General features: G+C 62.6%; 92 protein-coding genes, 3 tRNA genes, 3 rRNA genes and 10 pseudogenes. 45 read left to right on the forward strand and 63 right to left on the reverse strand.

Features of this window, described 5'->3' with window-relative positions:
* The first annotated feature begins 528 nt into the window (after nt 1–528).
* Nucleotides 529–2,526 (forward strand): RNA polymerase sigma factor RpoD, encoded by a 1,998-nt coding sequence (gene rpoD / locus OKW43_RS04835; protein WP_187638929.1) that lies wholly within the window; start codon nt 529–531, stop codon nt 2,524–2,526.
* Nucleotides 2,527–2,788: 262 nt separating this feature from the next.
* On the opposite strand, the gene OKW43_RS04840 is transcribed toward rpoD (OKW43_RS04835), so the two are convergent.
* The 14 genes and pseudogenes from OKW43_RS04840 to norR all read right to left on the reverse strand — a co-directional run bounded on the left by OKW43_RS04840 (nt 2,789) and on the right by norR (nt 21,199).
* Nucleotides 2,789–3,892, reverse strand: a complete 1,104-nt coding sequence (locus OKW43_RS04840) for a YjgN family protein (protein WP_429445587.1) — start codon at nt 3,890–3,892, stop codon at nt 2,789–2,791.
* Nucleotides 3,893–4,517: 625 nt separating this feature from the next.
* Nucleotides 4,518–5,113: pseudogene (locus OKW43_RS04845) on the reverse strand (aminotransferase class I/II-fold pyridoxal phosphate-dependent enzyme); the annotation flags it as partial.
* 52 nt (nt 5,114–5,165) lie between these two features.
* Nucleotides 5,166–6,339 (reverse strand): annotated as a pseudogene (locus OKW43_RS04850) (NAD(P)/FAD-dependent oxidoreductase).
* Between the two features lie 105 nt (nt 6,340–6,444).
* Nucleotides 6,445–7,944, reverse strand: a complete 1,500-nt coding sequence (amaB, locus tag OKW43_RS04855) for an L-piperidine-6-carboxylate dehydrogenase (RefSeq protein ID WP_429445589.1) — start codon at nt 7,942–7,944, stop codon at nt 6,445–6,447.
* Between the two features lie 170 nt (nt 7,945–8,114).
* Nucleotides 8,115–9,026 carry a LysR family transcriptional regulator gene (locus tag OKW43_RS04860; RefSeq protein ID WP_187638925.1) on the reverse strand — a complete coding sequence of 304 codons (912 nt, stop codon included), beginning with the start codon at nt 9,024–9,026 and terminating at the stop codon, nt 8,115–8,117.
* A gap of 112 nt (nt 9,027–9,138) precedes the next feature.
* A pseudogene (locus OKW43_RS04865) lies at nt 9,139–10,522 on the reverse strand (MFS transporter).
* Nucleotides 10,523–10,795: 273 nt separating this feature from the next.
* The gene (locus OKW43_RS04870) at nt 10,796–12,094 is read right to left on the reverse strand and encodes an MFS transporter (protein WP_429445591.1); all 1,299 of its coding nucleotides are present in this window, start codon (nt 12,092–12,094) and stop codon (nt 10,796–10,798) included.
* A gap of 48 nt (nt 12,095–12,142) precedes the next feature.
* Nucleotides 12,143–13,888: a glycoside hydrolase family 43 protein gene (locus OKW43_RS04875; protein ID WP_429445593.1), complete on the reverse strand. Its 1,746-nt coding sequence runs from the start codon at nt 13,886–13,888 to the stop codon at nt 12,143–12,145.
* A 92-nt stretch (nt 13,889–13,980) separates the two neighbouring features.
* Complete coding sequence (locus tag OKW43_RS04880) at nt 13,981–14,784, reverse strand: HpcH/HpaI aldolase/citrate lyase family protein (RefSeq protein ID WP_429445595.1); 804 nt, start codon at nt 14,782–14,784, stop codon at nt 13,981–13,983.
* A complete protein-coding gene (locus OKW43_RS04885) occupies nt 14,781–16,169 on the reverse strand; it encodes an MmgE/PrpD family protein (protein WP_429445597.1) in 1,389 nt (462 codons plus the stop codon). The genes OKW43_RS04880 and OKW43_RS04885 overlap by 4 nt, the downstream gene beginning before the upstream one ends.
* A gap of 16 nt (nt 16,170–16,185) precedes the next feature.
* Nucleotides 16,186–17,364, reverse strand: a complete 1,179-nt coding sequence (locus OKW43_RS04890) for a CaiB/BaiF CoA transferase family protein (RefSeq protein ID WP_429445599.1) — start codon at nt 17,362–17,364, stop codon at nt 16,186–16,188.
* A 16-nt stretch (nt 17,365–17,380) separates the two neighbouring features.
* On the reverse strand, nt 17,381–18,544 hold the full coding sequence (locus OKW43_RS04895) for an acyl-CoA dehydrogenase family protein (protein WP_429445601.1): 1,164 nt from the start codon (nt 18,542–18,544) through the stop codon (nt 17,381–17,383).
* 18 nt (nt 18,545–18,562) lie between these two features.
* On the reverse strand, nt 18,563–19,417 hold the full coding sequence (locus OKW43_RS04900) for an FAS1-like dehydratase domain-containing protein (RefSeq protein ID WP_429445603.1): 855 nt from the start codon (nt 19,415–19,417) through the stop codon (nt 18,563–18,565).
* 186 nt (nt 19,418–19,603) lie between these two features.
* Nucleotides 19,604–21,199, reverse strand: coding sequence for a nitric oxide reductase transcriptional regulator NorR (gene norR, locus OKW43_RS04905; RefSeq protein WP_187638918.1), 1,596 nt, complete (start codon nt 21,197–21,199; stop codon nt 19,604–19,606).
* A gap of 138 nt (nt 21,200–21,337) precedes the next feature.
* Here norR and hmpA point away from each other — a divergent pair, with 138 nt between their 5' ends.
* Nucleotides 21,338–22,519: an NO-inducible flavohemoprotein gene (gene hmpA / locus OKW43_RS04910; protein ID WP_187638917.1), complete on the forward strand. Its 1,182-nt coding sequence runs from the start codon at nt 21,338–21,340 to the stop codon at nt 22,517–22,519.
* 133 nt (nt 22,520–22,652) lie between these two features.
* On the opposite strand, the pseudogene OKW43_RS04915 reads toward hmpA, so the two are convergent.
* A pseudogene (locus OKW43_RS04915) lies at nt 22,653–23,683 on the reverse strand (transporter).
* Here OKW43_RS04915 and OKW43_RS04920 point away from each other — a divergent pair.
* Nucleotides 23,665–24,591 (forward strand): IS4 family transposase, encoded by a 927-nt coding sequence (locus OKW43_RS04920; RefSeq protein ID WP_429445606.1) that lies wholly within the window; start codon nt 23,665–23,667, stop codon nt 24,589–24,591. The pseudogene OKW43_RS04915 and the gene OKW43_RS04920 sit on opposite strands and share 19 nt — an antisense overlap.
* A 132-nt stretch (nt 24,592–24,723) precedes the next feature.
* On the opposite strand, the pseudogene OKW43_RS04925 reads toward OKW43_RS04920, so the two are convergent.
* A pseudogene (locus tag OKW43_RS04925) lies at nt 24,724–24,948 on the reverse strand (transposase domain-containing protein); the annotation flags it as partial.
* 793 nt (nt 24,949–25,741) lie between these two features.
* On the opposite strand from OKW43_RS04925, the gene OKW43_RS04930 reads away from it, so the two are divergent.
* The 3 genes from OKW43_RS04930 to OKW43_RS04940 are packed head-to-tail and all read left to right on the forward strand — an operon-like array spanning nt 25,742 to nt 28,351.
* Nucleotides 25,742–26,389 (forward strand): tyrosine-type recombinase/integrase, encoded by a 648-nt coding sequence (locus tag OKW43_RS04930; protein WP_429445608.1) that lies wholly within the window; start codon nt 25,742–25,744, stop codon nt 26,387–26,389.
* Complete coding sequence (locus OKW43_RS04935; RefSeq protein WP_429445610.1) at nt 26,386–27,351, forward strand: tyrosine-type recombinase/integrase; 966 nt, start codon at nt 26,386–26,388, stop codon at nt 27,349–27,351. Before OKW43_RS04930 ends, OKW43_RS04935 begins: the two co-directional genes overlap by 4 nt.
* Nucleotides 27,344–28,351: a tyrosine-type recombinase/integrase gene (locus tag OKW43_RS04940; RefSeq protein WP_429445612.1), complete on the forward strand. Its 1,008-nt coding sequence runs from the start codon at nt 27,344–27,346 to the stop codon at nt 28,349–28,351. Before OKW43_RS04935 ends, OKW43_RS04940 begins: the two co-directional genes overlap by 8 nt.
* 100 nt (nt 28,352–28,451) lie before the next feature.
* On the opposite strand, the pseudogene tnpC reads toward OKW43_RS04940, so the two are convergent.
* The 11 genes and pseudogenes from tnpC to OKW43_RS04995 form a co-directional block, all read right to left on the reverse strand.
* Nucleotides 28,452–29,828 (reverse strand): annotated as a pseudogene (gene tnpC / locus OKW43_RS04945) (IS66 family transposase); the annotation flags it as partial.
* Between the two features lie 30 nt (nt 29,829–29,858).
* Entirely contained in the window at nt 29,859–30,203 is a 345-nt protein-coding gene (tnpB, locus tag OKW43_RS04950; protein ID WP_183708802.1) for an IS66 family insertion sequence element accessory protein TnpB, read from the reverse strand.
* Nucleotides 30,200–30,616: an IS66-like element accessory protein TnpA gene (gene tnpA, locus OKW43_RS04955; protein WP_116123511.1), complete on the reverse strand. Its 417-nt coding sequence runs from the start codon at nt 30,614–30,616 to the stop codon at nt 30,200–30,202. Before tnpA ends, tnpB begins: the two co-directional genes overlap by 4 nt.
* On the reverse strand, nt 30,616–32,097 hold the full coding sequence (locus OKW43_RS04960) for an IS4 family transposase (protein WP_429445615.1): 1,482 nt from the start codon (nt 32,095–32,097) through the stop codon (nt 30,616–30,618). The genes tnpA and OKW43_RS04960 overlap by 1 nt, the downstream gene beginning before the upstream one ends.
* Nucleotides 32,098–32,381: 284 nt before the next feature.
* A 5S ribosomal RNA gene (rrf, locus tag OKW43_RS04965) occupies nt 32,382–32,495 on the reverse strand.
* 211 nt (nt 32,496–32,706) lie between these two features.
* Nucleotides 32,707–35,588 (reverse strand): 23S ribosomal RNA (locus OKW43_RS04970).
* A 366-nt stretch (nt 35,589–35,954) separates the two neighbouring features.
* Nucleotides 35,955–36,030 (reverse strand) — tRNA-Ala (locus OKW43_RS04975).
* A 53-nt stretch (nt 36,031–36,083) separates the two neighbouring features.
* Nucleotides 36,084–36,160 (reverse strand) — tRNA-Ile (locus tag OKW43_RS04980).
* A gap of 76 nt (nt 36,161–36,236) precedes the next feature.
* Nucleotides 36,237–37,769, reverse strand: a 16S ribosomal RNA gene (locus tag OKW43_RS04985).
* Together the 16S, 23S and 5S rRNA genes with 2 tRNA genes alongside form the textbook arrangement of a ribosomal RNA operon.
* Before the next feature lie 589 nt (nt 37,770–38,358).
* Nucleotides 38,359–39,099: a CbtA family protein gene (locus tag OKW43_RS04990; protein ID WP_187639557.1), complete on the reverse strand. Its 741-nt coding sequence runs from the start codon at nt 39,097–39,099 to the stop codon at nt 38,359–38,361.
* 11 nt (nt 39,100–39,110) lie between these two features.
* Entirely contained in the window at nt 39,111–39,332 is a 222-nt protein-coding gene (locus OKW43_RS04995) for a CbtB domain-containing protein (RefSeq protein WP_187639556.1), read from the reverse strand.
* Between the two features lie 267 nt (nt 39,333–39,599).
* Here OKW43_RS04995 and OKW43_RS05000 point away from each other — a divergent pair, with 267 nt between their 5' ends.
* On the forward strand, nt 39,600–40,220 hold the full coding sequence (locus OKW43_RS05000; RefSeq protein WP_429445617.1) for a histidine phosphatase family protein: 621 nt from the start codon (nt 39,600–39,602) through the stop codon (nt 40,218–40,220).
* A gap of 13 nt (nt 40,221–40,233) precedes the next feature.
* On the opposite strand, the gene OKW43_RS05005 is transcribed toward OKW43_RS05000, so the two are convergent.
* Nucleotides 40,234–40,674, reverse strand: a complete 441-nt coding sequence (locus OKW43_RS05005; RefSeq protein WP_187639558.1) for a hypothetical protein — start codon at nt 40,672–40,674, stop codon at nt 40,234–40,236.
* A gap of 66 nt (nt 40,675–40,740) precedes the next feature.
* Between OKW43_RS05005 and OKW43_RS05010 the strand changes: the two are divergent.
* Nucleotides 40,741–40,934: pseudogene (locus tag OKW43_RS05010) on the forward strand (hypothetical protein); the annotation flags it as partial.
* Here the strand turns inward: OKW43_RS05010 and OKW43_RS05015 are convergent.
* Complete coding sequence (locus OKW43_RS05015) at nt 40,890–41,030, reverse strand: hypothetical protein (RefSeq protein ID WP_187639554.1); 141 nt, start codon at nt 41,028–41,030, stop codon at nt 40,890–40,892. The pseudogene OKW43_RS05010 and the gene OKW43_RS05015 overlap by 45 nt on opposite strands.
* 94 nt (nt 41,031–41,124) lie before the next feature.
* On the opposite strand from OKW43_RS05015, the gene OKW43_RS05020 reads away from it, so the two are divergent.
* From OKW43_RS05020 to OKW43_RS05040, 5 genes are all read left to right on the forward strand, one after another.
* Nucleotides 41,125–41,829, forward strand: coding sequence for a MarR family winged helix-turn-helix transcriptional regulator (locus OKW43_RS05020; RefSeq protein WP_429445619.1), 705 nt, complete (start codon nt 41,125–41,127; stop codon nt 41,827–41,829).
* Nucleotides 41,830–41,835: 6 nt separating this feature from the next.
* Complete coding sequence (locus OKW43_RS05025) at nt 41,836–43,938, forward strand: FUSC family protein (RefSeq protein ID WP_429445621.1); 2,103 nt, start codon at nt 41,836–41,838, stop codon at nt 43,936–43,938.
* 69 nt (nt 43,939–44,007) lie between these two features.
* Nucleotides 44,008–44,217, forward strand: coding sequence for a DUF1656 domain-containing protein (locus OKW43_RS05030; RefSeq protein WP_090808477.1), 210 nt, complete (start codon nt 44,008–44,010; stop codon nt 44,215–44,217).
* A complete protein-coding gene (locus OKW43_RS05035) occupies nt 44,214–45,233 on the forward strand; it encodes an efflux RND transporter periplasmic adaptor subunit (RefSeq protein ID WP_429445623.1) in 1,020 nt (339 codons plus the stop codon). The genes OKW43_RS05030 and OKW43_RS05035 overlap by 4 nt, the downstream gene beginning before the upstream one ends.
* Nucleotides 45,230–46,801 (forward strand): efflux transporter outer membrane subunit, encoded by a 1,572-nt coding sequence (locus OKW43_RS05040; RefSeq protein WP_429445625.1) that lies wholly within the window; start codon nt 45,230–45,232, stop codon nt 46,799–46,801. Before OKW43_RS05035 ends, OKW43_RS05040 begins: the two co-directional genes overlap by 4 nt.
* 22 nt (nt 46,802–46,823) lie before the next feature.
* Here the strand turns inward: OKW43_RS05040 and OKW43_RS05045 are convergent, their stop codons facing one another.
* The 6 genes from OKW43_RS05045 to xylA all read right to left on the reverse strand — a co-directional run bounded on the left by OKW43_RS05045 (nt 46,824) and on the right by xylA (nt 55,198).
* Nucleotides 46,824–47,285, reverse strand: coding sequence for a (2Fe-2S)-binding protein (locus tag OKW43_RS05045; protein ID WP_187637767.1), 462 nt, complete (start codon nt 47,283–47,285; stop codon nt 46,824–46,826).
* A gap of 29 nt (nt 47,286–47,314) precedes the next feature.
* Nucleotides 47,315–49,585, reverse strand: coding sequence for a molybdopterin cofactor-binding domain-containing protein (locus OKW43_RS05050; protein ID WP_429445627.1), 2,271 nt, complete (start codon nt 49,583–49,585; stop codon nt 47,315–47,317).
* A 279-nt stretch (nt 49,586–49,864) separates the two neighbouring features.
* A complete protein-coding gene (locus tag OKW43_RS05055) occupies nt 49,865–51,064 on the reverse strand; it encodes a sugar ABC transporter permease (RefSeq protein ID WP_429445629.1) in 1,200 nt (399 codons plus the stop codon).
* Nucleotides 51,061–52,620, reverse strand: a complete 1,560-nt coding sequence (gene xylG, locus OKW43_RS05060) for a D-xylose ABC transporter ATP-binding protein (RefSeq protein ID WP_429445631.1) — start codon at nt 52,618–52,620, stop codon at nt 51,061–51,063. Before xylG ends, OKW43_RS05055 begins: the two co-directional genes overlap by 4 nt.
* Before the next feature lie 95 nt (nt 52,621–52,715).
* The gene (gene xylF, locus OKW43_RS05065) at nt 52,716–53,744 is read right to left on the reverse strand and encodes a D-xylose ABC transporter substrate-binding protein (protein WP_429445633.1); all 1,029 of its coding nucleotides are present in this window, start codon (nt 53,742–53,744) and stop codon (nt 52,716–52,718) included.
* Between the two features lie 131 nt (nt 53,745–53,875).
* Nucleotides 53,876–55,198 carry a xylose isomerase gene (xylA, locus tag OKW43_RS05070; RefSeq protein WP_187637762.1) on the reverse strand — a complete coding sequence of 441 codons (1,323 nt, stop codon included), beginning with the start codon at nt 55,196–55,198 and terminating at the stop codon, nt 53,876–53,878.
* A gap of 272 nt (nt 55,199–55,470) precedes the next feature.
* Here xylA and OKW43_RS05075 point away from each other — a divergent pair, with 272 nt between their 5' ends.
* The 3 genes from OKW43_RS05075 to OKW43_RS05085 all read left to right on the forward strand — a co-directional run bounded on the left by OKW43_RS05075 (nt 55,471) and on the right by OKW43_RS05085 (nt 58,320).
* Entirely contained in the window at nt 55,471–56,691 is a 1,221-nt protein-coding gene (locus tag OKW43_RS05075; RefSeq protein ID WP_187637761.1) for a XylR family transcriptional regulator, read from the forward strand.
* Nucleotides 56,692–56,725: 34 nt separating this feature from the next.
* The gene (locus OKW43_RS05080) at nt 56,726–57,820 is read left to right on the forward strand and encodes an aldose epimerase family protein (protein ID WP_429445637.1); all 1,095 of its coding nucleotides are present in this window, start codon (nt 56,726–56,728) and stop codon (nt 57,818–57,820) included.
* Nucleotides 57,821–58,011: 191 nt separating this feature from the next.
* Complete coding sequence (locus OKW43_RS05085; protein WP_187637759.1) at nt 58,012–58,320, forward strand: DUF4148 domain-containing protein; 309 nt, start codon at nt 58,012–58,014, stop codon at nt 58,318–58,320.
* A 207-nt stretch (nt 58,321–58,527) separates the two neighbouring features.
* Here OKW43_RS05085 and OKW43_RS05090 read toward each other — a convergent pair whose 3' ends face one another.
* Nucleotides 58,528–58,839, reverse strand: a complete 312-nt coding sequence (locus tag OKW43_RS05090) for a DUF4148 domain-containing protein (RefSeq protein WP_187637758.1) — start codon at nt 58,837–58,839, stop codon at nt 58,528–58,530.
* Between the two features lie 197 nt (nt 58,840–59,036).
* Here OKW43_RS05090 and OKW43_RS05095 point away from each other — a divergent pair, with 197 nt between their 5' ends.
* The 3 genes from OKW43_RS05095 to OKW43_RS05105 all read left to right on the forward strand — a co-directional run bounded on the left by OKW43_RS05095 (nt 59,037) and on the right by OKW43_RS05105 (nt 61,145).
* Nucleotides 59,037–59,858, forward strand: coding sequence for an isocitrate lyase/PEP mutase family protein (locus OKW43_RS05095; RefSeq protein ID WP_429445639.1), 822 nt, complete (start codon nt 59,037–59,039; stop codon nt 59,856–59,858).
* 68 nt (nt 59,859–59,926) lie between these two features.
* Complete coding sequence (locus OKW43_RS05100) at nt 59,927–60,322, forward strand: RidA family protein (RefSeq protein ID WP_429445641.1); 396 nt, start codon at nt 59,927–59,929, stop codon at nt 60,320–60,322.
* Nucleotides 60,323–60,509: 187 nt separating this feature from the next.
* Nucleotides 60,510–61,145 carry a helix-turn-helix domain-containing protein gene (locus tag OKW43_RS05105; protein ID WP_187637755.1) on the forward strand — a complete coding sequence of 212 codons (636 nt, stop codon included), beginning with the start codon at nt 60,510–60,512 and terminating at the stop codon, nt 61,143–61,145.
* Nucleotides 61,146–61,194: 49 nt separating this feature from the next.
* On the opposite strand, the gene OKW43_RS05110 is transcribed toward OKW43_RS05105, so the two are convergent.
* Nucleotides 61,195–64,188 carry an FAD-binding and (Fe-S)-binding domain-containing protein gene (locus OKW43_RS05110; RefSeq protein WP_429447328.1) on the reverse strand — a complete coding sequence of 998 codons (2,994 nt, stop codon included), beginning with the start codon at nt 64,186–64,188 and terminating at the stop codon, nt 61,195–61,197.
* A gap of 63 nt (nt 64,189–64,251) precedes the next feature.
* Nucleotides 64,252–65,289 carry a DUF1338 domain-containing protein gene (locus OKW43_RS05115; RefSeq protein WP_429445646.1) on the reverse strand — a complete coding sequence of 346 codons (1,038 nt, stop codon included), beginning with the start codon at nt 65,287–65,289 and terminating at the stop codon, nt 64,252–64,254.
* A gap of 126 nt (nt 65,290–65,415) precedes the next feature.
* Here OKW43_RS05115 and OKW43_RS05120 point away from each other — a divergent pair, with 126 nt between their 5' ends.
* Complete coding sequence (locus OKW43_RS05120) at nt 65,416–66,348, forward strand: LysR substrate-binding domain-containing protein (RefSeq protein ID WP_187637753.1); 933 nt, start codon at nt 65,416–65,418, stop codon at nt 66,346–66,348.
* A 57-nt stretch (nt 66,349–66,405) separates the two neighbouring features.
* Here the strand turns inward: OKW43_RS05120 and OKW43_RS05125 are convergent, their stop codons facing one another.
* Nucleotides 66,406–67,533: a 4-hydroxyphenylpyruvate dioxygenase family protein gene (locus OKW43_RS05125; RefSeq protein ID WP_187637752.1), complete on the reverse strand. Its 1,128-nt coding sequence runs from the start codon at nt 67,531–67,533 to the stop codon at nt 66,406–66,408.
* A gap of 165 nt (nt 67,534–67,698) precedes the next feature.
* A complete protein-coding gene (gene pcaQ / locus OKW43_RS05130; RefSeq protein ID WP_429445650.1) occupies nt 67,699–68,652 on the reverse strand; it encodes a pca operon transcription factor PcaQ in 954 nt (317 codons plus the stop codon).
* Between the two features lie 112 nt (nt 68,653–68,764).
* Between pcaQ and pcaH the strand changes: the two genes are divergently transcribed.
* On the forward strand, nt 68,765–69,469 hold the full coding sequence (gene pcaH / locus OKW43_RS05135; RefSeq protein WP_187637750.1) for a protocatechuate 3,4-dioxygenase subunit beta: 705 nt from the start codon (nt 68,765–68,767) through the stop codon (nt 69,467–69,469).
* Between the two features lie 3 nt (nt 69,470–69,472).
* On the forward strand, nt 69,473–70,060 hold the full coding sequence (gene pcaG / locus OKW43_RS05140; protein ID WP_429445653.1) for a protocatechuate 3,4-dioxygenase subunit alpha: 588 nt from the start codon (nt 69,473–69,475) through the stop codon (nt 70,058–70,060).
* A gap of 96 nt (nt 70,061–70,156) precedes the next feature.
* Here pcaG and OKW43_RS05145 read toward each other — a convergent pair whose 3' ends face one another.
* Nucleotides 70,157–70,423, reverse strand: coding sequence for an H-NS family nucleoid-associated regulatory protein (locus OKW43_RS05145; RefSeq protein ID WP_187637748.1), 267 nt, complete (start codon nt 70,421–70,423; stop codon nt 70,157–70,159).
* 76 nt (nt 70,424–70,499) lie between these two features.
* Between OKW43_RS05145 and OKW43_RS05150 the strand changes: the two genes are divergently transcribed.
* Both OKW43_RS05150 and OKW43_RS05155 read left to right on the forward strand, forming a co-directional pair.
* Entirely contained in the window at nt 70,500–71,522 is a 1,023-nt protein-coding gene (locus OKW43_RS05150) for an IS30 family transposase (protein WP_429445436.1), read from the forward strand.
* A 485-nt stretch (nt 71,523–72,007) separates the two neighbouring features.
* Entirely contained in the window at nt 72,008–72,646 is a 639-nt protein-coding gene (locus tag OKW43_RS05155) for a LysE family translocator (protein ID WP_187637747.1), read from the forward strand.
* 373 nt (nt 72,647–73,019) lie between these two features.
* Here the strand turns inward: OKW43_RS05155 and OKW43_RS05160 are convergent, their stop codons facing one another.
* The 8 genes and pseudogenes from OKW43_RS05160 to OKW43_RS05195 all read right to left on the reverse strand — a co-directional run bounded on the left by OKW43_RS05160 (nt 73,020) and on the right by OKW43_RS05195 (nt 82,332).
* Complete coding sequence (locus OKW43_RS05160) at nt 73,020–74,162, reverse strand: porin (RefSeq protein ID WP_187637746.1); 1,143 nt, start codon at nt 74,160–74,162, stop codon at nt 73,020–73,022.
* 892 nt (nt 74,163–75,054) lie between these two features.
* Nucleotides 75,055–75,225: a hypothetical protein gene (locus tag OKW43_RS05165; protein ID WP_187637745.1), complete on the reverse strand. Its 171-nt coding sequence runs from the start codon at nt 75,223–75,225 to the stop codon at nt 75,055–75,057.
* Between the two features lie 206 nt (nt 75,226–75,431).
* Nucleotides 75,432–75,519: transfer RNA gene (locus tag OKW43_RS05170), tRNA-Ile, on the reverse strand.
* A gap of 151 nt (nt 75,520–75,670) precedes the next feature.
* Nucleotides 75,671–78,061, reverse strand: coding sequence for an RNA polymerase sigma factor RpoD (rpoD, locus tag OKW43_RS05175; RefSeq protein ID WP_429445658.1), 2,391 nt, complete (start codon nt 78,059–78,061; stop codon nt 75,671–75,673).
* 91 nt (nt 78,062–78,152) lie between these two features.
* Nucleotides 78,153–80,033, reverse strand: coding sequence for a DNA primase (gene dnaG / locus OKW43_RS05180; RefSeq protein ID WP_429447330.1), 1,881 nt, complete (start codon nt 80,031–80,033; stop codon nt 78,153–78,155).
* 120 nt (nt 80,034–80,153) lie between these two features.
* A complete protein-coding gene (locus OKW43_RS05185; RefSeq protein ID WP_187637743.1) occupies nt 80,154–80,600 on the reverse strand; it encodes a GatB/YqeY domain-containing protein in 447 nt (148 codons plus the stop codon).
* A gap of 233 nt (nt 80,601–80,833) precedes the next feature.
* The gene (gene rpsU / locus OKW43_RS05190; RefSeq protein WP_008919901.1) at nt 80,834–81,046 is read right to left on the reverse strand and encodes a 30S ribosomal protein S21; all 213 of its coding nucleotides are present in this window, start codon (nt 81,044–81,046) and stop codon (nt 80,834–80,836) included.
* Nucleotides 81,047–81,095: 49 nt separating this feature from the next.
* Nucleotides 81,096–82,332 (reverse strand): annotated as a pseudogene (locus OKW43_RS05195) (NAD(P)/FAD-dependent oxidoreductase).
* 145 nt (nt 82,333–82,477) lie between these two features.
* Between OKW43_RS05195 and tsaD the strand changes: the two are divergent.
* Nucleotides 82,478–83,506, forward strand: coding sequence for a tRNA (adenosine(37)-N6)-threonylcarbamoyltransferase complex transferase subunit TsaD (gene tsaD, locus OKW43_RS05200; protein ID WP_187637741.1), 1,029 nt, complete (start codon nt 82,478–82,480; stop codon nt 83,504–83,506).
* A 93-nt stretch (nt 83,507–83,599) separates the two neighbouring features.
* On the opposite strand, the gene folE2 is transcribed toward tsaD, so the two are convergent.
* From folE2 to OKW43_RS05220, 4 genes are all read right to left on the reverse strand, one after another.
* Nucleotides 83,600–84,406 (reverse strand): GTP cyclohydrolase FolE2, encoded by an 807-nt coding sequence (folE2, locus tag OKW43_RS05205; protein WP_187637740.1) that lies wholly within the window; start codon nt 84,404–84,406, stop codon nt 83,600–83,602.
* A 243-nt stretch (nt 84,407–84,649) separates the two neighbouring features.
* On the reverse strand, nt 84,650–86,557 hold the full coding sequence (gene dxs / locus OKW43_RS05210; RefSeq protein WP_187637739.1) for a 1-deoxy-D-xylulose-5-phosphate synthase: 1,908 nt from the start codon (nt 86,555–86,557) through the stop codon (nt 84,650–84,652).
* A gap of 87 nt (nt 86,558–86,644) precedes the next feature.
* Nucleotides 86,645–87,526: a polyprenyl synthetase family protein gene (locus OKW43_RS05215; RefSeq protein WP_429445663.1), complete on the reverse strand. Its 882-nt coding sequence runs from the start codon at nt 87,524–87,526 to the stop codon at nt 86,645–86,647.
* The gene (locus OKW43_RS05220) at nt 87,523–87,831 is read right to left on the reverse strand and encodes an exodeoxyribonuclease VII small subunit (RefSeq protein WP_187637737.1); all 309 of its coding nucleotides are present in this window, start codon (nt 87,829–87,831) and stop codon (nt 87,523–87,525) included. Before OKW43_RS05220 ends, OKW43_RS05215 begins: the two co-directional genes overlap by 4 nt.
* A 320-nt stretch (nt 87,832–88,151) precedes the next feature.
* Here OKW43_RS05220 and OKW43_RS05225 point away from each other — a divergent pair, with 320 nt between their 5' ends.
* The 3 genes from OKW43_RS05225 to OKW43_RS05235 all read left to right on the forward strand — a co-directional run bounded on the left by OKW43_RS05225 (nt 88,152) and on the right by OKW43_RS05235 (nt 91,719).
* A complete protein-coding gene (locus tag OKW43_RS05225; RefSeq protein ID WP_187637736.1) occupies nt 88,152–89,258 on the forward strand; it encodes an aromatic ring-hydroxylating oxygenase subunit alpha in 1,107 nt (368 codons plus the stop codon).
* A gap of 143 nt (nt 89,259–89,401) precedes the next feature.
* Nucleotides 89,402–90,730, forward strand: a complete 1,329-nt coding sequence (locus OKW43_RS05230; protein WP_429447332.1) for an IS4 family transposase — start codon at nt 89,402–89,404, stop codon at nt 90,728–90,730.
* A gap of 119 nt (nt 90,731–90,849) precedes the next feature.
* Nucleotides 90,850–91,719, forward strand: a complete 870-nt coding sequence (locus OKW43_RS05235) for a sulfurtransferase (RefSeq protein WP_187637735.1) — start codon at nt 90,850–90,852, stop codon at nt 91,717–91,719.
* Between the two features lie 120 nt (nt 91,720–91,839).
* On the opposite strand, the gene OKW43_RS05240 is transcribed toward OKW43_RS05235, so the two are convergent.
* From OKW43_RS05240 to polA, 3 genes are all read right to left on the reverse strand, one after another.
* Entirely contained in the window at nt 91,840–92,712 is an 873-nt protein-coding gene (locus tag OKW43_RS05240; RefSeq protein WP_429445666.1) for a dienelactone hydrolase family protein, read from the reverse strand.
* A 90-nt stretch (nt 92,713–92,802) separates the two neighbouring features.
* The gene (locus OKW43_RS05245; protein WP_429445668.1) at nt 92,803–94,158 is read right to left on the reverse strand and encodes an NAD(P)/FAD-dependent oxidoreductase; all 1,356 of its coding nucleotides are present in this window, start codon (nt 94,156–94,158) and stop codon (nt 92,803–92,805) included.
* A gap of 168 nt (nt 94,159–94,326) precedes the next feature.
* Complete coding sequence (gene polA / locus OKW43_RS05250; protein ID WP_429445670.1) at nt 94,327–97,068, reverse strand: DNA polymerase I; 2,742 nt, start codon at nt 97,066–97,068, stop codon at nt 94,327–94,329.
* Between the two features lies 1 nt (nt 97,069).
* Between polA and OKW43_RS05255 the strand changes: the two genes are divergently transcribed.
* From OKW43_RS05255 to OKW43_RS05265, 3 genes are all read left to right on the forward strand, one after another.
* A complete protein-coding gene (locus tag OKW43_RS05255) occupies nt 97,070–97,813 on the forward strand; it encodes a TIGR00730 family Rossman fold protein (RefSeq protein WP_187637731.1) in 744 nt (247 codons plus the stop codon).
* A gap of 200 nt (nt 97,814–98,013) precedes the next feature.
* Nucleotides 98,014–98,619 (forward strand): chromate transporter, encoded by a 606-nt coding sequence (locus OKW43_RS05260; RefSeq protein WP_429445673.1) that lies wholly within the window; start codon nt 98,014–98,016, stop codon nt 98,617–98,619.
* On the forward strand, nt 98,616–99,146 hold the full coding sequence (locus OKW43_RS05265; protein ID WP_429445675.1) for a chromate transporter: 531 nt from the start codon (nt 98,616–98,618) through the stop codon (nt 99,144–99,146). Before OKW43_RS05260 ends, OKW43_RS05265 begins: the two co-directional genes overlap by 4 nt.
* Before the next feature lie 144 nt (nt 99,147–99,290).
* Here OKW43_RS05265 and OKW43_RS05270 read toward each other — a convergent pair whose 3' ends face one another.
* On the reverse strand, nt 99,291–100,817 hold the full coding sequence (locus OKW43_RS05270) for an AMP nucleosidase (protein WP_376776462.1): 1,527 nt from the start codon (nt 100,815–100,817) through the stop codon (nt 99,291–99,293).
* Between the two features lie 191 nt (nt 100,818–101,008).
* Here OKW43_RS05270 and OKW43_RS05275 point away from each other — a divergent pair, with 191 nt between their 5' ends.
* The 7 genes and pseudogenes from OKW43_RS05275 to OKW43_RS05305 all read left to right on the forward strand — a co-directional run bounded on the left by OKW43_RS05275 (nt 101,009) and on the right by OKW43_RS05305 (nt 105,643).
* Entirely contained in the window at nt 101,009–101,404 is a 396-nt protein-coding gene (locus tag OKW43_RS05275; RefSeq protein WP_187637728.1) for a hypothetical protein, read from the forward strand.
* A 217-nt stretch (nt 101,405–101,621) separates the two neighbouring features.
* Nucleotides 101,622–102,617, forward strand: coding sequence for a homoserine kinase (locus tag OKW43_RS05280; RefSeq protein WP_429445677.1), 996 nt, complete (start codon nt 101,622–101,624; stop codon nt 102,615–102,617).
* Nucleotides 102,608–103,414 (forward strand): BPSS1780 family membrane protein, encoded by an 807-nt coding sequence (locus tag OKW43_RS05285; protein ID WP_187637726.1) that lies wholly within the window; start codon nt 102,608–102,610, stop codon nt 103,412–103,414. Before OKW43_RS05280 ends, OKW43_RS05285 begins: the two co-directional genes overlap by 10 nt.
* Nucleotides 103,415–103,587: 173 nt before the next feature.
* Nucleotides 103,588–104,040 carry a MarR family winged helix-turn-helix transcriptional regulator gene (locus tag OKW43_RS05290; RefSeq protein ID WP_187637725.1) on the forward strand — a complete coding sequence of 151 codons (453 nt, stop codon included), beginning with the start codon at nt 103,588–103,590 and terminating at the stop codon, nt 104,038–104,040.
* 172 nt (nt 104,041–104,212) lie between these two features.
* Entirely contained in the window at nt 104,213–104,632 is a 420-nt protein-coding gene (locus OKW43_RS05295; protein ID WP_187637724.1) for an organic hydroperoxide resistance protein, read from the forward strand.
* Nucleotides 104,633–104,769: 137 nt separating this feature from the next.
* Nucleotides 104,770–105,140 (forward strand): annotated as a pseudogene (locus OKW43_RS05300) (FAD-binding domain-containing protein); the annotation flags it as partial.
* A 140-nt stretch (nt 105,141–105,280) separates the two neighbouring features.
* On the forward strand, nt 105,281–105,643 hold the full coding sequence (locus tag OKW43_RS05305; RefSeq protein ID WP_429445681.1) for a TspO/MBR family protein: 363 nt from the start codon (nt 105,281–105,283) through the stop codon (nt 105,641–105,643).
* 53 nt (nt 105,644–105,696) lie between these two features.
* Here OKW43_RS05305 and OKW43_RS05310 read toward each other — a convergent pair whose 3' ends face one another.
* Complete coding sequence (locus tag OKW43_RS05310) at nt 105,697–105,879, reverse strand: DUF3563 family protein (RefSeq protein WP_187637723.1); 183 nt, start codon at nt 105,877–105,879, stop codon at nt 105,697–105,699.
* A 109-nt stretch (nt 105,880–105,988) separates the two neighbouring features.
* Nucleotides 105,989–107,167, reverse strand: a complete 1,179-nt coding sequence (locus OKW43_RS05315) for an extracellular catalytic domain type 1 short-chain-length polyhydroxyalkanoate depolymerase (protein ID WP_429445683.1) — start codon at nt 107,165–107,167, stop codon at nt 105,989–105,991.
* A gap of 345 nt (nt 107,168–107,512) precedes the next feature.
* On the opposite strand from OKW43_RS05315, the gene OKW43_RS05320 reads away from it, so the two are divergent.
* The 4 genes from OKW43_RS05320 (at nt 107,513) to OKW43_RS05335 (ending at nt 110,587) form a co-directional block, all read left to right on the forward strand.
* The gene (locus tag OKW43_RS05320) at nt 107,513–108,214 is read left to right on the forward strand and encodes a phosphatase PAP2 family protein (protein WP_429445685.1); all 702 of its coding nucleotides are present in this window, start codon (nt 107,513–107,515) and stop codon (nt 108,212–108,214) included.
* Nucleotides 108,215–108,405: 191 nt separating this feature from the next.
* A complete protein-coding gene (gene modA, locus OKW43_RS05325; RefSeq protein WP_187637501.1) occupies nt 108,406–109,179 on the forward strand; it encodes a molybdate ABC transporter substrate-binding protein in 774 nt (257 codons plus the stop codon).
* Between the two features lie 21 nt (nt 109,180–109,200).
* The gene (gene modB / locus OKW43_RS05330; protein WP_187637502.1) at nt 109,201–109,875 is read left to right on the forward strand and encodes a molybdate ABC transporter permease subunit; all 675 of its coding nucleotides are present in this window, start codon (nt 109,201–109,203) and stop codon (nt 109,873–109,875) included.
* A 1-nt stretch (nt 109,876) separates the two neighbouring features.
* Nucleotides 109,877–110,587, forward strand: a complete 711-nt coding sequence (locus OKW43_RS05335; protein ID WP_429445688.1) for a sulfate/molybdate ABC transporter ATP-binding protein — start codon at nt 109,877–109,879, stop codon at nt 110,585–110,587.
* 60 nt (nt 110,588–110,647) lie between these two features.
* On the opposite strand, the gene OKW43_RS05340 is transcribed toward OKW43_RS05335, so the two are convergent.
* The gene (locus OKW43_RS05340; RefSeq protein ID WP_429445690.1) at nt 110,648–111,493 is read right to left on the reverse strand and encodes a TOBE domain-containing protein; all 846 of its coding nucleotides are present in this window, start codon (nt 111,491–111,493) and stop codon (nt 110,648–110,650) included.
* 84 nt (nt 111,494–111,577) lie between these two features.
* Nucleotides 111,578–111,712 (reverse strand): annotated as a pseudogene (locus tag OKW43_RS05345) (3-oxoacyl-ACP reductase); the annotation flags it as partial.
* 263 nt (nt 111,713–111,975) lie between these two features.
* Between OKW43_RS05345 and OKW43_RS05350 the strand changes: the two are divergent.
* The 3 genes from OKW43_RS05350 (at nt 111,976) to OKW43_RS05360 (ending at nt 113,478) form a co-directional block, all read left to right on the forward strand.
* Complete coding sequence (locus OKW43_RS05350) at nt 111,976–112,224, forward strand: hypothetical protein (RefSeq protein WP_429445692.1); 249 nt, start codon at nt 111,976–111,978, stop codon at nt 112,222–112,224.
* An 81-nt stretch (nt 112,225–112,305) separates the two neighbouring features.
* Nucleotides 112,306–112,494 (forward strand): hypothetical protein, encoded by a 189-nt coding sequence (locus OKW43_RS05355; RefSeq protein ID WP_187637506.1) that lies wholly within the window; start codon nt 112,306–112,308, stop codon nt 112,492–112,494.
* Between the two features lie 252 nt (nt 112,495–112,746).
* Entirely contained in the window at nt 112,747–113,478 is a 732-nt protein-coding gene (locus OKW43_RS05360) for a transporter substrate-binding domain-containing protein (protein ID WP_187637507.1), read from the forward strand.
* A gap of 629 nt (nt 113,479–114,107) precedes the next feature.
* On the opposite strand, the gene OKW43_RS05365 is transcribed toward OKW43_RS05360, so the two are convergent.
* Both OKW43_RS05365 and OKW43_RS05370 read right to left on the reverse strand, forming a co-directional pair.
* Nucleotides 114,108–114,359, reverse strand: a complete 252-nt coding sequence (locus tag OKW43_RS05365; protein ID WP_018425166.1) for a DUF1488 domain-containing protein — start codon at nt 114,357–114,359, stop codon at nt 114,108–114,110.
* A 69-nt stretch (nt 114,360–114,428) separates the two neighbouring features.
* The gene (locus OKW43_RS05370; protein WP_187637508.1) at nt 114,429–114,746 is read right to left on the reverse strand and encodes a hypothetical protein; all 318 of its coding nucleotides are present in this window, start codon (nt 114,744–114,746) and stop codon (nt 114,429–114,431) included.
* Nucleotides 114,747–115,343: the final 597 nt, after the last annotated feature.

The raw sequence follows: 115,343 nt of genomic DNA on the forward strand, positions 1-115,343 counted from the left end.
TTAGTTTTTAAAGATCGTTCCGCCCAACCCGCAGCACCTGCACCACAACCACCGGCACCGCTTCGTTTGCGTCGCTGCATCTGCAGCAGAGAAGCGAGATTATGGAGAGCGGTCCGTATTCCGTCAATACCCTTCAGCGAATTTCTTTTGGGGACAGCCTGCGACGACACAGCTTTATGTGTACAAAAAAGACACGAAGCCCCTTGCACAAGGAGCAACATGCCTCTATCTAGGTTGGGTCGCGCGCATGCACACGGACTGCACACCCCGCAGCCTCACGCATGCATGCGACAACAGCCACGATGATTTGATGTGCACCCATGAGCGCGAACCCCCAAGCTCGTATATAATGCGAGCCGCGCAAAATTTCGCATATCCATCGGCCCGCTTCGAGCGGGCTCATCTTTTTTGCTCCCCAGAGCACAGCCCAACAACCGCGTTGAGTCACATCAGGTGATGCTGAGCCCTGCTCGAAACGCCTGACGGTAGCGTCTTGCGTCTCATAGCGAAGCCTCTAGAGGAAATTACGTGAACCCTTTTGATCGCGAAGATTCGCAACACGAAGCCGCCGCCTTCACTGCCAAAGTTCCGTCCGGCCGCTCGGCCAAAGGCAAGGGCGCCGGCAAAGCGATCCCCGTGGCAGCCGATCTGCCGCCGCAACAAGCCGAAGAACGCCAGCGCCTGATGCGTGCACTGATCCAGTTGGGCAAAGAGCAAGGCTACCTGACCCACGCGCAGATCAACGACCACCTGCCCGACAACTTCACGGCAACCGCCGCGATCGACAGCATTGTTAGCGCGTTCAGCGACATGGGCGTGCAGGTCTACGAGCAGGCGCCGGACGCGGAGACGCTGCTGCTCAACTCGAACGCCCCGTCCGTGGTGTCAGACGACCAGGCCGACGAAGAAACCGAAGTCGCGCTGTCGACCGTCGACTCGGAGTTCGGCCGCACCACCGATCCCGTGCGTATGTACATGCGCGAAATGGGCGCGACCGAGTTGCTCACGCGCGCAGGCGAAATCGCGATTGCAAAGCGCATCGAAGACGGCCTGCACGAAATGGTGCAGGCGATCGCCGCGTGCCCGCTCGCGATCTCCGCGATCCTCGCGAGCGCACAGCAGGTCGCCGACGGCGAGTTGCGCATCGATGAACTCGTCGACGGTCTGAATGAAGAGACGGCCGCCGCAGAAGAAGTCGCGAGCGCCGATGCGGACGCCGAGGAAGACAGCGATGCCGACGCAGAAAACGACGAAGAAGACGACGATGACGCCAGCGCGGCCGATTCGTCCGCGGCGGACGAAGCTCGCCTGAAGCAGCTCACGAGCGACTGCCTCGAAATCTTCGCCCAGGTCGGCATTCTGTACGACCAGATGAACGCGGCGCACACGCGCGGCGACGTCACCTCGAAGGCCTATCTGCGCGCCCGCGAAGACATTCAGCAGCATCTCGCGAAGATCCGCTTCACCGCACGCACGATCGACCGTCTGTGCGGTGAGGTGCAGCACCAGGTTGCGCAGGTGCGCGCGATCGAGCGCAACATTTTGCAGATCGTCGTCTCGAAGGCCGGCATGCCGCGCGAGAAGTTCATCGAAACGTTCGCGGGTAGCGAGGCCGACCTTGGCTGGACCGAGCGTGCCGCGCGCACCGGCGCGTCGACCTATGGCGCGGCGCTCGAGCGTCATCTGCCGGCGATCCAGTCCGAACAGCAGAAACTGATTGACATCGAAGCGACGGTGTCGCTGCCGCTCAAGCATCTGAAAGAGATCAATCGGCAGATGGTGGCCGCCGAATCGAAGATGCGCAAGGCCAAGAGCGAGATGATCGAGGCGAACCTCCGTCTCGTGATCTCCATCGCGAAGAAGTACGTGAACCGCGGCATGCTGTTCCTCGACCTGATCCAGGAAGGCAACATCGGTCTGATGAAGGCCGTGGACAAATTCGAATACCGTCGTGGCTGGAAGTTCTCGACCTATGCGACGTGGTGGGTTCGTCAGGCCGTCACGCGTTCGCTTGCGGATCAGGCGCGCACGATCCGCGTGCCGGTCCACATGATCGAAACGATCAACAAGCTGAACCGCATTTCTCGCGAGATCCTGCAGCAGACCGGCCAGGAAGCGCATCCGGCGGTGCTCGCGGAACGCATGGAACTGTCGGAAGAGAAGGTGCGCGGCATTCTGAAGATCGCGAAGCAACCGGTGTCGCTCGAAACGCCGGTCGGCGACGACGGCGATGCGACGCTGGGTGACATGATCGAAGACGCTGGCGTGTCGTCGCCGGCGGATGCCGCGATGCAGGCCGACCTGCGCGCCGCGATCGATGACGCGCTTGACTCGCTGTCGCCGCGCGAAGCGAAGGTGCTGCGCATGCGCTATGGCATCAACACGAAGTCGGATCACACGCTCGAAGAAGTGGGCAAGCAATTCGACGTGACGCGCGAGCGGATCCGTCAGATCGAGAGCAAGGCGATGCGCAAGCTCATGCATCCGAGCCGCGCGGACCGTCTGAAGTCGTTCCTCGACCGATAAGCGTCTGCCATGCTTGCCGTGCGCTGCACGGCGAGCTGACACACCCTCAGAATCTAGCAGCGGGATGAACCGGTCGACGGTGAGTCCCGCTGTTTGCTTTGTGCTGTACCTTCCGGTAAGCCTTCACACGCGCGAGTTCTTCGCTTCGCTGCTCCGTTGTTATCTACCGATTTTGGGAACAGGCCTGTGGGCAACCTGCGCATGACTGCGCTCACTCATTGAGAGCATTGAGAGCATTGAGTGAGCGCATTGAGTTTCGTGTTCAGAAGGCGCCCCCATGATCGAGCAGGTTCAGCATGCCTTCGCCGGTCAGCGCCGCCACCACGGTGTTTTGACCCAGCATGTGCGGATCGAGGTAGCCGGAAACCTGCAGCGTGTCGGCGGCAAAGCGCATCCGCCGATGCAGCACGATCGGCGCGCCGAAGCCGAGCGTGAACACGATGGTCGCAAGGTTGCCGCACTGCAAGCCGATCAGACGCGCAACGCTTACGTTACTGTCGAAATGCAATTGCGAGCCGAGCGACATATTGCCCATCACATGGCGCGTCAGCGCCGCGACATAAAAGCCGCGGATCAGCATCGTGCCGATGGAGAACAGCGCATAAAACAGAAACAGCGATCCGAGCGCGGCCCGCGACGGCGCCGTAGCCGCCCCCAGCACGTGGCCGACATGCATCGACGCGAGAGCGCCCTTCAGGAACATCATGAACAGCACGGTGAACAACACAACCACGCCGACAAACGTAACGAGAAACAGACCGTAGACAGCCCACGCGCGCCCCTTGAAGCGAAACGCCAAGCTACCGAAGCTGCTTTCGTTGATGCGACGCTCCGTGAGACGCATCGATGACCACGGCGTCATCTGGCCAAGCGTGAGTACGCAGAGCAGCGCATACAGCAACGTGCGCACGCCGTATCCGAGCGCCGAGCCGGTCATGCCGCCGCGAATACCGCACCACTGCGTGCGGCTTAGCCGATAGCGCTGCGCGCCGAAAAACGCGCCCGCCGCGAGCACGACGATCAGCAGATATAACGCGATGACAGGCACCGCAACGACTGCCACGCTTTTCGTCAGCATGCGCAAGACTACGCTCAGCGCACCGGCCGCGAACGCCGCGCTGAACACGACCACGATTGCGAACAGAAAGCCCTTGAATAGCTCGCCCCCGGTGCCCGTGTACTCGAAGCGCTCGTCCTGAAACCGCATGTGCGTCCAGACATAGCGGCGGTTATTCGTCGTTGCCCAGAAGCGGTAAATGCCGAGGGTCAAAATTTGCAGCAGAAGGTTCTTGAAAAAGATCCCGTAGAGGTCGCCGAGCGTGCCGTCGTAGATCAGCAGCGGCCGCTTCTCGTCGAGTGAATTCATTGCATTGCCCTCTTTTCCTCATTTGATGTTTTTGTGGCCCGCTCACGCATCTCGTGCGGCACTTGTATGCGGCATGCGTGCGGGAACGCGACGGGCGACGGTTATTTCCCACGCGAAGACCGGCTCGTGTGGCGCGAGCCCATGTAAAACCGGTCTTTCAGCCACTCAGGGAACCAGGCAAAACGGAAGCCGGCCGGTAAACAGGATAATTACACGGTTTCTTAACTTTATAAATGGCATTTCCGCATATAAATCGGCCATTTCCATTACAAGTTTTAGCAACAGGCGAATTTATTCGAATTGCATATTCTCGAAGATAAGGCGCGCAATAACGACTTCATTCGGAGCGATCGCTCGCGGGCCCTCTCACGCGTGCGGACCGCTCGACGCGGCAAGCCCGTGCGGCTTCACCTGCAGCATGCCGAGGTCGGCCTGATAGAACGGCATGTGGGGAGGAAAACGATTGCGCATTCGCACGCAATGCGATTCGCAATTAATAAGGAATGCGGTGAGTTCTGTTAAATGGCCACAATTTTTGGCGTTTACATAAAAAACCTGGCTGCACATTATATGCTCGCCGGATAATTCGCCGCATTGCACTGATTGCGTTGACGCGATCAAGATTTTATTTCCGCTCAACGTACTGCTCGAGCGCGCGCTTCATTCGGCGCAAGCCGGTTTCAATCTCCTCCACACCCGGCGCGGCAAACGACAGACACAGCGCCGCCCTATCGACCGCGTCCTGATAAAACGCGACGCCCGGCACGAACATTACGTTCTGTTCGATGCACACGCGCAGATAGTCGGACGCATCGCGTACCGCGTCCAGACGCGCCCACACGAACATGCCGCCCGCCGGACGACGAAACGCGATCTGCGTGCGCGAGCATCCAGCCGACGCGCAAACCCGGCGCGACGATCTTCGACAGGTGTACAGCAGTTTCAGCGCGGGACGCAGCGTGCCCACTTCGAGCAATGCGGCGAGCTGCGCGACGTCGAGGCCGTGTTGATCCACGGGCACCGTGACAACGTCGGCCTGTTGCAGCTTCAGCGCCTGCAACGTGGCCGGATACGCGGGCTGCTCGACGAGTGCGACGTCGCCGGCGCGACCATCCCGCGCAGCAGCAGATCGAAGCCTTGTTGCGAGCGGGTCGTCACCAGCAGGTCCGCTGGCGCGCATGGGGCGCCGCGCCGCGTCATCAGCTGCGCGAGCTGGTGACGGCCGCCTGTCTTTCGTGTGATATCGATTGGAATAAAGGCACTACGCCAGTGACTACACCACGTTCCTCTCGACGATCGGCCGGTTGTCGAGCACGCGCACAAAGCTTAGTGAACTGAGGTCAAGCGTCGCATAGCGGCCATGCAGAATCAATTCGCTGATGCCGCGTCCGGTTGCCGGTCCTTGCTGCAAACCGTGGCCGCTGAAGCCGTTCGCGAAGATGCAGTTCTCGACCTCCGGATGATGGCCAATGATCGCGTTCTGATCGAGCACGTTGTATTCGTAATAGCCGGACCAGCAGTTCTGCACACGCAGCGCCTCGAATTGCGGCACGCGATTGGCGAGCGTCGGCCAGATCACTTCGTCGAATAGCGCGTGATCGACTTCGTCGAGCGGTAGATCGTCGGGGTCGTTATCGGCCGATGGCGACGTGCCGCAGATATAGGAATTGCCTTCGGGCCGGAAGTACACGCCGCTCGGATCGATCAGCAGCGGGCAGCGTTCGAGCTTTGCCGGCGACGTCACGTTGAAGATGCTGCGCCGCCGCGCATAGACGGGCAGGTCGATGCCGATCATCTGCGCGACCTTGCGCGACCACGCGCCGGCCGCGTTGACGACGACGTCGCACGCATAAGCCTCGCCGTCCGCGGTTTGTACTTGCGTGACGCGGTTGCCGTCGCGACACAGCGGCGGTGACGTCGGCCGCGACATAGCGCGCGCCGAGTGCCTGCGCTTTCTTGCGCAGCGCCTGCACGAGACCGTAGCCGTCGAACCAGCCCTCGCCGCTTTCGCCATAAGCGCCGGCGACGAGGTCGTCGGTATTGAGCCAGGGGAAGCGCGTTTGCAAGTCGTGCGTGTCGAGCAGGCTGATATTTGCGCCGAGGCTCTTTTGCAGCGCGTGGTTTTCGCGCAGCGTCGCTTCACCGGCGGTTGTCGCGAGAAACAGGTAACCGCCTTCGTGCAGATCGATCGAGGGCCGCGTGCCGCCGACTTCGAGCCGCTCGCCGATCGAGCGCAGAAACTCGATGCCGAACAGCGACATCTGAATCGAAAGCGGCGTCGAAAACTGCTGTCGGATCGACGCCGCCGACAAGGCGGACGACGAACGCGCATAGGTCGGATCGCGCTCGATCACCGTGACGCCGACTGTCGGATCGGACAGCCGCAAAAAATACGCAATCGAACTGCCGATCACCCCACCGCCGACGATCACGACTTTCGAACTCACGTCTCACTCCACGAGTAACGCTGCAGCTCCGCAACGCCGGGCGGCGCAAACGGATTGTTAAAGAGCGCGCGAGTCGGCGCGCGTCATCACTTCGCGCTCGCGCCCTCAGTCGAGATTGAAGTCGATACCCTGAGCAAGCGGCAACGCCGACGAATAGTTCACCGTATTGGTCGCGCGACGCATATACGCCTTCCACGCATCCGAACCCGATTCGCGGCCGCCGCCCGTTTCCTTCTCGCCGCCAAACGCGCCGCCGATCTCCGCGCCGCTCGGTCCTATGTTGACGTTCGCAATGCCGCAGTCGCTGCCTGACGCGGACACGAAGCGTTCCGCTTCGCGCAGGTCGTTCGTGAACACGCACGACGACAAACCGTGATGCGCGGCATTGTTCGCCTCGAGCGCATCGGCGAACTCGGCGTAACGCAGCACGTAAAGAATCGGCGCGAAGGTTTCCTTCAGCACGACCGACGTTTGCGACGGCATCTCGACGATAGCCGGACGCACGTAGTAGCCGCCCTCATAACCCTTCACTTCGACACGCTCCCCGCCGAACACCTTGCCGCCCTCGGCCTTCGCCTGCTGCAGCGCTTCCTGCATGCGCTCGAACGATTGACGGTCGATCAGCGGCCCCATCAGCGTGCCCTTTTCGAGCGGATTGCCGATCGGCACGCGGCTATAAAGCTGCTTCAGACGCTCGACGGTCTTCTCGTACACGCTATCGTGCACGAACAGACGGCGCAGCGTGGTGCAGCGCTGACCGGCCGTGCCGACGGCCGAGAACAGGATGCCGCGCATCGCGAGTTCATGGTCGGCCGTCTGCGTGACGATGCCTGCGTTATTGCCGCCGAGTTCGAGCAGCGAGCGGCCGAAACGCTTCGCCACTTCGACGCCAACCTTGCGACCCATTCCCGTGCTGCCCGTCGCGCTGACGATCGACGCGCGCGGATCGACCACCAGCTTTTCGCCCACGTCGCGACCGCCGTTGATCAACGCGGTCAGACCGGCTGGAGCGTCGCCGAATTCCTTGAGCGCATCTTCGAGAATCCTGTTCACGGCCAGCGCCGAGAGCGGGGTCTTTTCCGACGGCTTCCAGATCACTGCGTTGCCGCACACCAGCGCGAGCGCCGCATTCCACGACCACACCGCCACCGGGAAATTGAATGCCGAGATCACGACGCAGGTGCCGAGCGGATGCCACGACTCCGCCATCCGATGGCCCGGGCGCTCGGACGCAATCGTCAAACCATACAGCTGGCGCGACAGACCGACCGCGAAATCGCAGATGTCGATCATCTCCTGCACTTCGCCCATGCCTTCCTGCAGAATCTTGCCGGTCTCCAGCGAGACGAGGCTGCCGAGCGCCTGCTTCCGTTCGCGCAGCCGATTACCGAGCAGCCGCACCAGTTCGCCGCGGCGCGGCGCCGGCACGTTGCGCCACACGGCGAACGCGTCTTTGGCCTGAGCGAGCGCCGCGTCGACCTCGACCGCCGTCTGGCTGACCACACGGCCGATGAGCTCGCCGGTGATCGGCGAATGAACCGCGATATCGCCGGCTTGCGCGGCGTGGGCAATGCCGAGATCGGCGAGGATGGTGGACGCGTCCATGTGAACCCCTTTAATTTCCGATACGAAACAAGAGTAACTTCGGAAACTATACACGCGGGTTTTTGTGGCGGCAAGGAATGCTTGAGCAGTGAAATGCCGGTTGACAACGGGCGGCGGTGTTTCCAGAAGGAAACCCCGTGAGCTTCGGCGCGGTGTCTCCGGTCCGCGCGTCAAGCCGCTGTCGCGCCGTTCTCTTCCGCCACTGCGATCAACCGGTCGACCAGCGCACGGGCGAACGGCGGCAAGTCCTTCAGACTGCGCACGCAGATCTTCAGCTTGCGCTCGGCCCACGGATCGTTCAACCCGACGATCGCGATCTGCATCGTTTTTCTGTGCCGCAGCGCGACCGACTCCGGCACGATGCCAATTCCGACGCCCGCCTCGATCATCCGGCACGCGGCCTCGAAGTTACCGACCTGGATGCGAAGTTTGAGCCGCGCGCCGAGTGCATCGGCGGCACTGGTGATGAACGCGTGAATCGCGCTCGACGTCGGCAGGCTCACGAAGTTCGCGTTGAGCACCTGCGAGAAATCGACCGACGCCCGCCTGGCGAACGGATGATCGCACGACGTAACGAGCACGAGTCGGTCGTCGCGATACGGCAGCATCTGCAGATGCTCGGCATGCACGTTGCCCGCGACGATGCCGATATCGGTCGCGCTTTCGGCGACGCCCTTGACGATCTCGCCGCTCAGCACTTCGCGCAGATCGATGTTCACGTCCGGATGATCGCGCAGGAAACGGCTCAGCACGGCCGGCATGAACTCGCTGATCGCAGTCGTGTTGGCCCAGATGCGCACGTGGCCCTTGATGCCCTCGCCGTACTCCTGCATGTCACCGGCGAGGTGCTCGACGCGTTCGAGCACGAGCCGCGCGTGATGCACGAAGGCCTCGCCCGCGGGTGTCGGCGTCACGCCCTGGCTGGTGCGATAGAGCAGCTTGAAGCCGAGCTGCTCCTCGAGATTCTTAACCCGGTTGCTGGCGGCCGGCGCCGACAGGTGCGAACGCTCCGCGGCACGCGCGAGGTTGCGCGTGTCGGCGATGTGCAGGAGCAGGCGTAAATCGACGAAATCGAAGTGCATGATGAAAGCTGCTGGCGAAGCATGCGCAGGACAAACTTTCATCTTAACCGGGTGCGGTGGAATTTAGCCGGGGAAAGATCCGAATCGACGGCCCCCGTCATACGCGTACAGCCTACGCCGACTCTCGCATCATCTCCGCTTGCGGCATCAGCTCAACATCGGGCGAAATTTCTTCGAGCGTCTGCTGACTCGTTTCGATGCGCAGCGCGAGAATCGCGACGCTCAGCAACAGCAACACGCCACCGACCATCGTCAGCACGCCCGTCACGCCGAATTGCGTGTACAGCAGCAGCGCGACGTAGGGTGTCGACATCGAAGCCGCGCGGCCGCAGGTGCCGGCCACGCCCGTGCCACGCAGGCGATGCGCGGTTGGGAACAGCTCGGGGATATAACCGAACAGGCCGAGCGTGCAGACCGTGTAGATCGTCGTGACGAGCGCGAAGCCGACGACCGCGATCGGCACCGGCGCACGCATCTGCACGTAGACGAAGCCGAGCGCGATCGTCGCGAGTGAGAACAGCACGATGCCGTTGCGTCGCCCGAGGCGGTCCGTCACGAGATAACCGACGACAGCGCCGGCCGGCGCGCCGAACGACATCAGCAGTACGAAGCCGAGCGACTGCACGATGGTCAGGCCTTCGTTGACGAAGAACGTCGGCAGCCACGCGACGAAGCCGTACAGCGACATGTTGATCGCCATGCAGGTCAGCGCGGCGACCAGCGTGCGGCCGATCATGCCGCGCGCGAACAGCGCCGAGAACGGCGCGACCGGCACCTCGTGACTGACGACGCGCGCGACTGGCGGCAGTTTGCCGACCCGCGCCTCGACCTGTCGCTCGATCGCCGCAACGGTGGCCTCCGCCTCTTCGAGCCGGCCAACCGTTTCTAGCCAGCGCGGCGACTCCGGCATCCGATGCCGCAGGAACCACACGACGAGCGCGCCGACGCCCGCGATCGCGAACATGTAGCGCCAGCCGAGATGCGGAATCACCCAATACCCGATGGCGGTCGCGCCGAGCAGGCCAGAGTTGATGATCAGCGCGAGCAACGCGGTCCAGCGGCCGCGGGTGGCGGGTGGCACGAATTCGCACAGCGTGCCGGCCGCGACCACGAGTTCGGCGGCCGAGGCCGATACCCATGATGAAGCGCAGCAGGATCAGCCAGTAGATGTCCGGCGCGAAGCAGGCGGCGAGCGATGCGATGCCGAAGATCGCGAGGTTGGCTTGATACGAATAGCGTCGGCCGAAGCGGTCGCCGAGATAGCCTGACAGGCCCGCGCCAATCATCATGCCCATGAAGGTCGCGGAGATGAAGAACGAGCCGAGGCGAAGATCGGTGAAGCCGGTTTTGACCATCGCCGCGAGCGCGCCGTTGGCGAGATAGATGTCGAAGGCGTCGAGGAAGGCGCCCGCGCCGATCAGGCCGAGGATGTTCCAGTGGAAGCGGCTGATCGGAAGGCGGTCCAGACGGGCGCCGGAGTTGATGGGGGTTGGCAAAATTTGTCTCCTGTCTTCTCAAGCTGCGCGCGGGCGAGTGGCGCGCGCGCGGAACAGTTCTGCGAGGCTGCCTTTGTTGGATGCGGCGGCTCAGGGCAGAGTGCTGAACGGCCGTTGCTAAATCGTGCAGCGCCGTATGCCTTAAGAGTGCGACAGGTGACGTGAAGTGTGAATTGGGTTTTTTGGAAGTCGGTGTTCCGGTTTGATTAAGGGAATGGAAAAGAGGCGACTTGCATGCCTGAAAGGCTGCGGCGCATCGGAATGTCGCTCCATTTATCCAGTTGTCTGGTTCCGCGCGGCCAGCTCTGTGCCGGCGCTCCGCGTGACAGAGTCGCTGCGGTCCGTCCTCGTATTGATGAACCATGCGGAAATCGAAGCCAGCAAGAAACAGCCGACGAACAGGTGGAAGACGACATTGAAGTCGTTATTCGTGCTGGTCAGGATGTAACCGACGATCAGCGGGGAAAGGAATCCTGCCAACTGACCCGCTGCATTGACAAAGCCGATCGCCGACCCGACGACCTTGTTTGGCAGCGCGACATTCGGGATGGTGTACAGCGAACAGCCCGCCATGGTTGAGAAGAAATAGCCGATCGTCTGATAGAACACCGCCGTTTCCACAGTCGCGGCATGGGCCGTCAGATAGGCAAAGATCGCGGCCACAATGCAGCCGAGGACGACCAGCAATTCGCGACGATTGCGGAAGAACTTATCGGAGAGAAAGCCCGTGATGCAATAGGCGATCGTGCCGACCAGAAATGGCACCGACGCCATAATGCCCATTCTGGCCGTCGAAAGGCCGCGCGCCTTCAGCAGATACGTCGGGAACCAGCTCATGATTCCCCAGGAGGCGATGCTGAAAACGAACAAGGTGACAAAGCACCACCAGACCAGCGGCGTTTTCACCAATCCAGCAAAATCCACTTTGCCGGCGGATTCAGACAATGTTTGTTCGCTGGTTCCGATTTCCTCCAATTCGATATCCGAAACGTGCTTGCTGTCCTTCGGGCTGTTTCTCACATAGATCCAGCCGAATACGGCCATCGCGATACCGGGTATGAACAGACTCGTGAAAATGGCGCGCCATCCCCACGCGGCCATCACGGCCGCCACGAACAGCGGCGCCAGTGCGGGTCCCAGCGCATTCGTGGTCATCATCAGCCCGATCGCCCGTCCCACTTCGCGCTTTGGGAACCATGCCGACAGTGCCTTGAACGCGGCGGGAGGAAACAGCGCTTCGCCAATGCCGAACGCGACCCGCACCACCAGCATCAAGCCGAGCGAATTGCACAGTCCGGTAAACGCGGTGAAAATCGTCCACCACGTGATCCCGATTGTCGTCATCAGCCGCGGGCCGAATCTGTCTGCCAGCAGGCCAGCCGGGATCTGACATAGCGCGTAGCTGAAAAAGAACGCACTGAGGATTCCTCCCATTTCCATCGCCGACAGATGAAACTCGGACGCAATAAATGGGATAGCCGCTGCCATGATCATTCTGTCCATATAACAGAGCAAATAGATCGCAAACAGAATGAGCAGAACGAAATAGCGATGTCTCCAGCGAAAGCGCATGAGGTCTTCCTTATTATTAAACGACAGCGATGACACGAAATCCGGGTTCTAGCCGGTCAGTTGGCGGTACGAGAACGACTTGAAATCCGCTGGCTCGCGAAAGCCGAGCATGTCGTTGACGGTGATACCTGCGAAAGCCCCCGTGAAGCCGATCGGGGTTGCATATTCATCGCTAAGTTTCGTGAAATCCTTTCCGAGTCCGAGGTCTTTCCAGTCGCCATGCGTCACGCGATAGCAGAAGCGCAGCTTCGCGTCCACGACGTGAAGCCGCAGGCCGATCACTGAGGCCTCGGGCAGCGTGGCCAGTCGATTGCCGTAGGCGAAGCTGCCGGCATCCATTTCCATGTAGGACAGGATTTTTGTGCCGTCGTCGTCGCGCGTGACGAACAGATAGTAAAAGGTGTTCTCGTCGTAACGCGCCATGAGCCCAGCCATGTGCAGATATGACATCGGCGAAAATTCCAGCGCCGTTTCGACTTCGAACTGCCAGTCACGGACGCGACAGGCCAGCAAGCTTTGGTGGAACCGCGAAGTCGGCGACTCTTGCCCCCTTATCCGCAGATAGCCCGGGTGTTCGTGAAGATTGCACCAGTCGTCGCTGATGGGAATGCGCAGACTCTGCAGTTCCAGCGGCAGCGCGGCACATTGTCCAAAATCGATCGCCCAACTGCTGTCGAGCCTTTGCTCGATATCCGAGTCGATCGCAAAAGATTCGGCGGGAACCACTCCGCCGCTGGCGAGGCGGGGCCAGTCAGCGTGCCATTCGATCGGTGCGACGCAGGTCTCACGGCCTAGCGGTGAGCGCTTCGTGTGCGCATCGATTGGTCTCGATCCCAGGTACGTCATGTACCACTGGCCGTGCGGACCCTCGACCAGATTGCCGTGGCCGGTCCGCTGGATCCGTCCATTCGCGTCGCGCGACGTGAGCATCGGCGTGTCAGGATGAAACTCGTATGGACCGAAAATATCGCGGGATCTGGATACACACGTCGCATGCGTATAGCCTGTACCCCCCTCCGCGGTGATCAGGTAGTACCAGTCTCCCTTCTTCAGCAAATGCGGAGCCTCGTAGATCTGACATTTCATGAAGTAGTCGGTCTTCAGGCTGGCGCCTTTATAGATCACGCGCTCCTCCCCGATCAGCTTCTTTTCCTGCGGCGAGTATTCGCGCAGAATGATTCCGGCGAAAAGGTCCGCGTAAATGCCCCTGAAATCGCGCCGGATATAGGCCAGCCACTTTTTGCCCGATTCATCGTGGAACAGCGATGGATCGTATCCACCAGACACGAGATGCACAGGCTCCGACCAGGGGCCGGTGATGTCCGGGGCGGTCACGACGAAGTTATGCATGTCACGCAGCGGGGATATCTTCTGCTCACCCTTCCATGCCTTGGTGTCGGTATAGACGAGCCAGTAAAGACCGTCGTGATAGGACAGCTCGGGCGCCCATATGCCTCCGGACGGCTGCTCTCCGATCAGGTTCAATTGCGATAGCCTGTCCAAAGGCGTTGCCCTGAGTTCCCAGTTGACGAAGTCTTTCGATTCGTAAATGAGAACGCCCGGGTACCATTCAAACGTTGACACCGCGATATACCACGCATCGCTGCCACGGCACACGCAAGGATCCGGATTGAAGCCGCGCAGAACTGGGTTTTGAATAGTACTCATCGGGAGGGTATTTTTCCGGCGTGGTGAGGGGCATAAATCTTCTTTTCCGCCAACGTCGAGTCGACGAATGACCGGATAGATGCTGGCGATTCGAGACCTTCGCAGCGAGTTTGTTACCGATGCCAATTTAATCTAGCATGTGACCTGCTGACTGTTCAAATGCGATGATGGGGGGTATTCCGTTGGGTGAGGTGGCTAGTCGCCGGGCAACTCGTCTTTCAGCCCAAAATCCTCCGTGCCCTCAGAATCACCGGCATATCGACCATCTTTCCATCCACGGCCACCGCGGCGCCATGACTCGCCTCGACAGCGGCAAGCATCCGCCGCGCCCACTCCACCTCGGCGTCACTCCACGCGTACGCGCGATGCACAGCGTCGATCTGCTTCGGGTGAATGCAAAGCTTGCCGCCAAAACCAAAGCGCCGCCCGCGCAGCGCATCGGCTTGCACCGCATCAGCATCGTTGATCGTCGTCGACACGCCATCCACCGGCGCACCAATGCCAGCCAGCCTCGACGCAAGCACTATCTGCGAGCGAAACAGATGCAACTCCTCACCTTCTCCATCGATGCCGAGATCGACCTGAAAATCCAGCGTGCCGAACACGATACGCAGCACGTGCGGCGCCGCACATAATTCCGCCAGGTTCGCGAACCCGTGCGCAGTCTCGACAATCGGCAGCACGTTCAAGGCCGGATGCGCGTTCGCCAGCACCGCGCAGATCTGTTCCCGCCTCTCGGCCTTCGGCAGCACGACTCCCGCGACGCCGACCTGTCCAACCAGCGCCGCAACATCGTCCGCGAACCATGTGGTGTCCGAACCATTGATACGCACCCACACTGCCCGCGATGCATTAGCTGATGCCGCAGCCAACACCGCCGCTCGCGCGGTGACCTTCTCGTCCGGCTGCACCGCGTCTTCCAGGTCGAGAATGACCGCATCCGCGCCGGCCGCATAGGCCTTGTCGAACCGCTCAGGCCGATTCCCAGGCACGAACAGATACGACCGTGACAACGCGCTCATGCCGCCACCGTCGTGCGCGACGCTGCATCAAATACCGAACCCATCTGCGTCTCTTCGGCAACCCGCCATGCGTTGCGAAGCAGCTGCGCCGCCTCCCCTTCACTAGCCGCACCCGAAAACGCCGCCAGCCGATGCAGCTTCGTCGCAATCTCATCGCGCGACAACGTATTCCCCGGATCGCCCTTCGGCTCGTCGACACGCCCATCGAACGCGCGGCCGTCGATCGTCGTCACCGTGACCTTGCCTATCCAGCGTGCGGGATAGGCGGCGTCGACTTCAGCGTCGAGCGTCATCGTGACCTTGTCGCGAAACGCGGCGATCTCGCTCGCGTCGAAGCCCTGCTCGAATTCGGTCACGCCCGCATAGCCGTGATGCGCGACGAGCCCGAGTACCGTGCCCATGTTGAACTTCGCCTGATGCACGGTGCGCGGCGTGACCACGGAGCCGAGTACGTCGATCGCGCCTTGATGCACGTGCGCCACGACCTTCGCCATGTCGCGCGGCGCGAGGCCATGCGTCCGCATGACCGCGAGCAACGCGTCGGCGGCCGGATGCGTATGGCGGCACGCCGCGTGATACTTGAACGAGGTCTCCGCGGTCGCCCAGCGGCTGCCGAGCCGATCGACGAGGCGCGCCGGATCGGCGTCGCTCGACATGCCCGCCGCCATGCCCTGCGCGCCTTCGAGAATGTGCGTCGCGCCCTTGAAGCCGTCGGCGGCGAGTTGCGCGGCCATCAGGCCGTTCGCGGCGGCCATCGCGGTGTGCAGTTGCTTCGAGTCGGCGGCATCGCGCAGGAATTCCCACAGGCCGCTCGCCTGCGTGCCCGCCGAGCCGAACGCATCGAGCATCTGCGACGGCGACAAACCGAGCAAGCGTCCCGCAGTTGCCGCGGCCGCGACCGTGCCGACCGTGCCCGTGGTGTGAAACAACCTGTAATGCGAACGCCCGAGAAATTCGCCGACGCGAATGCCGACCTCGTATCCCGCCACCGCCGCCGCGATGAAGTCGCGCCCCGACGCTCGCTTTGCCTGTGCCAACGCGAGCGCAACGGGAAACACCACGGTTGCCGGATGAAACACCGAGCCATTGTGCACGTCGTCCTGTTCGGCGAAGTGTGACGCCGCGCCGTTGATCATCGCGGCGAAATACGGCGTGGTGCGGCTGCGGTCGATCAGCACTTCGCAGAGGCCGTCGTTCGTCGCACCGGCTGCCGCGCGCGCAAACCGCGCGATCGTCTCGACCGGGCGCGCGCCCCTGCCGGCCAGCGCGGAGCCGAGCCAATCGACGTACAGGTTGACGGTACGCTCGACGACCTCGTGTGGGACGCTGTGGAAGTCGAGTTGCGCGGCGAAAGTGGCAAGCGTGAGACTGGGATGGTCGTTCATGGGGGTCGTTACTGAATCAGATCGTGCCCGCCGCGCGCAGCGCGTCGATACGCCCATCGTCGTAGCCAAGCTCACGCAGAATGGCTTCGGTATGTTGACCAAGCGTGGGCACAGGGTCAATTCTCGGCTCGATGTCGGAAGGTAGACCGGGCGGCCGCAATGCGGGTATCGCCCCCGCTGCCGTGGCGACTTCCTGCCAGCACTCGCGCGCCTTCAGTTGCGGATGCGCCCACACGTCGGCGAGCGTATTCATCTGCGCGTTCGCGATGCCTGCCGCATCGAGTCGCTCGATCACCTGCGCGGCGCTCAGCTTCGCGAACGCCGCGACGATCACCTCGCGCAACGCGTCGCGCGCCGCAGTGCGTTTCGAGTTCGATGCGAAGCGCTCGTCGGTTGCAAGTTCCGGCTGTTCGAGCACGCGCTCGCAGAACAGCTTCCACTCGCGTTCGTTCTGCAGGCCAAGCATGACCGTCTTGCCGTCGCCAGCGGGAAACGGGCCGTAAGGATAGATCGTCGCATGCGCGGCGCCCGCGAGCGCGGGCTGCGGCTGACCGTCGATCGCGTAGTAGAGCGGATAGCCCATCCACTCGACCATGCTCTCGAGCATCGACACGTCGATACGGCAACCGCGCCCGGTGCGTCCACGCTGCAACAGCGCGCACAGAATGTTCGAATATGCGTACATGCCTGCCGCGATATCCGCGATCGAGCAGCCCGCCTTCGCTGGCGCGCCTGGAGAACCGGTGATCGACAGAAAGCCGGACTCGCTTTGAATCAACAGGTCATACGCTTTCTTGTCGCGATACGGACCGTCCGCGCCGTAGCCGGAAATATCGCAGACGATCAACTTTGGATACTTGTCGCTCAACGTGTGGTAGCCGAGGCCGAGCCGTTCGGCCGCGCCTGGCGCGAGGTTCTGCACGAGCACGTCGGCATCGGCAACCAACGCATCGAGAATCTCTGCCGCCGCGGGCTGCTTCAGGTCGAGCGAAAGACTTTCTTTCGAACGATTAGTCCACACGAAATGAGACGACAGCCCATGCACGCGTTCGTCGTAGCCGCGCGCGAAATCGCCGACGCCAGGCCGTTCGATCTTGATCACGCGTGCGCCCAGATCGGCCAGTTGACGCGTGCAGAACGGTGCGGCAATCGCGTGTTCGAGGGTGACGACCTTGATACCGTCGAGTGGTCTCATGATGTCCGCCAGCGGGTCAGAACGAACGCGGCAGCCCGAGGATATGCTCGGCCACGTACGAGAGAATCAGATTGGTCGATATCGGTGCGACCTGATACAGACGCGTTTCGCGAAACTTGCGCTCGACGTCATATTCGCACGCGAAGCCGAAGCCGCCGTGAAATTGCAGGCACGCATTGGCCGCTTCCCACGATGCATCCGCCGCGAGCAGCTTCGCCATGTTCGCCTGCGCGCCGCACTGTTGATGCGCGTCGAAACGACGTGCCGCTTCGAAGCGCATCAGGCTCGCGGCCTCGACGTTGATGAAGGAGCGCGCGATCGGAAACTGCACGCCCTGGTTCTGTCCGATCGGTCGGCCGAACACGACGCGCTCCTTCGCGTATTCGGTGACTTTATCGACGAACCAGTAGCCGTCGCCGATGCATTCCGCCGCGATCAGCGTGCGCTCTGCGTTGAGTCCATCGAGAATGTATTTGAAGCCTTGCCCTTCCTCGCCGATCAGATTCTCGGCGGGAATTTCGAGGTTGTCGAAAAAGAGCTCGTTGGTCTCGTGATTGACCATGTTCAGAATCGGCTGCACGGTCAAGCCATGACCGATCGCTTCGCGCAGATCGACGATGAAGATCGACATGCCCTCTGATTTCTTGTTCACGTCCGCGAGCGGCGTGGTGCGTGCGAGCAGGATCATCAGGTCCGAGTGTTGCACGCGCGAGATCCACACCTTCTGACCATTGATCACGTAACGGTCGCCGCGCCGCTCGGCGGTCGTCTTGATCTTCGTCGTGTCGGTGCCGGTGGTCGGCTCGGTCACGCCCATCGATTGCAAACGCAGATCGCCGTTCGCGATCTTCGGCAGATATTTGCGCTTCTGTTCTTCGGAACCGTGCCGCAACAGCGTGCCCATGTTGTACATCTGCCCGTGGCACGCGCCCGAGTTGCCGCCCGCACGATTGAGCTCTTCCATGATCACCGACGCTTCCGTGAGCCCGAGCCCCGATCCGCCGAAGTCATGCGGAATCAGCGCGGCGAGCCAGCCAGCCTTCGTCAGCGCATCGACAAACGCTTCCGGATAGCCGCGCGCTTCGTCGATCTTGCGAAAGTAGTCGCCGGAAAACTGCTGACACAGATCGCGCACGGCCTCTCGAATGTCCTGGAACGAATCGTGTTGCGTGGTTTGCATAATCGGGTCTGGTGGAATTCAGACGAGCGCGGCGGTCGCGCGCATGGTCAGATAACCTTCGTGGTCCTTCGCCCACAGGTCGATGGTCTTGCCGTCGGCGGAAGGCTTGCCGCATACCGTGAACGGCTGGTCCGCAAACGTGGGGCGAAGCGCGCGAAATGCGAAGCTTTGCAGCGTCGCTTGCGGCAGTTCACGGCGCACGAGATCGACGAGCAGCGTCGCAATCAGCGGGCCATGCACGACGAGGCCCGGATAACCTTCGACCTGCGTGACGTACCGATGGTCGTAGTGAATGCGATGGCCGTTGAAAGTCAGCGCCGAGTAGCGAAACAGCATCACCGCATCGGCATCGATCGTGCGGCGCCACGTTTCGCCTTCGGGCGCGGGCGCCGGTTGTTGCGGGCGCGCCCCTTCCTGCGGCGCGTCCTGCGGCGCGTCGCGATAGACGATGTCGTGCTCTTCCTCGAGCTTCAACTCGCCATCGACTTCGATCGTATGTTGCACGGTGACGAACACGAGGCGCCCCGAGCGGCCTGTCTTGTCCTCGATATTGGCGATCGTCGATGTGCGCTGTGCATGCTCGCCGACTTTCAGCGGCGCATGAAACGTGAGCCGGCCGCCAGCCCACATGCGACGCGGCAGCGGCACCGGCGGCAGGAAGCCGCCGCGCTTCGGATGACCGTCGGGACCGACTTCCGAGAGCGGCGCAACCGGCAGAAAGTACAGCCAATGCCACAACGGCGGCACGGTGCTACCGTTTTCCTCGCGATCGAGCGTGGCGGCGAGCGCCGTCAACGGAAACGCGGTGATGTCGTCTTCGGCCACCGTCTGCTTGTCGAGCCAGTCGTCGAGTTTCTCTGGTGCAGCGGACATGGCGGAGTCTCCAGATCAAAGGCGTTGGTCCTCGTTAGGGCCTACTATGACCGACGCGCTGCGTTCCGCGAATTTCGAATTTTCGAAGCGGGCCTTTGGTTTTGATTAAGACGTTAAGCCCGTCGCGCGGCGCTTGACAATCTGTTTTCAGCGCGATCAGCGATTCGAGCTCCCGCACCTGTTCGCTTATTTGAGCCCGAGCCGTTTGGCCAGCCGATTCAGATTCGCCCTGTCGAGACCGAGCTCGCGCGCCACCGCCGCCCAGTTCTGCCTGTTGCGGACCAGCGCTTCGAGCACGAGATTGCGTTCGAACTCGGTGACCGCGCTGCGAAAGTCTTTGGTCTCGCTTTCCTCGCTCTGCGTGTCGGTTTGATCTGCCTCGTGATCCGGCGCATCGGACAACGCGAAGTCCGCGGCCGTCAACGTCAGAATGCGGCGGCGCTCACGATTGGCTGCCAGCGCCTTCAGCGCACTCCGTCCGATCAGATGCTCGAGTTCCCGCACATTGCCGGGCCACGAGTAGTGCAGCAACGCGTCCTGCGCATCCGCCGCAAGACGCAGACTCAGCAACCCGAGCCGGGAGCGATTGTCTTCGAGGAAAAAGCCCGCAAGCAGCAGCACATCGCGGCCACGCTCGCGCAACGGTGGCACGCGCAGCGGGTAGACGCTGAGGCGATGATAGAGGTCCGCGCGAAAGCGGCCCGCGCGCACTTCTTCGGCGAGATCGCGATTGGTTGCGGCGATCAGCCGCACGTCGACGCGATGTTCGTGGTCCGAGCCGATGCGCTGCAACTGGCCGTTCTGTAGCACGCGCAACAGCTTCGCCTGCACCGCGAGCGGCAACTCACCGACTTCGTCGAGGAAAAGGGTGCCGCCGTCCGCGAGTTCGAACTTGCCGCGCCGATCCGCCGACGCGCCTGAAAACGCGCCGCGCACATGCCCGAACAGTTCGCTCTCGACGAGCGTATCCGGCAACGCCGCGCAGTTCAGACTGATCAGCGGCTTGTTCGCGCGCCGCGACAGCGCGTGGATCGCATTCGCGACCAGTTCCTTGCCGACGCCGGTCTCGCCGGTGACGAGCACGGTCAGATCGCTGCCGGCCACCACCTCGATCTCCTTGATCATGCGGCGATGCGCGTCGCTGCTGCCGATCAGCTCGCGTCGGCTCTCGCTGCTCGCCAGCCGATACGCTTCCGCGCGACGCTGCGCCTCTTCGCCATTGCGCGCCAACGCGTCGATGCGTTCGACGACGCTCACGGTCGCGGCCGCCAGGCCGAGAAACGCCTGTAGCGAGGCCATGTCGAGCGTGTCGAAGCACGCCGGATCGAGCGCGTCGAGCGTGAGCAACCCCCAAGGCTCGCCGCGGATGAACAGCGGGCACCCTAGACAGTCGTGCACTTCGAGGTGCCCGAGCGCCATGCCTTGAACGAGGCCGTCGTAGGGGTCGGGCAGATCGGAGTCGGCGGCGAAGCGCGTCGGCCCTGGCTGAGCCAGCAGCGCCTGAAAGCGCGGGTGCTCGGCGACGCGAAAACGCCGCCCGAGCGTATCGCTGCTCAAACCGTCGATGGCGAGCGGCACGAGCGTATCGCCTTCAAGGCGTAGCAGTGCGGCGGCGTCGCTCGGAAACAGCGAGCGCAGCGCGCTGAGCAGCCGCCGATAGCGCTCGCGCTCGGACACCTCGCGCGACAGGTCGAGAATCAGCGGGGTAAGAACCTCGAGCACAGCTTCCGTAGTCAGATCGACTGCGGATTGAGTCACTTCGACTAGAGTCGAATTAACCATTCTGATTACCAGATCATTGATCTAAATGCATTTTATACCTGGCACGAATCGTGGATAGTAAAGCCAGTCTGCCGAAACCGGCCTGCGACACTCGCTGATAGACAGACGCTCACACAGACTTTCATCAGGACTCAAACCATGCTATCCGCCGAACACCGCGCCATCATCAAAGCAACCGTGCCGCTCCTCGAAAGCGGCGGTGAGGCGCTCACCACACACTTCTACAACCTGATGCTCAGCGAGCATCCGGAAGTGCGCCCGATGTTCAATCAGGCCAATCAGGCAAGCGGCGCGCAACAGCGCGCGTTGGCCAACGGCGTGCTGATGTACGCGCGCCATATCGATCAGCTCGAACAACTCGGCGGCCTCGTCGCGCAGATCATCAACAAGCACGTGGCGCTGAACGTGCAGCCCGAGCACTATCCGATCGTCGGCAAGTACCTGCTGCGCGCAATTCGCGAAGTCCTCGGCGCGGATGTCGCGACCGATGCCGTGATCGAAGCGTGGGCCGCCGCCTATCAACAACTGGCCGATCTGCTGATCGGTCTCGAAGAGAAGATCTACGCCGAAAGTGAAACCGCCCCCGGCGGCTGGCGCGGCACGCGGCTGTTCCGCGTCGCGCGCAAAGTGCGTGAAAGCGACGAGATCACGTCGTTCTATCTGCGTCCCGATGACGGCGGCGAATTGCTCGCGTTCCAGCCGGGGCAGTACATTGGCATGCGTCTGCTGATCGACGGCGAAGAAGTGCGTCGCAACTATTCACTGTCCGCAATGAGCGATGGCCGCGAATATCGTATTAGCGTGAAGCGCGAACCGAACGGCACCGTGTCGAAATATCTGCACGAGCAGTCCAAGGAAAACGACACGCTCGACCTGTTCGCGCCGGCTGGCGAATTTACGCTGCAACCGGGCGATAAGCCGTTGGTGCTGATCAGCGGCGGCGTCGGTATCACGCCGACGATGGCGATGCTGCAAGCGGCGCTGAAGACCGACCGTCCGGTGCATTTCATTCATGCGGCCCGTCATGGTGGCGTGCATGCGTTCCGCGACGCTATCGATGCATTGGCCGCGCGTCATCCGCAACTGAAGCGCTTCTATTGCTACGAGCAGCGTCGTGCGGGCGATGCCGATGCGCACGCAGTCGGCTACGTCGACGAAGCGAGTCTGAAGAAGTGGCTGCCGGAAACGCGCGACGTCGACGTGTATTTCCTCGGGCCGGTCGCGTTCATGAAGGCGATCAAGAAAGGCCTGAAGGCAATCGGCGTACCGGAATCGCAGAGCCGTTATGAGTTCTTTGGGCCGGCTGCCGCGCTCGAATAGCGTGGTCGAGTAATCGACGAGTACTTGCCCTCTTTGAATCGTTGCAATGCGCATTCGAAGACGGGCATGCTCAGGCTTCGATCACGCCGGCGGGCTTGGCCTGGTAAAGAGCGGGTCAGATCCGCTGCGCGTTCTAGCGCTCCCTTCTGCGGCGAAACGCCCACCAGCCTGCCAGCCCGGTAAAGCCGGCGACCAGCAGCACCATCGGCCAGAAGCCATGCCTGTTCTCGGCGAGCGGAATGCCGCCGACGTTCATGCCGAAGAAACCGGCGACGATATTGATTGGCATCGCCAGCACCGTGACGAGCGTCAACGTGAATAGCGTGCGGTTGTTCTGCTCTTCGAGGCGCGAGGTGATTTCTTCCTGCAACAATCTGACCCGCTCGATCAATCCCGCCACGTCCGAAAGCACGACCGAGAACTCCTCGGTCGATTCACGCAGATCCTGCACGTCTTCCGCATGAAGCCAGCGAGGCGGCCTCGCCAGCAAGCGGAAAATCGCGCCCGGCTCGGGCGCCAGCATGCGCTGCAGGCGTGTCAGCGTGCGACGCATCGCGCCGAGGTCGAGGCGGTTTTGCGTCGGCCGTTGCGACAGAAAGCGATCCTCGATTCGATCGGCATCGGCACCGGTTCGGCGGACGATCTGCACGAGCAGGTCGGCCTGGTCGCGCATCAGATGAACAAGCAGCTCGGCAGGCGACCTGAATGTTTCCCCTTCGCGCACCGACGCGCGCAAACGCTCGACCGAGCGCAGGGGCTTCAGCCGCGCCGTGACGATGAGCCGCTTGTCGGCGTGGATCCACAGCGTCGCGATTTCGGACGGGATGAATTCGAGGTTGAACATGACGTCGTTGACGACCGCGCGCAGTGCGCCGTCCGCATGCTCGATCCGCGTCGAATGCGAGCCTTCGCGCAACGCGTCGAAAAACGTCTCGGGCAGATCGAGCTGCGTCCGCATCCAGCGCTCGCTCGCGCTATGTGAAGCCACAGAAACTCGCCGTCGTGCTTTGCGGCAGTGCCGGCATCGTCCTCGCGCTCGCGGAACCAGTCGATGACTTCGTCCGCGTCGATCGGCTGCCCGGCAAGCGTCGGCGAAAACCGGAATCCGCAGACCATCCCTGACGAATCCGCGCCGTAGGTTTGCAATGCCAGATCAGATTTCATATCCTACACGGGTACCCATTGAGCAGAAGGAAAGCTATCGCTGGCTGGAGAACATGCGTCAGTCAACGGCGCTGCTCGGCGATCCTGTGCGCTGCATTCACGTGGGCGATCGGGAAAGCGACATTTATGAACTGTTTTGTACGGCGCATGAACTGTCCACGTACTTTCTCGTGCGAACCTGTGTTGACCGGCTTGCTGGCGATGGCCAGCATACCATCGCGCACGAAATGGAACAGGTTAAGGTTAAAGGATTGCATCGCGTCGAGATTCGCGATGCGAAGGGGCGCCCAGCGACAGTGACGCTTGAGCTTCGTTACCAGCGAATCACAGTGCTACCGCCTATCGGCAAGCAGAATCGTTATCCCGCGCTGCAGCTCACAGCAATCCACGCGCATGAGCGCGATGTACCGCCCGGGCGCGCCGGCATTGAATGGAAGCTGCTGACCAATCTCCCCGTCCAGTCGCGTGCGCAAGCAATCGAGAAGCTCGACTGGTATGCCATGCGCTGGAAGATCGAAACGTTCCACAAGATTCTCAAGTCGGGATGCAAGGCGGAGGACTCGAAGCTGCGCACAGCCGATCGGCTGGCAAACCTGATCTCGATATTTTGCATTCTCAGTTGGCGCATATTCTGGCTGACCATGATTAGTCGTTGCGCGCCACAAGCTTCGTCTGAGACGGTGTTCACATCAACCGAAATTGAACTGCTCGAGCGACTCATCCCAAACCTCCCGCCTACGGCCCAGGGGCCACCGCTCTTACGAAACCTCATCCGGGTCGCACGCCTTGGCGGTTATCTGGCCAGAGCCAACGACGCGCCTCCCGGCAATACTGTTATGTGGCGCGGCATGCAGCGCCTTACCGACATTCAACTCGGATATGAGCTCGCCCGGAACGGATGTGGGTAATTGCAAGCTCGGCAGGGCCGGTCCCCGATTCGCGCGCGCGTGGGGCATGATGTGAGAGCGTGGGTAGGTCCGGCGTAGACCACGTGAAGATCGTTCCATGATCGTGGCCACGATCTATCTGGATCTACCCGGTCAAACCGTGGACGTGAGCGGAGCGGCCAGCTTCAGTTTGTCGGCCACGTTCCAGGGAAGCAGTTCGTCGATGCGGTTGACCTTGTGGTCCGCAATATGAGTGAGCACGTATTCGAGGTAGGCACGTGGGTTGACTTCGTTGAGTTTGCACGTACCGATGAGACTGTACATCGCCGCCGCGCGCTCACCGCCGCTGTCGGAGCCAACGAACAAATAGTTTTTCCTGCAATGCACATATTTGCATTGCAGGAATAATGCGCAGCCGCAAGTTATGCGGAGTTTACCGCGTATGGAACGTCACGAGCGCCTGTGCGAAGGGCGTTGCAGGGATCTGTCTGTTGCAGCAAACTGCGCATAAAAGAGGTGCTTTCCTGTTTGGGTAGTTATCCATTTCAGGAGAGTTATCATGATCGCCCTGGTTCCGCTACGACCACAACCCCAGGCATGGTTGTGGCACAGCGTCCTTGCTCCCTTCGCAGAGCGCTACAGCGAATATCTTGTTGAGACCGGCTACGCCGCCGGCACTGTCAATCGCTACGTGAGGTGCGTCGCACACTTCGCGTATTGGCTTACAACACACCGCATAGGCATAGCTCGCGTCGACGATCGACTTGTCCGCACCTTCGTGAACGACCATCTCCGGCGATGCAACTGCCCCGATCCCATTCCGAGAAGTCGCACAGACGTAAGTGCTGCGCTCCGGCATCTGCTGGTCGTGTTGGGAGTGTGCACTGTCCCTCGGTATCTGTGGTCAGAATCGGACTCTTTACGACATGAGGTTTGTCGATTCACAGAACACCTCAGAGACGTATGCGGTCTCGCCGAGTGCACGCGATATCAGCGCGGCCGAATAGTTCGCGATTTCTTGCATCACCACTTCGCTCGCAAGCACATAGACCTGGCTCAGCTAACGGTCCAGGATATCCACCGATTCGTGACGCATTACCCTACGGGGTGCAAGGCGGGAGCAGCCCATGTTGCTGGGGTGACGCTGCGCAGCTATCTGCGATTCAGGACCATGCAATACGACGATCGCGTTCAAGAGCTGATCGCGGCGGTCCCGGGCGTAGCCGGATGGAGGCTAGCGGCACTGCCCGAAACGCTTTCGGACACACAGGTCGGGCAGTTCCTGAATTCCTTCGGTCGTGATACGGCTTCCAGCTTGCGCGACTACGCAATGGCTCGATGCCTGGCAGATCTCGGCCTGCGGGCCGCGGAGGTCGTGCAAATCCAGCTCGACGATTTGAACTGGCGCGAAGGCACGCTACAAATCCATCGCACCAAGTCGAGACGGGCGTACGCAGTTCCGCTGCCGGAACCGACAGGTCGTGCGATCGCTGACTACATCCGGTTGGCCCGGAAGGCAACAACGACTTCACGGGCTGTCTTTGTGCGGCATTGCGCACCTGTTGACGTTCCGTTGGGTACTGGCCGCGTTCATCAGGCAGTGCATGCTGCATATGTTCGTTGCGGCTGGACCGATCGATCGGGAACTCATCTTCTGAGGCACAGCGTCGCCCGACGTCTCCTTCAATCAGGCTCGTCGTTGAAGGAGGTAGCCGACATACTGCGCCATCAAAGCATCGACACCACCGCTATCTACACGAAGATCGACCTGCGAAGCCTGGAGGGCGTGGCGCTTCCCTGGCCCGGGAGCACATCATGAAGCGCGCCGTCAAAAAAACGTCAGCCACAATGGTATCGCTCGTGGAAACGTGTCTCGCAGAGCGACGCAGTCTCGGCTTCGATCTTGGGATATCGGGGCAAGTGCTGATGAACTTTGCCCGCTTCGCGGATACGACGGAGCATCGCGGTCCGATCACCGAAAGTCTGGCGCTCGCCTGGGCACACTCGACACCGAGCGAAAGGGCCATTACGTGGGCGCGACGGATTGAGGTAATTCGCCCCTTCGCGAAGTATCTCAAACAGTTCTATCCCGATACGGTTGTTCCGCGACGCGACCTGTGCGGCCGGGCTCATCGTCGTCTGGCGCCGCACATCTACACGGAGCGGGAACTCGATGAACTCCTCACCGCGTCGGCGGCGATGTTGCCCGCCGGCTCGATCAGACCGCTCACCTACGAAACGTTGTTTGGTCTGATTGCGGCAACCGGCTTGCGTATCTCGGAAGCCATCAATCTGTCCCGAGACGACGTGAACATTGCTGGCGGCACGCTAATTGTGCGCAAGACGAAGTTCCACAAATCGCGCCTTATCCCGTTGCATCCCACCGTAACTTTGGCGATGAAGCGTTACGCTGTCCGCCGTGCGCTGGTCATCGCCGCTGAGCCGTGCCATTCGTTCTTTGTGAATCTTGATGGCAGGAAGTTGCACACCAGAACAGTCCACTGGGCGTTTGGTCGTCTTCGCGAGCAACTCGGGTGGATTGCTCGAGGGGACCATGCATTGCCTCGAATCCATGATCTTCGTCACACGTTTGTGTGTCGGCGCATTCTGAAGTGGCATCAAGAAGGCGTGAATGTCGACAACCGTATGATGGCCCTGTCAACGTATCTTGGGCATGTGAAACCGAGCGATACCTACTGGTATCTGACTGCCGTTCCGGATCTCATGGAAATCGCGAGTGAGAAATTTGCGCGCCTCGCCGAGGGAGTGGACCATGAGTAAAGTCTGTCTGGCACCGTCCTTCGCCACGCTCCTGCAGGACTTCTTCGTCGAACGGTTGATGGAACAACGCGCGGTCAGCCCGGAGACGATATCGAGCTATCGTGATTCGTTTCGTCTGTTTCTCCTGTTTGCATCAGATCGCGTTGGTAGATGCCCATCTGACCTGACGCTGGCAGATATGGACGCGCCAATGGTGCTGGCCTTTCTGCGACATCTCGAGGTGAATCGGCACAACAGCACGCGTACGCGCAATGTTCGCCTCGCTGCGTTACGCTCGTTCCTGAAATACGCTGCACACCGCGACCTCTCAGCATTGGCCGTTGTACAGCGCGCGCTCGCCGTACCAATGAAGCGGTGTGATAAACCGATGGTTGGATATCTGTCGCGCGACGAGGTCCAGCAACTATTAACAGCGCCTGATCCAGACACCTGGTGCGGTCAACGCGACACGGTACTGCTGGCAACCATGTATAACACTGGAGCACGGGTCTCAGAGATCCTCGCTCTGCGCGTCGGCGATGTCATCCTGGGTTCGTCACCCTGTGTCCATATTCTTGGCAAGGGCCGCAAGGAGCGCACGGTACCTCTATGGCGTTCTACAGCAACGCTGATCAAACGATGGTTGCCGCGTATCCAGGATGTGGCGAGCCAGAGGCTCTTTCCAAACCGCTCGGGGAACGCGATGACTCGCTCGAACGTCGCTGACCGGATGAGAATCGCCGTAACGCGAGCGAAGGGCGAATGTCCGCAACTCGCCAAACGACGCGTTTCTCCCCACCTGGTACGTCACGCGACTGCCATGCATCTACTTCAGTCAGGCGTTGACCTATCGGTCATCGCACTCTGGTTGGGACACGAAAGCCCGTCGACAACACACGGCTATATGGAAGCGGATTTGACAATGAAGGAGCGAGCACTGAACAGCATTCAACCGCCGCAGGTGAAGAACCGTCGATATCGACCGCCAGACCGCATTCTCCAGTTCCTGGAGTCGCTGTAATTATGCGCAGTTCGCCGGACCGAAAGTACTCGGGGACCGGCTCGGCGACTCGCATCGCACTGTCCGGCAGCGGCAGGCTCCGCATAAGTTTCGACTGCGCATTATTCCTGCCCAACGCTACACAACGCAGGGCATTTTCTGCGAGTACATTGCTGATCTCGGCGCGTCCGTCCTCGCAATAGAACGTGAGCGCCGCCCAGTGGTTCAGCGAGTAGTTGATCGCGCCCGTGAGCATAGACTTCTTCGACAGCGTCGCAAGCTTGGCCCTGATCGTCGATTCGAACGTGTTGAGCAGAGGCTTGCTCTTCTCCTGCCGCACACGCAACCGCTCATCGGGAGGTTTGCCGCGAATGTCGGCTTCGATGCTGTAGAGCTCGCCGATCATCTCGAGCAGTTTCTGGGTATCCGGAGTCGGCGTACGCTCGTGAACGTCGTATATGTACCTCCTCGCGTGATCCCAGCATGCCGCTTCGAAGACGTCGCCGCTTGCGTACAGCTGATCGAAGCCGGCGTAGGCATCCGCCTGCAGGATTCCCTTGAAGTTGGCGAGGTGCGTTTGCGGATGAACACCCTTGCGGTCCGACGAGTACGAGAACCAGACTGCCGCAGGCTCCGTCGAGCCCGAGCGTCGATCGTCGCGCACATAGACCCAGAATCGGCCGGTTGTCGTCTTCTGGTTGCCCGGTGTGAGGACGGGAACCGTCGTGTCGTCGCCATGGAGCTTACCGGCAGCCAGCACGTAGCGCTGGATTGCTTCGACCAGCACCATGCAGAGTTCGACGATCTGGCCGACCCAGCGGCCCATGCTGGCGCGATCAAGCGTCACGCCGTCGCGCGCCGCGATCTCCGACTGGCGATACAGGGGTTGGTGATCCGCGAACTTCGATACTGCGATATCGGCCAGCAGGCTTGGATGTGCGATGCTGCGCTCGATTGGCAGGCCTGGCATCGGCAGTTGTTCGATATGCCTACAGCCGGGGCAAAGCAATTTGCGCCGGATCGTGCGGATCACCTTGAATGCGGCGGCTACGCGCGCGAGCTGTTCGGAGACGTCCTCGCCCAGCGGCTGCATGGTCGTCGCGCACCTGGGGCAGAGCGGATCAGGCTCGAGTACGATCTCCTCGCGCGGCAGGTGCGGCGGGAGCGGCTCTCGCGAAGGCGATTTGCTGGCCGGCGCATTCGGTGTCCTGTCGCGCTGGTTACGCGCCTCGGCAGCACCCCGGCCGGCGGTCAGGTCCTCCAGCTGCGCCTCGAGCTTGTCGATCTGCTTCGCGAGTTGCTCGGACTTGCGCCCGAAGTGCATCCGCCTGAGCTTGTCGATCTGCGCCTTCAGGCGCTCGATCTCGTCATCTCGCGCGGCGAGTTCCTCCACCATCTTCGCAATCGATGCCTGGTGCTCAAGCAGCGATGCCTGTTGCGCGAGCACCATGGCACGGAGCTCGGCGACAGTATCGGGAAGCGGCGCCTGATCGGACATGCGTCGCAGTTTACGAGCCTTCCTCGCGGTTTACAACATCGAGAGTGCGGCGGTGCGTCGTGGCTGTCGCCAGTCGATTCCCTCGAGCAACATCGACAACTGTGCGCTCGTCAGATGGATCTTGCCGCCATCGGCCTGTGGCCAGATGAAACGCCCTCGCTCCAACCGTTTCGCGAGAAGCCAGAGCCCGTCCTCAGTAGCCCAAAGCACCTTCACGAGATCGCCGCGGCGCCCGCGGAATATGAAGACGTTACCGCCCAGCGGATTCTCCTCAAGCGCCGTGTGTACCTTGGCAGCAAGTCCCTGGAAGCCGCAGCGCATGTCCGTAATGCCCGCAACAAGCCAGATACGCGTACCCGTTGGCAGAGAAATCACGAGCGCAAACTCCCCAACACCGTCCGAAGCATCTCAGCGTCGACAATGCCGTCGACCTTGACTACTGCCCGGCCAATCCGAACCTCGATTGAACCAGCCGGCCTCACGACCTCAGACTCTGACAGCGCAGGAGGTTCATTGACCGATGACACCTCGTTCACGATCGCCACTGGAACGAGTTGCACCGCCTCGGCTTGCTGTTCCGCCAGATACCGGCGCCGCCACGTGTACACGAGGTTCGCGTTCAAGCCGTTCTCACGGGCCAACCTGGCGACTGACACCCCTGATTCACAAGCTGCCATCGCCAGGCGACGGCGGAATTCGGGACTATGGTTCGGGCGGCCTTTACGGCTGCCAGGCCTCTGAGTTGGCTCTGACAAAATGGTGTCCACCACTTCGAAAATGATGGACATCACTTTGATGCCGATTCTTGCGCCCGTCTACGACGGCCATCGCGAGCTTGCAATTGCCCACATCCGTTCCGGGCGAGCTCATATCCGAGTTGAATGTCGGTAAGGCGCTGCATGCCGCGCCACATAACAGTATTGCCGGGAGGCGCGTCGTTGGCTCTGGCCAGATAACCGCCAAGGCGTGCGACCCGGATGAGGTTTCGTAAGAGCGGTGGCCCCTGGGCCGTAGGCGGGAGGTTTGGGATGAGTCGCTCGAGCAGTTCAATTTCGGTTGATGTGAACACCGTCTCAGACGAAGCTTGTGGCGCGCAACGACTAATGATGGTCAGCCAGAATATGCGCCAACTGAGAATGCAAAATATCGAGATCAGGTTTGCCAGCCGATCGGCTGTGCGCAGCTTCGAGTCCTCCGCCTTGCATCCCGACTTGAGAATCTTGTGGAACGTTTCGATCTTCCAGCGCATGGCATACCAGTCGAGCTTCTCGATTGCTTGCGCACGCGACTGGACGGGGAGATTGGTCAGCAGCTTCCATTCAATGCCGGCGCGCCCGGGCGGTACATCGCGCTCATGCGCGTGGATTGCTGTGAGCTGCAGCGCGGGATAACGATTCTGCTTGCCGATAGGCGGTAGCACTGTGATTCGCTGGTAACGAAGCTCAAGCGTCACTGTCGCTGGGCGCCCCTTCGCATCGCGAATCTCGACGCGATGCAATCCTTTAACCTTAACCTGTTCCATTTCGTGCGCGATGGTATGCTGGCCATCGCCAGCAAGCCGGTCAACACAGGTTCGCACGAGAAAGTACGTGGACAGTTCATGCGCCGTACAAAACAGTTCATAAATGTCGCTTTCCCGATCGCCCACGTGAATGCAGCGCACAGGATCGCCGAGCAGCGCCGTTGACTGACGCATGTTCTCCAGCCAGCGATAGCTTTCCTTCTGCTCAATGGGTACCCGTGTAGGATTGATGTGCCGCTTGAGCGCCGCCGTGCCCTTGAACTTGTGCCTGGTCCAGAACTTCACCGCTGCCAGACCCAGCGGCAATCCTTCGGCGGTGACAACCAGACTCGAATGCATCAGGATTCCGCATTGTGTGAGCGGCTGCAACAAACCATGTCGGCCATGCTGAACAGATGTCTTCCCTGTGTAGCCAACGAGTTCCGGGCGCTCGCGCTGATACGAGAACGTTGTCGTATCTTGCAGCACGAGAATAGGGCCTGGCGTTGCCTTGAAACGATCTGCACTCGCCTGAAAGTGACCACTCAGGATGTCCTGTTCGCTGACGCGATCATTAGACAGGAACCGGTACGCCGCTTTGGTCGCGGCCCAATCCTGACAAGCGAAGGGAATCGTTTGGCCCATGCCCGCCCACAACTGTTCCAGCACAACGCCAAAACGCTTCCGTAGTCTGGTGTCCTGAAATTCGCTTGCCTGAACTTCTTCGCCGAGCCAACTTCGTTCGTCCGCCTGTCGTTTGCCGGCCATATCGCTCGCACATGAAACGTGATGTCGGCCAGGTTACCAGGTTTCTCGGCGAAAATGTGGGTAATTGCAAGCATCGCGAGCCGCTTACTCAATGCCAGCGCTTCCAAAAGGAGTACGTGAGCATAGCGCGACCAATTGAAAGAAAGTTGACGCGCGCACTTTCCGTGCATCGGATTGTTAAATTGCGGCGGTTCGATTGTCACGGAGACGTCATCTCTTCCGGTGACGGCCGCGTAAACGCAAAAACCCCACCGCGAGGGGTGGGGTTTCTGACGGGGTAAGGAGCCTGACGATTACCTACTTTCACACGGGCAATCCGCACTATCATTGGCGTGGAGTCGTTTCACGGTCCTGTTCGGGATGGGAAGGGGTGGGACCGACTCGCTATGGTCATCAGGCATGACGGGTTGCTGCGTCGCGGGGTGCGCGCCACAGCCAATCTGGAAGAAGTAGTTTCTGGTGATGCTCACCAGGGTAAGGCAGGTTGTGTTGTTTCTGGCACAACACTGATCTCAACCGTGTGTGGTCTGCATAAGACCCTGCGCTTTGCGCAGGGTGGGGCATCCATAAGCGCTGAAGCGCTAACGGCTGCCGACACACACCGGTTATAGGATCAAGCCTTACGGGCAATTAGTATCAGTTAGCTCAGTACATTACTGTACGTGCACACCTGACCTATCAACGTCCTGGTCTTGAACGACCCTTCAAGGGGCTCGAAGCCCCGGGGATATCTCATCTTAAGGCGAGTTTCCCGCTTAGATGCTTTCAGCGGTTATCTCTTCCGAACATAGCTACCCGGCGATGCCACTGGCGTGACAACCGGTACACCAGAGGTTCGTCCACTCCGGTCCTCTCGTACTAGGAGCAGCCCCCTTCAAATATCCAGCGCCCACGGCAGATAGGGACCAAACTGTCTCACGACGTTTTAAACCCAGCTCACGTACCTCTTTAAATGGCGAACAGCCATACCCTTGGGACCGGCTACAGCCCCAGGATGAGATGAGCCGACATCGAGGTGCCAAACACCGCCGTCGATATGAACTCTTGGGCGGTATCAGCCTGTTATCCCCAGAGTACCTTTTATCCGTTGAGCGATGGCCCTTCCATACAGAACCACCGGATCACTATGACCTGCTTTCGCACCTGTTCGACTTGTCAGTCTCACAGTCAAGCACGCTTATGCCATTGCACTATCAGCACGATTTCCGACCGTACCTAGCGTACCTTCGTACTCCTCCGTTACACTTTGGGAGGAGACCGCCCCAGTCAAACTGCCTACCATGCACTGTCCCCGATCCGGATCACGGACCAGGGTTAGAACCTCAAACAGATCAGGGTGGTATTTCAAGGTCGGCTCCACGCAAACTGGCGTTCACGCTTCACAGCCTCCCACCTATCCTACACAGACCGGTTCAAAGTCCAATGCAAAGCTACAGTAAAGGTTCATGGGGTCTTTCCGTCTAGCCGCGGGGAGATTGCATCATCACAAACACTTCAACTTCGCTGAGTCTCGGGAGGAGACAGTGTGGCCATCGTTACGCCATTCGTGCAGGTCGGAACTTACCCGACAAGGAATTTCGCTACCTTAGGACCGTTATAGTTACGGCCGCCGTTTACCGGGACTTCAATCAGGAGCTTGCACCCCATCATTTAATCTTCCGGCACCGGGCAGGCGTCACACCCTATACGTCCACTTTCGTGTTTGCAGAGTGCTGTGTTTTTATTAAACAGTCGCAGCCACCAGTTTATTGCAACCCTTTCACCCTTCTGGCGCAGGCCAGTCAGGCTATGAGGGCGTACCTTATCCCGAAGTTACGGTACCAATTTGCCGAGTTCCTTCTCCCGAGTTCTCTCAAGCGCCTTAGAATACTCATCTCGCCCACCTGTGTCGGTTTGCGGTACGGTCACTGTGAAACTGAAGCTTAGAGGCTTTTCCTGGAACCCCTTCCAGTTGCTTCGTCGCCTAAGCGACTCGCCTCGCACCCTTGAATCCCGCGCCCGGATTTGCCAAAGCGCCTTCTCCAATGCAAGGACCGGGACTTCCAACACCCGGACAACCTTCCGCGATCCGTCCCCCCATCGCATTTCACAATGGTGCAGAAATATTAATCTGCTTCCCATCAGCTACGCATTTCTGCCTCGCCTTAGGGGCCGACTCACCCTACGCCGATGAACGTTGCGTAGGAAACCTTGGGCTTACGGCGAGGGGGCCTTTCACCCCCTTTATCGCTACTCATGTCAGCATTCGCACTTCCGATACCTCCAGCACACTTTCCAGTGCACCTTCGCAGGCTTACGGAACGCTCTCCTACCATGCACATTACTGTGCATCCGCAGCTTCGGTATATGGCTTAGCCCCGTTACATCTTCCGCGCAGGACGACTCGATCAGTGAGCTATTACGCTTTCTTTAAAGGGTGGCTGCTTCTAAGCCAACCTCCTGACTGTTTTAGCCTTCCCACTTCGTTTCCCACTTAGCCATATTTGGGGACCTTAGCTGGCGGTCTGGGTTGTTTCCCTCTTGACACCGGACGTTAGCACCCGATGTCTGTCTCCCGTGATTGCACTCTTCGGTATTCGGAGTTTGCTATGGCGTAGTAATCCGCAATGGACCCCACAACCATGACAGTGCTCTACCCCCGAAGGTGATACACGAGGCACTACCTAAATAGTTTTCGGAGAGAACCAGCTATTTCCAGGTTTGTTTAGCCTTTCACCCCTATCCACAGCTCATCCCCTAACTTTTCAACGTTAGTGGGTTCGGTCCTCCAGCACGTGTTACCGTGCCTTCAACCTGGCCATGGATAGATCACCTGGTTTCGGGTCTACACCCAGCGACTGGACGCCCTGTTCGGACTCGCTTTCGCTACGCCTGCCCTAATCGGTTAAGCTCGCCACTGAATGTAAGTCGCTGACCCATTATACAAAAGGTACGCCGTCACCCCTTCGCAGAGGCTCCGACTGTTTGTATGCATGCGGTTTCAGGATCTGTTTCACTCCCCTCCCGGGGTTCTTTTCGCCTTTCCCTCACGGTACTGGTTCACTATCGGTCGATCACGAGTATTTAGCCTTGGAGGATGGTCCCCCCATCTTCAGACAGGATTTCACGTGTCCCGCCCTACTTCTCGTACACCCAGTCCTTCCATGCTGTTTTCGTCTACAGGGCTATCACCTGCTATGGCCGCACTTTCCAGAGCGTTCGACTAACAATACAGATAACGTGTACAGGCTGCTCCCATTTCGCTCGCCACTACTCTGGGAATCTCGGTTGATTTCTTTTCCTGCGGTTACTTAGATGTTTCAGTTCACCGCGTTCGCTTCGCGTAGCCTATGGATTCAGCTACGGATACCTCAGAAGAGGTGGGTTTCCCCATTCGGACATCTCCGGATCAAGGCTCGTTTGCCAGCTCCCCGGAGCTTTTCGCAGGCTACCGCGTCCTTCATCGCCTGTGATCGCCAAGGCATCCACCACATGCACTTGTTCGCTTGACCCTATAACGGGTGTGTCTCTGTCGACCAGTGTTAGCGCTTTAGCGCTTACTCTGGTCCCATCCCCGGAGGGGACAGGTTCCCGAAGGAGTCGACCATTCACGTTCCGCTACAGGTTGAGTATTCGTGTTGCGCCGTATTCCAAAGCGATCTCTCGATCACCTTTAAAATACATCGATACAATCACAACCCTGATTCACCTACTCACACACCCATCTCCAGGCACGCTTTCGTGAATCTCCTTACTACTTCTTCCTGATTGTTAAAGAACGACAGCCGGTATCAGGCTTGTGCCTCATACCGCCCTGACTGGCTCAATCGCCAATGCGCAACGCTCTGCCTTCATGCAGAGCCCTGCGCATTGAGGATTGGTGGAGGATGACGGGATCGAACCGACGACCCCCTGCTTGCAAAGCAGGTGCTCTCCCAGCTGAGCTAATCCCCCAGTCCCACAGATATTCCAGAGGCCCCAGCCCTTCAGCTCACCAGACAAGACACTGGTGGGTCTGGATGGATTCGAACCATCGACCCCCGCCTTATCAAGACGGTGCTCTAACCGGCTGAGCTACAGACCCCTGAGCCTGTCTGCGTTTCTTTCATCACCACAGCCGATAAGCGTGAGCACTTGACGCGAGCAATGCATAGCTCTGGAAAGGAGGTGATCCAGCCGCACCTTCCGATACGGCTACCTTGTTACGACTTCACCCCAGTCATGAATCCTACCGTGGTGACCGTCCTCCTTGCGGTTAGACTAGCCACTTCTGGTAAAACCCACTCCCATGGTGTGACGGGCGGTGTGTACAAGACCCGGGAACGTATTCACCGCGGCATGCTGATCCGCGATTACTAGCGATTCCAGCTTCACGCACTCGAGTTGCAGAGTGCGATCCGGACTACGATCGGTTTTCCGGGATTGGCTCCACCTCGCGGCTTGGCAACCCTCTGTTCCGACCATTGTATGACGTGTGAAGCCCTACCCATAAGGGCCATGAGGACTTGACGTCATCCCCACCTTCCTCCGGTTTGTCACCGGCAGTCTCCCTGGAGTGCTCTTGCGTAGCAACTAGGGACAAGGGTTGCGCTCGTTGCGGGACTTAACCCAACATCTCACGACACGAGCTGACGACAGCCATGCAGCACCTGTGTTATGGCTCCCTTTCGGGCACCCCCGGCTCTCGCCAGGATTCCATACATGTCAAGGGTAGGTAAGGTTTTTCGCGTTGCATCGAATTAATCCACATCATCCACCGCTTGTGCGGGTCCCCGTCAATTCCTTTGAGTTTTAATCTTGCGACCGTACTCCCCAGGCGGTCAACTTCACGCGTTAGCTTCGTTACCAAGCCAATGAAGGCCCGACAACCAGTTGACATCGTTTAGGGCGTGGACTACCAGGGTATCTAATCCTGTTTGCTCCCCACGCTTTCGTGCATGAGCGTCAGTATTGGCCCAGGGGGCTGCCTTCGCCATCGGTGTTCCTCCACATCTCTACGCATTTCACTGCTACACGTGGAATTCCACCCCCCTCTGCCATACTCCAGCGCTGCAGTCACCAATGCAGTTCCCAGGTTAAGCCCGGGGATTTCACATCGGTCTTACAGCACCGCCTGCGCACGCTTTACGCCCAGTAATTCCGATTAACGCTCGCACCCTACGTATTACCGCGGCTGCTGGCACGTAGTTAGCCGGTGCTTATTCTTCCGGTACCGTCATCCCCCAGGGGTATTAGCCCCGGAACTTTCTTTCCGGACAAAAGTGCTTTACAACCCGAAGGCCTTCTTCACACACGCGGCATTGCTGGATCAGGGTTGCCCCCATTGTCCAAAATTCCCCACTGCTGCCTCCCGTAGGAGTCTGGGCCGTGTCTCAGTCCCAGTGTGGCTGGTCGTCCTCTCAGACCAGCTACAGATCGTCGGCTTGGTAGGCCTTTACCCCACCAACTACCTAATCTGCCATCGGCCGCCCCTTGAGCGCGAGGTCCCGAAAGATCCCCCGCTTTCCTCCTCAGAGCGTATGCGGTATTAATCCGGCTTTCGCCGGGCTATCCCCCACTCCAGGACACGTTCCGATGTATTACTCACCCGTTCGCCACTCGCCACCAGACCGAAGTCCGTGCTGCCGTCCGACTTGCATGTGTAAGGCATGCCGCCAGCGTTCAATCTGAGCCAGGATCAAACTCTTCAGTTCAAACCTGTTACTGTTTTCGGTCCATCTCTGAACCGGTCGCTCACTCAACGTACTGACGATGATCAATCCGTCTTCCGACAGATCAACCTTCCTCTGTTACTGTGTGAGGCTTCCTGATACTGTTGCCTGACAGCAGGTTCCGCAGAACCCGCCGTCGCACTGCGCATCAAGCGCCCACACTTATCGGCTGTTAGTTTTTAAAGATCGTTCCGCCCAACCCGCAGCACCTGCACCACAACCACCGGCACCGCTTCGTTTGCGTCGCTGCATCTGCAGCAGAGAAGCGAGATTATGGAGAGCGGTCCATGTCCCGTCAATACCCTTCTCACCTTTTATTTTAAAAAGTTGAAGAGCTTAAAAATTGAGCAACCTCGCGCGAGATTCCAATTGCTTAGACATCCGAGTTAATTTGCCCGCTCGTCGCGCGAAAGGGATGAGAAGAGTGGCGTTGCGAAAAGTCGCTCAGCAGCTTTTCCACAGAAAATGTTCGCAAGCCTGTGGATAACCACTCCACAACCGCGCCAAGTACTTGACGCAAAACCGTTCTCGCGCGTTGCGCGCGAAGCGCGGCCGCGCTTCGCGCTCCCATTCAGACCGACTTCATCGTCACACGCGCATTCGTGCGCATAAAAGCGCTGCGCTCGACCATCGCGCCGAACAGCAACCCGATCGTCGTCCACGTGATCACCTGCATGCCGATCGCCGCGACGCGGAACTTCCACAGCAGCACAGCCGGGAACGCGGCCGGCACTTCATTGAGGACCGGCATCGACAGTTGTACGGCCGCGATGATCACGACGAACAGGAGCCCCGCGACGATCGAACCGTTCCACGCGCCCAGCTTCGCCGCCGCGCGACGCCTCACCTTCAGCGAAAACACCATCGTCGCGAGCGAAATCGCGATCATCAGAAAGAACAGGCCCGTGCGCGTGCCAATCGTCTCCGGATCACCCACCGACGGCGGATTGGCCGGATACTTAAGATTCGGCACGATCACGAGCGCAATGAACGCACCGAGCGCGAGCCACGCGGACAGAGCGCGCACGCTCAAGGTGCCCGCCCGTCCATACGAATAAGCAAACACCAGCGAGAACAGACCGCCGAATGCCGCGCCATAAGTGACGACACCAGTCAGCAGGCCGAGACCTGCCTGCGTCTCACGGCTCACGATTTCGGGCTCGGCCGCCTCGCCGCGCGCGGCGGCCGCTTTTGCTTCGAATGAAATGGCCTGATCGACCTGCGGTTCGCCGACGATTCGCGCGAACGCGAACGTGAGCAAGCCCGCGACGATGCCCGCGAGCATTCCGCGCACCAACAATTTACCTACCATGTCGAGCTCCGTTAGTGGCAGGGAAAGCCGAGCAGATGGCGGCCGTCGTGCACGAACTCATGCACGTACATGCCGGGCACGAGCGACGTCGCACCCTCTTCCGCACCAACGAAGTAAAGCGCAAGCAACAGCAGCAAACCGCCGAACACTACCCACGGTAATAGTTCGCGCAAAGGAATGGGAGTGGGCTCGGCCGCCGGTTGCGCGGCGGCATTGAAGACAGCTTCGGTCATGATGAACATCTCCTGGGGGTGACGCGCCCCGAAAGTCGATTGCAGAGGAATGGTGCGAAGCTCAGGTCTGGCTTTCGGCTGTTGTGGATTGCAATGCCGATTACAGTGGCGCGACCGCGCCGGGCTCTCACCGGCTTCCGTGCTTCGCAGCGCCACTATTCTACGCGCTAAACTGCGGCTTTCGCGACGGCGAGGGCTACCGGGCAACGCGCGCTGCGAGCCGATGAAGCCACGCAGGCAAGTGCGAATGCGTCGCAAAGGCAACGAATGGATACGCGACTACTACTGGTGAGCCATGCGGCAACGGCCGCGCAGCGCGCGGGCCGCTTCCCCGCCGACGATCCGCTCGACGCGCGCGGCCGCGCCGAAGCCGAAGCGGCGCGCGCACGCCTCGCGCTTCCGGCCGACGCTGCCATGTTCACCAGCCCTGCGTCCTGCGCGCGCGATACCGCCGTGGCGCTCGGTCTGAGCGCCACGGCGGCCGACGCATTGGCGGATATCGACTACGGCAAATGGCGCGGCCAGCGTCTCGCGGACATTGCCGACGAAACGCCCTGCGAGCTCGCCGCGTGGACACGCGAAGCCGACGCCGCGCCGCCCGGCGGCGAATCATTCGGTCAACTCGTGCGACGGATTGGAGAATGGCTCGACGCGCAGCAAGCGGACGTGCGTTCATACAATGCCGTCAACGAAGCAGGCTTCGCTGCCTCGGCGCACCATCGAACGATTGTCGCAATCACACACATGCCGCTCCTGCGCGCGGCAATTGTGCACGCCCTCGGCGCATCGCCAGCCGTGTTCTATCGCATCGAGATCGCGCCGCTGTCGATCGTTGAGTTACGCCACTCGCGACGCGGCCGGACCTGGTGGCCGACCGCCACCACCTGAGCGGAACCGCCGCTTACCTGCCCGACACCACGAGCCGCAACCTATTGGACCCCGCTGGCGTCAGCGTGATCTCGGTGCGCTGATTCTTCGCGCCCAGATAAAAGTGCTGACGTCCCGGCGAATTCTGATCGTGCGTCGCGTCGGGCAGACACGACGCGATGTCGGCCGCGACCGCTTCCAGTGCGTCCGCGTCCGAGCCCACCGCCTGATGCGGCGTCCACGTGCACTGGAAACTGCGATGCGCGCCTGAACATTGAGCGTCGTCGCCATAGGGTTGCGCGACGCCTTTGCCGTCGTCGGGCGTGAGCGAGGCGAAGCCATCCGGCGCCGCGGCCACGATTCGTTTGAGCGCCGCGCAAGGTCTGGGGCTATCGTCGGCGGATGCGCTGACCGACAGCAGCGCAACGAGCGATGCCACGATGAACGCGGTAGCGGAGAGTCGACAGGTTTTCATGTTGTGCGTGAAGCTTTCAAAGTGCTGCCTGAAAAAGGCTGGCAGCGAGCCTCGCATCCAGCACGCATGCTTCATGCCGATGCGCATAAAGCCGCGAACCACACCCGCCGCCCCTACCCCGCCCGCTTATCGTCGGGCGTCGAAGGAATCGACGACATCCTGGGCGGCGGTCTCACGAGCCACGCACAGGTAAAACCACCCTCGCGTTGCAACTCTTACTCAAAGGCCTCGACGACGGGCAGACCGGGCTCTTCATTACACACGCTGTAGCGCCACTTCTCGTCGCGCGAGTGCAACGCGTATGGCATCGCGATGCAGGCGGGCGGCGCCGCGCGCATCTTCAGCGAAGAAGGCATCGGCGCTCACGGTGCAGATCTGCCTGGTCGCGTGAATCAAGTATTTCCAATTGAATAGCTTGCTAACGAATATTTTGGAAATACAATACCGGCCATGTCGAATCTCGATGCGCTGCGCCGCACTGTCAGCAGCACGCTGGTCGTCGCCGCCCGAAAGTGGCGGCGCACGAGTCATGGCGTGCTCGCGGCCTTCAACGTCTCCGAAGCGTGCGCGACGCCGCTTCTGACCGCCAGCCGGCTCGGCTCGGCGGTGCGTCAGGTCACGCTCGCCGATCACGTCGGCATCGAGGGGCCATCGCTCGTGCGGCTGCTCGACCAGTTGTGCGTGGCCGGCCTGATGCGCCGCGACGAAGATCCCGAAGATCGTCGCGCCAAAACTGTCGTACTGACCGACGAAGGCCGCGCCGTCACAGCGAAGATGGAAGAGGAACTGGTCACGCTGCGTGCGCGGGCGCTCAAAGGCGTATCGCGCGACGATCTCGAAGCCGCCCTGCGCGTGCTTCACGCATTCACGACCGATGCCGCCGGACGCGCCGAACCGGGAAGCGTCGAGCGCGACGCGCGGCACAAACGCGCGCGGCCCGTGCGCCCGGAATCGGTCAGGCACGAGGAGACGAAGCGCACCTCGTCGGCGAAGCGCGAGCCCGCCAAAAGCGAGACGCTTGCGAGCAATGGCAAACGGACGAGCGGCAAAAGCGCTGCTAAAACGGCCAGTAAATCGCGCGGCACCGTCAAGGTGCGCAAGTCCACCAAACGCGGCGCGCGAGCCACCGCGCCGCACAACGCCGATTCCGCATAACGGCTCATGGTCTATCCCACTCTCCGCGACTGGCTGTTCTCCGTCAAGACTTTCGCCGCGGCCATGCTCGCGCTCTACATCGGCCTCGCGTTCGAACTGCCGCGGCCGTATTGGGCGATGGCCACCGTCTACATCGTGTCGAACCCGTTCGTCGGCGCAACCCGCTCGAAGGCGATCTATCGTGCGCTGGGTACCGCGCTCGGCGCGTCGGGCGCGGTGCTGCTGGTGCCGCCGTTCGTCGAATCGCCGTACCTGTTCAGCATGGTCGTCGCGGCGTGGACCGGCACGATGCTCTACCTCGCGGTGTCGGACCGCACCGCGCGCAGCTACGTGTTCATGCTGGCGGCCTATACGATGCCGATCATCGCGCTGCCGTCGGTGACGAATCCGACCGGCGTCTTCGATCTCGCCGTGAGCCGGACCGAGGAGATCATTCTCGGCATCGTGTGCGCGAGTATCGTCGGCAGCGCGGTGTTTCCGAGTCGGCTCGCGCCGACGATCATCGAGCGCACCGACGAATGGTTTCGCGATGCCGCGTTCTACGCGACCGAAACGCTGTCGGGCCGGATCGCGAGCTCGGCGATTTCCGGCGCGCGGCAACGGCTCGCGAGCACGATAAACGGTCTCGAGTTGCTGCTGAGCCAGCTCGCCTACGATCACACGCGCCCCGACGTGCTCGCGCGCGCGCATGAGCTGCGCGGCCGCATGCAGTTGCTGCTGCCGATCATGTCGTCGCTGGCCGATCCGCTGCTCGCGCTCTACAACAACGGCCCGCAACACTGGCCCGAAGGACTTCAGACGCTGATCGACGACGTCATCAGGTGGTTCAACCAACCGCTGCCCGCGCCGAGCGAGGGTTATCACGCGGACGAGACCGCCAACGCGCTGCGCGCGCGCATCGCCGCGATGCACCCGCCCGCCGCCGCGCTCACGCATTGGGACGGCGCGCTGCTGTCGAATGCACTGTGGCGCCTGGGGCAAGTGATCGACGTGTGGCAAGACTGCCGCTCGCTGCGCATCATCATCACGCGCGAGGAAGGTTCGTGGCGGCCGCATTTCCGTCACTGGCGACTCGGCGGCACCGAGCGCTTCTACGATCGCGGCATGATGCTGTTCGCGACCGTGTCGGCGGCCGCGGCTGTGGTGCTCGCGTGCGCGCTGTGGATCGGCTCGGGCTGGAACGACGGCGCGAGCGCGGTCACGCTCGCGGCGGTCGCTTGCTGCTTCTTCGCCGCGCTCGACGAACCCGCGCCGTTCGTGTTCCGCTTCTTCCTCGCGACTGGCGTCGCCGTCGTGGCCGCGGGTCTCTATCTGTTCGTCGTGCTGCCGCAGGTGCACGACTTCCCGATGCTGGTGATCCTGTTCGCCGCGCCGTTCATTCTGGTCGGCACGCTGATTCCGCGCCCGCAGTTCAACATGGTGACGGTGCTGGTCGCGGTGAACACGGCCACCTTCATCAGCATTCAGGACGCGTACGACGCGAACTTCCTGACGTTCCTGAACGCCAACCTCGCGGGCCTCTCCGGCCTGCTCTATGCATACTTGTGGACCCGTGCAACGCGCCCATTCGGCGCCGAGCTGGCCGCGGCGCGCCTGTTGCGCTCGAGTTGGGCCGACGTCGCGCTGACCGCGTCGACGCGGCCGATCGAAGATCCGCGCAATCTCGCTGCACGCATGCTCGACCGGCTGATGCAATTGATCCCGCGCCTCGCGGCCACCGACGATTACCGCCATCCGTCGATCGAGAGCTTCCGCGATCTGCGCATCGGGTTCAACGCGCTGGACCTGCGCCGCCTCACACGCAAGCTCGGCGGCGAAGCGGCCGGCGCGATCGACCATGTTCTCGATGGAGTGCGTGCATACTACGAGAGCTGCATCGATCGACGCCACCGCGAGCCGGTGCCGGACAGCCTGTTGTCGTTGATCGACGTGGCCGTCGCGCGCGTCACCGCGCAGGGGCTCGCCAATGCCGCGGCGCCGACCGAGACCTCGCAGACCTCGGCCCGTCAGTTGCGCGATGCGCTGCACGCGCTGGTCGGCTTGCGTCTTTCGCTGTTTCCGGCGACCCTCACGAAACCAACGCCGACCGAACCGGAGGCCGCCGCGTGATGCACCCATTCTTGCGCCCCTGCTTGCACCCGCCTGCCCACCCCGCCCCCCCCTTTCCCAGTTCCCGCGATGATCGGTGAAATCGATATCTTCGGCGTGTTCGTACCGTCCGTGCTGGTCCTGATGTTGATTGCGTATCTGATCAACCTCGGCATTCGCACCGCGCTCGATTACACCGGCTTTTACCGCTTCGTCTGGCATCGCTCCATCTTCGATCTCGGCGTCTATGTGCTGGTGCTGGGCCTTGTCGTCGTCGTTTCGCACAGACTAATAACGTGAAAAAAACCTGGTTCTCCGTCGGTCAGATCCTGCTGACCCTGATCGTCGTAGTGATCGCAGCATTCGTGCTGTGGAAACTCGTCAACTACTACATGTTCGCGCCGTGGACCCGCGACGGGCGCGTACGCGCCGACGTGATCCAGGTCGCGCCCGACGTGTCGGGACTGATTTCGTCGGTCGAGGTCATGGACAACCAGCAGGTCAAGCAGGGCCAGGTGCTGTTCAGGATCGATCAGGCGCGCTACACGCTCGCATTGCGTCAGGCCGAGGCAACGGCGCAGCAGCGCCGCGCGACGCTCGATCAGGCCCGCCGCGAATACGCGCGCAATCGTCAGCTCGGCAACCTCGTCGCCGCCGAAGTACTCGAAGAAAGCCGCTCGCGCGTCGACGCGGGCGAAGCCGCGCTCGTCGACGCGAACGTCGCGATCGACACCGCGAAGCTGAACCTCGAGCGCTCGACGATCAAAAGCCCGGTCGACGGCTATCTGAACGACCGCGCGCCGCGCGCCGGCGAATTCGTCGCGGCCGGCCGCGCGGTAGTCGCGGTGGTCGACATGCATTCGTTCCGCGTCGACGGCTACTTCGAGGAAACCAAGCTGCGCGGCATCGACATCGGCCAGCCGGTCGACATCATCGTGATGGGCGAGCCCAAGCCGCTGCGCGGCCACGTGCAGAGCATCGTCGCCGGTATCGAAGACCGCGACCGCACGCAAAGCGCCAATCTGCTGCCGAACGTGAACCCGGCGTTCAGCTGGGTGCGGCTCGCGCAGCGCATTCCGGTGCGGGTCGCGCTCGATGAAGTGCCCGCTGATTTCCGCCTGATCGCGGGGCGTACCGCGACGGTGTCGGTGCGTGACCTGTCGCCGGTCAGGAGACGAGCCGTGTCGGGCACGGGTGGCGCATCTGGCACGGTCGCGGCTTCGGCTGCGCCGGTGGCACCCGGTTCGTCGGTGGCGTCCGGACCCGCGCGCCCGGCCGCGGCAACAACCACCGCACCATCGGGCGCGTCGCAATGAAGCTTGTGCGTACCTTGTCCTCGCTGGCGCCGCGCTTGCCGCTGCTGCCACTGTTGCCGTTATTGCCGATCACCGTCGTCGCGCTGAACGGCTGCATCAACGTCGGGCCGAACTACACGCTGCCGAAGCAGGCGCTCGTCAATGCGCCACTCGCGAACGGAGCAATCGAGGGCGCCGATCCCAGGCTGACGTCGACCCTCAACACGCCGACCGTCTGGTGGAAGCTGTACGACGATCCAGTGCTGAACGGTCTGGTCGACCAGGCGTTGAAATCGAATACCGACCTGCGCATCGCGGCCGCGAATCTCGCGCGCTCGCGCGAGGTGCTGGGCATAGCGCAAGCGCAGGGCGGTTTTTCGGGCAACGCGTCGGTGGCGATCCAGCGCGCGCAGGAATCGGCCGAACAATTCCTGCTCTTCGAGAAACTGCCGGTCGCCAACCTGGGTGACATGGGCATCAACGTTTCGTACGAAATCGACCTGTTCGGCAAGCTGCGCCGCGGCGTCGAAGCGGCGGCGGCGGACACCGAGGCCGTGGAAGCCGCGGGCGACCTCGCACGCATCACTGTCGTCGCGGACGTGGTGCGCTCGTACGTCGAACAATGCTCGGCGGCCGAGGAGTTGCGCATCGCGCAGCAATCGCTCGCGCTACAGAAGGAGCGCGTGGACGTGTCGCGCCGTCTGCGCGACGCGGGACGCGGAAATCAGACCGCGGTCACGAGCGGCCAGACTCAGGTCGAGACTCTGACGGCCGACATTCCGCGCTACACCGCGCGCCGCAAGATCGCACAATACCGGCTCGCGATGCTGCTCGCCCAGGCGCCGTCCCAATTGCCGCCGGCCGTGCTCGCCTGTGACCGGCTGCCGCAAACCCACCAGCCGATTCCGATCGGCGATGGCGCCACGCTGCTGCGGCGCCGCCCGGACGTACACGAAGCCGAGCGTCAGCTCGCGGCATCGACGGCGCGCATCGGCGTCGCGACCGGGGCGCTTTATCCGAGCATCAGCATCGGCGCGTCGGCGGGGTTCACCGGCATTCTCGAAGACATTCCCACCTCGCCGACGGCGCGGTGGGCCTTTGGTCCGCTAATCAGCTGGACCTTCCCGACCAATGGGGCGCGCCAACGCGTCCACGAAGCCGAAGCGTCGAGCCAGGTCGCGCTCGCGAAGTTCGACGGCGTGGTGCTGACCGCGCTGCGCGAAACCGAGACCAGCCTCGCGACCTACGCGTCCGACTACGCGCGCGCCGAATCGCTGCGCGCGGCGCTGAAATCGGCGGCGCAATCGGCGGATGAAACGCATCGGCTGTATCGCGCCGGGCGTGAGTCGTTCATCTCCGATCTCGACGCGACGCGCACGCTGACGGCCGCGAAGTCGCAGCTTGCGGCGGCGGAGGGCCAGGTGGCGGTCGATCAGGTCAATCTGTTCCTGTCGCTTGGCGGCGGGTGGGAGATCGGCGGGCAGAGCACGCCGGGCGAAACGCCGCCGCAGTTGAAGGCAACACCTGTCGCCGCCAGGCCGACGGCGAGGTCCGGAGGGTCGGCGGCGTCGACTGTGAAAGCGCCCTGAACGGCATGCCTGGGAGAGTGACTCAGCGCTTCCGGGCCTGCGCCGCCGCCTGATGTATCGCCGCCCGCACCCGCGGGTACGTGCCGCAACGGCATACCACCGGCGTCATTGCCTCGTCGATGTCGGCATCGGTCGGATCAGGCTTGCGCTTGAGCAACGCGCAAGCCGCCATCAATTGCGCGCTCTGGCAATAACCGCACTGCACCACATCGAGTTCGATCCACGCGGCCTTCAGCGCCTGCGCCTCGCGTCCCTGCAAACCCTCGATCGTCGTGATCTTCTGCGTGTGCAGGCTCGACATCGGCGTCTGGCACGCGAAGCATGCGGCATCATCGAGATTGATCGTGCACGCGCCGCAGATGCCCACGCCGCAGCCGAACTTCGTGCCGGTCATGCCGAGATCGCAGCGCAGTACCCATAGCAGCGGCATGTCCGGATCGGCATCGATCTTCACCTTCCGTCCGTTGATGTTCAGTATTGCCACGCTCGTCTCCTGAGTCGCCGCGCCGTCCGTCATGCAAGCCGCAACGGCAGCGTGCGCAAACGCTGCCCCGTCAACGCGAACACCGCATTGCCCACCGCCGGCGCGACCGGCGGCACGCCCGGTTCGCCGACACCTTGCGGATGCAGCTGACTCGGCATGATGTCGACTTCGATCGCCGGGCACGCGTTCATCCGCACGACCGGAAAGTCCACGAAGTTCTTCTGCCGCACCTGACCGTTGACGATCGTAATCTCGTTCTGCAGGGCGCTCGACAGCCCAAACACGATGCCGCCCTCCATCTGCTGACGGATCAGGTTCGGATTCACCGGCAAGCCGCAATCGATCACGCACACCACGCGATGCACGCGAATCTGCCGGTTCGCCCCGATCGACACCTCCGCGACCTGCGCGACGACGCTGCCGAACGCCTCGTGCAACGCGACGCCACGCGCGCAGCGCGCGCCATCGGCGGCGGGTTTGAGCGGACGTCCCCACTCCGAGATTGCCTCGACACGCTTGAGGACCGCCAGATGACGAGGATGCTGCGCGAGCAGCATCGCGCGAAACGCGATCGGGTCCTGGCCGGCTGCCGCCGCGGCTTCATCGGTGAAGCTCTCGGTGAAGAAGGCCTGATGCGAGTGGCCGACCGAGCGCCAGAAGCCGACCGGCACCGGCAAGTCGACGATCTTGTGCGACACGCGCGCGGCCGGCCACTCGTACGGCTGATCGAACGCGCCTTCGCAGGTGGTCTTGTCGATGGGGATGTGCGGCACGCCGTAGTAACGCGCGAGCGCATCTGGCACGATCGCCTGGCCCGCCGACTTCGCATGCCACGCCACCAGCTTGCCGTGCTCGTCGAAGCCGGCCTGAAGCCATGCCGCACACGCAGGCCGGTAGAAGTCGTGCGTGAAGTCCTGCGCGCGCGACCAGATGGTTTGCACCGGACGGCCATCGGCTTCGCGCGCGATCGCCGCGGCCTGCGCGATGAAATCGAGTTCGAGGCGCCGCCCGAACGCGCCGCCCAGCAACTGCGTCTGCACATCGACGAGATCGGCGTCGATGCCGAGCGCTTTCGCCGCATGCTGTCGCGCGAGTGCCGGCATTTGCGTCGACACCCACACGGTCGCCGCGCCGTCCGCGACCTGCACCGTGCAGTTCAGCGGCTCGACCGCGCCATGCGCGAGGTACGGCGCGTGATACACCGCTTCGATCCTGCGCGCCGCGCGAGTCATCGCGTTGTCGACGTTGCCGATGTGGAAATACACATGACCGTCGCTATCGTCGAGCGCGGCGACGAGGCGGCGCTCCACCTCCGCGCTCGACACCTTCGCGGCCGCGCCGTCATGCCAGCTCACGTCGATCGCCTCGACCGCGGTCATCGCGCGAAACGCGTTGTCCGCGATCACGGCCACGCCGCCGGTGCCGCCCGCATACGGCGGCACGGCGAGCGCCTTGACGAAGCCCGGCATCTTTTGCGCAGGCGTCGCGTCGAAATGCGCGACCGTACCGCCGAGCGTCGGGCACATCACGACGCTCGCATAGAGCAGACCGTTGGGCAGCACGTCGATCCCAAAGCGCGCCGCGCCATCGATTTTCGACGCGGCTTCAATACGCCGCATGGGCTGGCCGATCAGCTTGAAGTGGGCGGCCTGCTTCAGGACGACGCTGCGCGGCAGCGGTTGGCGCGCAGCCATCGACGACAACTCACCGAACGTCGCCTTGTGCCCCGAGGGGTGCAGCACGTAGCCCTTTTCCGCACGGCATTCGCGGACCGGCACATCCCAGCGCCCGGCCGCCGCCCCGATCAGCATCACGCGCGCCGACGCGCCGGCCTCGCGCATCGGCGTCCACAGATCGTTCATGCTCGATGAGCCGCCTGTCATCATCGTGCCGATCTCACGCACCGCCTTGCTCGTGATCCATATGGTGGCGCGCCGGACGTAGCTGTCGTCGTCGGGGCGAAACGGCAGTTCGTCGACGATGCCCTGCACCGCGTTGTAGATCCGGTCGATCGGCGCCTCTTCGACCTGCACTTGCGACCAGTCGGCGTCGAGCTCCTCGGCGAGCACCATCGCGAGCCCGGTATGGATGCCCTGCCCCATCTCGGCCTTGGGCATCATGATCGTCACGCGGTTGTCGGCGTCGATTTTGATCCAGCCGTTTAGCGCGACCTGCGAGCCTTGCGTCGGCAGCGGTGTCGACGTCACCAAGCGCTGTCGCGGCGGCAACACGGCCCAGCCGACGAGCAGCCCGCCCAACGCAGTAGCGCCGCCCAGCAGGAAAGTTCTGCGCGTCAACATGGCATGGCTCGCTCGGCTGGCTCGATGACAGGAAAGTGGCGACAGCGCCGATGCACCCGTCTTTGTCTGCGAATAGTAATAAGACGAATCGGCGAGCGTGAGAGTTAAATGCGCGCGTGAGCCTGAAGCGGCCGTGCGGCGCGCAAAGGCGGGGATCGAAAGCGGCGGGGGAAAGTCGTGGGGCGTTTCATTAACTGCGATCGCGCGGGCGACGGTGTGCGAGCGTGACTAACCGCCTGCACACCGCAAACTCGCGCTTGAATCGATGACGCGACCGGATCAACGGCGGTTCGAACCCGACACCACGTCGATCCATACGGCCAGCACGAGGATGCCGCCCTTCACGATCATCTGCCAGTACGCGTCGACGTCGAGCATCGACATGCCATTGTCGAGGCTCGCCATCACGAGCGCGCCGATCAGCGCGCCGTACACGGTGCCGGAGCCGCCGCGCATCGAGGTGCCGCCGATGAAGCACGCGGCGATCGCGTCGAGTTCGCCCATCGACCCCGCCGACGGCGAACCGGCCGCGAGCCGCGCGGTGTTGACGATGCCGGCGAACGCGCACATCAGCCCCATCAGCGCGAAGATCGCGAGCTTCACGCGGTCGGTGTTGACGCCCGAGAGCCGCGTCGCTTCGAGGTTCGAGCCGACCGCGTAGATGCGGCGTCCGAACACGGTCTGCGTCGCGATCCATGTGAAGATGCCGAGCAGCGCGAGCAGCAGCAACACCGGCACCGGAATGCCGCCGTAATTGTCGAGCATCGCGATGAAGCCGGCGAGAATCGCGCCCGCGCCGATTACCTTCGCGACGTCCTGCCAGAGCGGCACGACGCGCAGCTGATAACGCTGCCGATTCGCGCGCTGGCGGATCGTCAAGAATGCCAGCAGCAGGAACAGCACGACGGCGAGCGTGTCGCCGGCGAACCGCGGCAGATAGCCCTGGCCGACGAACACGAAGCTGTCCGACACCGGCGCGATCGTCGACCCGCCGGTAATGCCGAGCAGAATGCCGCGATACGCGAGCATGCCGCCGAGCCCGACGATAAACGACGGCACGCGCCGATAGGTTGACCACCAGCCGTTGAACATCCCGACCGCGATGCCAAGCAGCAACACGACCGGAATCGTCACGCCGATCGGCCAGTGCCGGTTCACGTCGAGAATCGCCGCGACGCCGCCGAGCAAACCAAGCAGCGAACCGACCGACAGATCGATTTCACCGGCGATGATCACGAACACCATGCCGCACGCGAGCATGCCGGTAATCGACATCTGCCGCAGCAGATTCGACAGATTGCGCGGCGTGACGAACGCGCCGTGCGTCAGCGCCGAAAAGAAAATCCAGATCACGGCGACGGCGATCAGCAGCGCGAGAATCTTGTAGCGCGCGAATAGTTGCTGGATCCGTTGCGTGCCGGCGAAGGCGCCTCGCGGCGCGGCGTTGTCGGTGCGTTGGGAAGTTACTTCGGGAGTCATGCGGCACTCGCTGCGGTTGGGTTCGAAGATAGATGCACGGGGCGGATCGCGGCGCCGAGAATGTCTTCCTGCGTGAGACCGTCGTTGACGAAGTCGCCGCGCAACTCGCCCTCGCCGATCACGAGCACACGGTCGCTGATGCCGAGCACTTCCGGCAACTCGGACGACACCATCACGATCGACATGCCGCGCTGCGCCAGTTGGAAGATCAGCTTGTAGATCTCGTATTTGGCGCCGACGTCGACGCCGCGCGTCGGTTCGTCGAGGATCAGCACCGTCGGGTTGGTCAGCAGCATGCGCGTGAGTACGGCCTTTTGCTGATTGCCGCCCGACAGACTTGCAATCGATAGCATTGGATTCGCCGCGCGCACCGAAAGCCGCTTCATTTCCGTCTGAATCGTGTCGAGCTCGGCTGCGGAATCGATGCGTCCGCCCGAGGCGAAACGCTGCAACACCGCAAGCGTGATGTTATGACCGACGCTCATGCCCGGCACGATGCCGTGGCGTTTGCGGTCCTCGGGCACCATCGCGATACCGGCACGAATCGCGTCGATCGGCGCGCGAATTTTCAGTGGCTTGCGCTCGAGCACGACGCTCGCCTCGCTGACGCCCGCATACGCGCCGAAGATCGCCTGCATCAACTCGGTGCGGCCCGCGCCGACGAGCCCCGCAACGCCGAGAATTTCGCCGCGCCGCAACGAGAACGACACGTCGTCCACGCGCTTGCGGCGCGGATTCGTCACGTCGAAACAGGTCACGTTGCGCGCTTCGAAGATCACGTCGCCGATCGGATGCGGCTCGCGCGGAAACAGGTTCTTGATCTCGCGGCCGACCATCAGCGAGATGATCCGCTCGGTCGTCAGTGCCTGCATCGGCTCGGTCGCGACATGGCGGCCGTCGCGAATCACGCTGATCGTGTCGCAGACTGCCGCGACTTCGTCGAGCTTGTGCGAGATGTACACGCAGGCAATGCCGCGCCGCTTCAGATCGCGCACGATGTCGAGCAGAATCGCGATTTCGGAGGCGGTCAGCGACGACGACGGTTCGTCGAGAATCAACAGCTTCGCGCGTTTGTTCAGTGCCTTCGCGATCTCGATCAGTTGCTGATGGCCGCCGCCGTAGTTCATCACGGGCTGCGCGGCGTTGATGCCGCTGATGCCGAGTTCGCGCAACAGTTCGTCGGCGCGCTGATACATCGCCGCGTAGTTCATGCGCCCGCCGGGCAGCGTGATTTCGTTGCCGAGAAAGATGTTTTCCGCGACCGACAGCTCCGGCACGAGCATCAGTTCCTGGTGAATGATGATGATGCCCGCGCGTTCGGTGTCGCGTACGCTCGCGGCCTTCAGCGGCTGGCCTTCCCAAGTTATTTCGCCGTCCCAGGTGCCGTGCGGATATACGCCGGACAGCACCTTCATCAGCGTCGATTTGCCCGCGCCGTTTTCGCCGCACAGGCCCACGCATTCGCCCGGCGATACGCTCAGATCGATGCCGTCGAGCGCCTTTACGCCGGAAAAAGCTTTGACGATGCCGCGCATCGTCAGAAGAGATTGCGTCATTCGGTATGCCTCGCTGCAAGGTGGGCCGATGTTCGACCACGCTCCGGGGCGCGATGACCCGGGAGCGTGGCGTTCACATCGCGCCCTTCTCCGTTTTATTTGCTCGCGAGCTGTTCCTGCGTGTAGAAGCCGTCCTTCACGACGAGGTCGAGGTTGGCCTTCGTCAGCTTGGTCGGCTGCAGCAACACCGTATCGACTTTCTTCTTGCCGTTATCGTATTGCGCATTGAAGGCCGGCTTCTCGCCCTTGGCGAGCGCGACCGACAGCTTCGCCGCTTCGCCGGCGATCAGCTTCAGCGGCTTGTAGACCGTCATCGTCTGCGTGCCGGCCGCCACGCGTTTGACGGCAGCGAGGTCGGCGTCCTGACCCGAGATCGGTACCTTGCCCGCGAGGCCTTGCGCGGCGAGCGCCTGGATCGCGCCGCCAGCGGTGCCGTCATTCGACGCGACGACTGCGTCGATCTTGTTGTTGTTCGCGGTCAGCGCGTCTTCCATGATGCGCAGCGCGGTCGATGCGCTCCACTCCGGCACCCACTGCTGGCCGACCATCTTGATGTCACCCTTGTCGATCGCCGGCTGCAGCACCTTCAACTGGCCCTGGCGCAGCATCTTCGCGTTGTTGTCGGTCGGGGCGCCGCCGAGCAGGAAGTAGTTGCCCTTCGGCCGCACGTCGTAGACGCCTTGCGCCTGCATCTCGCCGACCTTCTGGTTGTCGAACGAGATGTAGGCGTCGATATCGGCGTCGAGGATCAGCCGGTCATACGACACCACCTTGATGCCCGCTTTCCTCGCTTCGGCCACCGCGTTGCCGAGCGTCTTCGAGTTGAACGGCACGATCACGATCACGTCGACGCCGCGCGAGATCAGGTTTTCGATCTGCGAGATCTGACGCTCTTCGCTCGCATCGGCCGATTGCACGGACACCTTCGCGCCGAGCTTTTCCGCCGCGGCGACGAAATAGTCGCGATCGCGCGACCAGCGCTCGACGCGCAGATCGTCAATACAGAAGCCGATTTCCGGATGATCCTTGCTGGCGTGCGCGAGCGGCGCGGCGAGCGACAGGCTGGCGAGTACCGCTCCGCACAACAGCGAACTCAGTACGTTACGACGCATGGCGAATTTCATTTCTGTCTCCTTTGTGTTGTGATAGCCGGGAATACCGGACGTATCGGTCTGCGCTGCGAGCCGCAGACTCGGACAAGCGACAACCCACAGCTTGCTGGTGCGCGCGATCCGTGTGGCCGCGCGATCTGTATTCAAAGTCCGCTATAAATCGCCTGATTCACGATGTTTTCCATCTGCTCCTGCTGCCCGCTCACATGCCGCGGATTCAGATCGCGCGCCAGCGTGTCCGCCGCGAGCGTCGACAGCGAATAGTCGCCGGACAGGATCTTGTGGCCTAACTCGCCATCCCAGCCCGCGTAGCGTTGCCGCTTGAACTGCTCGAGACGCTGGTTTTCCACCAGCACCGCCGCGCGTTCGAGGCCGAGCGCGAGGTTGTCGATCGCGCCGATGTGGCCATAAAACAGGTCTTCCGCATCGACGCTCTGGCGCCGCAGCTTCGCATCGAAGTTCATGCCGCCGCTCGTGAAGCCGCCGTGGCGCAGGATCTCGTAGAAGGCCAGCGTCAGTTCCTCGACGCTGTTGGGAAATTGGTCGGTATCCCAACCATTTTGCGGATCGCCGCGATTCGCATCGACGCTACCGAAGATGCCGAGCGCAAACGCGGTCGCAATCTCGTGATGGAACGAGTGGCCCGCGAGCGTCGCGTGATTCGCCTCGATGTTGACGCGAATCTCCTTGTCGAGGCCGTGCTGCAGCAGGAAGCCGTGCACGGTGGCGACGTCGTAGTCATATTGATGCTTGGTCGGCTCCTGCGGCTTCGGCTCGATCAGCAGCGCGCCCTTGAAACCGATCTGGTGCTTGTGCTCGACCACCATGTGCAGGAAGCGCGCAAACTGCTCGCGCTCGCGCACGAGGTCGGTGTTGAGCAGTGTGTCGTAGCCTTCGCGGCCGCCCCACAACACGTAGTTTTCGCCGCCGAGGCGCAGCGTCGCGTCGAGCGCATGACGCACCTGGGTCGCGGCAAAGGCGAAAACCTCAGGATTCGGATTGGTCGCGGCGCCGGCCGCGTAACGCGGATGCGAAAACAGATTCGCGGTGCCCCACAACAGCTTGACGCCGGTATCCTGCTGCTTGCGCGCGAGGTAGTCGGACACGCGCAGGAAGTTCTCGCTGTATTCCTTCACGCTCGCGCCTTCGGGCGCGACGTCGGTATCGTGGAACGTGTAGTACGGCGTGCCGAGTTTCGAGAAGAATTCGAATGCGGCGTCGGCCTTCTGAAGCGCTCGCTCCATGGCGTCGCCGGGTTGCTGCCACGGCCGGCGGAACGTGCCCTGGCCGAAGATATCGACACCGGGCCACACGAACGTATGCCAGTAGCACACGGCGATCCGCAGATGGTCCTCGAGCGTCTTGCCGAGTACCTGCCTCGTTTTGTCGTAGTGACGGTACGCAAGCGGGTTGTCCGATTGCGGGCCTTCATAACGGATCTCGGGAATGTGTTCGAAGTAGGACATCGGCGTCTCCAATGTATGCTGCATTGCAACCCGCGCGGCGTGGCCTTGCTGGCCGACGAGGTGACGCCATGCTGCCGCTTGCACGATGTGTCGGCAATTGCGATATTTCGCAGCGCGCTTGATGTTTCTTACCGCCCGCGCGTTTGTATACTGCCGTCACGCGATTCGGCGCCTAGAATAACCAGACGCTTAAAAACGGGGGCTGCTTCTTGGCACCCGACACAACGGAGACAAAGGCGCGTGGTGTATCGATCCACACGCCGCTTACCGCCATGACCCGTCCACAAGCACCTCAGACGACCCATCGGATCGCGCTGCTGTTCAACGCGAACAAGGTCTACGATCGCGAGATCATCACCGGCATCGGCAACTACCTGCTATCGACCCGCGTCGCATGGGATCTGTTCCTCGAAGAAGACTTTCGCTGCCGGCTCGCGGGTATCCAGCGCTTCGACGGCGACGGCATCATCGCGGACTTTGACGACCCCGCCGTCGACGAGGCCCTGCGCGACTGTCCGCTGCCGGTGGTCGCCGTCGGTTCGTCGTACGAGGATCCGACGCAATACCCCCCGGATTTACCCTATATCGCGACCGACAACAGCAAGCTCGTGTCGCTCGCGTACACGCATCTGATCGGCGCGGGCCTCGAAAACTTCGCGCTGTACAGCCTGCCGCAGGCGCAGGAAAACCGTTGGGCGCAACAGCGCGAGCTCGCATTCGCGCATCTGCGCAGCGCGGACGGTCGCAGCGCGGCGCAGATCGATACCGAGATCTATCGCGGTCTGTCGACCAGCGCGCCGTCGTGGAACCAGGCCATCGAACAGCTCACCGCATGGCTTCGGCAATTGCCGAAACCGGTCGGCATCATCGCAGTGACCGACGCGCGTGCACGGCATTTGCTGCAGGCATGTCTGATCGCGGGCATTCCGGTGCCCGAGGAAGTCGCGATCATCGGCATCGACAACGATCCGCTCACGCGTACGCTGACGCGCATTCCGCTGTCGTCGGTGATTCAGGGCACCGAGGAAATGGGCCGCACCGCCGCGCACATCCTGCATCAGATGCTGCACGGCGCGCGTTTTCCGGGTCGTCGCATTCTGGTGCCGCCGGTCGGCATCAACGTGCTCGAATCGACGCGACATCAGCCGCTTGCGAGTCCCTACGTGATGCGCGCGCGCCATTTCATTCGCCAGTACGCGTGCCAGGGCATTCGGACCGAGCAGGTGGCCGACTATGTGGGCGTGTCGCGTTCGTCGCTCGAAGAGTATTTCCGGCGCGAGCGTCAGTGCACCGTGCATCAGGAGATCCTGCGCCACAAGCTCGACGTCGCGAAGTCGCTGCTCGCGAAACGCGATGCGTCGAGCGCGGAAGTCGCGATTCGTTGCGGCTTCACGTCGCTGCAATACATGTACGCGGTATTTCGCCGCGAACTCGGCTGCACGCCGCGCGAATACCAGCAGCGCGCGGGCCCGAAGACCCAAACCGCTGGCTGAGGAAGCTTTTCTATTTTTTCTTCGCACTGACCACATGATCAGCATCGCACAACTTTCTTCCGAGCCGTGGGGCACGCTGCAGGGCGGCGATCGCGTGCGGCTCTATACGCTGCGCAACGCGCACGGCATGAAGGTCGCCATCAGCGACCTCGGCGCGACGCTGGTGTCGTGGCACGCGCCGGATCGTGCCGGCCGTCTCGGCGATATTCTGCTCGGTCACGACACGCCCGCCGAATACGTGGCTGCTTCGACCTACATGGGCGGACTGATCGGCCGCTGGGCGAATCGCATTGCGGGCGCGCGCTTCTTGCTCGACGGCATCGAGTACACGCTCGATCGCAACGAAGGTCCGAATCTGCTGCATGGCGGCACGGTCGGTTTTCATCGCGTGTTGTGGGACGTCGCCGAGGACGACGGCGCGTTGCTGATGCGGCTCGAATCGCCCGAAGGCGATGCCGGTTTTCCGGGCAACGTGACGGTGCAAGTGCGCTATTCGCTCGACGACGACGGCACGCTGACGATCGGATACGAAGCGATCACCGACGCGCCGACGCCGCTCAATCTGACGAGCCATCCGTACTTCAACCTGACCGGGCGCGCGGGCACCGACATTCGTGGCCACGTGCTGTCGATCGACGCCGAGCGCTTTTTCGAAGTCGACGCAACAATGATTCCGTGCAAGCTCGCCGACGTCGCGGGCAATGCATTCGATTTCCGGCAGAGCGCGCCGATCGGCGGACGGCTCGACTGGCCGCATGCGCAGCTCGCGCGCGCCGGCGGCTTCGATCATTGCTACGTGCTGCGCGAGGCACGGCCAGACGCGATCAACGGCAAAGACGGCGATGCGCCGCCGTTGCGCGAAGTAGCCTGCGCGTACGATCCGGGCAGCGGACGCGAACTGACCGTCGCAACCGACCAGCGGGGTCTGCAGTTCTACACAGGCAACGCGTTGAACGGCAACCCGGGACGCGGCGGCATTCGCTATCAACGGCACGCCGGTTTGTGCCTCGAGGCGGGCGGTTTTCCGAACGAGGTCAATATGGCCGGACAGGACGAAGTGATCGTGCGACCCGGCGATACTTACCGGCAAATCACGACATATCGCGTCGACGTGCGCAAAGGTGTGTGACTGGATTTACGTGCGCTTTTCCATTGTTTTACGAAAACCGCGACGGCGACATTACAGCTCGCCGACTGCCCGTTCTCGACAATACTGAATTAACCGGGTAATGGTTTTCCCCGAGTGCGCCCCCTTCTAAACTTCGTTTATGGCACCGGTGATGCTGCGGTGCTGGATAGAAAACTACGGAGGGAAACACCATGAAATCGCTTATCCAGGCAGTTGCGCTGGCGACGGCGATCGCCGCGCCGGTCGCGTCGTTCGCACAATCGCAACAGCCGATCACGCGCGCCGAAGTCAAGGCGGAGATGCAGCAGCTCGAACAGGCGGGCTATAACCCGGCCACCGCGCTCGATGCCCAGTATCCAGCGGACATTCAGGCGGCCGAGGCGCGCGTCTCCGCGATGAACGCGAAAGGCCAGGGCGACACGTCGGGATATGGATCGTCGATGGGCGGATCGTCGCAAGCGGGCCATCATCCGATGTGGGTCAATCCGGACGGTCAGTGAAGACTGGCGAACGTATAGCAAGCAGCGCTGGCGAGGCAAGATAAGTGAGTTAAGAACCTTTTTCGCCTGCGCGGTTTTCGCCGTTTCGATCTGATATGAAGCGAGCCATGCTTTCGAGGCATGCGCTCGCTTTTGCATTTCTGCGGTCTTCAAGAACGCACCGCGAATTCAGTCGTGACTCGTTGGCATTGCGGCGCCACTGCTGAATCAGCCAGAGCGCGCCTGCGGGCATTCTGCCTGGTACCAGATCTCGACCTGACGCTGCGCGCGCTCAAGACTCGCCGGATAGTCAGGATCAAAGCGCCGTTCAGGGTGATAACCCGCTTGCTGCAGCGCCGCCAGTTCGCTCATGCTCCGCTCGTGCGTAGCCGGTGCCTTGTTCCTAAGGTCGGTCAGATCACGGCATTGCGTTGCACTGAGATGGGTTTGCGCGCCGCCATTGCCGCCGTCCGTGGCACAGCCAACGAGCGTGAGCAGCAACGCGGCGGTGATCGCGCGCATCTGCGTCGTGATGTTCATTTCTTGCCTCCTTTCGGTAAGCCAACCCTTGAATTATTCGAAGCGTCCGCGAAAGTCGCCACCCATTTCATCAACAATCCCACTCGATACGGACATAGACTTTCCCGTGGTGAATGCCGATTTCCCTGTGCATCAATTGACCCGACGTGTTCCCCTCAACGAGGGAGCCACGCTCCCTCACTCCAAGGAGAAATGCGATGCCCCGCACCGCCGCTGAAAAACGCGCCGCTTTCCGCGCACTGCACTCGTCCGGCTGTTTCGTGCTGCCCAATCCATGGGACGTGGGCAGCGCCCGTTATCTGCGCACGCTTGGCTTCAAGGCACTCGCCACCACGAGTTCCGGTTTTGCGTGGTCGACCGGGCATGCGGACAACACGCTGCCGCGCGAAACGATCCTCACGCACCTGCGCGCGATCGTCGATGCGACCGATCTGCCAGTCAATGCCGACTTTGAAAACGGCTTCGGCCGCGATCCGGAAGAAGTGGCCGAAAGCGTGACGCTCGCGGTGGAAACAGGCGTCGCGGGTCTGTCGATCGAGGATTCGACCGGCGACGCTGCCGCGCCGCTCTTTGCAGTCGACGTCGCCGTGCAGCGGCTCAGCGCGGCGCGCCGCGCGATCGACCGGACCGGCGGTGACACGCTGCTGATTGGCCGCGCGGAGAATTTCTTCGCCGGCAAGCCCGATCTCGACGATGCCATCGCGCGTCTGAAGGCCTATGCGGCGGCGGGCGCCGACTGCCTGTACGCGCCCGGCATCCAGACGCGCGAGCAGATCGAAGCGGTGGTCGCGGCAGTCGCGCCGAAGCCCGTCAATCTGCTGATCGGCTCGACATCGGCTCTGACGTTGCAGGACGTGGCCGCGCTCGGCGTGCGGCGGATCAGCGTCGGCGGCGCGCTCGCGCGCGCGGCGTGGGGCGGCTTCATGCAGGCCGCTCAGGCGCTGGCCGATGGCCGCTTCGACTTCACCGGCGCGACGGCGGCCAAGCAGCTCAATCAACTTTTCGATCGCAACGCGTGAAGCGCCCGAACGCCCTGAACTGCGCAGGTTCCTCCCCGCCGCGCAAACCTCTATAGCAGGAGATCGCCATGGCTCGCGAAATCATCCGCGTCGAACCGTTGTCCACGTACCTCGAAAAATTGAAAGCGCCGGCCTGCGCCGTCACGCGTCACGGCGATACGGTCTACGTGTCGGGTCTTCCGCCATTCGATCCCGAAACCGGAGAAGTGATCGACGCGCCAATCGAACGGCAGACCGAACTCGTGCTCGAGCAGATGAAGCTGTGTCTGGAAACAGCCGGCTCGTCGCTCGATCACGTGCTGAAGTGCAACGTCTATTGCACGTCGGTCGAGAAATTCGCCGCGGTCAACGCGGTCTACCAGCGCTATTTTCCGGTCGATCCGCCGGCGCGCATTTTCGTCAACGTGCCCGCGTGGCCGGGGCATTTCGACATCGAGATCGATTGCGTCGCGGCCGTCGGATAGGCGCTTCGCAGGCTGCGCATCCAGGCGTTCGCCCGCCGGGTCGAGTTCGCCGGAATCCCCCGGCGTTTCCGATGAGAAAAGCGCGCGAACCTCTGAAGGTGCGCGCAAAGGCACCCGCCACGCCGAATGTTATGATCGGAAACGCCATTCGCCCGATCAAGCGCATTCCCGACCAGCGGCAAGCCTCATGGACACCCACCTCACCAAATCCGCCGATACATCCTCCACCGACCTCGGGCGGCGCGTGCGCGCCGCCCGTCAGGCGCAGGATCTGACGCTCGAAACCGCGAGCCGCCTGTGCGGCGTGTCCCGCTCGACGCTGTCGAAAGTCGAAAACGGCCTGATGTCCCCCACTTTCGACGTGCTGCAAAAAATCGTGTTGGGCCTGAAGATCGAAATCGGCGAACTGTTCGGCTCGACGCCGAAAGTCAGCGCAAGCGGCCGGCGCGCGCTGACGCGCAAGAACGAAGGCCAGCGCCACGCGTATCGCGGCTATCAGATGGAACTGCTCGCCACCGACCTCGCGCACAAGGCGATGCTGCCGTTTCGCATCCGCATCTCGGCGCACACGCTCGACGCATTCGACGACTGGGGCCGCCATGAAGGCGAGGAGTTTCTCTACGTGATCAGTGGCAGCGTGTGCCTCTATTCGGAACTGTATGCACCGACGCATCTGAACGCGGGCGACAGCCTCTACTTCGACAGCCGCACAGGCCACGCGGCGGTGTCGACCAGCGACGAAGACGCCGAAGTGTTGTGGATGGCGACCAACGCGGACCTTCCGCACACGCCGCCGCCCGCGAACGATTCGACCAGGAAATAACGCGCTGCCGGATGCACGCACACTCGGCGCGCATACTCGGCGCACATACTCAGCGCGCCGCCAGCGCCCGTTGTGCGAATTGCGCGATATGCAGTGCGTGCTGCCCGGTGCCGTGCGCGATCTGCTCGCGGCAACTGAAGCCGTTGGTCAGCACGATGGTTTCCGCATTCGCCGCCATAGCGTCGCGCACCGCCGGAAACAGCTTGTCCTCGCCGATTTTTTCCGATAACGCGTGATGCTCGACGTTGAAGCCGAACGACCCCGCCATCCCGCAGCAACCGGTATCGAGCAGTTTCCATTTGACGCCGAGCTTGTTCAGCAACGCCGCATCGCCCTGCATGCCGAACAGCGCCTTCTGATGACAATGACCATGCACGATCACCTCGGCGTCGAGCGTCGGCCACTCGAACGGCTGACGGGCGACGAAATCGGCGAACAGATACGTTTGCGCGGAAAGCTTCTTCGCCAACGCATGGTCGGGCAGTTGCTTCAGCAACTCGTCCTTGAAGACCGATAGACAGCCGGGCTCCAGACCGACGAGCGGCACGCCGGCGGCGATGTCGGCCGCGAGATCGTCGACGATATGCGTGAGCAGTTCGCGCGCGCGTTCGAGCAGGCCGAAGTCGTACAGCGGACGCCCGCAACACAAACGCCTGTTCGGCAGCGCGACTTGCCAGCCGAGTTGCGTCAGCACATCAGCGGCGGCCTGCGCGATCTCGGGCTTGAAGTGGTCGTTGAACGTGTCGACCCACAGAATCACCTTCTTTGCGTCGCCACCGCGCGCGTGAATCGCCGATGCTTGCGACGGTGCGCTCTGTCTATAAGTTGCAGCGGCAAACTGCGGCAATGCACGCGTCTGCGCCACACCCGCGATCCATTTGCCGAGCGCGGACAAACCGGGCGCCGTCGTCAGAAAGTTCGTCGCGCGCGGAAAACGCGCGGCCCACGGCGCCCATTCGCCGATCCGCCCCATCAACAGTGCCTGACGCGGCCGTCGATGATTTTCATAGTAGTGAGAAAGGAATTCCGCCTTGTACGACGCCATGTCGGTATGCGTCGGGCAATCGGACTTGCAGCCCTTGCACGCGAGGCAGGTATCGAGCGCTTCTTTCACTTCCCGGCTGTCCCAGCCATCGGCGATCAGGTCGCCCTGCAGCATTTCCCAGAACAGACGCGCGCGCCCGCGCGTCGAGTACTTTTCCTCGCGCGTGCCGCGATAGCTCGGACACATTGTCCCGCCTTCGAGCGAGCGGCATTTGCCCATGCCGATGCAGCGTTCGATCGCGCGCTGGAAACCGTCGCCTTCCTGGCTCGCGAACGCGAGCCTCGTATGCAGCGTTACCGGCTTGTACGCGGACCCCATGCGCAGGTTTTCATCGGCGCGGTATGCATGCACGACCTTGCCCGGGTTCAGGCGATTCGCCGGGTCCCAGATCGCCTTGAATTGCTCCATCGCCTGCATCAGCTCGGGGCCATACATGATCGGCAGAAACTCGGCCTTCGCCTGGCCATCGCCGTGTTCGCCCGACAGCGAGCCGCCGAACTCGACCACCAGTTCCGCCGCTTCGCGCAGGAACCCGCGCCACGTCGCGATACCTTCGGCGCTGCGCAGATCGAATGTAATGCGCGCGTGCACGCAGCCGTCTCCGAAATGGCCGTACAGGCTCGTCTCGTAGCCATGGCGATCGACGAGCGCCTGAAACGCGCGCAGATAATCGCCGAGCCGCAGCGGATCGACCGCGGCGTCTTCCCAGCCGACCACCGGATCGGGCTTGTCGCGATCCACCGACAACGCGACCGCCGACGCGCCCGTCTCGCGAATCGACCATACCTTTGCCTGCAATGCGCGATCATCGACGAGCATCGTCGATATCTCCGGCCCCGCCGCGCCCGACTGAAAATACGCGGCAGCGTCGCGTGCCTGTTGCAGCACCTCGTCCTGCGTATCCGCGCCGAATTCGAGCACGACCCACGCATCGCCTTCGGGCAGCAGTGCGATCTCCTCCTTCTTCAGGCCGCGCGCCTGCAAGCCGCGAATGATCGCGCGGTCGAGTCCCTCGATCGCAATCGGCCCGCAGCGCATGAAATGCGGCACGGCGTCCGCCGCCGTATAGATGTTATTGAAGCCGACCACGACGATCGCGCGTTTCGCCGGACTCTTCACGAGACGGACTTTCGCCTGCAACGTGACCGCGCAAGTGCCTTCGCTGCCAACCAGCGCACGCGCGACGTTGAAGCCGTTTTCCGGCAGCAGTTGATCGAGATTGAAGCCCGACACACGCCGTTTGATCCGTGGAAATTTCGCGCGAATCCGTTCCGCGTACGTGTCGCGCAGTTGCTTGAGCGCCGCGTAGATTTCGCCTTGACGGCCACCCGCCGCGATGATGCGTTCGAGTTCTTCGTCGGAGGTCGGACCGACCCAGAAACGCGCGCCGTCGAAGGTCGCGATTTCAAGCGCCTCGATGTTCTCGACCGTCTTGCCGGCCATGACCGAATGCGCGCCGCACGAGTTGTTCGCGATCATGCCGCCGAGCGTGCAGCGGCTATGCGTGGCGGGATCAGGCGCGAATGTGAGGCCGTGCTGTTCGGCGGCATCGCGCAAGGTATCGCATACGACGCCCGGCTCGACGATCGCGACGCCCGCAAGCGGATCGATCGATACCACGCGGTTCACATACTTGCTCGCGTCGGCCACGACTGCGACGTTCACGCACTGGCCGTTCTGCGACGTGCCGCCGCCGCGCGCGAGAAACGGCACGTCGTTGCGCCGGCATGCGGCGAGCGCCGCGAGCAGATCGTCGATATCGGCGGGTACCACGACACCGAGCGGGATTTGCCGATAGTTCGACGCATCCGACGCATACAACGCTTTGGAACCCCGATCAAAGCGCACTTCGCCGCGCACATGCTTGCGCAGGTCGCTTTCGAGCGCCTGCAATAGCGCGGCGCTGCCGGTGAAAGGCGCAGCGACACGCGGTTCATTCGATGTGCCGCGCTCGTCCACGGCGCCACTCTGCGCGCCAACCCGCCGCTCTTCATCCAATGACAATGACGTCCCCACTGCGCACCTCGTCTGCGATGCCGGCGCCCGCGCCGCCGTATGCGCTCAGGCCGCCTGGCTTGCGGTCATCCGGAAGATGCCCTGTGCGTTGCCCGCGTCGAAACGCAGGTCCGTTTCCCAGCGGCGCGCGTCCTGATCGAAACTGCGCTTGCGCGTAATGAATTCGTAGAACGAGCCCGGCACATCGCGCGTGACGACGCTGCCGTCGGCCGCGCGAAATTCGCGCTGCACGATGTCCGCGCGATACGCGGTCTGGAACACGCGCCCGGAGCGCGAATGCTCGACTTCCGGTTTCATCGGCCGACCCTTCGCCTTCTGTTCGTCCGACAGCATGAAGACGTCCGCGACACGATCTGTCGCGTGATTGAACGCGTTACCTTCGGTCGCGATCCATGCCATTTCCGCCGATTCCTTCAACAATACGTCGTAATCGGCTTCGTGTGGCATGTCGTGCTGACGCGCGAACGCACCGACGATCACCGGTAGCAACTCGTGCGCCGCATCGAGCGGCAGCACGCCGTCGCGCTCGAGCTCCCACAGAAGGCCATGGGCGCGCGGCGTCAATGGGTCTCGCGATGCACCGATCACGTTCGTCACCGCCTGCTGGAACGCCGCCGAAAAACGCTCCGGATGCAGTTCGCTGACGAAGAACTGCGCGATCTCGTCGGGCGCGTCGTCATGCGTCCATGCGCGGCCGGTTATGCCGAGACGATCGAGCGGATAACGGCCGTTGATCCGAAAGCCGAGCGGCCGCAGGATGCGCGCGAACGCCGCCTCGCCGGGCGGCAACGCGCCGCAGTGCGGCCACCGCACGGTGCGCAGCGCACCATGATCGAAGTACACGCTGCCGCCGGCGGCGACGGTTTCCTCTGTATAGCGGCGGCCGTTTTCCGAGCGCGCGAGCAGGTCGTCGAACAGCGCCATGTTCATCGCCTGTGCGAGTTCGGCGCGCGTGACGCTGCCGCTTTCCCACTCGTTCAACACCTGCGGATGATTCAGCGTCGCAAAAAGGCGCGCGGTTTTCTCCGGACCTGGCAGCTTCTGCAATAGTTGTTCGACGTTCGCATTCTTCAGGTTTCGCATCCGGCTTCTCCAGGCTTTACGTTGAGCGCTCACACGAGCGCTTCATGATGAGCGAGATTATTCGCAATCCGCTCCGTTTCCGTAAAGCGAGATAAAATCGACACTTGATGCGCTTTTGGAATTAACGTGCGGAAGTTCAAGATTCCCAACATGGGCGCGCTGCTCGCGTTCGAAGCCGCTGCGCGGCACCAGAGCTTCACGCATGCGGCGCGCGAACTGTTCCTCACCGAAAGCGCGGTGTCGCGACAGATCAATACGCTCGAAAGCAATCTCGGCGTGCGGCTGTTCGTGCGCGTCAAGCAACGCGTGGTGCTGACGCGCGCGGGCAAGGTCTACAGCGCGCAGGTGCGACGCTCGCTCGAACACCTCGATCGCGACACGCTGTCGATCATCGCGCACGGCAGCGGCGGCGGTTATCTGGAGCTCGCGGTGTTGCCGACTTTCGCATCGCAATGGCTGATTCCGCGCATGGCCTCGTTCAATGAACAATACCCTGAGGTGCGCGTGAACATGGGCGTGCGCACCGCGACGTTCCCGTTCGCCGACACGCATTTCGAAGCGGCGATTCACTACGGCAAGCCGACCTGGCCGGCTACGTCGGCGGATTTTCTGTTCCGCGAGGAAGTGGTGCCGGTCTGCGCGGCGAGCCTGCTGAAGCGGCCGATCCGCAACGCCGCCGAATTACTCCACTATCCGCTGCTGCATTCGACGACGCGACCCGACGGCTGGGCGAGCTGGTTCGCGAATCTCGGCGTCGACGACAACCGCACGATGCAGGGCGTACGCTACGAACTGCACACGATGCTGATCAGCGCGGCCGCGGCCGGACTCGGCATTGCGCTGGTACCGCGCTTTTTCGTCGACACGCAATTGCGGCAGTTCGGTCTCGTGATTCCGTTCGACACACCCGCGCTCGCCGAGGCCGCGTACTACCTCGTCTATCCGACCGAGTTGAGTCACGGCAAACCGCTCGCGAGTTTCCGCGAGTGGCTGCTGCGCGAGGCGGCCGCATACGGCGCGATTTGTCCGGAGTTGGCGCAGCGGCCCGAGGGGACGTGACGCGACGAAAGCCGCAAGCGTCAGCGATCCTGTCTCGCCTGCGGCTGCGCGCGATGTTCAGCTGTCCGTGCGCGCCTGGGCCAATGCGGCGAGATTGCCTTCGCCGAAGCCATGATGTCCCTGGCGTTGCACGATCTCGAAGAAAATCTCGCCGGCGCGGCGGCGCACGAAGGTCTGGAAAAACAGCAGCGGCAAGCCGTCCGCGCCGATCTCGCCATCCACGAGCACGTGCGTGCGCCGCAGTCGCTCGACATCGAGCCCGTGGCCCTGCAAACGTGCATCGAGCTGCTCGTAGTAGCGCGGCGGCGGCTCGACGAATTCGACGCCGTTCGCGAGCAGACGCTCGACGCACGCGAAGATGTCGTCGGTGGCGAGCGCGATGTGCTGCACGCCTTCGCCCGGATGATCGGGCAAATACTCGTGCATCAGGTTGGTCCGGCCCGTGCCTTCCTCGTACAGCGGCACGCGGATCGCGCCGCACGGCGACACCATCACGCGCGATTCCGCCGACACATGCCAGTTCGCGTGCAGTTCGTGGATCTCGCGAAAATTCAGCAGGTCGCGATAGAAGTCGATCCACTCCTGCATGCGGCCTTCGCCCACGGTTTGCGTCAGATGATCGACCGCGATCAGGCCGCTGCCCGCGTGATTCAGATCGGCTTCGGCGGTGTCGATTTCGATGGGGCGGAAGTCGATGTCGAAGATCGAGATATCACCGAGGCCGCCGCGCTGACCGCCTCGCCCGCGCCAACGATCGACGAAATAGATGTGCGAATCGCCGATGCCTTGAATGGCCGGAATCAGCAGTTCCCCCACACCGAGGCGTTCGCCCTCGAACTCCCATGCGCCGAGTTCCACCGCGCGTTCGAACGCGCGCTGCGCGTCGGCGACGCGAATGCCGATTGCGCAGATGCCGACCCCGTATTCCTCCGCGTAGCGCGACGCGAACGAATCGGGCTCCGCGTTGATCAGGAAATTCATCTCGCCCTGGCGGTACAGCGTCACGTCCTTGCTGACATGACGCGCGATCGCCTTGAAGCCGAGCCGCGTGAAGGTCTCGCCGAGCGCTTGCGGAACGCGCGCGGCGAACTCGACGAACTCGAGGCCGGCCGTGCCGAGCGGATTGTGCTCCGGCGCCAACACGGCGCACTGTGCGGCCTCTGGAGTGGGCAAGTCGCTGGGCATGACAATCTCCTTGTACGGTCTTTCGATGCGGTGGCCGGTGTTGCCGGGGGTTCGGCGCGAACCGTTCCGGCCGTTCGCGATGGGCTGCGTGATCTGTGCTCGCTCGCGGCGTGCGCGCGGTGTGCCGCGGAAAAAACGGGCCGCGGCGGCTTTCGCACCGTGTTTTTACACCGGGTCGCGGGGCATTCGCAACCGTCTGCTCCGCGCAACCTCGCGCACCGCCTCGATGAACGCACGCCCCACCGCCGAGGGCTGCGTATCCGAGCGACGAATCAGCCCCACCGGCTCGCCGGTACCCGCAGACGGCAGCGGCAAGCGCACCAGCATGCCGTGCGCGAGTTCGTATTCGACCGCGCTTTGCGGCACGAACCACACCGCGCCGTTTTCGAGCGTCAGCGCGCGCCCCGTCGATACCGACAACACCTCGACGAACGCCGACAACGGCGCCACGCCCCACGCGCTCAAAAGGCTCTCGGCCGATTGGCGGATCAGCGTGCCGAAGGGCGGCAGCACGATCGGAAATTCCTCCAGCGACGTGGCCGGCAAGGCCGTCCCCTGCGCGAGCGGATGCCCGGCCCGCACGACCGCGATCAGCGGCTCGGTAAAGAGTTGCTCGAAGCTCAGGCCGACCATCCGCTCGGGGTCCGCGAGGCGGCCGATCGCGAATTCGATCGAGCCCGCTTTCAGGCATTCGAGTAATTCTGGATTCGCGCCGGTCGCGAGTCGCACGATCACGCGCGGCCACTGCGTCGCGAATTGCCTCAGCACGGGCGGCATCAGCACTGCGGCGACCGTCGGCAGCACGCCGACTTCGAGCGTCGCGGAGGCCGCGCCCTCGGCGCGAGCAAGCAGGTCGACGCCCTGGCGCAGCGCGCTCACGCAAGCGCTCGCGTGCGGCATGAAAAGCTGTCCCTCGCGCGTCGGCACCGCACCGTGACGGCCGCGCTCGAACAGCTTCACGCCAAGAATGGCCTCCAGCTCGGCGACTGTCTTCGACACCGCCGGCTGCGTGACGGACAGACTGTCAGCCGCCCGCTGGACGCTGCCGAACTGCGCGACGGCCAGAAAGCACTGCAGATGACGGAATTTGACGCGGCTATCCGCGAGACTGCGTTGCATAACGGAAGGTTATACGAAACGGGCAAAAACGTCATTTTTCATAACCGCACGCTTTGTATAAAGTGCGAGTCATAACGTCGCATCCCCACGATTCCTCCAACGGAGACACCTCATGGAAGATTCAATTCTCTCCCCGCGAGATTTCGCGTCCCATCCCGAATATGTCTATCCGCCGTACGGTTCGTCGGTAAAGCGCGGTCCGACGCGTCCGCTGATCCCACTGAAAGAACGGCTGCGCGACCAGCGCGTGCCGGTCTACGGCACCGACGATCTCGACCCGCTCGACAACGACCTGACCCGCAACGCGGTGCGCAACGGCGAACCGCTCGGCGAGCGCATCATCGTGACGGGTCGCGTGCTCGACGAAGGCGGCCGCCCGGTGCGCAACACGCTGGTGGAAGTCTGGCAAGCGAACGCAGCCGGCCGCTATGTGCACAAGGCCGACCAGCACGACGCGCCGCTCGACCCGAACTTCCTCGGCGCGGGCCGCTGCATCACCGACAACGAAGGCCGCTACCGCTTCATGACCATCAAGCCGGGCGCGTATCCGTGGGGCAACCATCCGAACGCATGGCGTCCGCAGCACATCCACTTCTCGCTGTTCGGCAACCACTTCGGCTCGCGTCTCGTCACACAGATGTACTTCCCCGGCGATCCGCTGCTCGCGTTCGACCCGATCTTTCAGGGCACACCCGAGCGTGCCCGTGAGCGTTTGATCTCGAAGTTCTCGCTCGACATTACGCAAGAGGCCTACGCGCTCGGCTACGATTTCGACATCGTGCTGCGCGGCCCGAACGAAACCCCGATGGAGCGCTAAGCCATGACGACCCTCAAGCAAACGCCTTCGCAAACCGTTGGCCCCTACTTCGCCTATGGTCTTTGCCCGCAGCAATACGACTTCGACTTCAAGAGCCTGTTCACGCACGTCCTGGCCGACAGGGAAGCGGCCGGCGAGCACATCACGATCGTCGGTCAGGTGTTCGACGGCGACGGCAAAGTGGTCGGCGACGCGATGGTCGAGATGTCGCAAGTCGACTCGAATGGCCACTATCCGGAATCGCGCGAGGACATCCTGAAGACCGGCTTTCACGGCTTTGCGCGCGTCGGCACCGGTACGGACGCGCACAAGCGCTTTATCGTCGAGACGGTGAAGCCGGGCCGCGCGGCCCCCGACGAAGCGCCGCACATCAACGTGATCCTGACGATGCGCGGCATGTTGCTGCATACGTTCACGCGCATCTATTTCGAGGACGAAGCGCAGGCGAACGAGCAGGACGCCGTGCTGGCGTCGGTGCCGGCCGAGCGCCGCGGCACGCTGATCGCGTGTCGCGATCCGGGCGCGGCCAACGTGTATCGCTTCGACATCCACATGCAGGGCGATAAGGAAACCGTGTTTTTCGACCTGTGATGCGCGATTTGTCGCGAAACGCCGAGCACTAAAGATCGAGCCCGCCTTGCGCGGGCTTTTTTTCGCGTCGGCGGTTCGCGGCGCGCCTGCGCGCGCTCAGCAGCGGAAATGATCGATGCTTTGTCCGGCGTGAATCGCGCGCGCGAGCCACGCCGGTTTATCGCCGCGACCGTCCCACTTGTTACCGAACGCGTCGCGATACAGCACCGCGGCCACGGCGTTCGCATCGGCTTCGAGCGATTCGGCCAGCGCTTCCAGCGTGATGTCGTGGTCGTTCATGCGTCGGCGGATCCACGCGATCATGCGCTCGCGCAGGTTCTCATCGCGTTCGAACAGTCGTTGTTGTCCTTCTCGTTCTTTCATAACGTATTGGTGTCGCAGCTCTTGCTTGGCGCGATCAAATTTGAAGTGCAACACCTTGCTCGTGTAAGGTGTGCCAATGCAAAAAAGAAGTTACCAACAACTGCAGCCTGAAGAACGCATGACGATTGCAAGCATGAAGCAGCAGGGTTCGAGCGTTCAGGTCATCGCCCGAACACTCGGGCGCGCGGCGTCAACCGTGAGCCGCGAGCTGACCAGGAACACGTGTTCTGCCGTGGGCTATGCGTCTGCACCAGCGCAGGCGCTCAGCACGAGCCGACGCGAGGCTGCGCGCCCGTGTCCCAAGCTGCACCCTCAAAGCGTGTCGTGGCGCGTGGTACTCACCCTGCTGGAATGGAAGTGGTCGCCCCAGCAGATCTCAGGTACCCTCAAGCGCATGTGGCCCAACGATCCGACCCAGCATGTCTCGCACGAGACCATCTACACCGCCATCTATGCCCAGCCACGCGGCGAGCTGCGCCGCCAGCTTATCGCCTGTCTGCGCCACGGCCACAGCACGCGTATGTCACGCAAGCGGGGCACTGACCGGCGCGGCCAGATCCCCGACATGGTGAGCATCCATGTGCGCCCGCCTGAGGTCGATGACCGGGTGATGCCAGGCCATTGGGAAGGCGACTTTATCAAGGGTGCCGGCAACCAGTCTTCCGTCGGCGTGCTGGTTGAGCGCACCAGTCGCCTGGTGCTGCTGGCGAAGATGGACGACGCCACCGCCGCCTCGGCCCTGGCCGGCTTCACTGCGAAGCTGAATTCGATCGCTGCGCCCCTGCGCCAGAGCTTCACTTACGACCAGGGCAAGGAAATGACCCGCCATCAGGAGCTCAGCGCCGCCACCGGCGTGCGCGTGTACTTCTGCGATCCGCACAGCCCCTGGCAACGCGGCACCTGTGAGAACACCAACGGGCTGCTGCGTCAGTACTTGCCAAAAGGCACCGACCTCTCGATCTACAGCCAGGACGAACTCGATGCCATCGCCGACAGCCTCAACAGCCGACCGCGTGCTACGCATGCATTTCATTCGCCATTCGAGGTGTTCGAACGTATGCTCGCAACCGCTTCCATAACTTCAGCTTCCGTTCATTAACCCGCTGTTGCGCTTCACCTTTGAAACCGCCCTGGCATTAGACAAATTGGCAACCCGCAAAGCAACGCGAGGCAGGTGCGTAGTTCAATTTGAACGGAAGCAATTCGACGGATTCACGTGATCCTTGCAAATGCGTGAAAACCCGCATTTGCAAGTGATGCCTGTCAAATTCTGAATTAAAGCGCCTGAGTTGAAGCTCTCGGATCAAGGGAATCGGCTACTGGTAGCATCGACGTGGCTCGAACCGCGCCCGTGTTTCGCGTGATAGATCGCCTCGTTGTTGCGAGGGAACTTCGGCGTATGGAAAGTCATTCTAGCATTCGATGTATTTTGGCCGCAGCAAAGGACTTTTTTTCATTGCACTTATTGCGAGACTTCCAACGTTTGAGTATTCGTCGCCTCCGCCGCGCGATTGGCGGAGAATGCGAGACTCGGTATTCGCCAGAACATCTTGCATCATCGGCCCGACATCAGGAGACACGACCATGCCCGCTTCGACCGCCATCCTCACGATTCTCGCCGCGCTGCTTTTAGGCGCGATGAGTCCGGGGCCGAGTTTCGTCATCGTCGCGCGCAACGCGATCGGTCTGTCGCGTGGCGACGGTCTGGCGACGGCGCTCGGCATGGGGATCGGCGGCGTGTTTTTTAGCGGCATCGCGCTGCTCGGGCTCTATACGCTGCTCGCGACGGTCGAATGGCTCTACGTCGCGCTGAAAGTGGCCGGCGGCGTTTACCTGGTCTATCTGGCATCGAAAATCTGGCGCGGCGCCGCGAAGCCGCTCGCGTTCAGCGAGACGCAAACCGGCAGCGGCGGCAATCCACGCAAATCGTTCTGGGTCGGCCTGAGCACGCAGCTCAGCAATCCGAAAACGGCCGTCTATTACGGCAGTATCTTCGCCGCGCTACTGCCGCAGCATCCGCCGGTGTGGTGCTATTTCGCGCTGCCGCCGGCGATCTTCGCGATCGAAGCGGGCTGGTACACGATCGTCGCACTGTGCTTTTCGAGCAAACGGCCGCGCGAGATCTATCTGCGCTGGAAAGCGTGGATCGATCGCATCGCCGCGAGCGCCGTGACCGCGCTCGGCCTACGACTGATCCTGAACGCGCACAAGGTGGGGATTTGACGACTGATCAGCGCTACCCCGCGCGCACGCCGCCCTTGCGCGTTGCGCGGATTTCGACAGCGTGGTCGGTCTTGAACAGCGCGCGCGTGCAGCAACAGCGGCGCGACACGCTGGACGCCACTGTTCGACCTGCTCGGCGACACCTACGACCCGCTCACGGTCGGCAACTACAACGAGAACTGGTGGCTGCCGGGCGCGCTCGGCGACGGGCTGTGCCGGGCTGCGACAATCAGACCGGCGTTGCGCTCGGTCTGCGGACGATTTTCTGAATCGTTCCCGCTCGTCATGGCAAAACGGGCGTCACGGATGCCGCGCATAAAAAAAGGTGCCGCGAACGGCACCTTCTCGTACTACAGGCAGCTTCTGCTGAAGCTTAGAAGCGGTGACGCAGACCGACCGTAGCAGCGGTCTGGTTCTTTGACGACGACGTCGGAACCGTGTTGTCGCCGCTGTAGATCGAGGCCACGCCGCCGTCACCCATTGCGTGCTGGTACACAGCCTGAGCGTAGACGTCGGTGCGCTTCGACAGCGAGTAGTCAGCTTGCACGCCGATCTGGTGGTAACGGGTCTTCATGTCGTTACCGTCAGCGTTGATGCCGTAGCCGCGTGCGTCGGTGAACGTGTACGCGATGCCGAGGCCGAGAGCCGGGGTCACGTTGTACTTGCCGTTGACTTCGTAGTTGTTGGTATGGCCTTGACGCTGGCCGGGTGCTGCGCCGACCAGGTTGTCGATGCGCGATTGCGTCCATGCCACGCCGACGGTCGCCGGGCCGAAACCGTACGAACCCGCTGCGCCGAACTGACGCTGGCGGAAGTTGCCTTGCAGCACGCCCGCGGTGTTCGCCAGAACGCCGTCCGATGCGCCGCTCGCGTTAGCAGCCGGGTTGTTCTGCTGTGCGTACGCAGCACCGAGGTGCAGGCCTTGCCACTGGTATGCGGCGCCCAGGCTGTACTGACGGTTGTTTGCGAAGCCGCCAGCCTGGTTCGAGAAGCCGTACGTGCCGCCGAACGTCAAGCCAGCGTAGTTAGCGCTCGAGTACTTGACCGAGTTGTTGACTGCCAGACCACCGTTGGTGTTCAGGTTGTCGTTGTTGAACGGGTGCGCGAAGTACGTGCCGCCCCAGCTGCCCGTTGCGGTCAGCGGTGCGAGGTAGTCCTGCGCTGCGTCGTACTGGCGACCCAGCGTGACCGTACCGAATTGCGCGCTCGACAGACCGACGAACGCCTGACGGTTGAACATGCCGTTGTTGTTGGCGAACTTGCCGTTGTTGACGTTGAAGCCGCTTTCCAACGTGAAGATTGCCTTCAGACCGCCGCCCAGATCTTCCGAGCCACGCAGGCCGAACCTGCTCTGGTTGATGCCGCCGCTACCTGCTGCCCACTTGGAGTTATGGGCAACGTTGCTGGTGTACGTCAGGCCCGCGTCGATCAGACCGTACAGGGTCACGCTGCTTTGTGCGTGAGCGACCGAAGCGAACGATGCGGCCGCCGCAACGACGATGAGACTCTTTTTCATGGAAACTCCAATTCGAAAAATTTATACGGGGAGCAGGACCTGCCTCGGCAGCTGATGCATCGCATCCGCCGCCGCCCGCGTGGCCGAACCGTTGGGATCGACCGGGCACCCTTGAAGCGAAGCGTGAGTGTAGGGGGACACCCTGGTAGCGACGCTGGCGATTCGCGCAACAGGATTTTTCGAAATCCGCAACAATGCCAGAGCCGACGGGGATAACTTCTTGTTTTCCCATCATTTAATGCAAGATGAGAGTGCCGGATCGCTAGCTCCGGCCAAAAGAATTGGCAACGCGCCAAAATTCGAAGTTGTGCGTTTGCAACAGTCCGTTAATACGTGTGACGTAATCGGGTCCGAGCAAATTGACGAGAAGCCAGTCTTTATTTGGGTAATCGGATAGTTGAAGTGATGGCTTTCCGCGTCGATTGAGAATTATTTTGCGAGCCGGGGAACTTAATGGAGTTAATGCAGTCCTTTTCGCGCGATCGGTAATTAATCGTTTTTTCAGCGGGGCGATTAACCGCCAAACATTTGCAACGGCATATTCGTGTAATTTCGATTGGCCGACGCAATCAATGGCTGCCACTCCGTGGCGGCGCAACGGTCCCGGCCTGGCGCGCCCAGGCAGCATCGCTATAAAAAACCGCCATTGCGGCGGTCTTCTGACTTCTCGCTTTAGCGAGCACCATCACTCGCGTCTTAATAAGATGCGCACGCGACTCGAAGAAGCCTTCAGTACGGGCATTGCCCGGAGTTGAATTGCGGCGCCGCCCGCCGCGTGACCATACCCGTGCTGAAAGCGGACGGCGTGCATCAACAAGCCTTCCGCATGCAATTAACGGCGGGGCCGTGTCCGTTTATACGCGGAGTTTCCCTGATTACGCGCGACCGCTGCTTATGGCTTGCGCTGGGTGCGCCTGAGCGCCTCCTCGTCCCCGGGCGACGAACCCGGCGCGAGCGGGTCGGCGTCGGGCGGGGTGTCGGGCAACGGACGCGGCTCGCCGTTGGGTTCCTCGAGCGGCTGGTTGGCAGGCGCGACGGGATCGATGGTTGGATCAGTTTGCATGGCGGCATCCAGGTGGATGGGAAGATCTCCCAACGCTGGACGCGCAACGGCTATTCCTGCGATCGCAGGCGGCGCTTGATGCACGGGTTGGCGGGCCCGCTTCCAGCCGCCCGAACGTGCGAGCGCCGCACGGCGCTGGAGGGGCCCCAAGGTGGCCCAAAAACAAAAAAGGGTCCCGGAATTCGGGACCCTTTTTCTCGATACCTTGGTGGGCCGGGTGGGGTTCGAACCCACGATGTCCTTTCGGAGGTGGATTATGAGTCCACTGCCTGCAACCAACACGGCGTCCAGCCCAAGAAAAAAGACCCGGTCGTGAAGGCCGGGCCGTTTCGTCGATTGGCCGACATACTACATGAAAAAGGGGCCTCCGCAACCGCTTCGCTTTCGCGAAACGACTTGGAGGCCCTTTGATCGCATCATTTGCAGCCAGCCGCGGCGGCTGCCGTCAATTCCCCTCGAGGAACGACTTCAGCTTGTCCGAACGGCTCGGATGACGCAGCTTGCGCAGCGCCTTCGCCTCGATCTGACGAATCCGCTCGCGCGTCACGTCGAACTGCTTGCCGACCTCTTCGAGCGTGTGATCAGTGCTCATTTCAATACCGAAACGCATGCGCAACACCTTCGCTTCGCGCGGCGTCAGCGAATCGAGCACGTCCTTCACGACGTCGCGCATGCTCGCGTGCAACGCCGCATCCGCCGGGGCGACCGTGTTCGTATCTTCGATGAAGTCGCCCAGATGAGAATCGTCGTCGTCGCCGATCGGCGTTTCCATCGAGATCGGCTCCTTCGCGATCTTCATGATCTTGCGGATCTTGTCTTCCGGCATTTCCATCTTCTCGGCCAGCGTGGCCGGATCCGGCTCGAGACCAGTTTCCTGCAGGATTTGACGCGAGATGCGGTTCATCTTGTTGATCGTTTCGATCATGTGAACCGGAATCCGGATCGTGCGCGCCTGGTCGGCGATCGAACGCGTAATGGCCTGGCGAATCCACCACGTCGCATAAGTGGAGAACTTGTAGCCACGACGGTATTCGAACTTGTCCACGGCCTTCATCAGGCCGATGTTGCCTTCCTGAATCAGGTCGAGGAACTGCAGACCGCGGTTCGTGTACTTCTTCGCGATCGAGATCACGAGACGCAGGTTCGCCTCGGTCATCTCGCGCTTCGCCTGGCGCGCCTTCAGTTCGCCGGCCGCCATCTGACGGTTGGTTTCCTTCAGGTCCTTCAGCGGCAGCACCACGCGCGCCTGCAGATCGAGCAGACGCTGCTGCTGTTCGCGGATCGCCGGAATGTTGCGCGTGAGGATCGCGCTATACACATGCCCCTCGGCGACGATCTTGTCGGCCCATTCGAGGTCCGTCTCGCTTCCCGGGAAACGCGCGATGAATTCCGCGCGCGGCATGCCGCACTTGTCGACGACCGTATGGAGGATCTGACGCTCGACCTGACGCACTTCATCCACCTGCGCGCGCAGCGTGTCGCACAGACGCTCGACGGTACGCGCGGTGAAGCGGATCGTCATCAGCTCGTTCTGGATGGTTTCCTGCGCCTTCAGATACGACTTTGACTTGTAGCCTTCCTTCTCGAACGCGCGACGCATCTTGTCGAACCATTCGCTGATCGACGCGAATCTTTCGAGCGACGCGCGCCGCAGCGCTTCGAGCTGCGCGGCGTTGGCGGTGGCTTGCGCCGTGCCATCGTCTTCTTCCTCGTCCTGCTCTTCCTCTTCCTCGGCTTCCTCGTCTTCATTCTCGATCGCTTCCGCCTCCTGCGCGGAGAAGCCGTCGGCGTCTTCCGCGTCGGCGTCGATCAGACCGTCGACGAGTTCGTCGATGCGCGCTTCGTCGTTGGCGACGCGCTCGGCCATCGCGAGAATGTCGGCGATCGTGGTCGGGCACGCGGAGATGGCCATCACCATGTGCTTCAGGCCGTCTTCGATGCGCTTCGCGATTTCGATTTCGCCTTCACGCGTAAGCAACTCGACCGTGCCCATTTCGCGCATGTACATACGCACGGGATCGGTGGTGCGGCCAAATTCGGAGTCGACGGTGGACAGCGCGACCTCGGCTTCCTCTTCGACTTCATCGTCCGACGAAGCTGCGGGCGCGTTGTCGTTGAGCAGCAGCGTTTCAGCGTCCGGAGCCTGTTCGTAGACCGCGACGCCCATGTCGTTGAACGTGCTGATGATGCCTTCGATCGCCTCGGTCTCAGTGAAGTTGTCCGGCAGGTGATCGTTGATTTCAGCGTACGTGAGGAAGCCGCGCTCCTTGCCGAGCTTGATCAGCGCCCGCAGCTTGGAGCGACGCTCTTCAAGTTCCTCCACCGTGCCCGGCTGCGACGACGCGAACGCATCCTTCAGCAGCGCTTTTTCCTTTGCACGACGGTCGCGAGCCTTGACCTTCTCCGTTTTGCCCGGTGCGGCGGCAGCGGTTTCTTCGGTGTGGGTTGCATCGTCATCGACGGGTACTTCATTCAGCTTTTTCGTCATGGAGTTCGCCGTACCGGCTGTAGTCTCGATCCCCGGCTGTTGGACAACAGCCGGTCGAACCGTGGATACTGGAGTCACGCGCGCTACCGCATCGACCTCAACGGCAGCCGCTTCCCTTGCGCTTCTGACACCCGCCCGCCTGGCGGCCGGCGGTGCTGCGGCATTCGCCGCCCGAACCGATGCGGTCTGCGCGGCCGCAGTGGTCGACGACTTTTTCCCGGCAGCCGGTGCAACGCTGACAGCAGACGTTCTTCTGGCGGACGCAGTCAGCTTGGCTTCGGTAACTTTTCCGGTGCGCTTTTTAGCGCGTGAGCCTGTTGTCTGATTTCCGCCTGTCGTCTTTGCCATCGCATCGCCTTTCGCCTTTGCTAGGAAAACCCTTGAAAAAACAAACCGCTAGAAACTTTTGATTGTACCACCCAAGATTTCGGCCTCTCCGTTACAGCCCGAGCTGACGCTTCATGTCGGCCCGCTTGCGGTTGAGCTCCGAGAACTCGGCAAATTCTTCCGGCGTATGCCGGGACTGTCGCGAGAGCTGCTCGAGGCGATCGCAATAAGCGTCGTATCGCATCTTCAGAATCGCGGCCTTCAACTCCTCGCCGACAATCCGTTCCTGCTCGCGCCGTTCCTCGATGACGACCGCGTCCTGCGGGTCTTTCAGCAGCAAATCCCTGACATTTTCATCATAGTCTAGAATTTTGCGAAAGATTTCCTCGAAAGTTGGGGCGTTCGCGCCGTTTCGCAAGAGATCCGATAACAACTGGAACGCCGCCGAATCGCCGAGAGCGCGCGCGTGCGTCGTCACTTCCGCGAACAGTTCCCCGTGCCGGGTCACGTTGAGCAGCGCCTCTTCGGCCTCTTCGTCGAGCATCGCGACCGTGCGCGGATACATCACCAGATTGCGCAGCGTCTTTTCCTCGATGCCGGTCACGCTGCGCCGGTCCTTGCGGGCCGGCGCCTCACGCGCCGCGGCCGCGATCCGCGCGTCGATCTCGCAAAGCGCCGCAACTTCGCTGAACGGCACATCGAGCCGGTCGGCGAACATGTGCATGATCTGCGCACGCAGCGCATTGGCCGGCAACGCCTGCAGCAGCGGTTTCGCGTCGAACAGCGCGCGGGCTTTGCCTTCGGGCTGATCGAGCTCCTTGCCGGTCAGCACCTCGTTGAGCATGAATTGCGACAGCGGCATCGCCCGTTCCACCTGCTCGGCGAAAGCCTCCGTGCCGCACTCGCGCACGTAGCTGTCCGGATCGTGCTCGGTCGGCAGGAACAGGAAACGGATTGTCCGGTTATCGGCCGCATGCGGCAGGCACGCATCGAGCGCTCGGCGCGCCGCGCGCCGGCCGGCCGCGTCGCCGTCGAAACTGAAGATGACCGTGTCGGTCTGGCGCATCAGTTTCTGCACATGAATCGGCGTGCAGGCTGTCCCGAGAGTCGCGACCGCGTTCTGGAAGCCCAATTGGGCCAGCGCCACCACGTCCATATATCCTTCGACGACCAGCACGTAATGCCGCTCTCGAATCGCAAGACGCGCCTCGAACAGCCCGTACAGCTCGCTGCCCTTGTTAAATAGCGGCGTTTCGGGCGAATTCAAATACTTTGGCTCGCCGCCGTCGAGCACGCGGCCACCAAAGCCGATTACCTGCCCTTTGACATTGCGGATCGGGAACATGATCCGCTCGCGGAAGCGATCGTAGCGGCGGTTCTGACCCTGCGCATCGGACTTTTCGCTGACGATCACGAGACCTGCTTCGACCAGCGCGTCGTCGCGATAGTTCGGGAATGCCACCTCGAGATTTTGCCAGCCTTCCGGCGCATAGCCGAGGCCAAAACGCGCCGCGATTTCGCCAGTCAGGCCGCGTTTCTTCAAATATTGAATGGCGCCCGGCGCGCCGCGCAGCTGCTTGCGGTAGTAATCGCAGGCGGTCTGCATCAGGTTGGACAGCGCGGTGGTGACGGCCTTGGTTGCCGCCGGCGCATAGCCGCCGCCGGAGCCGCTAGCACCCGCACCGCCATATCCGGGCGAAGGCTCGTGCGGCACGGTGAGACCCACCGATTGCGCGAGCTCGTTGACCGCTTCGGGAAACGATGCGCCCACGTGTTCCATCATAAAACCGATGGCTGTGCCATGAGCACCGCAGCCGAAGCAGTGATAAAACTGTTTAGTCGGACTAACCGTAAACGAGGGGCTCTTCTCGTTGTGAAATGGACACAGCCCCATGAAGTTCGCGCCGCCCTTTTTCAGCTGCACATACCGGCCGACCACGTCGACGATATCGACGCGGTTGAGCAGGTCCTGCAGGAATGACGGTGGGATCACAGTAAATGACGCTGCCTGGAAAGCTTCAAAATCCAAGCCCGGGGTCCGGGCTCGACTCCGCGACCGGTCCCGCGCCTCGCCTTCCACGAAGGCGCGCGCGACCGGGGCAAACCGACCGAATTACTTCGCGAGCGCTGCCTTGACCTGCGCCGAGACGGCGGTCATGTCGGCGCGGCCGGCCAGCTTCGGCTTGAGCACACCCATCACCTTGCCCATGTCCTGCGGGCCGGCCGCGCCGGTTTGCGCGACCGCCGCCTGCACTTCGGCAATGATTTCCGCTTCGGACATCTGCTCAGGCATGTACGTAGAAAGAATGGCCAACTCGGCCTTTTCCTTGTCAGCGAGATCCGTACGTCCCGCGGCCTCGAACTGGCTGATCGAATCCTTGCGCTGCTTGATCATCTTGTCGATGACGGAGGTTATGGCGGCATCGTCGAGCGTGACCCGCTCATCGACTTCACGCTGCTTGATCGCGGCAAGCAGCAGGCGGATCGTCCCGAGACGTTCGGTCTCGCGCGCCCGCATGGCAGCTTTCATATCGTCGTTGATCCGGTCCTTGAGGCTCATCATTCACCTGCATTGCGTTGAAAAGTTGAAAAACCGGCCGGTTGACGGCGGCGATACCGCCGCATCAGCACGAAAACCCGCTTGGGACTTCTTCCTCAAGCGGGTTGGCGCAATTTGCGTAGTGGATGCGACCCTGCCGGATGGCCCGAGGGGCCGGGTTTGCCGTGATGGCACTGTTGTGCCGCCATCGGCTTCGATTCTGCCGCGCCGCGTACAGCGGGGCAACGCTAGAATTAGTAGAGCTTCTTTGGCAGCATCTGGCCACGCAGACGCTTGAAATGACGCTTCACTGCCGCCGCTTTCTTGCGCTTGCGTTCGGCTGTGGGTTTCTCGTAAAACTCGCGAGCGCGAAGTTCCGTCAGCAAGCCGTTTTTCTCCATGGTGCGCTTGAAACGGCGCATGGCGACTTCGAACGGCTCATTGTCTTTTACGCGGATGGTCGTCATTTTTCAATAACGGAACTTTGTAAAGGTTCAGGAGTATAGCAGAGCTTTCTCACAAAGCCATTGCGCCGTCAAGCCCCCGCGCGTATTCGGCGGCCGCCTCGCCGGCCGCGACACCGGAGGCCCACGCCCACTGGAAGTTGTAGCCGCCGAGCCAGCCGGTCACGTCGACCGCTTCGCCGATGAAGTAAAGGCCGGGCACGCGCGCGCTCATCATCGTCGTCGATGACAAACCGCGCGTATCGACGCCGCCGCGCGTCACTTCGGCCTTGCGATACCCCTCGGTGCCGTTCGGCGTGAGTGTCCAGCGCGACAGCGCCTCACCGATGCGGCGCAACGTCTTGTCCGGCAGATCCGCCACGCGGGTCTCGGCGGCCACCTGATGGGTGTCGAGCCACACATGCGCGAGCCGCTGCGGCACCCATTCCGATAATAGATTGGCGATCTGCCGCTTCGTGCCGTTTTTCGCGTCGACGAGCGCGGCCGCCGCGTTGCGCTCCGGCAGCAGATTGATGTGGATCGGTTCGCCGGGCTGCCAGTAGCTCGATATCTGCAGCACGCCGGGGCCCGACAGGCCGCGGTGCGTGAGCAACAGATCTTCGGTGAACTCGGCGCCGGTCTTTTTATCCCTAGTCGACAGCTGTACTTCGAGCGACACGCCCGACAGCGCCGCGAACGGCTCCCAGTCGGCCGGCGCGAAGGTCAGCGGCACCAGCGCGGGGCGCGTGTCGATCAGCTTGTGGCCGAACTGCCTGGCGATCCGATAGGCGAAATCGGTTGCGCCGATCTTCGGGATCGACAGACCGCCCGTCGCGATCACGAGCGCACGGGCGGTGATCGTGCCCGCCGTCGTGCCGAGCAGGAACTGCCCCTCGGCGTCCTGGCGCACCTCTTCGACGGACAGCGGCGTACGCCATACAACCCCACCGGCGTCGCATTCGTGTTTCAGCACGTCGATGACCGCGTCGCTCGACTGATCGCAAAACAGCTGGCCCTTGTGCTTCTCGTGCCACGTCACGCGATGCTGCTTCAGCAGCCCCATGAAGTCGCGCGGCGTATAGCGCGCGAGCGCCGAGCGGCAAAAATGCGGATTCGCCGACAGATAATTAGCCGGCCCCGCAAACAGATTCGTGAAGTTGCAGCGGCCGCCGCCGGAAATTCGGATTTTTTCCGCGAGACGCTGCGAATGGTCGATCAGCGCTACATGTCGGCCGAGTTGCCCGGCCACGGCCGCGCACATCATGCCGGCCGCGCCCCGCGCCGATCACCGCGATATCGAAGGATTCCATGGGGCCGCATTGTACCTGTCGGGCCCGCGCGTCCATGGCCGTGGCCTGCCAGCCGCCTGCGCCTGCTTGTCCGCGCTGCTATACTTTCAGGCTTACCTTTCACTTTCGGGTGCGCGTCACGTGCGCCTGTCTCAAGCGATTCATCATGCTCGTTCTCGGCATCGAAAGCTCCTGCGACGAAACCGGTCTTGCGCTCTACGACACGAGGCGCGGCCTGCTCGCGCATGCACTGCATTCGCAGATTGCGATGCATCGGGAGTACGGCGGCGTTGTGCCGGAGCTTGCGTCGCGCGACCATATCCGCCGCGCGCTGCCGCTGCTCGAACAGGTGATGGAGAGCGCCGGCGTCGCGCGCGGCGACATCGACGCGATCGCTTACACGCAAGGGCCTGGGCTCGCGGGCGCGCTGCTGGTCGGCGCGAGCGTCGCAAATTCGCTGGCGATGGCGTGGAACAAGCCGACCGTCGGCATTCACCATCTGGAAGGGCATCTGCTGTCACCGCTGCTCGTCGACGAGCCGCCGCCGTTTCCGTTCGTCGCGCTGCTGGTCTCGGGCGGTCACACGCAACTGATGCGCGTGACGGACGTCGGCGTCTACGAGACGCTCGGCGAAACGCTCGACGACGCCGCCGGCGAAGCCTTCGACAAAACCGCCAAGCTGCTCGGCCTCGGCTACCCGGGCGGCCCCGAAGTCTCGCGCATGGCCGAGTTCGGCACACCTGGCGCAGTCGTGCTGCCACGGCCGATGCTGCATTCCGGCGACCTCGATTTCAGCTTCAGCGGCCTGAAAACCGCGGTGCTTACGCACGCGAACCGGCTCGGCGGCGCAAACATCTGCGAGCAGGCGAAGGCCGACCTCGCGCGCGGTTTCGTCGATGCGGCCGTCGAAGTGCTGGCGGCGAAGTCGCTCGCGGCGCTCAAGCGCACGAAACTGAACCGGCTGGTGGTCGCGGGTGGTGTCGGCGCGAACGCGCAGTTGCGCGAAGCGCTGTCGGCGGCCGCGCAGAAGCGCAATTTCTTCGTGCACTATCCTGACCTGTCGCTGTGCACGGACAACGGCGCGATGATCGCATTGGCCGGCGCGCTGCGTCTGCAACGCTGGCCCGAACAGGCCGGCAACGACTACGCGTTCACCGTGAAGCCGCGCTGGGATCTGACGTCGCTCGCGCACTGAACCGCCGCCCCAAGAAGACAAAAAGCCACTTTACAAGCGGCTTTTTGCTTCAATGCTTTCGCAACGAAACGGCGTGGAGCGATCAAGAACGTATCAGGCGAGGCGCTTGTCCCGCTCGATCAGCGCATACGCGCTGTGATTGTGAATCGACTCGAAGTTCTCGGCTTCGAGCACATACGCGACGATACGCTCGTCGGCATTCAGACGCTGGGCAACGTCGCGCACGAGGTCTTCGACGAACTTCGGATTCTCGTACGCGCGCTCGGTGACAAACTTCTCGTCCGGGCGCTTGAGCAGGCCCCACAATTCGCACGACGCTTCGTCCTCGGCGATACGGATCAACTCTTCGACAGCGACGTCGCCGTTCAACTCGGCGTCGATCGTGACATGCGAGCGCTGGTTGTGCGCGCCGTACTGCGAAATCTTTTTCGAGCACGGGCACAGGCTCGTGACCGGCACCAGCACCTTCAGGAACAGCCGCGTCGCGCCTTGGCGGCTCTCGCCCGTCAGCGCGACTTCATAGTCGAGCAGGCTCTGCACGCCCGACACCGGCGCGGTCTTGTTCACGAAGTACGGGAATGACACTTCGATGCGGCCCGCCTCGGCCTCGAGCTTTTCGAGCATTGCGCCGAGCATCGTGCGGAACGTGGCCAGTTCGAGCGGCGCGTTATTCTCTTCGAGCAACGCGACGAAGCGCGACATGTGCGTGCCCTTCTGCTCGGCCGGCAGATGCACGTCGAGATTCCACGTGCCGATCGTCGGCTGCACTTCGCCGCCTTGCGCGCGAACCGTCAACGGATGACGCACGCCCTTCACGCCGACCCGCTGGATCGGAATCTGGCGCGTATCGGGGGTGCTTTGCACGTCGGGCATCACGAAGGCGGGATTCATCTGATTCATTCTTTTGTCCTTTCTGGAAAGCGCTGGGCTGCGCCAAGGTTTTCTCTGCATCGGGGACTATCGCGCATCGACTTTGACACGCCCAGCGGCCGTGCGGATCAGCGCGCAACGGCGAACGCCGGCTCCCGCCGGCGTTGGGTGACGGCCGAAACGGCCGTCGGTTCAAACTTGGGATTGCCGAAGCCGCCGTCGCATGACGGCGGCATGCGTCGCACCTACCGCGGCACGACAGCCGGCAGCGCTTTACGCGACGCGCTTCACCGACGACTGACCGCCGAGCGCGCCGCTCGCGAGGAAGCGTTCGCGGATCGACCTGGCGATACCCGCAGCGTCGAGACCGCACGCGGCGAGCAGCTTGGCCGGGTCCCCGTGATCGATGAACCGGTCGGGGAGGCCCAATTGTAGTATGGGGCGCATAACCCCACTCGCGAGCAGGGCTTCGACGCAGGCCGAACCCGCGCCGCCCATGATGCAGCCTTCCTCGATGGTGACGATCGCGTCGTGCGACTCGGCCAGCTTGCGCACGAGCTCGGTGTCGAGCGGCTTCACGAAGCGCATGTTCGCGACGGTGGCGTCGAGTTGTTCGGCCGCCGCGAGCGACGGCGCGACCATCGTGCCGAACGCGAGAATCGCGATGCGCTTGCCGGCCGGCGCCGACGTCTCCCGACGCATTTCGCCCTTGCCGAACGGCAACGCGCTCATCTGCTTGACCGTGGCGACACCCGTGCCCGCGCCGCGCGGATAGCGCACCGCGGTCGGATGCGACTGCTGCAACGCGGTGTACAGCATCTGCCGGCACTCATTTTCGTCCGACGGCGCCATCACGGTCATGTTCGGAATACAACGCATGAACGCGAGGTCGTATGCACCCGCGTGCGTCGCGCCGTCCGCGCCGACGAGACCCGCGCGATCGATTGCGAACACCACCGGCAGGTTTTGCAGCGCGATGTCGTGAATCAGCTGGTCATACGCGCGTTGCAAGAAGGTCGAATAGATCGCGACGACCGGCTTCATGCCGTCCGCGGCGAGGCCGCCCGCGAATGTCACCGCGTGCTGCTCGGCGATGCCGACGTCGAAGTAACGATCCGGGAAGCGCTTTTCGAACTCGACCATGCCCGAGCCTTCACGCATTGCCGGCGTAACGCCGATCACGCGCGAGTCGAGTTCGGCCGCATCGCACAGCCATTCGCCGAACACCTGCGTATAGGTCTTCTTCGACGGCGTCGCGGCCGGCTTGATGCCCTCGGCAGGGTTGAACTTGCCCGGGCCGTGGTACAGCACCGGATCGGCCTCGGCCAGCTTGTAGCCTTGGCCTTTCTTCGTGACGACGTGCAGGAACTGCGGCCCGCGCAGCTCCTTGATGTTTTGCAGCGTCGGGATCAGCGAATCGAGATCGTGACCGTCGATCGGCCCGATGTAGTTGAAGCCGAACTCCTCGAACAGCGTGGCCGGCACGATCATGCCCTTCGCGTGCTCCTCGAGCTTGCGCGCCAGATCGAGCACCGGCGGCGCGACGCGCAGCACGCGTTCGACGCCCGCGCGCGCGGCCGCATAGAAGCGCCCCGACATCAGACGCGCGAGATGGCGATTGAGCGCGCCGACGGGCGGCGAGATCGACATGTCGTTGTCGTTAAGGATCACGAGCAGCGGCACGTCGTCTTCGACGCCCGCGTTGTTCATTGCCTCGAAGGCCATACCGGCCGTCATCGCGCCGTCGCCGATCACGGCGATGCCCATACGGTTGTCGCCCTGCAGCTTGCTCGCGATCGCCATGCCGAGCGCAGCCGAAATCGACGTGCTCGAGTGCGCGGTGCCGAAGGTGTCGTATTCCGATTCATCGCGTTTCGGGAAGCCCGAGATGCCGCCCAACTGACGGAGCGTGTGCATCTGGTCGCGACGACCGGTCAGGATCTTGTGCGGATAGGTCTGATGGCCGACGTCCCAGACGATCCGGTCGTGCGGCGTATCGAACACATAATGCAGCGCGATGGTCAACTCGACCGTGCCGAGGTTGGACGAGAGATGGCCGCCCGTCTGCGATACGCTGTCGAGCACAAAGGCGCGCAACTCGTCGGCAAGCGGCTGCAATTGGCGGCGATCGAGGCGGCGCAGGGCTGCCGGGTCGTCGATGGTTTTCAGCAAGTCGTACATCGTCGTTCCATTGTAGGAAAACTTACGCGCCCGCACTTCATACATGCACCCCGGGGATGGAGAGTGCGCGGCGGCGGGCTCTCGCGTTCAGCTGACCCGGTCCACCACCAGGTCGGCCAGTTCGGCAAGACGCTGCGCACGAGCGCCGAACGGTGCAAGCGCGGCGTGCGCGTCGCTGCGCAGTTGCTCCGCCAGCGCGCGCGACGCGTCGAGCCCGATAATCGACACGTAGGTCGGCTTGCCATCCTTCGCGTCCTTGCCGGCGGTCTTGCCGAGCGTTGCGGAGTCGGTCGTGACGTCGAGAATGTCGTCGACGACCTGAAACGCGAGGCCGACCGCGGCAGCGTAGGCGTCGAGCGAAGCCAGCGCCCGCGCGTCCGGGGTCTCGCCGGCCAGTGCGCCCATCCGCACGGCCGCGCGCAGCAGCGCGCCGGTCTTCATGCGATGCATGGTTTCGAGCTGTGCGCGAGTCAGCGTCTGGCCGACGCTCGCCAGATCGATGGCCTGACCGCCGCACATCCCGATCGAGCCACTTGCTAGCGCAAGCTCGCGCACGAGCGAGGCCTGCTGCGGCTGGCCGAGCACGTCGGACGTGAGCACGACGAATGCCTGCGACTGCAGCGCGTCGCCGACCAGCAGCGCGGTCGCCTCGTCATACTTGACGTGGACCGTCGGCTTGCCGCGGCGCAGCTCGTCGTCGTCCATGCACGGCATGTCGTCATGCACGAGCGAGTAGACGTGGATCATTTCCAGCGCCGCCGCCGCCGCATCGAGGCATTCGGCGCGCGCGCCGGTCAGCTCGCCGGCCGCGTGGCACAGGAGCGGCCGCACCCGCTTGCCGCCACCGAGCACCGCATAGCGCATCGCCTCGTGCAGCCTGGCGGGTGCGGTCGTCTCGGCCGGCAGATAGTGTTCCAGAGCCGTTTCGACGCGTTCGAGCACCGAGCGCGTCCATTGTTCGAATGTCATAGGTCGTCCCCGCTCTCAGTCGCGGCTGTGCCTGCGGTATTCATGGGCAGCGGCTTGAGTGTCTCGCCATCGAGGACCCGCACCTGCTGCTCGACCTTTTCGAGCTGCTGTTGACAGAATGCGACAAGAGCCGCCCCGCGACGGTACGCGGCCAGCGATTGTTCGAGGCTCAGGCTGCCGCCTTCCATGCAAGCGACGAGCTCTTCCAGCTCTGCTTGCGCGGCCTCGTAGTTCTCCGGCAGCGGCGCGCTATTGCCGCTTTCGGCTGACGCGGCGGCGGAATCGTTCGATGCGGTCTTCGCCATGAATGGTCGCAAAATTAAAACAAGTCGGACATTCTACGGCAAAAGCGACATTTTTGATCCGCTCGCCAGCCTGCGCCCCGCCGTGCCGCCTCGCTTCGAGCCTGTTTGATGCCCACCTTTGCCCCGCTTCGACCCTGAAGTCTCGCAGAAAAAAAGCGCGAGGTCTGCGGCGAAAATGCCGAACTTTCTTGACATTTTTAACCCAAATCAGGGACTTAAGTGCCCCTGTCAGGGGGAAACGGGTATAATCGCGGGCTCCCTAAATCGAATCTTCGATGGTTGGGTTGTTCACTGCTTTCACGTCTTCATCGGGAGTGGGAATGTCCAATCTGAGCAATGCATTGCAGTTGCGGTCTGTCCACAGCCAGCTGCCAGTCACGGCTTACTTTGACGAAGCGCTTCTTACGCGCGAAATCGACACCCTTTTCAAGAAAGGTCCACGCTACATCGGCCACGAACTCATGGTGCCCGAAGCGGGGGATTATTTTGCCTTGCCCAGCGAACGCGAGGGGCGGGTGCTCGTCCGTAACCAGCAGTCGCAAGTCGAGTTGCTGTCGAACGTGTGCCGCCACCGGCAAGCCATCATGCTCAACGGCCGCGGCCAGACGCAGAACATCGTCTGTCCGCTGCATCGCTGGACGTACGACCTGAAAGGCGAGCTGCTCGGCGCGCCCCATTTCGCCGACAACCCGTGCCTGAATCTCGGCGCCACGCCGCTGCGGAACTGGCAGGGGCTGCTGTTCGAGGCGCAGGGTCGCGACGTCGCGAAAGATCTCGCACGCCTCGGCACCAAGCGCCGCTTCGACTTCTCGGGCTTCATGTTCGATCACGTCGAAGTCCATGAGTGCAACTACAACTGGAAGACCTTCATCGAGGTCTATCTGGAGGACTATCACGTCGCACCGTTCCATCCCGGCCTCGGCAGCTTCGTCAATTGCGACGATCTGACGTGGGAGTTCGGCGACTGGTACAGCGTGCAGACCGTCGGTGTGCACAAGGCGCTCGAGCAACCGGGCAGCCCGACGTATCGCAAGTGGCACGACGAAGTGCTGCGCTTTCGCGACGGCAATCCGCCCGAGTTCGGCGCGATCTGGATGGTGTACTACCCGGGCATCATGGTCGAGTGGTATCCACACGTGCTGGTCGTGTCATGGCTGATTCCGCGCGGTCCGCAGAAGACCACCAACGTGGTGGAATTCTATTACCCCGAGGAAATCGCGTTGTTCGAGCGCGACTTTGTCGAAGCCGAGCGCGCCGCGTATATGGAGACGGCCCGCGAAGACGACGAGATCGCCGAGCGCATGGACGCCGGCCGCCTCGCGCTGATGGAACGCGGCGAATCGCAGGTCGGTCCGTATCAGAGCCCGATGGAAGACGGCATGCAGCACTTCCACGAGTTTCTGCGGCGCGAACTCGGCACGATCTGATCCGCGCCGCGTGGCGCTTCGATCGACTCAAGGAAAGACGGGCTTCGTCCCTAATGCCGTTCAGTTAAGCGACTGAACGGCATTTTTTGTTTGTGGCGCAAAGTGGTTGTAAACGTGACGCAGGGGTGTTAACTTTCATCGCCATGCTGGTCGATGATCTACGCCCATTGGTCGAATCACAGCGGCCGTTCGAATGGGACCGGCTGGGGCAGCATCTTCCGTACGAGTGGATCGAATGTGCGGTACAGGCCAGTGCCAGTGCGAGCATTCGTCGGCGCCGGCTACCCGCGCAGCAGGTCGTATGGCTGGTGATTGCGCTGGCGTTGTACCGGCACCAGTCGATCAGTGAGGTCGTTGACGAACTGGACCTTGCCTTACCCACACCGCAAGCGTCATTTGTCAGTAAAAGCGCCATCGCCCAGGCGCGGCAGCGCACCGGCGCCGCTCCTCTGGCGTGGCTGTTTCACGAATCGGCCAGGAACTGGGTCGCGCAGGATCAGGCGAAGTATCTCTTCAAGGGCTTCGCGCTGTTCGCGATGGATGGCACCACGCTGCAAACCGCCGACAGTGCCGCCAACCGCAAGCACTTTGGCGCCTCAGCCGCCACTCATGACCGGGTGGGCAGCTATCCTCAATTGCGCGCAGTCACGCTCACCACCATTGCGACGCGTCTGGTGCGCGATGCCAGCTTCGGTCCTTACGACATCAATGAGATGATCTGGGCGCGTGAGCTTATCCCGCGCGTGCCAGATAACTCCATTACCGTGTTCGACAAGGGGTTCCTGTCGGCCCAGTTGCTATGCAACCTGGTCTCGGGTGGCGAGAACCGGCATTTCATCATCCCGGCCAAGTCCAATACGCGTTGGGAGGTGGTGAGGGGGCACGAAGGGGACCAGATCGTGCGCATGCGCGTTTCGCCGCAGGCACGAACGAAATGCCCGCAACTACCCGAATTCTGGGAGGCTCGCGCGGTGCTTGCCGTCGATGTCCGCGGCAGGCAACGGATCTTGCTGACGTCCCTGACCGATCGACGGCGTTTCAAGGCGGCCGACATCGTGGCGTGCTACGAGCGTCGCTGGCAGATCGAGACCAGCTACCATGAATTGAAGCAGTCGATGCTGGGCATGGAGCTGACGCTTCGCAGTCAGACTGTGCAAGGGGTCTACCAGGAGCTTTGGGGCGCCCTGGTCGCCTACAACCTGATCCGTCTGGAAATAGCCAAAGCCGCGCTTGATGCTGGGCACGCGCCTGAGGATCTGAGCTTTATTCGGGCCTTCCATATCATCCAGTATGAAATGACATGGGCGGCCGTGACGCGCTCGTACGGCAAACTTCCCATGCTGCTGACTCGCTTGCGCGAGCGGCTCAAGCAGCTTCCCAACGAAAAACGGCCCGGGCGCACTTGCGCCCGGGCCGTCAAATCCAGACCTTTCCGTTACACCGTTCGATTCCTGAAGAGAGACCTTAACTGAACGGCATTAGGGCTTCGTCCCGTCTTTTTTTGTTTAGACTACCGACATAGACCGGCCATGCGCCAGCCGCGTGAATGGCGCGGCCCGCAGCCGCTATCGCCCGTATCGAGGAGACATCCATGCCCCACACTCATTACACCACCCTGATCTCCGCGACCAATCTTGCCGAGCGGCTCACGGCCGCGCCGGGCAGCGTCTTCGTGATCGACTGCCGATTCGACCTCGCCGATACCGAGGCGGGCGAGAAAGCCTGGCTGGCCGGCCATCTGCCGGGCGCGCACTATCTGCATCTCGATCGCGATCTGTCCGGGCCGAAGAACGGTTCGAACGGCCGGCATCCGCTACCCGATCGCGCGCGGCTCGTCGATACGCTGGAATCACGTGGGCTGAAGCAAGGTCAACAGGTCGTCGCATATGACGCGCAAGGCGGCATGTACGCGGCGCGCGTCTGGTGGCTGTTGCGCTGGCTCGGACACGACGCGGTCGCGCTGCTCGACGGCGGGCTGCAGGCATGGGAAGCGGCCGGCCAACCGCTGACGCAGGAAGTGCCCGCGCAGAACACCGGCGACTTCAAGGCGGCCGCGCCGCTCGCCGTGACCATCGATACCGCGGCCGTCGAGCGCAACCTCGGCTCGAAGGAGCGGATCGTCGTCGATGCGCGCGCGGCCGATCGCTATCGCGGCGAAAACGAGACGCTCGATCGCGTCGGCGGGCATATCCCGGGCGCGCTGAACCGCTTCTTCAAGGACAACCTGACCGCCGACGGCCGCTTCAAGCCGGCGCACACCCTGCGCGAGGAATTCCACGCGCTGCTCGGCGACACGCCGCCGGAACACGTGGTGCTGCAATGCGGCTCGGGCGTGACCGCATGCGTGAATTCGCTCGCGATGGAGGTTGCCGGCCTGCATGGTTCGGCGCTGTACGCGGGCTCATGGAGCGAATGGAGTTCGGATCCGAGACGGCCCGTGGCAACGGGCGCGAAACCTTGAGCACAAGTCGCGGCAAGTCGTAACCAGGCAGAAAGGCCGTTGCCGCTGCCAGGCGGCAACAGTCTTTATTCATCGGATGTATCGCTAGTCCAACGAGACGCGAGGCTTTCGAGCAGCCCTTCAAGCCACGCCGTGCTGCTTGAACCACACCAGCGTGCGACGCCAGCCATCCTCGGCATCGGCCTTCCTGTAGCTCGGGCGGTAATCGGCGAAAAATGCGTGCCCTGCGTCGTCATAAACGACAAACTGCGAGCCGCGGCCCGCTTGCGGCCCTTGCGCGATCGCCTGCTTCATCTGCGCGAGCGTGTCCTGCGGAATGCTTTGATCCTGACGCCCGTACAGGCCGAGCACCGGCGCATGAAGGTCAGCGACGAGATCGATCGGATTGGCCGGCGTCATCGGATTCTTCGCGCCGGTCACGCCACCATACCAGGCGACCCCCGCCTTCACGCGCGGATTGTGTTCGGCATAGAGCCACGAGATGCGCCCACCCCAGCAGAAGCCGTTCACGCCGAGCCGGTTCAGGTCACCGCCGTTTTCGCCGGCCCATGCAGCGGCCGCGTCGAGGTCGGCCAGCACCTGCTCGTCGGGTACCTTGCTGAGCAGTTGATCGCTCAGTTGCTGGATACTCGTGTAGACGGTCGGATCGCCCTCGCGCTCGAACAGGTTCGGCGCGATCGCCAGATAGCCCAGCTTCGCGAAGCGCCGGCAGACGTCCGCGATATGCTCGTGCACGCCGAAAGCCTCATGCACGACGAGGATCACCGGCAAATGCGTCTTGCCCTTCGGCTGCGCGCGATAGGCCGGTATCAGCGTACCGCCCGAATGGAACGCAACTTCCCCGGCTTCGAGGCCGTCGCTGTCGGTATGGATGGTTTGCGCCGACACTGGCAGCACCGCCGCCGCGAAACCGGTGCCGAGCGCGGCCTTCATGAAGGTGCGCCGATCGAACGGAACGTGCGGCACCAGACAGTCGACTTCAGGCTTCAGCATGTGGCGCTCCTCGAAGAATTGTTTGAGGCAACAGGATACGCCTGGCGCGCATCCCGTTGCAGAATCAACTGAGGAGAACGTCCGCGTGCGTCAGTGCAGCTTGACGCGCGGCAGCGTGGTACGGCGCAACCAGTGCGCGAAGGTGTCGAGGACCATGCGTGGATAGCCATGCAGCGCTACGATATGCAGCCGGTACAGCGACATGTACATGAAGCGCGCGAACAGCCCTTCGATCAGCATATTGCCGCCGATCACTCCGCCCATCAAATTGCCGACCGCGCTGAAGTGCCCGAGCGAAACCAACGAACCGAAGTCGCGATAGGTGAATTCCGGCAGCGGCCTGTTGTCGAGGCGCGCCGCCAGTGCCTTCAGCAGAAAGGTCGCCTGCTGATGCGCGGCCTGCGCGCGCGGCGGCACGTTGCGCTCATTGCCCGGCCACTCGCAGGCCGCGCAGTCACCGAGCGCGAAGATGTTGTCGTCGATCTCGGTTTGGAGCGTGCGGCGCACGACCAGCTGGCCGAGCCGGTTGACCGGCAGCCCGTCGAGCTGACCGAGTACCGCCGGCGCCTTGATGCCCGCCGCCCACACCGTCAGATCGGCGCGCACCGTGTGACCGCTGGCGGTGCGGATGTAGCCCGGCGCGACCTCGGCCACGGTCTCGCCGATCATCAGCTTCACGCCAAGCTTGGTCAGCAATTCGGCGGTGGCCGTAGAAACGCGCTCCTGCAACGCGGGCAGAATGCGCGGCCCCGCCTCGATCAGCACGATGCCGACGTCATGCCGCGGATCGAGCTTGTGCAAGCCGTACGCGGACAACACCTGCGCCGTATTGCGCAACTCCGCCGACAACTCGACCCCCGTCGCGCCGCCGCCGACAATCGCCACCTGAATGCGCGGCTCGCTGGAGGTCGACGTGCCGGGTCCCGGTCTCGACTCGACGGGCTCGTGCACCTGATGTTCGGCGCGTATGCAAGCCGCGATCAGGCGCTTGCGGAAGCGCTCGGCCTGACTCACCGTATCGAGTGCGATGGAGAATTCGGCCGCGCCCTTGACGCCGAAGAAGGCCGTCGTACTGCCAATCGCGACGACCAGCGTGTCGTATTCGAGCTCGCGTTCGGGCAGCAGTTCGGCGCCGTCGTCGTCGAGCACAGTGCCGAGCGTGATGCGCCGGTTCGCGCGGTCGAGCCCGGTCAGCTCGCCTTGCTGGAACTCGAAGCCATGCCAGCGCGCCTGCGCCGCGTACTCGAGCTCCTGCGTGAACGGGTCCATGCTGCCCGCCGCCACCTCGTGCAGCAGCGGTTTCCAGATATGGGTCGGATAGCGGTCGACCAGCGTGACCTGGGCCTGCGGGCGGCTCCCTTTCTTGCGGGAACCATAGCGATCGCCAAGGCGAGTCGCCAGTTCCAGTCCTCCCGCACCTCCGCCAACGACGATAAATCGATGCATTGCACTTCTCCGTGTAGCCGATGAATTATCTGTCGCGACGCCGCGCATGAATGCGCCGTCCCGAACCGATTGTCCTCGACCCGCACGAGAAGTCACAAGTCGCCAAAACGCATGTGTGACATGCGCACGACGTTATCGTGCGCTGATCGTGCTCATGTCACAGGCAAGTCAATGCGCCTCCTCCCAGTTCAGGCCCGCGCCAACTTCTGCGACGAGCGGCACCTTCAGCGCGGCGACGCCGCACATCAGCTCGGGCAGGCGCTTGCGGACTTCGGACAACTCAGCGTCAGGTACTTCGAGAATCAGTTCGTCGTGCACCTGCATGATCATGCGCGTGCCGATCTTCGAGTCTTCGATCCAGTTCTGCACGGCAATCATCGACATCTTGATCAGGTCGGCCGCGGTGCCCTGCATCGGCGCATTGATCGCGGCACGCTCGGCGGCCTGGCGGCGCGGACCGTTGCCGCCGTTGATCTCGGGCAGCCACAGACGGCGGCCGAACACCGTTTCGACGTAGCCCTTCGCCTTCGCGCTCGAACGCGTCTCGTCCATATAGCGCGCGACACCAGGATAGCGCGCGAAGTAGCGGTCGATATACATCTTCGCCGCATCGCGCGTGATGCCGAGGTTCGACGCGAGGCCGAACGCGCTCATGCCGTAGATGAGACCAAAGTTGATGACCTTCGCGACGCGCCGCTGATCGCTCGACACTTCGAGCGGCGTCACGCTGAAGATTTCCGACGCGGTCGCGCGGTGAATGTCCTCGCCGTGCGAGAACGCGCGCATCAGCGCTTCGTCGCCGGAGATGTGCGCCATGATGCGCAATTCGATCTGCGAATAGTCGGCGGATACGAGCTTGCGCCCCGGCGGCGCGATGAACGCCTCGCGAATGCGGCGGCCCTCGCCGGTACGCACCGGAATGTTCTGCAGGTTCGGATCGTTCGACGCGAGCCTCCCGGTCACAGCGACGGCCTGCGCGTAGTTCGTATGCACGCGGCCCGTTTGCGGATTGACCATGCGCGGCAGCTTGTCGGTATAGGTGGACTTCAGCTTCGACAGGCCGCGATGTTCGAGCAGGATCTTAGGCAACGGATAGTCTTCCGCGAGCTTCTGCAACACCTCTTCGTCGGTGGACGGCGCGCCGCTCGGCGTCTTCTTGATGACCGGCAGTTCGAGCTTCTCGAAGAAAATCTGACCGATCTGCTTCGGCGAGCCGAGGTTGAATTCGCCGCCGGCCAGCTCGTACGCCTTGGCTTCGAGCTCGATCAGACGCGTGGCGATCTCACTGCTCTGCTGACGCAATTTCTCCGCGTCGATCAGCACCCCGGTGCGCTCCATCTTGCGCAGCACACGCGAGGTCGGCACTTCGATCTCGCGATATACGTGCTCGAGTGTCTTCTCTGCGGCGACCTGCGGATGCAAGGCCTGATGCAAACGGAGCGTGATGTCGGCGTCTTCGGCCGCGTATTCGGCGGCTTTGTCGAGCGCGACCTCGTCGAAGCCGATCTGCTGCGCGCCCTTGCCCGCGACCTCTTCGTACTTGATCGTCTTCACGCCGAGATGGCGCAGCGCGAGGCTGTCCATGTCGTGCGTGCGATGCGATTCGAGTACGTATGATTGCAGCAGCGTGTCATGCTCGACGCCGCGCATTTCGATGCCGTAATTCGCGAGCACCTGTTCGTCATACTTCAGATGCTGGCCGACCTTCTTGTGGTCCGCGCTTTCGAGCCACGGCTTGAGCTTCGCGAGCACTTCGTCGCGCGGCAACTGTACCGGCGCGTCGGGGCCGCGATGCGCAAGCGGCACATATGCCGCACGGCCCGCTTCGACCGACAGCGACAAGCCGACGATCTGCGCGATCATCGGATCGAGCGACGTGGTCTCGGTGTCGAACGAAGTCAGCTCGGCCGCGTTGATCTTATCGAGCCACGTGTCGAGCTGCTCCCGGGTTTGCACGGTCTCGTAGTGGCGTTCGTGATCGACGGACAACGCGGGCGGCACGTCGGTTTCCGGGCCTTCGACCGCATCGGCGATTTCGACTTCGCGCAACCACGTCTTGAAGCCGTGACGCGTGAAGACCTCGCGCAACTCTCCGCGCGACTCGGGAAGACTCGGCAAACTTTCCTCGATCGACACGATGTGCCCGGTCAGATCGCAATGACGCTCGACCGTGACGAGCTTGCGCGCCATCGGCAAAAAGTCCAGCGCGCGGCGCAGATTCTCGCCGACCGCGCCCTTGATCTCGCTCGCATGCCCGACAATGCCGTCCAGCGACTCATACTGCGTCAACCATTTGACGGCGGTTTTCGGGCCACATTTCTCGACGCCGGGCACGTTGTCGACCGTATCGCCGATCAGCGACAGATAATCGATAATGCGCTCCGGCGGCACACCGAACTTCGCGACCACGGCGTCGCGGTCGAGCGTTTCGTTGGTCATCGTATTGACGAGCGTCACGCGGTTCGACACGAGCTGCGCGAGGTCCTTGTCACCGGTCGACACGACCACGTTCATGCCGAGCTTTTCCGCCTCGGTGCACAGCGTGCCGATCACGTCATCCGCTTCGACGCGCTCAATCATCAGCAGCGGCCAGCCGAGGGCACGCACCGCGACGTGAATCGGCTCGATCTGCCGGGCAAGATCTTCCGGCATCGACGGACGGTTCGCCTTGTAATCCGGATACCAGTCGTCGCGAAACGTTTTGCCCTTGGCGTCGAACACGCACGCGCTATACTCTGCTGTGACTTCCTTGCGCATGCGCCGCAGCATGTTGATCATCCCATAGAGCGCACCTGTGGGGCCACCCTCGGGACCGCGCAGATCAGGCATCGCATGGTAGGCCCGGTATAGATAACTCGAACCGTCGACCAACAGCAGGGTCTTACCTTCAAGGCTTCGTTCTTCAGGCATTATGACTAAGAGAAAAGTGATTCCGAGTCTGCGATCGCTCGCAGATCAAGAGCGCGCAACGGCCAAAAAAGCCCGCGCATCGTGGCAGATGTTCACGATTATGGCAGAGTTTATCGAGGCGACCGAGTACCTGTCGGAGATTCGCCCGGCGGTCAGCATCTATGGTTCGGCGCGCCTGAAACCGAACTCGCCGTACTACAAACTCGCCACGCAGATCGCGCGCAAATTGTCGGATGCGGGCTTCGCGGTGATCTCCGGCGGCGGCCCCGGCATCATGGAAGCGGCCAACAAGGGCGCGCATGCGGGCAAGGCGCCTTCGGTCGGTCTGAACATCGAGTTGCCGCACGAGCAGTCGGGCAACCAGTGGCAGGACATCTCGCTGCGCTTCCGCCATTTCTTCACGCGCAAGGTCACGTTCGTGAAGAATTCGGACGCAGTCATCGTGATGCCCGGCGGCTTCGGCACGCTCGACGAACTGGCCGAAGTGCTCACGCTGATTCAGACCAAGAAGTCCCGCCACGTGCCGATCATTCTGGTCGGCGCCGAGTTCTGGGAGGGTCTGCTCGCATGGTTCAAGAGTTCGCTGATCCCGATGGGTTTGATCAATCCGACCGACATCGATCTGATGCAGGTGATCGACAATCCGGACCAGGTGCTCGATGCGGTGCTCAAGTTCTACGAAGACCGCGAGGAAGGCGAAGTTCATCCGGTCAAGTCGGAAGAAGACCGGATGTTCTACCTGTGATGGCATGACGCTGCGCGCCTCGCATTACGCGTAGCACGATGCTCCTCGTCGCGCACATGGCGGGCAGCCTTCGGGCTGCCCGCTTTCGTTTTGCAGGCCAGTTTGCCGCGCGCTTACTGTCGACCGCATTGGCGAATCATTCGTCTTGCACGCGTGCCGTCCGGCGCTAACCTGCTCGGCCTGTACTCGAATCTTGCAATATGAACAACGAACTCACCTCGCCCGAAGCCGCGCTCGCGCCCACGCCCACGCCCACGCCCACGCCCACGCCCACGCCCACGCCGACATTGTGTGAGATCTTCGGCGGCTTTCTCCGCCTCGGCCTCATTTCATTCGGCGGCGCGTTGCCGCTCGCGCGCCGCGCGCTCGTCGAACAACGCCGTTGGCTCACCAGTGACGAATTCACCGACCTGCTCGGCCTATGTCAATTCCTGCCAGGCGGCAACGTGATCAATTTGTCCGTCGCGATCGGCATGCGCTTTCGCGGCGTGGCCGGCGCGCTGGCCGGTTTGCTCGGCTTGATCGCCGGGCCTTCGCTGGTGGTGATCGGGCTCGGCGTGTTGTACGAGCACACGCAGAACGATCCGCACGTGCGTCATCTGTTCGCGGGGCTCGCCGCGGCGGCCTCGGGCCTGCTGATTTCGATGGCGTTCAAGATGGTGCTGCCGTTGCGCAACAAGCCGCTTGCCGCGCTGATCGCCGGGCTCGGCTTCGTCGCGATTGCCGTGCTGCGATTGCCGCTGCTGCCGACGATGCTGGTGCTCACGCCGCTCAGCATCTATGTTGCAGCAAGGAGCGCGCGATGAATGACACGCTCGTTTCTCTCGCGGCGATTTTCAGCCAGCTGTCGCTGCTCGCGTTCGGCGGCGGCAATACGATCCTTCCGGAGATGCAGCGGCAGGTGGTCGACGTGCATCACTGGATGCCGGCCAGCGAGTTCAGCGCGCTGTTCGCGCTCGCTCAAGCCGCGCCCGGCCCGAATCTGATGATCGTCACGCTGATCGGCTGGCATGTTGCCGGTTGGCCCGGCATGCTCGTCACCTCTTTTGCGAAGTTCGGGCCGTCGTCGCTCGTGACGATTCTCGCGATGCATGCATGGGACCGCTTCAAGGACCGACCGTGGCGCCGCTATGCGCAGCTTGGACTCGTGCCGGTGACGGCCGGTCTCGTCGCGGCGAGCGCGGCGCTGATCGCGCGCGCGTCGAGCCCGACCGCGATAGCGTGGGCGATTACCGCGTTCACGGCCGTGATGGCGACGAAGACGCGGATTCATCCGCTATGGCTACTGGCCGCGGGAAGCCTGATCGGGTTGACCGGGTTCGGGCAGGGTTGAACCGGCAAGCGTTCCCGCAACAACCAACGAAGCCGATTGATAAGGACGGCTATGCTCCGTTCGATCAGCGAGAACGCCTCACCCGTTATTGCCATTTCTTTCCCGCTGAAACAGAAAGTTCCGGTAGGCCAAACTCGGCCTGAGTTACTGAAAGGCCACTTCCGCGAAACTCCGCAGCTTGCGGCTATGCAACCGATGCAGCCCGTTCATCCGCAACAGTTCCATCGCCTTCACGCCGATCTGCAGATGCTGATCGACCTGCGCGCGATAGAACTGATCGGCCATGCCCGGCAGCTTCAGCTCGCCGTGCAGCGGCTTGTCCGACACGCACAGCAACGTGCCGTAAGGCACGCGGAAGCGGAAGCCGTTCGCGGCGATCGTCGCGCTTTCCATATCGAGCGCGATCGCGCGGCTCTGCGACAGCCGCTGCACCGGCTCGCGATGATCGCGCAGCTCCCAGTTGCGATTGTCGACGCTCGCCACCGTGCCGGTGCGCATCACGCGCTTCAGCTCGACGCCATCGAGCTGCGTGACCTGCGCGACCGCGCGCTCGAGCGCGACCTGCACTTCGGCGAGCGCCGGTATCGGTACCCACAGCGGCAGATCGGCATCGAGCACATGATCTTCGCGCACATAGCCGTGCGCGAGCACGTAGTCGCCAAGACGCTGCGTGTTGCGCAGCCCCGCGCAGTGGCCGAGCATGATCCATGCATGCGGACGCAGCACCGCGATGTGATCGGTGATCGTCTTCGCATTCGACGGACCGACCCCAATGTTGATCATCGTGATGCCGCTGCCGTCCGCGCGTTTCAGGTGATACGCGGGCATCTGCGGCAGACGTGGCGGCGGCGTACCCTCCCGCGCCTGCTCGCCGAGATTCTCGTTATACGTGACGACGTCGCCGGGCTCGACGAACGACGTGTATTCGCTGCGATAGGCGCGCAACTCGTCGTCGCCGGTACGGGCCATCATGTCGCGGCCGAGCTTCACGAATTCGTCGATATAGAACTGGTAGTTCGTGTACAGCACGTAGTTCTGGACATGCGTCGGCGCCGTCGCCGTGTAGTGCTTCAGCCGATGCAGCGAAAAATCGACGCGCGCCGCCGTAAACAATGCGAGCGGATGCGGCTCGCCCGGCAGCGGCTCGTACGTGCCGTTGACGATGCGGTCGTCGAGCAGCGCGAGATCGGGGGTATCGAAGATGTCGCGCATCAGGAACAGGCGCTCGCGGTCCAGATCGCCTTCGAGGTGGATGCCCTCGGCGAACGCGAAATGAATCGGAATCGGGTGGTCCGACACGCCGACCTCGATCTGCACGTGATGGTTCTTCGCCAGCAGCCGCAGCTGCTCGCGATAGTAGTTGCCGAACAGGTCGGGTCGCGTGACGGTCGTCTCGAACACGCCCGGCCCCGCGACGAACCCGTAGGAGCGACGCGAATCGACGTGCGTGTTGACCTCGGTACGCACGCGCACGAACGGATAGCAGGCGCGCACGCGATGGTCGAACTGCTCGTTGCGGCGATAGCGCGCGAACGCATCGCGCAGAAACGACGTGTTCGCCTCGTAGATCGCGGCGAGGCGGGTGACGGCTTCGGCCGCGTCGTCGAAGCCTTCGGTCGGGAAGCTGTTGGCGGGAGTCTGCACCGTGCGCTGATTGATATCGTTGTTGATCATCATCGTTCACCCTTTTCGATGAGACGACATTACCATGGAACCCGCTGTTGCCAAATGTCGACGGCGACGCTAGCAACAGCGCTCGCGAGAACCCGCGCCTGTTGCGCGAAAGCGGCGCAAAATAAAGACTTCGCGGCCGTACGTCAGGCCGGATTTGCTAGAATCGGGCATCCAATCGGAGAATCACCATGAAGCCGCACCTTCCCATCGCTGTTGCGCTGGCTCTCGCCTTCAGCAGCGCCGCGATGGCTGCCCAGCCCGTCGACGAACCGCCGCCCGCCGACGCGCCTCAGTCCGCCAATGAACGGGCCGGTCTACCGGACCTGGGCAAGATCAATCGTCCGGGCGCAGAGGCCAGTTCGAAGGTCGACATCAACGTCCCGCGCACGCCGAGCTTTCACGAAGTCAGCCCGAACGGCACTGAAATCACTGAATACCGCGACAAGGGCAAGCCGGTCGAAATCAACGTGCAATCGAATTTCGGCACCCGCTACCAGATGAGCGCGTCGCCCGACACGTCGCCCTCCGTCCACGACAGCGGCAAGCCCAGTACGCGCTTGCCGTCGGTGAATCTCCACTATTGATCGTTGCGAAAGCGGCGCGCCGGCAACGGCGGCCGCGGCGCTGCCGTGCCCCGATTACACCCTATCGCGGCCGTTTCGCGATGAACCCGCGCTGAATGCGGCGACGCTTACTACCTCGCCGTTCCGCACTCGCCGCCCGATCCCGCCACATTCATTTGTCTCACCTCGCACTGGCCGCACCGCGCCAGCCCGAACAACCCTGATCCGACGTTTTCGCATGGCCGTCTTTACCGTTGTCAACGAATCCCAACTCGCAGAATGGATGAGCCACTACGATCTCGGCGATGTCGTCGAGTTTCGTGGCATTTCGTCCGGCATTGAAAACAGCAACTTCTTTCTGACGACGACGCGCGGCGAATACGTGCTGACGATTTTCGAAAAGCTGACAGCTGAACAACTGCCGTTCTATCTGGACCTGATGCGGCACCTCGCCGCCCATCGCGTGCCGGTACCGGATCCGATGCCGCGCCTCGACGGCGCGCTGTTCGGCGTGCTGCTCGGCAAACCCGCCACCATCGTGACGAAGCTCGAAGGCGCGCCCGAGCTCGCGCCAGGCGTCGAGCATTGCGTCGAGGTCGGCCAGATGCTCGCGCGCATGCACCTCGCTGGCCGCGACTATCCGCGCTATCAGCCGAACCTGCGCAGCCTGCCGTGGTGGCGCGAAACCGTGCCGACGATCCTGCCGTACCTCGAAGGCGAGCAGCGCGATCTGCTGGCGTCCGAGCTTGCGCATCAGGAAGCGTTTTTCGCCTCGGCCGATTACGCGGCAATGCCCGCGGGCCCGTGCCACGCCGACCTGTTCCGCGACAACGCGATGTTCGCGCACGCGGCGCCCGACACCGGGCACGAAGTGCGGCTGGGTGGTTTCTTCGACTTCTATTTCGCCGGCTGCGACAAGTTGCTGTTCGACGTCGCGGTGACGGTCAACGACTGGTGCGTCGATCTCGCGACCGGCAAGCTCGACACCGCACGCACCGAGGCGCTGTTGCGCGCGTACCAGACGGTGCGGCCGTTCACCGTCGAGGAAAACCATCACTGGGGCGACATGCTGCGTGCAGGCGCGTACCGTTTCTGGGTCTCGCGCCTGTATGATTTTCATTTGCCGCGCGCGGCCGAACTGCTCAAGCCGCACGACCCCGGCCATTTCGAACGCATTCTGCGCGAGCGCCTGCAGGGCGTCGCGAATCCAGGCATCCATACCTCATGCAACTGATCGAAGTTCCCGCGAAAACCGGCTACGTATGGTTCCGCCAGGGCATCTGGCTGTTCCGCAAGAATCCGCTCGCCTTCCTGACGCTGTTCTTCACCTATTTGCTGGTGATGACGCTGGTGTCGCAGATTCCGGTGGTCGGCGGAGTATTGCCGCTGCTGTTCATTCCAGGCGTCGCGGTCGGCTTCATGGCCGCGTGCCGCAACACGATCGCCGGCAAACCGGTGTTTCCGACCATTCTCGTGGACGGCTTCCATTCGTATGGCCCGGTGGTCGCGCGGCGGCTGCTCGTGCTCGGCGTGCTGTATGTGATCGCGATGGCGCTCGTGCTGGCCGGCTCGGCGCTCGCCGACGGCGGCATGCTGCTGAAAGTGATGCTCGGCAGTGCGTCGGTGGATGAGAACGCGATCGCCAACAGCAATATCCCGCTCGCGGTGATCACCGCGCTCGCGTTCTATGTGCCGGTCGCGATGTTGTTCTGGTTCTCGCCGATCCTCGCCGCCTGGCACGACGTGCCGCCCGTCAAGGCGATGTTCTTCAGTGTCGTCAGTTGCTGGCGCAATCGCGGCGCTTTCATCGTGTTCGCGGCGCTGTGGTTCGCGGTCGCGACGATCGTGTCGCTCGGGCTGTCCACGTTGATGCAGGCGCTCGGCGCGGCGGACTTCGCGTTCGCGATCCTGATGCCCGCGACGATGATCGTCACGACGATGCTGTACTGCTCGTTCTACGCGACCTATCGCGGCTGCTTCGGCGTGCAGACGCCGCAAACGCCGGATCTGCCGACCACGCCGGCGGCCTGATCCGCCGTTCCCGCGCGGGTGCTGTTCTGGCGCCCGCGCGCCGCGTCTCCCACGCGCATCTTCCCGACGTTTGTGTCGAAACACCTGGTCCCGACGCTCGGCATCCTGAATCGATTTGCGGCACAATGTTTTGCGTGCAATCCATTTGCACGCTCTTCTAGCCGAGACGGTTCATGACCCAGCGCCCCGCCCTTCCTTTCACGCTCGACGAGCAAGTCTGCTTCGCGCTCTACTCGACCTCGCTCGCGATGACGAAAGCGTACAAGCCGCTGCTCGAAAACCTCGGACTCACGTATCCGCAGTACCTGGCGATGCTCGTGCTGTGGGAAACCGACGACGTCACCGTCAAGGACATGGCCGGGCGCCTGAATCTCGATCCGGCGACGGTCACGCCGCTGCTCAAGCGCCTCGAAACGCAGGGACTCGTCGAGCGCGTCCGCGGCACCGACGATGAGCGCCTCGTGTATATCCGTCTCACGGGCGCGGGCAAGGCGCTCAAGCGTCAGGCACGCGACGTGCCCGGCGAAATCCTCTGCGCGACGCAGCAGACGCCGGACTTCCTGCTGCGTCTGCGCGACGACCTCACACGCCTGCGCACGACGCTCAACGATTTCATGGACCAGTAGTGCGAAAACTGAAAAAGACTGGTTCTCGCGTCATCGTGAAATTAATTTGCACACAAATTATTTGTGTACTATCTTAAGCGCATGCCGCTTCGCTAGCGCTTCGCCAGAGCCGCGAACCGGCAGCTAGTGGCAAATCTGCCCAACCCTTACATCCCAGACCAGGAGCCGCACCATGAACATCCTCTACAAGGCAAGCGCAACGAGCACGGGTGGCCGCGACGGCCGCGCCGTGTCGTCGGACAATGCGTTGGACGTGAAGCTGGCAGCGCCGCGTGAGCTCGGTGGCACTGGCGCGGCGGGCACCAATCCGGAACAACTGTTTGCGGCGGGCTACTCGGCCTGTTTCCTGAGCGCGATGAAGTTCGTCGCGGGCCAGCGCAAGCAGGCGCTGCCTGCGGACACGCAGGTTTCCGCCGACGTCGGCATCGGTCCGAACGACAACGGCGGTTTCGCGCTCGACATTGATCTGCGCATCTCGCTGCCGGGCCTGGCTCCAGACGCAGCGCAGGAACTGGTCGACGCAGCGCACCAGGTCTGCCCGTACTCGAACGCCACGCGTAACAACGTCGCGGTCCGTCTGCACGTCGCTTGAATTCCGCTCGGCCGTCGCGCTGATCGAAACACCCATCGCGAACCGCTCACGGCGTACCATCCGGCGCCGTCGCGACCAGCGCCCGCAGCCTGCACAATACCCGCCGCGATCTGCGCAACACGGATCATGCCGCGCCGAACAACCATCTGCGCATGGGCACGGCGAGCTTCCTCGCGAAGGATCTCGGCGTCGACTGACGGCTCGGCGAGCGCTATTTCGCCGATCCGCTGAACGACTTCGATTTCTCGGCGAACAACGGCGGCTGGCGGTTGGCTGCCTGGACCGGGCGCGTCGCGCAACCTTATTTCCGCATTTTCAATCCAGGCGCTTTATCAAACGATCTCTACCCCAACCCACCACGTAGCCGGCAAAATGGATTCACGCGCCGTGTCTGGCGGGCGCAGAACGGCTCGCGGAGTTCGGCATGGTGCCAGGCGCGAACGATCCCGAACCGAGCGTCGATCACGCACAGGCGCGCGAGCGCACATTGGCCAGATACGGAAAGTGAGTGCCCGCTCACATCATTGAATAAGAACGTTTGAAGGGGATGAAGATGCGCCGTCTGCCGTCGCTGCTCGTGTTTCTGATCCTGACGCTGGCGCCGGCTGGGCTGCGAGTCTGTCGCTGCCGGACGCGTGGTACACGGGCTTGCAAAAGCCGGCGTTCAATCCGCCGAACTGGGTTTTCCCGCCGGTTTGGACCGTGCTTTACGTGTTGATGGCGTTTTCCGCATGGCGCGTGTGGAAGCGCGACGGCCTGACCGCGGCGATCGTATTGTGGGTCGTGCAGTTGCTATTCAATGCCGCGTGGATGTGGCTGTTTTTCGGCCTGCATCGGCCGGAGGCGGGGCTCGTCGAGATCCTGATCCTGCTGGTGCTGATCGTGATGCTGACGTATGTGTTCTGGCGGCGCGATCGCCTCGCGGGCATTCTGCTCGTGCCGTATGTCGCGTGGGTCGCGTATGCGGCGCTCGTCAATTACGCGTTGTGGCAGCTGAATCCGGCTGCTTGAGCGGAGCCCGCCAAGCGGGCGCGAAGGCTCCGTGATGAAAAGTCAAAGTCGGCTTAGCCGTAGTGCTGGCTCATCCACGACGGCTGACGCACATTCGCTTCGCCATCGAGCTTGCGCATGCGGAATTCGAGGTCGTAGAGATCGGTGGCTTCAGCGAGATAGGCGTCAGCACGCTCTTTCGCGAGTTGGTCCGGCGACTTGGTCAAAAAGAGGAACAGACGGCTAATCAGGTACATGGTCGACCTCCGCAAATGAGACTAGGCGTTAACGCCTAGGGGATAACCCGTATTATAGGGAAAACCCTAGACTCGCGCTACTGTTCATTTTCGCGGCGTTGCCTGGACGTCACCGTCCGGCCGACGACGTCGCCAATCCTTCCGCGATGCGACCTGCGTCCGTGCGACGCTGATGCCGGAAAAACTCCCACAGCATGGCGCTCGCGTCGGGACCCCTCGAGGAGTGGAATGGCAGCGCATCGTCGCCACCGGCCCACGCGTGACCGAGCCCCTGCACGCGACACACCCGCACCACGCGCCGCCCGCCGCGCAGATAGTCGCGCGTCACGACCCCGTTCTTGCGGTCTTCGCGCGTTTCGCCCGCTTTGCGCGCGCCATTTGCATCGATGAGGCGGTTCAGGCGCAGGAACTGCGTCGCCAACTGGTCGGCGTTGACCGGCGCGACTACATGGTCGGCGTCGCCGTGGAGAATCAGAGCCGGCATGCCCGGATAGTGCGCGACGTTCGTCATTTCATCGACGAGCTCGACCGGCTCGCGACGCGCGCCCCGCCGCATCACGTCCATCGCGGTAATGCCGGAGCGGGCCTCGCCGAAAGCGGGGCCGGAATGCAGCGCGACAGCGGCGAAATGTTCCGGGTACTTGAAGGCCAACAGCGCCGTCAGCCCCGCGCCCGCCGAAATCCCCGCTACGTAGACGCGTTCGCGGTCAAAGCCGTGCTGTTCGAGCAGCGCATCCACCAGCGACACCACCGCGCACGCCTCCCCGCCGCCCGCGCTGTCGCTGGCGTCGTACCAATGCCAGCAGCGGTGTGAGTGCGCGTGCTTCGATTGCTCGGGATACACGATCGCGAACCCGTAGCGGTCGGCCAGCAGGTTCATACGCGTGCCTTCGGCGAATTCGTCGATCGACTGGGTGCAGCCGTGCAGCATCACGACGAGCGGCAACGCCTCGCCCGCGTGCCCGGACGGGACATAGAGGCCGTATTGAAGATGATTGACGAGCCGGCCGGGCATCGCCGGCGCGGAATGGAACGAGCGCGTCCACGCGCCGCTCGCCCACGCGGTCGCGCGTGGGCGCACGCGCGACTCACGCGGCGCTTCGCGTTTCGCGGGCTTGCGTAATGCGGCAGCCGGCTTCAGTGGATGAGTCTTGCTCGACGGTTTGGCGGTGGCCGCGCGAACCGGTCGCGCCTGCGCTCGCTTGGCGGTTTTTTGCGCATGTTCGCTTTGGATCGCGAGCAGGCGCTTCAAACCGCGCAGCCAGATTTTCGACAGGCTTTTTGCCATCGGCGATTAACCTCGCAAAAGAGACAAATGCGGACCCAGAATGCGGATCAGATGAAGTTGTGCAACGCACAATAACATCATTTTTCATGCATTGCTGAGCATAGGCGCCGCGCGCGATGCCGTTTCCGTTCGCGGCGAACCTTGCCGCGGCCCTGTCGTCAAACTGCGTCGATACGCGTTCGGCAGCCCACACTCGGCGTACAAATGCGCTGTGCGCCGCAAGACCGTCGCGCGACACCCGACTATACTGGCGCTTGATCTCCCGGGGGCCGCATCGGCGTTTCGCGCCCGCGGCGCGCCCACTTCCACCGACCCGATTTCCGCGACCCGCGTCGCGCCCCTGCCATGCCCGATTTACCGATCCACCTGTGGTATTCGATCACCAGCCTCGGCGGCGCCGGCTTGACGCTGCCGCTCGCGTTCGCCATTGCGATGTGGCTGGCGGTCGGCTACTCGTGGCGGCTCTCGGCCTGCTGGCTCGCCCTGCTCGGCACTGCGATCGGCGTCGTGACCGTGACCAAGCTGGCCTTCCTCGGCTGGGGCGTCGGCGTGCGCGAACTCGATTTCACCGGCGTCAGCGGTCATTCCATGCTGTCCACGGCCGTCTATCCGGTCACACTATTCTTGATGTTATTACCCACGCGCCGCGCGATCCGGCTGCTCGGCGTGCTGGCGGGGCTTGCCGCCGGGCTGGCGGTGGGCTTGTCGCGCGTCGTGCTGAGTGCGCATTCGCCGTCCGAAGCAGTGACTGGCTGCCTCGTCGGCGCGCTCGCCGCGCTCATGTTCGTGCGCATCGCGTGGAATGCGGAGCCGGGCCGGCTGTCGGCGCTGCCGGTCGCCGTCAGCATGATGGTGCTGGCAATCCTGATGCACGGCGTGCACGTGCCCACGCAGCGCTGGGTCACGCATATCGCGCTGAAGGTGTCCGGCCACGAGCGGCCTTTCATTCGCGCGAAATGGAGATCCACACGCGACATTCGTCCCCCGGCCGCGCCGCTGTCGCAAACGCGCAATACGCTCGAGCCGGTGCGCACGTCGGACATCTAAGCACGCTGCGCCATTCTTTCCGGCGCGTTTTTCGGTTTCCTTGACGGTCTCACGGCGCTTCGCTCCCGCTTCACGCCACGCGTGAAGCGCCGCGCCGAGTGGACCGTTGCGCGCACCGCTATAACCGTACATATACTACGATAGCGCTTTTAAGCCGCTGCTTCCTGTTCACGTCAGACTCCAGGCCCTTCATGACATTCCTATGCCATCTCAGGAAATACGCGCTGTGCGTCGCAGCCGCCGTACCCCTCGTAGTCAGCGCGAATGCGCGCGCTGATGAACTGGTGGTCTCGGCCGCCGCCAGCCTGACCAATGCGTTCAAGGCGGTCGGCGATGCGTTCGAGCAGCAGCATCCGGGCACCAAGATACTGCTGAACTTCGGCGCGTCGGACGTGCTGATGCAACAGATTGTCAAAGGCGCGCCCGCCGACGTATTCGCGTCCGCGGATCAGAAGGCAATGGATAAAGCCGCGGCGGAGAAGGTGATCGTGCCGTCCACGCGGCGCGACTTCGCCGCCAACTCGCTGGTGCTGATCGTGCCGACCGACAGCCATTTCGCGCCTACGAGCCTCAACGCGCTGACGACCGCGAACGTGAAGCGCATCGCATTCGGCGATCCGGCTTCCGTGCCGGTCGGCCGCTACACGCAGGGCGCGCTGCAGGCCGCGGGCGTGTGGGACGCGGTCAGCGCGAAGGCGGTGCTCGCGTCGAATGTGCGTCAGAGCCTCGATTACGTCGCTCGCGGCGAAGTCGACGCCGGCTTCGTGTTCGGCACCGACGCCGCGATCATGCCCGACAAGGTCAAGGTCGCGCTGAACCTGCCGACGCAAACGCCGATCGCCTATCCGATCGCGCGGGTCGAAGGCAGCCATCGCGCGGCCGACGCCCAGGCGTTCATCGACTTCGTGCTGTCGCCGGCAGGCCAGGCGGTGCTGGCGAAGTACGGCTTCAGGCCGGCGCATTAATTCACGGGAGAGCATACGCTCATGCAACAGGCCTGGGTTCCGCTGCTGCTATCGCTGAAGGTCGCGGGCTGGGCCACCGTACTCAATCTGGTGCTCGGCGTCGCGGCGGCGCTCGGCCTGTCGCGCTGGCGCTCCGGCGCGCGCGACGTGATCGATTCGCTGCTGATGCTGCCGCTCGTGCTGCCGCCCACCGTGCTCGGCTATTACCTGCTCGTGTTGCTCGGCCGACGCGGCGTGATTGGCGCGTGGCTCGACCGTTTCGACATCCAGCTCGTCTTCACGTGGCAGGGCGCGGTGATCGCGTCGACGGTAGTCGCGTTTCCGCTCGTGCTGAAGTCGGCGCGCGCCGCCTTCGAAGGCGTCGATCCGCAGTTGGAACGCGCGGCGCGCACGCTCGGCGTCAGCGAAGCCGCGGTGTTTTTCCGCGTGACGCTGCCGCTCGCCGCGCGCGGCATCCTCGCCGGTGGCTTGCTCGCGTTTGCGCGCGCGCTCGGCGAATTCGGCGCGACGCTGATGATCGCGGGCAACCTGCCGGGCCGCACGCAGACGCTGTCGGTCGCGGTCTATTCGGCGGTACAAGCCGGCGACGACAGCACCGCCAACTTCCTCGTACTCGTGACCTCGCTCGCGTGCGTGACGATTCTGCTGCTCGCGGGGCGCCTCGTGCCGCAGCACACGCTGCTGAGAGCCCGCTGACATGCCGCTGAACGTCGCCATCCGCAAGACCTTCGAAACCGCCGAGCGGCGCTTCACGCTCGACGTCGCCTTCAGCGCGAGCACCCAGCGGCTCGTGCTGTTCGGGCCGTCGGGCGCGGGCAAGAGCCTGACCTTGCAGGCGATCGCCGGCTTGCTGCGTCCCGATGAAGGGATCATCACGCTGCACCGCACTACGTTGTTCGACAGCGCGGCCGGCATCGACCAGAAGCCGCAGGCGCGCAAGATCGCGTATCTGTTTCAGGATTACGCGCTGTTTCCGCATCTGAACGTGCGGCAGAACATCGGCTTCGGGCTGCGCCGGGGCTGGCTCAATCCGAGTGCGCGCGGCGCGCATGCGCAAATCGACTACTGGCTCGATGCGCTCGAGTTGAAGAGCGTGGCGGGCAATCATCCGGCGCAGCTGTCGGGCGGGCAGAAGCAGCGCGTCGCGCTCGCGCGCGCGCTGATTTCGCAACCGCGCCTGCTGCTGCTCGACGAACCGTTTTCCGCACTGGATAGCGCGCTGCGCCAGCGTATGCGGCGCGAGCTATCGGATCTGCAAACGCGGCTCGATATTCCGATGGTGCTGATTACGCACGATCCGGACGACGTCGCCGCATTCGGCGACCAGGTCGTGCAGGTCAGCGACGGCCGCGTGCGCGAGGATCATCCGTTCGCGGGGTATGCGCGCAGTGAGGCCTCGCCTCGTTGAACGAGTGGCTTGCGAGAGGCTTGCGAGTGGCCCGGCGCCCTCGTTGCACCCCGGCAGTCCTCAATCCTTCACGCCGAGTATCACGCTCGACGCCTTGAACACCGCGACCGCGCGCGCGCCTTCCTGCAAACCGAGCGTATCGACACTGCCATTGGTGACGACCGCGGTGATCACCGCGCCGCCTTCGAGCCCGAGCGACACTTCCGCGTTCACCGCGCCGCGCTTCACGCTCTGCACGGTGCCACGCAACTGATTGCGCGCCGACAGTTTCAACGGCGCGTCACCATCGCCGTCACGCGCGACGAGCAGCACGACCCACGACGCCTTGATCAGCGCAAACGCCGCCACGCCGACCGCGAGCCCGAGCGCTTCGGTGCTCTCGTGCGTGAGCACGGCGACGATGCTGTGGCCACCGGGCAGCGCAAGCGTCACTTCGTCGTTGACGGTGCCGCGCGCGATCGCCGACACCTTGCCGTAGAACTGATTGCGCGCGCTCGTCTTTACACCGATGCGGCCGATCAGATCCCAGTCCGTCGCGAAGCCCTCGCCAATCGCCGCGCCCGCGCGTTCGAGAAAGCGTCGATGCTCGCGCTCGACCGCGCGAAACGTGTCGATCAGCTTCACCGCGCGCGGCGTCAGCGTCGTGCCGCCGCCGCCCTTGCCGCCGGTCAGACGCACGACGAGCGGCTCGCCGGCAAGGTTGTTCATCGTGTCGACGGCATCCCACGCGCCTTTGTAGCTGATGCCGACCGCCTTCGCCGCGCTCGTGATCGAGCCGGTCTCACCGATCGCCGCCAGCAGCGCGATGCGCGCCGCACCGCCGAGCGTCTGCGTGCCGGCCTGAAACCAGACGGAGCCGCTGAGTTCGAGGGTATCGCGGGGAGGATAGGGGCGGTCGATGGTCATGGTAGCGAACGGTCGAGGTCGGTGATAGAGCGGCGAATCATTATAGCGACGCACTCGTCTACCGCCGGTCCCTACGACCGCCGCTCACCACGGCACGACTCTGCCGAGATAGTCGAGGTAGTGCAAGCCGCCACGGCCTTCGTAGGCGTCGATCGTGCTGACCAGGTTCGGGATGCTTTCGTCGATGCTCAAACGTGCGTCCGGGCCGCCCATATCGGTTAGCGATGACTCGCCAGCCGCGCTTCAGGTACTCCTCGACCATCGCGAAGCCGAGGCCGCGCGAGGCGCCGATCAAAAGTACGGTTTTTTGCTGGGTTGCGGGTTCCATCGGTCGTTTCCTTCGAATGAATTCCGGTTGAAAGTGCCTCCACGAAATATAGCCACGCGCCAGACAGGGTGGAAGGCGCAATCGCGACGGCTACGCCCCTGACCGAGCGCAAATCGTCGACAATGGGCAAGCCCCCGAATCAGGAGACCGCGTGATGTCGCCCTCGCATGAATACTGGTTTCCAGCCAAACGCTATGGCTGGGGCTGGGGCCTTCCGGCGCGCTGGCAAGGGTGGGCGACACTGCTCGCGTACGTTGTGTTGCTCGGTGCAGTGGGGTTCGCGTTTCGACCCCCGAGTCATCCGCTGATGTTCGCGATGCTGGTCGCGCTGTTAACCGTTGCGCTCGTGGCCGTGTGCTGGCTGAAGGGCGAGCCGCCGCGCTGGCGGTGGGGCAAGGACTAGCTAGTCCGGTCGCTCACGGTAACTGTGCAACCATTCCAGCCTGCTAGACTGGAAGTTCCCCTGCAAGCCATGGAGGGAAACATGACAACCGTCTACGTCGTAAAAACCGGCGAGAAGTTCCTCTGCACCGCGGAGGACGGCGATATCGGCATGGCCCCGGAGATTAAGGAAGCCACGTCTTTTCGCACGTATGAGGAAGCGAATAAGGTCGCGAACGAGAACGCCGACCCTGGATACGAAATCTTGGCCGTCGACGTTCCGAGACACTGACCAGGAGTCCGCTTCCAGGCGCTCAGTGAAAGCGGGATAGCGATCTGGCAGGCACCGCGCGATAGGGTGCCGCGGTCGGCTGCGTCCAAATCTCTGAGAATGCGCTGTACTCACCCCCGCTGGCGGTGAGGTACCGACTTGCCGTTCCTGTTGCATTGCCGTTACGCCAGCCCAATAAGGCGCCCGATCTGTGGCTCCAACTGGGCGAATGCCGGCTCCGTGATGCCCATTCCCGTTTTGCGAGGAACAGCAATGAAGGTGACGATCGCGTACATCGAAGAACCTCCGTTCGGTTGGACGGAAGCGGATCGTGTCGCTACCGGTGCTGACATCGAGCTGGCCGATGCAGTCCTTCGGGCGATCGGTGTCACCCGGATCGAGCATCGCCTGACGACGTTCAGCGAACTGCTTCCCGGCGTCGAAGCCGGCCGCTGGGATATTAACGTTCCGCTCTTCGTTACGCCTGAACGGGCCAATCACGTGGCGTTCAGCTTGCCTGTTTGGGCGATCGGAGACGGCTTCCTGGTTCGGGCCGGAAATCCAAAAGCGCTCAGCAGCTATGCGTCACTCGCCGAACGTCGCGACGCGCGCCTTGGCATCATTGCCGGTCAGGTGCAACACGACTCGGCGAGAGCGTCAGGTGTCGGCGGGGACCAGATAGCCATCTTCGAGCATCAGGCCGATGCTATCGAAGCGGTTCGCTCGGGGGCGATCGATGCGTACGCGAGCACCGCCTTGGGAAATCGCATACTTGCGGACCGTATCAGCGGCTCGGTGCTGGAGGCGGTCGAACATGAACCCGCAAAGAATGGCAAGCAGCACAATCTCCCGCTCGGAGCGTTCTCGTTTAACAAGAGGAACAGCGATCTGCTCAACGCGGTGAACCGGCAGCTTCGCTTATATCTGGGCTCACCGAACCACCGCTCGCGCATGGCGAAATTCGGGCTTACCAGTAACGAGATCGATCCCGCTCTGGTCCGTTGAATTTTTTTGCCTGCGGCTTATACCCGGCCGCCACCAACTTCGGATGCGGCCGGCTTCGTTCGTTCGAACGATCCTTTGAGTTTGCGAAGGCCGCCTGAATGGCCACCTGCGAGAAAAATCACTGGCCGTCGCGGTCCGTCTGCGGCCGCCTGATGCCTCGCTACTTCTGTGCGCAGTACTGGCAAATCCCATTGCCAAAAGATACGCAAAATAACACGCGTCAAAAACCGCTGAAAGTCGCGCCAGTCAGCGCTTTGGCATGATTTCGCGAGACGCGCGACGCGCCAAATCGAACTCCGCACCCTAGTGCCCGTACTATCTTGTCCGGGATAGAGAGCATGGGCGGCACGCCGTCGAAAGACGTACGTCTGGACGCGGCCAAATACATGAAAGTGCCCGCTACAGCCATGGGCGCCATTACAGACTGAAGGGCTCAAATGGGTCCGATTGCTGCTCTAGACGCGGCCAAGGGGTCAATGGATCTTTCCAGGCTTCATCGCATAAGTTTCTCGAAGCAAGTCGAAGCGAGCGTGCGGTTTCTCCTGCATCCTCGCCTTGAGCGCAATCCTCGGCGGATGCCTGCGCGCCCGATGCGGCGGGTGTGTCGCTCGCGGCCTGCCCTGGCTTCTTTAGTGTAGCGTGTAGAGAGTCTGCGGCCCCTCGGCATAGAGGGTCATGGCGACCTTCAGGATCTCATTGCGATTCCGGTCGAAGGAGGCAAGCACCTCGGCTTCGTCAGTACCGAGGGCGGAGTCGAAATGCTTCAGTACGCGGTCTTCCACAAAAAAGGTAATCTCGCGTGCTTTGTCGTATCCCCAGAACCACACGCCATGCCTGATCCCATCATAGCTGCGGCTGGGGTTGGAAAAACTAAGTGCCATGTGTCGTCCTTCGTTCTACGCCTTAGATGGACCGGGTTGCACGCTCACTACCTGCGCGGAGCGCTCCCGCTAGTGCGGATCGCCTTTCATGCTTTCGGCTTCCATCGCGGCATGCAATTCCTCATACGCCTCGATTGGTTCCATGTCCTGATCGACGAACGCCGTTGCGCGCTCAGCGGCGGTCGACGCGTCGCCCGGGATATCGCTCTCGCTGTCGTCTTCGGTACTTGGCGGCAGCAGCATGTCCTCAAGCATCCCGCGTAGCTCGGGAGTATTCCATGGCTTGCCCAGCTTGGCCTTCCTGTTCAGGTAGTGACGAATTTCCGAGTCTTGCTCGGCCGTGAGCGGAAGCCCGCGAAAAGTGGGGTCCCAGTTGTGATGGATCATGATGCGCCTCCCGAAGCGGTTTGCGCCTTCAATGTGGAGATGTCAATTTCCTGCGGTGAACGTTATAAGTTGCGTGTGATCGCTGTGCCGCGTGTCCGCGGCCAACCGATTTACGTCTTCTTCTTGGCGACACCTTCGTTCGCAACCCGCGGATGAACCGTGCTGAACGGCTTTGCCGGCACTGACGGCTTCGTGGGTTGCTTGGGCTTTTTCGCTTCGCGAGTGCTGCGTAATTGACTCTTGGCCATGGCGTTGCTCCCGGTGCGTTGCGTAACAAGGTTGCATTCCCAGCATACGCGCTTAATTTGGTCGCGGCGTCAAAATGAACTGATGTGGAGTGTCGCTACGCGGAAAACTGACAGGGTTGGCCGATTGCGAATGGCATCTTTGGAGAAATGTGAAAGTCCCCCCTCGGGTAGCGTGCTGCCGATCGCTGCCTCGTGAGGCTGGGGAGCATACGCCCATTGCAAGGCAGTAACCGGCCACTACCGGTCACTCGACGACATCCCCAAGATCGTCGACGATCCCCACGAACCCGGGACATCGCCTCGGCGCATTCCTTTGGGGCGGAACGATCCTGGACGCGCTGCGCCTGAT

This window comes from Paraburkholderia sp. WC7.3g, from assembly GCF_050436345.1.
In the GTDB taxonomy this organism is placed as follows: Bacteria; Pseudomonadota; Gammaproteobacteria; order Burkholderiales; family Burkholderiaceae; genus Paraburkholderia; species Paraburkholderia podalyriae.

Bases quoted from the DNA above. Each gene is read 5' to 3' on its own strand.
- OKW43_RS04840 (WP_429445587.1), bottom strand. From the start codon at position 3,892: ATGAATTCACTCGACGAGAAGCGGCCGCTGCTGATCTACGACGGCACG.
- amaB (WP_429445589.1), bottom strand. From the start codon at position 7,944: ATGGACGCGTCCACCATCCTCGCCGATCTCGGCATTGCCCACGCCGCG.
- OKW43_RS04860 (WP_187638925.1), bottom strand. From the start codon at position 9,026: ATGCACTTCGATTTCGTCGATTTACGCCTGCTCCTGCACATCGCCGAC.
- OKW43_RS04870 (WP_429445591.1), bottom strand. From the start codon at position 12,094: ATGCGCTTTCGCTGGAGACATCGCTATTTCGTTCTGCTCATTCTGTTT.
- OKW43_RS04880 (WP_429445595.1), bottom strand. From the start codon at position 14,784: ATGAGCGCGTTGTCACGGTCGTATCTGTTCGTGCCTGGGAATCGGCCT.
- OKW43_RS04885 (WP_429445597.1), bottom strand. From the start codon at position 16,169: ATGAACGACCATCCCAGTCTCACGCTTGCCACTTTCGCCGCGCAACTC.
- OKW43_RS04890 (WP_429445599.1), bottom strand. From the start codon at position 17,364: ATGAGACCACTCGACGGTATCAAGGTCGTCACCCTCGAACACGCGATT.
- OKW43_RS04895 (WP_429445601.1), bottom strand. From the start codon at position 18,544: ATGCAAACCACGCAACACGATTCGTTCCAGGACATTCGAGAGGCCGTG.
- OKW43_RS04900 (WP_429445603.1), bottom strand. From the start codon at position 19,417: ATGTCCGCTGCACCAGAGAAACTCGACGACTGGCTCGACAAGCAGACG.
- norR (WP_187638918.1), bottom strand. From the start codon at position 21,199: ATGGTTAATTCGACTCTAGTCGAAGTGACTCAATCCGCAGTCGATCTG.
- hmpA (WP_187638917.1), top strand. From the start codon at position 21,338: ATGCTATCCGCCGAACACCGCGCCATCATCAAAGCAACCGTGCCGCTC.
- OKW43_RS04920 (WP_429445606.1), top strand. From the start codon at position 23,665: ATGCCAGATCAGATTTCATATCCTACACGGGTACCCATTGAGCAGAAG.
- OKW43_RS04930 (WP_429445608.1), top strand. From the start codon at position 25,742: ATGCAATACGACGATCGCGTTCAAGAGCTGATCGCGGCGGTCCCGGGC.
- OKW43_RS04935 (WP_429445610.1), top strand. From the start codon at position 26,386: ATGAAGCGCGCCGTCAAAAAAACGTCAGCCACAATGGTATCGCTCGTG.
- OKW43_RS04940 (WP_429445612.1), top strand. From the start codon at position 27,344: ATGAGTAAAGTCTGTCTGGCACCGTCCTTCGCCACGCTCCTGCAGGAC.
- tnpA (WP_116123511.1), bottom strand. From the start codon at position 30,616: ATGTCCATCATTTTCGAAGTGGTGGACACCATTTTGTCAGAGCCAACT.
- OKW43_RS04960 (WP_429445615.1), bottom strand. From the start codon at position 32,097: ATGGCCGGCAAACGACAGGCGGACGAACGAAGTTGGCTCGGCGAAGAA.
- OKW43_RS04990 (WP_187639557.1), bottom strand. From the start codon at position 39,099: ATGGTAGGTAAATTGTTGGTGCGCGGAATGCTCGCGGGCATCGTCGCG.
- OKW43_RS04995 (WP_187639556.1), bottom strand. From the start codon at position 39,332: ATGACCGAAGCTGTCTTCAATGCCGCCGCGCAACCGGCGGCCGAGCCC.
- OKW43_RS05000 (WP_429445617.1), top strand. From the start codon at position 39,600: ATGGATACGCGACTACTACTGGTGAGCCATGCGGCAACGGCCGCGCAG.
- OKW43_RS05005 (WP_187639558.1), bottom strand. From the start codon at position 40,674: ATGAAAACCTGTCGACTCTCCGCTACCGCGTTCATCGTGGCATCGCTC.
- OKW43_RS05015 (WP_187639554.1), bottom strand. From the start codon at position 41,030: ATGCCTTCTTCGCTGAAGATGCGCGCGGCGCCGCCCGCCTGCATCGCG.
- OKW43_RS05020 (WP_429445619.1), top strand. From the start codon at position 41,125: ATGTCGAATCTCGATGCGCTGCGCCGCACTGTCAGCAGCACGCTGGTC.
- OKW43_RS05025 (WP_429445621.1), top strand. From the start codon at position 41,836: ATGGTCTATCCCACTCTCCGCGACTGGCTGTTCTCCGTCAAGACTTTC.
- OKW43_RS05030 (WP_090808477.1), top strand. From the start codon at position 44,008: ATGATCGGTGAAATCGATATCTTCGGCGTGTTCGTACCGTCCGTGCTG.
- OKW43_RS05040 (WP_429445625.1), top strand. From the start codon at position 45,230: ATGAAGCTTGTGCGTACCTTGTCCTCGCTGGCGCCGCGCTTGCCGCTG.
- OKW43_RS05050 (WP_429445627.1), bottom strand. From the start codon at position 49,585: ATGTTGACGCGCAGAACTTTCCTGCTGGGCGGCGCTACTGCGTTGGGC.
- OKW43_RS05055 (WP_429445629.1), bottom strand. From the start codon at position 51,064: ATGACTCCCGAAGTAACTTCCCAACGCACCGACAACGCCGCGCCGCGA.
- xylG (WP_429445631.1), bottom strand. From the start codon at position 52,620: ATGACGCAATCTCTTCTGACGATGCGCGGCATCGTCAAAGCTTTTTCC.
- xylF (WP_429445633.1), bottom strand. From the start codon at position 53,744: ATGAAATTCGCCATGCGTCGTAACGTACTGAGTTCGCTGTTGTGCGGA.
- xylA (WP_187637762.1), bottom strand. From the start codon at position 55,198: ATGTCCTACTTCGAACACATTCCCGAGATCCGTTATGAAGGCCCGCAA.
- OKW43_RS05075 (WP_187637761.1), top strand. From the start codon at position 55,471: ATGACCCGTCCACAAGCACCTCAGACGACCCATCGGATCGCGCTGCTG.
- OKW43_RS05080 (WP_429445637.1), top strand. From the start codon at position 56,726: ATGATCAGCATCGCACAACTTTCTTCCGAGCCGTGGGGCACGCTGCAG.
- OKW43_RS05085 (WP_187637759.1), top strand. From the start codon at position 58,012: ATGAAATCGCTTATCCAGGCAGTTGCGCTGGCGACGGCGATCGCCGCG.
- OKW43_RS05090 (WP_187637758.1), bottom strand. From the start codon at position 58,839: ATGAACATCACGACGCAGATGCGCGCGATCACCGCCGCGTTGCTGCTC.
- OKW43_RS05095 (WP_429445639.1), top strand. From the start codon at position 59,037: ATGCCCCGCACCGCCGCTGAAAAACGCGCCGCTTTCCGCGCACTGCAC.
- OKW43_RS05100 (WP_429445641.1), top strand. From the start codon at position 59,927: ATGGCTCGCGAAATCATCCGCGTCGAACCGTTGTCCACGTACCTCGAA.
- OKW43_RS05105 (WP_187637755.1), top strand. From the start codon at position 60,510: ATGGACACCCACCTCACCAAATCCGCCGATACATCCTCCACCGACCTC.
- OKW43_RS05115 (WP_429445646.1), bottom strand. From the start codon at position 65,289: ATGCGAAACCTGAAGAATGCGAACGTCGAACAACTATTGCAGAAGCTG.
- OKW43_RS05125 (WP_187637752.1), bottom strand. From the start codon at position 67,533: ATGCCCAGCGACTTGCCCACTCCAGAGGCCGCACAGTGCGCCGTGTTG.
- pcaQ (WP_429445650.1), bottom strand. From the start codon at position 68,652: ATGCAACGCAGTCTCGCGGATAGCCGCGTCAAATTCCGTCATCTGCAG.
- pcaH (WP_187637750.1), top strand. From the start codon at position 68,765: ATGGAAGATTCAATTCTCTCCCCGCGAGATTTCGCGTCCCATCCCGAA.
- pcaG (WP_429445653.1), top strand. From the start codon at position 69,473: ATGACGACCCTCAAGCAAACGCCTTCGCAAACCGTTGGCCCCTACTTC.
- OKW43_RS05145 (WP_187637748.1), bottom strand. From the start codon at position 70,423: ATGAAAGAACGAGAAGGACAACAACGACTGTTCGAACGCGATGAGAAC.
- OKW43_RS05150 (WP_429445436.1), top strand. From the start codon at position 70,500: ATGCAAAAAAGAAGTTACCAACAACTGCAGCCTGAAGAACGCATGACG.
- OKW43_RS05155 (WP_187637747.1), top strand. From the start codon at position 72,008: ATGCCCGCTTCGACCGCCATCCTCACGATTCTCGCCGCGCTGCTTTTA.
- OKW43_RS05160 (WP_187637746.1), bottom strand. From the start codon at position 74,162: ATGAAAAAGAGTCTCATCGTCGTTGCGGCGGCCGCATCGTTCGCTTCG.
- OKW43_RS05165 (WP_187637745.1), bottom strand. From the start codon at position 75,225: ATGCAAACTGATCCAACCATCGATCCCGTCGCGCCTGCCAACCAGCCG.
- rpoD (WP_429445658.1), bottom strand. From the start codon at position 78,061: ATGGCAAAGACGACAGGCGGAAATCAGACAACAGGCTCACGCGCTAAA.
- OKW43_RS05185 (WP_187637743.1), bottom strand. From the start codon at position 80,600: ATGAGCCTCAAGGACCGGATCAACGACGATATGAAAGCTGCCATGCGG.
- rpsU (WP_008919901.1), bottom strand. From the start codon at position 81,046: ATGACGACCATCCGCGTAAAAGACAATGAGCCGTTCGAAGTCGCCATG.
- tsaD (WP_187637741.1), top strand. From the start codon at position 82,478: ATGCTCGTTCTCGGCATCGAAAGCTCCTGCGACGAAACCGGTCTTGCG.
- folE2 (WP_187637740.1), bottom strand. From the start codon at position 84,406: ATGAATCAGATGAATCCCGCCTTCGTGATGCCCGACGTGCAAAGCACC.
- dxs (WP_187637739.1), bottom strand. From the start codon at position 86,557: ATGTACGACTTGCTGAAAACCATCGACGACCCGGCAGCCCTGCGCCGC.
- OKW43_RS05215 (WP_429445663.1), bottom strand. From the start codon at position 87,526: ATGACATTCGAACAATGGACGCGCTCGGTGCTCGAACGCGTCGAAACG.
- OKW43_RS05220 (WP_187637737.1), bottom strand. From the start codon at position 87,831: ATGGCGAAGACCGCATCGAACGATTCCGCCGCCGCGTCAGCCGAAAGC.
- OKW43_RS05225 (WP_187637736.1), top strand. From the start codon at position 88,152: ATGTCCAATCTGAGCAATGCATTGCAGTTGCGGTCTGTCCACAGCCAG.
- OKW43_RS05230 (WP_429447332.1), top strand. From the start codon at position 89,402: ATGCTGGTCGATGATCTACGCCCATTGGTCGAATCACAGCGGCCGTTC.
- OKW43_RS05235 (WP_187637735.1), top strand. From the start codon at position 90,850: ATGCCCCACACTCATTACACCACCCTGATCTCCGCGACCAATCTTGCC.
- OKW43_RS05240 (WP_429445666.1), bottom strand. From the start codon at position 92,712: ATGCTGAAGCCTGAAGTCGACTGTCTGGTGCCGCACGTTCCGTTCGAT.
- OKW43_RS05245 (WP_429445668.1), bottom strand. From the start codon at position 94,158: ATGCATCGATTTATCGTCGTTGGCGGAGGTGCGGGAGGACTGGAACTG.
- polA (WP_429445670.1), bottom strand. From the start codon at position 97,068: ATGCCTGAAGAACGAAGCCTTGAAGGTAAGACCCTGCTGTTGGTCGAC.
- OKW43_RS05255 (WP_187637731.1), top strand. From the start codon at position 97,070: ATGACTAAGAGAAAAGTGATTCCGAGTCTGCGATCGCTCGCAGATCAA.
- OKW43_RS05260 (WP_429445673.1), top strand. From the start codon at position 98,014: ATGAACAACGAACTCACCTCGCCCGAAGCCGCGCTCGCGCCCACGCCC.
- OKW43_RS05265 (WP_429445675.1), top strand. From the start codon at position 98,616: ATGAATGACACGCTCGTTTCTCTCGCGGCGATTTTCAGCCAGCTGTCG.
- OKW43_RS05275 (WP_187637728.1), top strand. From the start codon at position 101,009: ATGAAGCCGCACCTTCCCATCGCTGTTGCGCTGGCTCTCGCCTTCAGC.
- OKW43_RS05280 (WP_429445677.1), top strand. From the start codon at position 101,622: ATGGCCGTCTTTACCGTTGTCAACGAATCCCAACTCGCAGAATGGATG.
- OKW43_RS05285 (WP_187637726.1), top strand. From the start codon at position 102,608: ATGCAACTGATCGAAGTTCCCGCGAAAACCGGCTACGTATGGTTCCGC.
- OKW43_RS05290 (WP_187637725.1), top strand. From the start codon at position 103,588: ATGACCCAGCGCCCCGCCCTTCCTTTCACGCTCGACGAGCAAGTCTGC.
- OKW43_RS05295 (WP_187637724.1), top strand. From the start codon at position 104,213: ATGAACATCCTCTACAAGGCAAGCGCAACGAGCACGGGTGGCCGCGAC.
- OKW43_RS05310 (WP_187637723.1), bottom strand. From the start codon at position 105,879: ATGTACCTGATTAGCCGTCTGTTCCTCTTTTTGACCAAGTCGCCGGAC.
- OKW43_RS05315 (WP_429445683.1), bottom strand. From the start codon at position 107,167: ATGGCAAAAAGCCTGTCGAAAATCTGGCTGCGCGGTTTGAAGCGCCTG.
- OKW43_RS05320 (WP_429445685.1), top strand. From the start codon at position 107,513: ATGCCCGATTTACCGATCCACCTGTGGTATTCGATCACCAGCCTCGGC.
- modA (WP_187637501.1), top strand. From the start codon at position 108,406: ATGACATTCCTATGCCATCTCAGGAAATACGCGCTGTGCGTCGCAGCC.
- modB (WP_187637502.1), top strand. From the start codon at position 109,201: ATGCAACAGGCCTGGGTTCCGCTGCTGCTATCGCTGAAGGTCGCGGGC.
- OKW43_RS05335 (WP_429445688.1), top strand. From the start codon at position 109,877: ATGCCGCTGAACGTCGCCATCCGCAAGACCTTCGAAACCGCCGAGCGG.
- OKW43_RS05340 (WP_429445690.1), bottom strand. From the start codon at position 111,493: ATGACCATCGACCGCCCCTATCCTCCCCGCGATACCCTCGAACTCAGC.
- OKW43_RS05350 (WP_429445692.1), top strand. From the start codon at position 111,976: ATGTCGCCCTCGCATGAATACTGGTTTCCAGCCAAACGCTATGGCTGG.
- OKW43_RS05355 (WP_187637506.1), top strand. From the start codon at position 112,306: ATGACAACCGTCTACGTCGTAAAAACCGGCGAGAAGTTCCTCTGCACC.
- OKW43_RS05360 (WP_187637507.1), top strand. From the start codon at position 112,747: ATGAAGGTGACGATCGCGTACATCGAAGAACCTCCGTTCGGTTGGACG.
- OKW43_RS05365 (WP_018425166.1), bottom strand. From the start codon at position 114,359: ATGGCACTTAGTTTTTCCAACCCCAGCCGCAGCTATGATGGGATCAGG.
- OKW43_RS05370 (WP_187637508.1), bottom strand. From the start codon at position 114,746: ATGATCCATCACAACTGGGACCCCACTTTTCGCGGGCTTCCGCTCACG.